This window comes from Hyunsoonleella aestuarii (genome assembly GCF_006148925.1).
GTDB classification, from domain to species: Bacteria; Bacteroidota; Bacteroidia; order Flavobacteriales; family Flavobacteriaceae; genus Algibacter_D; species Algibacter_D aestuarii.
In genome coordinates this window covers 1-115,343 of sequence record NZ_VAWB01000001.1, presented here as the reverse complement: position 1 = coordinate 115,343, position 115,343 = coordinate 1, and the positions used below count along the sequence as shown (strand labels likewise).

Sequence of the window (115,343 nt, the reverse complement as noted above, 5' to 3'; positions counted from 1 at the left end):
TAGTAATGCGAATAGCATAGTTTTAATACCCTTAAACAATATTTTTTTATCTGTTCTATTTTCTTGTTTCATTATTGTAATTTTTTATAACGTTTCTAACACTGTTATGCTTATTAAGTAATTTTAACGCTTCAGTTTCTGAAACATTTAATTCATTCATTATCATTTTTACTCCTCTATCAACAAGTTTATTGTTACTAAGTTGCATGTCTACCATTTTATTTCCTCTTACATGACCAATCTGAATCATACTAGAGGTGGTTACCATATTAAGTACTAATTTTTGAGCAGTTCCAGCTTTCATCCTCGAGCTTCCAGTTACAAATTCTGGTCCAACAACAACTTCAACAGGAAATTTAGAGGTTTGAGATAACGGGCTATTTTTATTGCAAGTTATGCAACCGGTAGTAATATTATTTTCGTTGCATGTCTCTAAAGCAGATACAACATAGGGTGTTGTGCCAGATGCTGCTATGCCAACAACGACATCTTCATTAGAAATGTTATATGCTTCAAGGTCTTTCCAACCTTGGGTCACAGAGTCTTCGGCAAATTCTACTGCTTTTCGAATGGCAGTATCACCTCCAGCAATAAGCCCAATAACAAGGTCATGAGATACCCCAAACGTTGGAGGGCATTCCGAAGCATCTAATATTCCAAGCCTACCACTGGTTCCAGCACCTATATAAAATAATCGGCCTCCTTGCTTTAGTTTAATTACAATTTGCTTAACTAGTATTTCAATTTGAGGTAATGCTTTTTCAACCGCTCGTGGAACTGTTTTGTCTTCGTTATTAATGCTTGTGAGCAATTCTGAAACAGACATTTTTTCCAGATGATTGTAATTGGAATCTTGTTCGGTAGTTTTTATGAAACTCATGCGATAAAATTACAAAAATTTAAGCCAGAACTTTGTTGCGTCGTTGATATTATTCAATGAAATAGTTAAATGCATCTGCTTGTGAAACTCTAAAAAATCCTAAAGGGAAATTTTCGGGGTTGGTTGTATTTACACAGTTTCCTCGTATAGTAGCTGGTTGAACTTCAAAAGGGTCGCCACCATCTTCATCATTTTGTTGAAGCAGGATAAACATAAATTCATAAAAACGTTCGGAAACACCATAAATCCTAATGTCTATTTCATCACCAGATTCGAGATCTTCTTCACTGTAAAAACCAAATATCTCATTGCCATTTGTAAATTCATCGTCATAAACTTCTAAGTCAATAGCTCCAGTTTTAACGTTTATAAATTCAAACAAATAATAGTTCTCTTCATCTTCAGGATCTGTATAATAAGCTTTTAACTCAATTTCATCACCAGAGAATCCACCGTTATTTTTTTGTTCAACTCGGGTAATAGATGATACCGATTTTAATGTTTCATTGGCCTGGTAGGTTTCGCCATTATAAGTAACTGATAAATTGTAAGTTTGGTTAATTACAGGATTGAAACTGTTATTCCAATATATACCAGTGTTGCCATCCTCGATAAAATTGTAAATATTGTTACTTCCGTCAGTAATTATAACTGTTGCACCATTAGCTGGTGGAATATCGTTATTAAAAAACGGTGCTGTAAGTGAAAGTTTTATATTTTGCGAGATTCCATTAAAATTTCGAAACCAGTTTATTGAAGCTTCAATTACAAGTTTGGGAGAACTTGAGGGCACATCAACTTCAATAACATCTTCACAACTAGATGTAATAAAGCTTAATAAAATATAAAATATGATGTTTTTATAATTTGCTTTCATCTTATTAAAATTTAAAATTATAAGATACAGAAGGTACTATTCCAAAAATTGAAAGCCTTGTAGCTTCGTTCTGCCCAGTAGTTTCATTTTGTCCAAAACTAATAGATGCCGCATTTCGTCTGTTATAGATGTTATAGATACCAAAAACCCAATTGCTTTGCCATCCTTGTTTTTTATCTGGCTTAGGTGTGTAAGTGGCCGATAAATCAAAGCGATGATAAGCAGGAAGCCGTTCTTCATTTCTTAAACTAAAGTTAGGAATAATGATACCGTTATACTCGTATTGTGCATTTGGATAAGTAGTAGGTCTTCCTGTTTGATATAAAAAATTCGCATTTATAATCCATTTCTTCTTCCACTTATAATTACAAGTCATGGAAATATCGTGTGTTCTATCATAAGGTGTTTTGTACCATTCGCCATTATTAATCCCAGTTTCTGATAATGTACGACCAGGAGTGCGCTGCTCTGAACGCGCAAGTGTATAAGCTAACCAACCTTTAAGGCGTCCTTCATTTTTTTTCAGTAATAGCTCTAAACCATAAGCACGCGATTCGCCGTTTAGAATAATTTGTTCAATAGCATTATTAGCAATTAAATCTGCACCATCAATGTAATCTATTCGGTTTTTAACAGTTTTATAAAACGATTCTGCCTCTAAGGAGTAAAGATTATTTTTAAATGTTTTGAAGTATCCTATTGCAAATTGGTCTAATAGCTGAGGTTTTATATATTTTCCACTTGGTGCCCAAACATCCAGTGGTGTAGGAGAGTTTGTATTTGACAACAAATGCAAATATTGACTCATTCTATTGTAACTTGCCTTTACCGAAGTTCTATAGTTTAACAAATAAGCAATAGACGCTCTGGGTTCTAGATTAAAGAATGATGTTATCACATCATTTCTACTGAATGTTTCTGTATCTATTGGGCTTGCTTTTTCATAGACTTGAAAGTCTTCATTGAAAAGAACAGCCTCGTCATTTTCATAAACATTCAGTTCGTCTTGTCCTAAACGAAGGAAGGAGCTCAATCTCAATCCATAAGACAGAGCTAATTTATCTGAAAGTTGATGTTCAACATCTAAATAACCAGCATTTTCAAAGGCATATTTATCTGTAAGTTTGAATGGGTTAATACCTGAAGTTGGTGTTGTTGGATTAATTTCACCAGGATTAAATTTATAATAGATGCTGTTTACTCCAAATTGCAATTTAAAATTGTTATTGGCATAATACTTAAAATCATATTTGAAATTGAAATTTCTAATTCCCGAAATCCAATCGAACTCTACGAAATTTAGTTTTAAGTCATAATCATAATCAGAATAAATTAAAGATAAGTTAGAAAATAATTTATCTGAAAATAGATGATTCCATCTAAAATTTAGAACACTATTACCGTAGGAATTTTCAAATGTATCTGCAATGCTAAAAAGATCTCGACCAAAATATCCTGAAAGATAAATATTATTATTCTGATTTATTTTATAGCTTAATTTGGTATTCAAATCATAAAACCGTGCAATATTATCTAAATCAAAAAGCGGGAGAAATAAGTGAGCATAGCTAGACCTTCCACCAAATAGAAATGAACCTTTTTCTTTTTTTATTGGACCTTCTACTAATAATCTACTTGAAACAATTCCAATTCCACCATTAGCGTGAAACTCATTACTATTTCCTTCCTTTTGATAAATATCTAAAACAGATGATACACGGCCTCCAAACCGTGCTGGAATACCACCTTTATAAAGTTTCAAGTCTTTAATAGCATCTGGATTGAAAACTGAGAAAAATCCGAACAAATGCGATGAGTTATATATTATGGCCTCGTCAAGCAATATTAAATTCTGATCTACTGCACCACCTCGTACATTAAAACCTGATGCACCCTCACCTGCATTTGTAACTCCAGGGAGCAACGTGATTGCTTTTATAATATCGGCTTCACCTAAAACTACTGGAATATCTTTTATTGTTCCAGTAGTGAGTTTATTCACACTCATTTCAGGTTTTTTAATACTAAGTTTTTCAATGTTTTCTGTAATAACAATTTCATCTAAACTTTCGGTAGATTCCAAAAGCTTATAATCTTTCGTAATGTTTTCAGAAATTGTAATTGTTTCAGAAATTGTAGAATAACCTATATAACTCAAAATTATATTATATGTGCCTTCTGGAACGGATAATGAATAAAAACCATAAGAGTTTGTAATAGTACCTATTTGAAGTTCTGGGAAGTAGATGTTTACTCCAATGAGTGTTTCATTACTTTTGGCTTCTAGTAAGGTACCACTTAGAGTAAACTTTTCTTGAGCAGAGGTGAAATTGAAACTAAGACTCAGCCCAAAAATAAACCATAAAATAAGGTTTTTCATCTAATAGCAGTTTTTCTTTTTTTTATAAAAATATAAAAAAAGCCCCTAAAAAGGGGGCTTTTAAAATATAGTTTATATTAATCTTTAGTTTAAGATCGCGTTGAAGGTTTTACTTGGTCGCATCACTTCATTTATAAGTCCTTCGTCCGGTTCGTAATAACCTCCTATGTTTATTTCCTTACCTTGAATGTCATTTAATTCTTTTATAATTAAGGCTTCATTATCTATTAATTGCTTGGCGATAGGAGTAAATTCTTCTTTTAAATCTAGGTCTTTATTTTGATTTGCTAGTTCCTTCGCCCAATACATGGCTAAATAAAAATGACTTCCTCGATTGTCGAGTTCTCCGGCTTTTCTAGAAGGCCCTTTTTTGTTTTCTAAAAGCTTATCTGTTGCATCATCTAATGCCTCACCTAAAACTTTTGCTTTTGGGTTGTTATTAACTTGACTAAAGTGCTCTAAAGAAACAGCTAAAGCTAAAAATTCACCAAGAGAATCCCATCGTAAGTGGTTTTCCTCAAGTAATTGTTGCACATGTTTAGGTGCAGAACCTCCAGCACCTGTTTCAAACAAGCCACCGCCATTCATTAATGGTACGATAGATAACATTTTAGCACTAGTTCCTACTTCAAGAATTGGAAATAAATCGGTTAAATAATCGCGTAGCACATTACCAGAAACAGAAATTGTGTCTTGACCAGCTTTTAATCTTTCACAAGTAAAAATAGTGGCGTCAATTGGCGATAAGATTCTTAAGTCTAACCCAGAAGTATCATGATCTTGTAAATATGTATTTACCTTTTTAATAATTTCTGTATCATGGGCTCTATTTTTGTCTAACCAAAATACTGCAGGAGTTTGAGATGCTCTAGCTCTGGTAACAGCTAATTTTACCCAGTCTTGAATAGGTGCATCTTTCGTTTGACACATTCTCCATATGTCACCAGTTTCAACAGTGTGCTCCATTAACACATTTCCTGAGGCATCAATAACCTTAACAATTCCATTTGATGGAATTTCAAATGTTTTATCGTGAGACCCATATTCTTCAGCTTTTTGAGCCATTAAACCAACATTAGGTACAGTTCCCATTGTTGTAGGGTCAAAGGCACCATTCTTTTTACAAAAGTCTATGGTTGCAGCATAAATACCAGCGTAACTGCTATCTGGGATAACTGCTTTGGTATCTTGTAATTTACCTTCAGCATTCCACATTTGTCCAGATGTTCTTATCATGGCTGGCATAGATGCATCAATTATAACATCACTTGGTACATGTAAATTGGTAATTCCTTTATCAGAATTAACCATAGCCACTGAAGGTCCATTTTTATAAGTCGTTTCAATATCAGCCTCAATCTCTTTGCGTTTATCTTCTGGTATCTCTTGAATGCGTTCTAAAAGATTACCCAAACCAGAATTTACATTAACTCCAATTTCTTTAATCACTTGTCCATGCTTTTCGAACACATCTTTAAAAAAGGCTTTTACTGCATGCCCAAATATAATAGGGTCGCTCACCTTCATCATAGTACCTTTCATGTGTAAAGAAAATAAAACATCCTTTTCTCTCGCATCATTAACTTGGTCTTCTAAAAAGCTAACAAGTGCTTTTTTGCTCATTACTGTGGAGTCAATTATTTCTCCTTTTAACAAAGAGAAACTGTCCTTTAGAGTTGTGGTTGTGCCATTAGAATCGGTATGTTCTATGGTTACACTTGTAGCTTCCGGAATTGTAACCGATTGTTCGTTATGTGCAAAATCCCCCCCAGTCATAGTTGCGACATGGGTTTTAGAATCACTTCTCCAAGCACCCATAGAATGCGGGTTTTTCTTGGCGTAATTCTTTACTGCTTTTGGAGCACGTCTATCACTGTTACCTTCTCGTAGTACTGGATTTACAGCACTTCCTTTTATTTTATCGTAACGAGCTTTTATATCTTTTTCAGAATCATTTTCTGGATTGTTAGGGTAATCTGGTATATTAAATCCTTTTGATTGTAGCTCTTTTATAGCACCTTTCAATTGCGGGATAGAGGCACTAATATTAGGTAATTTTACAATATTAGCTTCTGGTTTTTTTGCTAATTCACCAAGCAACGCTAAATCGTCCGAAACACGTTGGTCATCATTTAAAAAATCTGGAAAAACAGCTAAAATACGAGCAGCTAAGGAAATATCTTTAGTTTCAATATTGATACCTGAAGATTTCACAAAGGCTTTTACAATAGGTAAAAAAGATCGTGTAGCTAAAGCTGGTGCTTCGTCAGTTTTTGTGTAAATAATTTTGGACATTCGTGTCGTTTTTTTGATTTATTACAGTTCAAGAAACCGTAGTTAAAATAAGGTTTCGTTTTTAGCGATGCGAATATACAAAAATTGAGTTTTATAAATGTATTAAACATCAATGAAAATGCTGCACTACGACCGTTTTAGTGTAATTATAAAAATCAGCTTAGTTAATAAGAATTATTTAAAATATATTTTGAGAAGTTTATAAAAAAACAAAAGCCATATCACTGTAGAACTTAATCTGCTTTGATATGGCTTTTTTTGAAATAACTTCCCGTGATCTAATTAGTATTGCTACTAAGCTGGTTTAAATTTTCATCAAACCTTTCGATTCAAGTTTGGTTATCTCAAAGAAGTACTTCGTTGTAATTTTCAATATGCATTGACCTATTACCAAAATACTTCTGTTAACTGCTTTTCTTGATACTTATCACCTTACATTCATTTTCATGTTTGTTCGGTTTTAAGCATTGTTCTCATTATAACTCTCACTTTCGTTTGAATTACTTTTTGAACTTTCATCTGCACTAGCTGCCACCTACTTGCGCATGTGGGGCTTTTTACAAAATCATGGTTTCTTGTTTACACATGCATACACATGGCACATAGACTCCTCAAAAAACAATTTATGTAAAGAACGTTACTTTAGTAGAACTAACTTGTTTTGTCTTTTCAAACGAAACCAACCGAAGTTGTTATTAATTCTTTTGCTAAGATATATTAAGAAACGAATTTTGCAAATTTTTTAATTAGTTAAATATTAACCATTTATGAACTAGAGTTATTAACAAAAGTTAATAAAAAAAGCCTTTGAAATTAATCAAAGGCTTTAATCTATTGTTATCACTGAGTTTAGTGTCTACTTTCTTTTATTCTAGCTTTCTTACCAGTTAAGCCTCTAAAGTAGTAAATTCTTGCTCTACGAACTTTACCACGCTTGTTAACTTCAATTTTTTGTAAAGCAGGTAAGTTAATTGGGAAAATACGTTCTACACCAATTGAACCAGACATTTTTCTGATGGTAAAAGTTTCTGAAGATCCAGAACCTCTTTTTTGAATTACAACACCTCTAAAAAACTGCGTACGTGTTTTGCTACCTTCTTTAATTTCGTAATAAACTGTAATTGTATCACCAGCTCCAAACTCTGGTAAATCTTTTCTTGTTACAAATTCGTCTTGAACAAATTTTACTAAAGATTCCATATCTTTAAATTTAATATTGATTGATTCGAAACAACATTCACGATTCTCGCCAGAGGTTAACCCGAAATTGGGTGCAAAAATAATTATAAATTAATAACCGACAATGTTTTATTTAAGTTTTTTGTGTTTTGTTTCTATTAATTGTATTCCACTAGTATTATGAATAGTAGCATGGTTGATTGGCTTGAGATTCCCGTTGTTGATATGACAAAATGCTGACTTTTTAATAATTATTTCTTGAAACTTATGTCGAACTCAAGTTAAAAAGGTTTTAAAGCCTTTTACTTCTTCCTCGACTTAGCAGTTTGTACTCCTCATAACACTCACTTATAGCATCCAGTATTTGAAGATCGTTGGCGGTTTGAATAAATCCTTTAGAATAATTACACTGACTTACAATTTCATCCAAATCCACACGGTCTACTTGAAGCAAAACGGTAAGCATTTCTCTATCAAATCGTGAGGATAACAAATTTCTAATTTCATCATCCTGTTTCATCTTTTTTAGTTTCCGTAACTCGTTAGGCTTTTTGCCAAACATGCGATAAAGAAAGTCGGCCGGATTAAAAATAGACCCAATTACCTTAGTTAATCCAGATGTTTTACCAGCCTCATAGCCAGTACTAGGTAATCCTGAAATACTATAACGGTAATTGTCATTAATAATAGGGACTTGTTTTATATCTACTTCTAAATATCCTGTAAGTTTTAGTTGATTTACTACCACTTCTTCTAATGCCAATGCTAATTCGGTTAACTCTATAGTAGCATTGCCAAACTTTAACCAATCATTAGTGACACGAACTTTAATAGATTTAAAACCTAAGTATGAAAAGTGTAACGTGTCGTTAGCCTTTGCACGTATTTCGAATTCACCTTTACTATTTGTTGTTGTTCCAATTACTTGATTAAGGTTAACAATGTTAACACTTTCAAGAGGTGTATCATCAGCAGAATTTATTACTGTAGCTAAAACACTTTGTTCATCTTGCGCCATGCAAAATGTAGTGTAGGTAAAAGTTAAAATAAAAATAATCAGGACTCTTTTCATGCAATCAATTTCAAGGCTAAAATACTAAACAAAACGCCATTTATTGGTTCTATGTTTTATTTTGACTTAAAATTAACAAAAAAACATAGAACACTAGCGTCTAGAGCGTCTTGGCCTTGAACTTGCAAAATCTCCTGGGTTTCCTGATCGCCTTGGTTTCGATTTGTTTTCCGAACGTCTACTGTTCTCTCTGTTTCCAGAACTTGTTCTTTTATCAGATCTTCTTCCGCTGCTGCGTCCATCGCGTTTCCCACCACGATTTCTATCACGTCTGCCTCCGCCGCGACCACGGTTTTCGGAAACTTCAACATTTACAAAACGCCCGTTGTGTTTAAAATCGGTAAAGAAATCGAGCACTTTTTGCTGGTTTTCTTTTTCAGTATTAAAGAATGAAAAGCTGTCTTTAACTTCAACTTTAAATACATCATCTTGTCCTAACGTAAGCACTTCCTTCAAAAAGTCTTTTAAACTCATCCAGTCGTAACCATCCTTCTTACCTACATTTATAAAATATCGGGTAGAATTACCACTAAATGCACCACTAGGTTCTCTATCGCTAGAATTTTCCGAGATATTTAAGTTTTTAGATTTTTGGTAGTAATTGTAAAAACGTGTGAACTCTACCGAGAAGAATTTCTTAATCAATTCATCTTTACTGGTATCTTCAAACAAGGTGTTAATACTTGTTAAATACTTATCAATTTCATGATTTACCTCGGTATTATGAATTTTATTCGCTAAGGACATTAATTGCACTTCGCAAATTTCCATACCATCCGGAATATCCTTTTTATCGAATTGCTTTTTAATAATACGCTCAATACTCTTTATTTTTCGAACCTCACTTTTAGATACAATAACCATAGAAACGCCTGTTTTTCCAGCACGACCTGTTCGTCCAGAACGGTGCGTGTAGGTTTCAATTTCATCTGGTAATTGGTAATTAATAACGTGTGTAATATCATCTACATCAATACCACGAGCAGCAACATCTGTCGCAACCAGCATTTGTATTTGCTTATTTCTAAAGGATTTCATGACTAAATCACGCTGATTCTGGCTCAAATCACCATGTAAAGCACCAGCATTATAGCCATCTTCAATAAGGTTTTCGGCAACCTTTTGTGTGTCACGTTTCGTTCTACAAAATACTACCGAAAATATATCTGGATTCGCATCTGCCAAACGTTTAAGTGCTTGGTAACGGTCTCTTGCATTAACCAAATAATATTCGTGAGATACCTGATTGGTACTTTCATTTTTATTACCAACAGTTATCTCTTGCGGATTATGCATGAAGTTTTTAGCAATTGATGCCACTTCACTAGGCATAGTTGCAGAAAATAGCCAAGTACTTTTATCGGCAGGTGTATACGATAGAATATCTGTGATATCTTCCTTAAAGCCCATGTTTAGCATTTCATCAGCCTCGTCCAAAACGGCATATTCAATTTTTGAAATATCGACTAGGCGTCTGCTAATCATATCTTTCATACGTCCAGGTGTTGCTACAATAATTTGAGCACCACGCTTAACCTCTCTGGCTTGTTCTGTAATACTCGAACCACCATAAATGGCAACCACGTTCAATCCTTTACAGTATTTGCCATAAAGTTTCATTTCGTTAGTAATTTGCAAACAAAGTTCTCTAGTTGGCGATAAAATTAAACCTTGAGTAGTTCTGCTGTTTAAATCAATTTTTTGAAGCATAGGAAAACCAAAGGCTGCTGTTTTACCGGTTCCTGTTTGCGCAAGCGCTACTAAGTCGCCTTCGTTATCTAATAAAAGCGGAATGGCTTTATCTTGTACTTCACTTGGTTTTGTAAACCCTAAATCTGTAATAGCCTGTAATAGGTCGTCGTTAAGACCTAAATCTTGGAATGTGTTCATTTTTGTTATGTATGCGATTATGTTATGCAGTGTTACATAAAGAAGTGCATCGACATACTTAACCTAAACTTCTAGTAACACATCCTCACCCTGAGGAATATAAACTCTTCTTATTGAGTTTCAAGGTGCAAAGATACATTATTATTTTAGATTAACGATTTAAGACAAACCAACTAATATTCTTTTGTTATCGCTTGGGATTTGTTATTTCTGGTGATGCGAAGAAGAATCTTTGTACTTCGACTACGCTCAGCAGAACTATCGAGAAGTGGGCGTTATCCTATCGGGTGTGGGTTTTACTACTCAATCTTTTTAAAACTTCATGGAGAAGATGGAACGACTTAGTCAGTCTGTTTAACTCTAGTTTATATCAAAGTATAATTCTAATAAGTTTTAAAAAGGATTTCAAACATTTAGCCTGCGGTGAGCGCAGTTAAACCGCTCAATCCCTAACGCAGGAGTGTTCGCTTGCTAATGATTTGAAGTATGATTTGTTGCTTATTATGAAGGTTCGTTTAATGGGTTGACGCATATGTGCCGTTATTTAATGGCTTATATCAGACGTTAAACGAAGTTAGAAGAATTTTTCACTAAGTTCAATAAACCTTTTTTATTGACCTTCAATGTCACTTATATGATGCTCCAAAGCCTTTACTGATATTTGTATTTCCATAATTAATAATGCCAACGACATAATAAGTAAAACCAAGGCAATACCAAATACCCAAACTGCTATAACATGTTGCTCTATGTAAATTAAAAACATGGTAAGTACACATAGCAATAAACTGCTAATCCCAAAGATTTGCATGGATCGCGTAAGGTATAAACGCTTTTTTATGTTTTCAATCTGTTTAATTAAAACCTGATCTTTCTTTTGTAAATATTTGTCATGCAAGTTTCTAACTACTGTAGCATAAGCTAAAAACCGATTGGTATAGGCAAGCATGATTAATGAAATAGCGGAAAATAAAAGAGCAGGGGTAGTTAGTGTAAGTTGTTCCATATAAAATCAATTTCTTCAAATTTAGATAACTTTTGGTTAGCACAGTAATTAATTTTTGGTAAAAAATCTTACATTAGTGCGATGCAAGAAGATTTTTTACACTACCTCTGGAAGCATAAAAAGATAAACCTTACCGAATTAGAAACAACCGATGGGGAGCCTATTATAATTAAGTTGGTTGGTGAGCATAACCATAATTCGGGTCCAGATTTCTTTAATGCACAATTGCATATTGGAGAACAACTTTGGGCAGGAAATGTGGAGATTCATGTTAAATCATCCTATTGGTTTGTGCATAGTCATGAGCAAGACCAAGCATACGACAATGTTATTCTTCATGTGGTTTGGGAACATGACTCCGATGTTTTTAGGAAAGATAATTCCGCAATTCCAACCTTAGAATTAAAAAACAAGGTATCTGTTGAAGCATTAAGTAACTACCAAAAATTATTTTTAAATTCGAGAAACTGGATAAATTGCCAAAATGATTTTCCAACCATTCATAATTTTATTTTAGAGAATTGGTTAGAACGGTTATTTATAGAACGATTAAATAGAAAAACAGAAGAACTTAATAGTCTTTTGCTGGCTTCAAATAATAATTGGGAAGCAGTGTTGTTTAAAATGATGACAAAAAATTTTGGGTTAAAGATTAACGCCGAGTCCTTTTTTAGTGTAGCTCATTCTTTCGATTTTTCAATAATAAGAAAGCTACAATCAAATCAGTTAGCTCTGGAAGCTTTACTCCTTGGTCAATCTGGGTTGTTAGGTGGTGAGGTTCAGGGGACATATTTTTCTGAGTTAAAAAAAGAATTTGACTTTATTTCAAATAAGTTTCAGCTAAATAATGAGAGTGTTTTACCTATTAAGTTTTTCAGATTACGTCCTTCTAACTTTCCAACAATTCGTCTTTCTCAACTAGCTATGTTATATGGTAGAGAGCATAATTTGTTTTCAAAAATAATGGAGACGAATTCCAAAAACGAATTTTATGAACTTTTTTATGTTTCTACATCAACCTTTTGGGAGTCTCATTATACGTTTAATACGGCTTCTAAAAAGTCGAAAAAAGTTTTGTCCAAAGCATTTATCGATTTGCTGTTAATCAATACTATAATTCCTATCAAATTTGCTTACGCTAAATTTCAAGGGAAACATAATGATGAACAAATTATTAAGCTAGTTAATGAGATTTTTGCTGAGAAAAACAGTATTATAAATAAATTTAATAGCTTAAAGAAAGTAGCAACTTCAGCGTTGCATTCACAAGGTTTATTGCAGCTAAAGAATGCGTATTGCAATAAAAATAAGTGCTTACAATGTGCTGTTGGAAATTCGCTTTTAAATAGGAAATGATTAACTTGCAGCATGAACATTTTTTATAAACCATTACTCTATTTTCAGAAGCATGGATACTATGTTTGCCAAAGAATAGCAGACAGATTGGGTATTCGAGCCAAAGTGGTTAGAACAACATTTATGTATTTAACCTTTGTTACTGTTGGTTTTGGTTTTGCGTTATATTTGTTCCTTGCATTTTGGATGCGAATTAAAGATTTAATTTATACCAAGCGTTCTTCCGTTTTCGATTTATAACTATATATGAGCAATACATTAATTCGATTTTTTAGAACTAAAATTTACACAGCCATTTTTCTTTTGGTTGTTATTTTATTTATAGGGGTAATTGGTTACATGACAATTTCCGGTTATTCATGGATTGATGCTCTTTATATGACAGTAATTACCATGACTACTGTTGGTTTTGGTGAAGTATTGCCGTTGGATTATCAGTCTAAAGTTTTTACCATATTTTTAATTTTGGCTAGTGTGGTAATTGTGGGGTATGCCTTGTCTGTAATTACAGAGTATATTTTAAGTAAAAATGATATTGAAGAATTAAAACATAAAAAGATGCAAAAAAAGATCGACAGTTTTAAAAATCATGTGGTTATTTGTGGGTACGGAAGAAATGGCAAACAAGCTGCTAGAAAGTTAGATGCATATGACCGTCCTTTTGTGGTTATTGAAAAAAATAAAGAAGTAGAAAGTAGATTGCAGCTTGATGGAGTTGCCTATGTAATAGGAAACGCTAATGAAGATGAAGTTCTTCTTCAAGCCGGAGTAGATAGAGCATCATGCTTTATTTCTGCACTACCCAATGATGCCGATAATTTATTTGTGGTACTATCAACACGCCAGATTAACAAAAACATTAATATTATAAGTAGAGCTTCACAAGAATCGTCATACGATAAATTAAAATTTGCAGGAGCCAATAATGTTATTTTACCCGATAAAATAGGTGGTGATCACATGGCATCTTTGGTTGTTATACCCGGACTTATGGAGTTTATAGATAATCTTTCCATTGTTGGAAAATCGAATATAAATATAGAAGAGGTTGCTGTGGAAAAGTTATTTAAGAATAATGGGAAGCGTACAATTCGAGATCTTGATCTGAGAAAAAAAACAGGATGTACAGTAATTGGTTATAAAGATGAAAATGGTGAATACACCGTTAATCCAGAGCCAGATTTAAACCTTGCACCTAGTTCTAGAATTATTGTATTAGGCAAGCCAGAACAAATTGAAGACCTAAATTCCGAGTACGATATAGAATAGAGAATTCTTCTTATTTAACGCTTTTGTTTTAAATAATCAATTATTTTTAGCATCTTGCTGGCATTAATAGCAATTTTTCAATAAACACTAATCAATTTAAAATCTTATGAAGAGATATCTTCTTTCAATTTTCACTTTAATATTCCCATTAATTACGTTAGCTCAAGAAACAGTAGAAAAAGGTTTAGACCAAAGGATAGACGAAGGTTTTCAACCCGTATCAGATTTTTTTAGTAATGTAATATTTTTTAATGTTTGGAAAGATCCAGATATTCCATTCGTGTTAATTCTTTTAGTTGGTAGTGCAGCTTTTTTTACATTATATTTTGGGTTTCCAAATATTAGATATTTTGGTAAAGCAATAAATACGGTTAGAGGTAAATATGACGAGATTGAAGGGGGGCACCAAGCTTCCGAAACATCAATGACAATTGATGGTGATATTCGTGATACCATTAGAGATGAAAGTAAAGAAGGAGAAGTTTCTCATTTCCAAGCTTTGGCAACAGCAGTGTCAGGAACAGTTGGTAATGGAAACATTGCTGGTGTTGCATTGGCTATCGCACTTGGTGGCCCGGGAGCAACTTTTTGGATGATTATTTGTGGTTTGCTTGGTATGTCAACAAAATTTGTTGAGTGTACTTTAGGGGTTCAGTATAGAGATGTTGATGAAGAAGGTACAGTTTATGGTGGACCAATGTACTATATTTCAAAGGGACTTAAAGATCGTGGTTTCACAAATTTGGGTAAAATTGCTGCGGTTTTCTTTGCTATTTTTTGTATTGGAGGGTCTTTCGGCGGAGGTAATGCGGCACAGTCTAATCAGGCTACCGTGGTTCTTAAGGAGTTAATGGGATTGGAAAGCACAAGTGCTGGAGCTATTATTGGTTTGTTAATGGCTATTTTGGTAGGCATAATAATTATCGGTGGAATTAAGCGAATTGCAGCTGTAACAGAAAAAGTAGTGCCTTTTATGGCGGTCCTTTATATAGTAGCTTGTTTATACATTATTTTTAGCAATTCTGGTTTAATAGATGATGCTATTAGTTTAATTATTACTGAAGCTTTTAATCCAAGAGCTATTGGAGTAGGTGGAGTCATTGGAGTGTTGTTAGTTGGTTTTAAAAGAGCGGCTTTCTCAAACGAAGCAGGAGCAGGTTCAGCTTCTATTGCGCATTCAGCTGTGAAAACAAAGTATTCTGCTTCTGAAGGTTTAGTAGCTTTATTAGAGCCTTTTATAGATACGGTTGTTATTTGTACAATGACTGCTTTAGTAATCATTATTTTTAATTTTGGTGGTGCGTTTGAATATGGTGGTGATGGTTTGGGTGCTGTTATGATTGATGGTGTTTCATATGAAGGTGCAGGAATTACATCCAAAGCATTTGCGCAATACATACCTTATTCTAATGTGTTTTTAACTATCGCGGTTGTTCTTTTTGCAGTGTCTACTATGATTTCTTGGTCTTACTATGGGTTGCAATCTTGGAAGTTTTTGTTTGGAAGAGGAAAGACTGCAGACATGACATACAAATTATTGTTTTTACTTTTTGTCGTTATTGGCGCTGCCGCAAGTATGAAGTCTATTTGGGATTTCTCAGACGCTATGATTTTTGCAATGGTATTCCCTAATATGATAGGATTATATTTCTTATTTCCAGTTGTTAAAAAACAACTTAAAAGGTATCTTGAAGCAATAAAAGAAGCTAAGGCATAAAATATTTAAATTTATGAAATCCCATTTCACGTTTTATAAAGAGCAGCGGAATGGGATTTTTTTATTGGTCGTTCTCATAATTATATTTCAGAGTATTTACTTTTTTATTGATTTTTCTTCTGAAAATGTTCATGTCGATACTAAACAATTAGTGCAATACAAAAAAGAGATGGATTCTCTAAGAATTGTGGCTTTGGAAGAAAGAAAACCGAAAATATATCCGTTTAATCCAAACTATATTAATGATTTTAAAGGTTCCAATCTAGGTATGTCGAATGAAGAAATTGATAGATTGCTGGAATTTAGAAAGCAAAATAAATGGATTAATTCTACTGCTCAATTTCAGCACGTTACTCAAGTTTCAGATTCGCTTTTAAAAGCTATTTCACCTTATTTTAAATTTCCTGAATGGGTAACAAATCCTAAGCCTTCTGTTTCAGAAACTAGTTATGCCAATTCACCAAAAACTTACGAGCAGAAGCAAGATTTAAACACTGCCACGGTAAAACAGCTTCAAAAGTTACATGGAATTGGAGCATATTATTCCAATAAAATAGTCAATTTTAGAAATAAATTTGAAGGCGGATTTATTGCCGATATACAGCTTCAAGATATATACGGTTTAACACCAGAGGTTATTGAAAAAATTACTGAGCAATTCACTGTAAAAACACCAAGGAAAATAAATAAACTTAATTTAAACACGGTAACTAGTGATGAGTTGGTAACAATTCAACATATAGATTACGATTTGGCGCATAATATTATTGAACAGCGACAACTGCGTGAAGGATATAAATCCTTAGATGAATTAACAAAAGTTAAAGCCTTTCCAATAAATAAATTAGAGATAATTAAATTATATTTGCATCTTGAAAAAGAAAAATAGATGAATAGCATTTACTTCACCGAAGAGCATAATCTTTTTAGAAAAAGTCTTCAACATTTTTTAAAAAAGGAAGTTGTTCCACACATTGATACTTGGGAAAAAACTGGTGAAATAGACCGGTTTATTTGGAAAGAGTTTGGTGAGATGGGTTTTTTTGGAATGAATTATCCTGAAGCCTATGGTGGAATGGATTTAGATTTATTTTACACTATAATTCTACTTGAGGAACTTCAAAAGATTAATTCTGGTGGATTCGCTGCGGCTATATGGGCACATGTATATTTAGCAATGACTCATCTTAATGCAGAGGGTAATGACGATATAAAAGAGCGCTACTTAGCGCCAAGTATATCTGGAGAAAAAGTTGGTTGTCTTTGTGTTACAGAGCCTTTTGGAGGTAGTGATGTAGCAGGAATGCGAACAACTGCTGCAAAGGATGGAGAAAATTATATTATTAATGGTTCTAAAACGTTTATAACGAATGGAGTAAATAGTGATTATTTGGTAGTTGCGGCAAAAACAAGTCCCGAATTAGGTAACAAAGGCTTAAGTATGTTTGTAATCGATAGAGGAACCAAAGGAGTATCAGCTACAAAATTAGATAAACTTGGTTGGAAAGCATCAGATACTGGTGAGATAGCTTTTGATAATGTAAAGGTACCTGCAACTAATTTATTAGGGGAGGAAGATAAAGGCTTTTCTTATATCGTTCAGCACTTTTCGTTGGAGCGGCTAATTATGGGGGTTAATGCACATGCACGAGCAGAGTTTGCTTTGGAATACGCTCTGCAGTACATGTCGGATCGTGAGGCTTTCGGTAAAAGAATAAATCAATTTCAAGCTTTAAGACATACTATTTCAGACTTGTATGCTGATGTTGAAATTTGTAAGAATTACAATTATGCAGTAACTGCAAGACTTGATAAAGGTGAGTATGTTGTAAAAGAGGCAACAATATCTAAACTTAAATCTACTAAAGTGGCAGATGAAGTTATTTATCAATGCCTTCAATTTTTAGGAGGTTATGGTTATATGGAAGATTACCCAATGGCACGATTATTTAGAGATAGTCGACTTGGACCTATTGGCGGTGGTACTTCTGAAATTTTAAGAGAAATTATCGCAAAAATGGTAATTGATAAAAAAGAATATAAACCGGCAACGTAGGTTTTTAATTATCATTTTGCTAAAAATTCAAAAAAGCATTATCGCTAAAATTGTGATTTTCCTTAGACCATCGCAATTAAGACAAAAAAAATATAGTTTTAAATTCTGAAATATAAATTAGTTTTTATATTTGCACCCGAAAATTCTAAAGGAGAGGAGGTTAAGATACTATGTTAATAATTCCAATTAAAGCAGGAGAAAATATAGATAGGGCTTTAAAACGTTTTAAAAGAAAGTTTGATAAAACAGGAGCAAAGCGTCAATTACAAGCACGTAAGCAGTTTAATAAACCTTCTGTAGAGCGTAGAGCACAAATTCAAAAAGCACAATACGTTCAGAAACTCAGAGATGCAGAAAGCATATAACAAACTGTTATGTTTGAATATAATAGATTCCCACTTAGGTGGGAATTTTTTTTGCATTCAAATCAAATAAAAGATTGTATTTTTAAACAAAAAGAATATAAACGTTTAATAAATCCATCTTATTCAAGTTTGTCGCTCCAGCCATTTACAGATTATCTATTATTAGAAAAGAATTATTCTACATTAACTATTAACGCTTATGAGAATGATTTAAAAGGGTTTTCGTCTTTTTTGGAAGATGAATATGAGACAAAAGATATTAATCAAGTTAATTATTCACAGATTAGAAGCTGGATAGTTTTTTTAGTAGAAAAAGAATTATCGAATAGAAGTATTAATAGAAAAATATCTTCTCTTAATACTTACTATAAATTTCTTTTAAAAACTGGAGATATTGCATTGAATCCGTTAGCAAAGCATAAAGCTTTAAAAACAAGTAAGAAAGTTCAAGTCCCTTTTTCAGAACAAGAAATTAAAACGGTGTTAGATGATCTGGAATTTGATAATAGTTTTGAAGGGGCCAGAGACAGATCGATAATAGAATTATTTTATTCTACTGGAATTCGCCGTATTGAATTGGTCGATTTAAAATTAACGAGTGTCAACTTTCAAAATAAAACGTTAAAAGTACTGGGTAAAAGAAATAAGGAACGAATAGTGCCGTTACTAGAGTCTACAGTAAAATCGATGCAGACCTATTTAAAGTTTAGAGCGGAGTTGAGTAATGTCGAAGATTCGAGTTTTTTATTCCTGACTAAAAAAGGAATTAAAATTTACGAAACTCTTGTTTACAGAATAATAAATGATTATTTTAGTAAAGCATCTTCAAAAGTTAAAAAGAGTCCACATATTTTAAGGCACTCTTTTGCTACACATTTGCTAAACCAAGGTGCCGATTTAAATGCTGTAAAGGAACTACTAGGACATTCAAGTTTAGCTGCTACACAAGTTTACACCCATAATAGTATTGCTGAACTTAAAAAGGTGCATGTAAATGCACATCCAAGAAGTAAAAAATAGTATTGAGAATTATTGTCTAACCAAAAAGTAAAAGTATGAAAGTAAACACGCAGTCAGTTAATTTTAATGCTGACCAAAAACTCTTAGATTTTATTCAAAAACGTATGGATAAATTAGATATGTTCTACGATAAGGTCATAAAATCTGATGTTTATTTAAAAGTTGAAAATACGAGTGATAAAGAGAATAAGGTTTTTGAGGCACGAGTAAGTGTTCCAGGAGATAGTTTGGTTGTAAAAAAACAATGTAAAAGCTTTGAAGAAGGCGCAGATATGGCAGTTTCTTCGCTTGAAAGGCAGCTTAAAAAGAGAAAAGAAAAATTAAGATCATATTTATAGTAAAATTTTTCAAAAAATGTTTTGAATAAAAAAATAAATATATACATTTGCAGTCCGTTAGAAATAGCGGGCTTTTTTTATGCAAAAAAAGTGAATAAAAGCCGATGTAGCTCAGCTGGCTAGAGCAGCTGATTTGTAATCAGCAGGTCGTGGGTTCGAGTCCCTCCATCGGCTCAAGTTCTTTTAAAAAACTGGAATATATTTTTATTGGGGAGATACTCAAGCGGCCAACGAGGACAGACTGTAAATCTGTTGTTTTTAACTTCGCAGGTTCGAATCCTGCTCTCCCCACAAGATAAGATTAAAATTGCGGGAGTAGCTCAGTTGGTAGAGCGTCAGCCTTCCAAGCTGAATGTCGCCGGTTCGAACCCGGTCTCCCGCTCTAAAATTCCTGCGAAGGCAGGAATCTCTTCTTTCAATAATATGCGAACTTTGTTTGTAGAAAGAATAGGAATTAAACACTTTACGCCGGTGTAGCTCAGGGGTAGAGCGTTTCCTTGGTAAGGAAGAGGTCACGGGTTCAAATCCCGTCATTGGCTCTATTTTGAGACAAAAATTAGAATACACTAATATTATTATATAACTAAGATTAAATTATTAAAAAAACATGGCAAAGGCAACTTTCGATCGTTCAAAACCACACTTAAATATAGGTACAATTGGACACGTAGATCACGGTAAAACAACTTTAACTGCTGCTATTACTAAAGTATTAGCTGATGCAGGTTTATCAGAAGCAAAAGATTTCGATCAAATCGATAACGCTCCTGAAGAGAAAGAGAGAGGTATTACAATTAATACATCTCACGTAGAGTATCAAACTCAGAATCGTCATTACGCTCACGTTGACTGTCCAGGTCACGCCGATTACGTAAAGAATATGGTTACTGGTGCTGCTCAAATGGATGGTGCAATTTTAGTTGTTGCTGCAACTGATGGTCCTATGCCACAAACTCGTGAGCATATCTTATTAGGGCGTCAAGTAGGTATTCCTCGTATCGTTGTTTTCTTAAACAAAGTTGATATGGTTGATGATGAAGAGCTTTTAGAACTTGTTGATATGGAGGTTAGAGATTTATTAAACTTCTATGAATACGATGGTGATAACGGACCTGTAATTTCTGGTTCTGCTTTAGGTGCTCTTAACGGTGAGCAAAAATGGGTAGATACTGTAATGGAATTAATGGAAGCATGCGATACATGGATTGAAGAACCAGTTCGTGATATGGATAAGCCATTCTTAATGCCAATAGAAGATGTATTTTCTATTACGGGTCGTGGTACTGTTGCTACTGGTCGTATTGAGACAGGTGTTGCAAACACCGGAGATCCTGTAGAGATTATTGGTATGGGAGCTGAGAAATTAACTTCTACTATTACAGGTATTGAAATGTTCCGTCAAATATTAGATAGAGGTGAAGCTGGAGATAATGCTGGTATCTTATTAAGAGGTATTGAGAAAACTCAAATCTCAAGAGGTATGGTTATCACTAAGCCAGGTTCTGTAACACCGCATGCTAAGTTTAAAGCTGAGGTTTATATCCTTAAGAAAGAAGAAGGTGGACGTCACACGCCTTTCCACAACAACTACCGTCCACAGTTCTACGTTCGTACAACTGACGTAACAGGAAACATTGCGCTTCCTTCAGGAGTTGAAATGGTTATGCCTGGAGATAACTTAACTATTACTGTTGAGTTGATTCAACCAATTGCAATGAACGTAGGTTTACGTTTCGCTATCCGTGAAGGAGGTAGAACAGTTGGTGCTGGTCAGGTAACTGAGATTTTAGACTAAACAATAGTTTAATATAAATATAGACTCAAGGTATTACGCTTTTTAGCGTAATGCCTTTTGACTTATATTTACGGGTTTAGCTCAGTTGGTAGAGCACTGGTCTCCAAAACCAGGTGTCGGGAGTTCGAGTCTCTCAACCCGTGCTAAAAATGTGAGACTAGAAGTTTCTCAAAGTGTGTACACTGAGCATTAAGATTAAGTGTAGATAATAAAATATAATTAAATGGCAGGATTTGTAAATTACGTAAAAGAATCTTTTGGAGAGTTAAAAAACAATGTGACTTGGACCCCGTGGGCAGAAGCGCAACGTTTAACGGTTTTGGTTGCCGTGTTTTCAATTATTTTTTCTCTTGCTATTTGGGGAGTGGATACAGTTTTTAGCAAAATTATAGCACTTTACTTCGATTGGATTAACGGTTAAAAAGAAATTTATGTCAGAAGTAAGTGAAAAAAAGTGGTATGTAGTTAGGGCTGTAAGTGGTCAAGAAAATAAGATTAAAACTTACATCGAAAATGAAATAGCTCGTTTAGGTTTGCAGGATTATGTTGATCAAGTTCTAGTTCCAACCGAGCGTGTTATACAGATTAGAAATGGAAAGAAAATACACAAAGAAAAGGTATTTTTTCCAGGCTATATAATGGTTCAAGCGAATTTAACTGGTGAAGTTCCTCATATAATTAGATCTGTCACCAATGTAATTGGATTTTTAGGAGAAACAAAAGGAGGAGATCCTGTGCCGTTAAGACAGTCTGAAGTAAACAGAATGTTAGGTAAGGTAGATGAATTGTCTGTAGAAGAAAGCGCTAATGTAGCTATTCCTTTTACAAAAGGAGAAACAGTAAAAGTAATAGATGGACCATTTAATGGATTTGATGGAACTATCGAAAAAATAAATGAAGAAAAGCGTAAACTTGAAGTTATGGTCAAGATTTTCGGAAGAAAAACACCGCTAGAATTAAGTTATATGCAAGTTGAAAAAGTATAATAATTGTTACACTATATAAATGGTACGTTGCTTTAGCTTCCAACTAATTAAGAAACGTATCGAACTAAATTATTAAAAATGGCAAAAGAATTAGGTAAAGTAGTTAAGTTACAAGTTCGGGGAGGTGCTGCGAATCCATCGCCACCGGTTGGACCCGCTTTAGGTGCTGCTGGAGTTAACATTATGGAGTTCTGTAAGCAATTTAATGCTAGAACTCAAGATAAACAAGGTAAAGTGTTGCCTGTTGTTATCTCTGTTTACAAAGACAAGTCATTTGACTTTGTAATCAAGACTCCTCCAGCTGCAGTACAATTATTAGAAGCGGCCAAAGTAAAGAAGGGTTCTGGAGAACCAAACCGAAAAAAAGTAGCTAAAGTATCTTGGGATCAGATTAAAACTATTGCAGAAGACAAAATGGTAGATTTAAATGCATTTACTACTGAGTCTGCTATGAAAATGGTTGCTGGTACGGCAAGATCGATGGGAATCACTGTAATAGGGAAATTCCCTTCTTAATCTATTAAAGACATTATAAAATGGCAAGATTAACAAAAAAGCAAAAAGAAGCTTTAGCGAAAATAGAAAAAGGAAAACTTTATTCTGTTGATGAAGCATCAGCATTGATTAAAGATATTACCAATACTAAATTTGACTCTTCGGTTGATTTAGCGGTGCGTTTAGGAGTAGATCCACGTAAAGCTAATCAAATGGTAAGAGGTGTGGTTTCATTACCACACGGTACTGGTAAAGACATGAAAGTATTAGCATTAGTAACACCAGACAAAGAAGCAGAAGCTAAAGAAGCTGGTGCAGATTACGTTGGTTTAGACGAGTACCTTGAAAAAATTAAAGGTGGTTGGACAGATGTTGACGTTATTGTTACTATGCCAAGTGTTATGGGTAAATTAGGTCCATTAGGACGTGTATTAGGCCCTCGTGGTTTAATGCCAAACCCAAAAACTGGTACAGTAACTATGGATGTTGCTAAAGCAGTTAGTGAAGTGAAAGCTGGTAAAATCGATTTTAAAGTTGACAAAACTGGTATTGTTCACGCTGCTATAGGAAAAGCATCCTTTAGTGCTGATAAAATTGCAGGTAATGCAAATGAATTATTACAAACATTAATTAAATTAAAACCGACAACCGCTAAAGGTGTTTATGTAAAAAGCATATTTATGTCTTCTACAATGAGCCCAAGTTTAGCCATTGATCCTAAGATTGGTTAATTAAGTTAAAACTTTTATTATGACAAGAGAAGAAAAATCACAAGTAATTGAGGACTTAACTGCAGAATTAGCCAATAACGCAAATATCTATTTAACAGATATTTCAGGATTAAATGCAGGTACAACCTCAGATTTACGTCGTGCATGTCACAAAGCAAACGTAAGATTAGCAGTTGTTAAAAATACATTATTAGAGAAAGCTATGGAAGCTTCAGACAGAGAGTTTGGAAGCCTTCCAGAAGTTTTAAAAGGTAATACTTCGGTAATGTATTCAGAAACTGGTAATGTTCCAGCCAAAGTTATTAAAGCCTTCAGAAAGAAATCAGAAAAACCTTTACTAAAAGGTGCTTTCATTGAAGAGACTGTTTACATTGGCGACGAGCAATTAGACATGTTAGTAGATATCAAATCTAAAGAAGAATTGATAGGAGATATTGTTGGATTATTACAGTCTCCTGCTAAAAATGTTATTTCTGCACTTAAATCAAGTGGAGGGACATTAGCTGGTATTATTAAAACACTATCTGAAAAAGAAGGATAGAATTAAAAAGTACGCACTTTATTACAATTATATTAAAATTAAAAAATTATTAAAAACGATAGAAAATGGCAGATTTAAAAGATTTCGCAGAACAATTAGTTAACTTAACAGTAAAAGAAGTAAACGAGTTAGCTACTATATTAAAAGATGAGTATGGTATCGAGCCTGCTGCTGCAGCTGTAGCTGTTGCTGCTGGAGGTGCTGCTGCTGGTGGAGAAGAAGCAGAAGCTCAAACTGAATTTGATGTTATTTTAAAAGCAGCTGGTGGTTCTAAATTAGCAGTTGTAAAATTAGTTAAAGAATTAACTGGTTTAGGATTAAAAGAAGCTAAAGGTTTAGTTGACGAAGCACCAAGTGCTATCAAAGAAGCAGTATCTAAAGACGAAGCAGAAGCTTTAAAAGCATCTTTAGAAGAAGCTGGAGCTGAGGTTGAGCTTAAGTAAGCTTAATTACCGCAACAATACAAAGGTTTAGGTTTATCACGCTATAAAGGCGTGATAACACCTAGACCATTTTGCGTATATAATCATATACTCAAATAAATCGAATGAATAACCTTTTTAAGTAGGTTTAATTAAGGTTGTTTTACTAGTGTTTAAGGCACTTTCAAATATTTTTTAATCAAAATTCCGTCCATTGATGTTATCAACACAAGCCGAAAGATTAAATTTCTCTTCTATTGTAAATAGAACCGAATATCCAGATTTCTTAGATATTCAGATTAAATCCTTCCAGGATTTTTTCCAATTAGAAACAAAATCTGAAGAAAGAGGAGATGAAGGTCTTTATAATACCTTCATGGAAAATTTCCCTATTACAGATTCTCGTAATCAATTTGTTTTAGAATTTTTAGATTACTTCGTAGATCCCCCAAGATATGCTATAGATGAATGTATAGAACGAGGACTTACATACAGTGTTCCATTAAAAGCAAGGTTAAAGTTATATTGTACAGATCCTGAACATGAAGATTTTGAAACCATTGTTCAAGATGTGTATTTAGGAACTATTCCTTACATGACACCAAGTGGCACTTTTGTTATCAACGGTGCAGAGCGCGTAGTTGTGTCTCAGTTACACCGTTCACCGGGTGTTTTCTTCGGTCAATCATTCCACGCCAATGGTACTAAATTATATTCTGCCAGAGTAATTCCTTTCAAAGGTTCTTGGATTGAATTTGCCACGGATATTAATCAGGTAATGTATGCATACATTGATAGAAAGAAAAAGTTACCTGTTACTACTTTATTTAGAGCAATAGGTTTTGAGCGTGATAAAGATATCTTAGAGATTTTTGATTTAGCTGAAGAGGTTAAAGTTTCAAAATCGGGATTAAAGAAATATTTAGGAAGAAAATTAGCTGCTCGTGTTTTAAATACATGGCATGAGGATTTTGTTGATGAGGATACTGGAGAGGTTGTTTCTATCGAGCGTAACGAAATCGTGCTTGATCGTGATACCATTCTTGATAAAGAAAACATAGAAGAAATTCTTGAAGCTGGTGTTAAAACAATTCTTTTACATAAAGAAAGTGCAGAACAAGGTGATTATGCAATTATTCACAACACTCTTCAAAAAGATCCAACGAACTCTGAAAAAGAGGCTGTTGAGCATATCTATAGACAACTACGTAATGCAGAACCGCCAGATGAGGAAACTGCACGTGGTATTATAGATAAATTATTCTTCTCAGACCAACGTTACTCTCTTGGAGAAGTAGGTCGATATAGAATGAACAAAAAATTAGGTCTTGATATTGGTATGGATAAGCAGGTGCTTACCAAAGAAGATATCATTACTATTATAAAATATTTAATCGAGCTTATTAACTCTAAAGCAGAGATTGATGATATTGATCACTTATCTAATCGTCGTGTACGTACAGTAGGTGAACAGTTATCATCTCAATTTGGTGTTGGATTAGCACGTATGGCACGTACTATTCGTGAGCGTATGAACGTTCGAGACAACGAGGTGTTTACGCCAATAGATTTAATTAATGCGAAAACATTATCGTCGGTAATTAATTCATTCTTTGGAACAAACCAGTTATCTCAGTTTATGGATCAAACAAATCCATTAGCAGAGATTACTCATAAACGTCGTTTATCAGCGTTAGGACCAGGTGGTCTTTCTCGCGAAAGAGCAGGTTTTGAGGTTCGTGATGTTCACTATACTCATTATGGTCGTTTATGTCCAATTGAAACACCAGAGGGACCAAATATTGGTTTAATATCTTCACTTTCAGTATTTGCCAAAGTGAATTCTATGGGATTCATTGAAACACCTTACAGAAAAGTTGAAGATGGAGTTGTAGATATTAAAAATGCACCAACTTATTTAAGTGCAGAAGAGGAGGAAGAAAAATTAATTGCTCAAGCTACAGTAGAAGTTGATGGTGATGGTAAAATTCTTCATGATAAGGTAATTGCTCGTATGGAAGGTGACTTCCCTGTAATTGATCCTAAAGGATTACATTATACAGACGTTGCACCAAACCAAATTTCATCAATATCTGCATCATTAATTCCATTCTTGGAGCATGATGATGCAAACAGAGCCTTGATGGGATCTAACATGATGCGTCAAGCAGTTCCATTATTATTACCTCAAGCACCAATAGTCGGTACAGGTTTAGAGCGTCAAGTAGCGTCAGATTCAAGAGTCTTAATTAATGCGGAAGGCGATGGAGAAGTGCTTTATGTTGATGCTAATGAAATTAAAATCAAATATGCCCGTACTGAAGATGAGGCTAAAGTAAGTTTTGATAGTGATATTAAAACGTATGAATTAGTTAAATTTAGAAAAACAAACCAGGGAACATCTATCAACCTTAAACCAATTGTTGTTAAAGGAGATAAAGTAACCAAAGGTCAGGTTTTATGTGAGGGTTATGCAACTCAAAAAGGAGAATTAGCTCTTGGTAGAAATATGAAAGTGGCATTTATGCCATGGAAAGGGTATAACTTTGAGGATGCTATTGTAATTTCTGAAAAAGTTGTTCGTGAAGATATTTTCACATCAATTCACATCGACGAGTATTCTCTCGAAGTGAGAGATACTAAATTAGGTAATGAAGAATTAACTAATGATATTCCTAACGTTTCTGAAGAAGCTACAAAAGATTTAGATGAAAACGGAATGATCCGCGTCGGTGCTGAAGTTAAGCCTGGAGATATTTTAATTGGAAAAATTACACCAAAAGGTGAAAGTGATCCAACACCAGAAGAAAAACTTTTACGCGCTATCTTTGGTGATAAAGCAGGTGATGTAAAAGATGCATCTTTAAAAGCTTCTCCTTCATTGAATGGTGTAGTAATTGAGAAAAAATTATTTGCTAGAGCAGTAAAAGATAAGCGTAAGAGAGCACAAGATAAAGATGATATTTTACAATTAGAGGGTATATATGATGCTAAGTTTGATGCGTTAAAAGATACTTTAATTGAAAAATTATTTGCTATTGTAAACGGTAAAACGGCTCAAGGTATTTTTAATGATTTAGGTGAAGAAGTATTACCAAAAGGTAAAAAGTTCACTCTTAAAATGTTGAACGCTGTTGATGATTATGCGCATTTAGTGTCTGGTAAATGGACAACAGATGACCACACAAATAAATTAGTTGCAGACTTAATTCACAACTATAAAATTAAGGAGAACGATTTACAAGGGTCATTGCGTCGTGAGAAGTTTACTATTTCTGTTGGTGACGAGTTACCAGCTGGAATTATCAAGTTAGCTAAGGTTTATATTGCTAAGAAGCGTAAACTTAAAGTAGGTGATAAAATGGCGGGTCGTCACGGTAACAAAGGTATTGTTGCTCGTATTGTTCGTCAAGAAGATATGCCGTTCTTAGAAGATGGAACTCCTGTTGATATCGTATTGAATCCACTTGGTGTACCATCTCGTATGAATATTGGTCAGATTTATGAAACTGTTCTTGGCTGGGCAGGTCAAAAATTAGGACGTACTTATGCGACGCCGATTTTTGACGGTGCTAATATCGATCAGATTAACACCTTAACTGATGAAGCAGGTATTCCAAGATACGGGCATACTTATTTATACGATGGAGGAACTGGTCAGCGCTTCGATCAGCCAGCAACAGTTGGTGTAATCTACATGTTGAAATTAGGACACATGGTAGATGATAAAATGCACGCACGTTCAATAGGGCCTTACTCATTAATTACGCAACAACCTTTAGGTGGTAAAGCACAGTTTGGTGGACAGCGTTTTGGTGAGATGGAAGTTTGGGCACTTGAGGCTTATGGAGCATCAAGTACCTTACGTGAGATCTTAACTGTAAAATCTGATGATGTTATTGGAAGAGCTAAAACTTACGAAAGTATAGTTAAAGGCGAACCAATGCCAGATCCAGGTTTACCAGAATCTTTCAACGTATTAATGCACGAATTGAAAGGTTTAGGGCTAGACATCAGATTAGAGGAGTAGTTAATTAATTAAATTCATTTCAACCATATATTATGGCAAGAAAACAAGATAAAAATGCAGTTAAGAGATTTAATAAAATCTCCATTGGTTTAGCATCACCAGAGTCTATTTTAGCAGAGTCTAGAGGTGAAGTTTTAAAACCAGAAACTATTAATTATCGAACACACAAACCAGAACGTGATGGTTTGTTCTGTGAGCGTATTTTTGGTCCTGTAAAGGATTACGAGTGTGCTTGTGGTAAGTATAAAAGAATTCGTTACAAGGGTATTGTTTGTGACCGTTGTGGTGTTGAAGTAACTGAAAAGAAAGTACGTCGTGATAGGGTAGGGCACATCAACTTGGTGGTACCTGTAGCACATATCTGGTATTTCCGTTCGTTACCAAACAAAATTGGTTATTTATTAGGATTACCATCTAAGAAATTAGATATGATTATTTACTACGAACGTTATGTAGTAATTCAACCTGGTAATGCTAAAAATGAAGAAGGTGAGCCATTACAAAAGATGGATTTCTTAACAGAAGAAGAATACCTAAACATTTTAGAATCACTTCCGCAGGAGAATCAATATTTAGACGATTCAGATCCTGAAAAGTTTTTAGCTAAGATGGGAGCTGAGTGTTTAATTGAGCTTTTAGCAAGAATTGATTTAGAATCTTTATCATACGAGTTACGCCATAAAGCAAACACTGAAACGTCTAAACAACGTAAAACCGAGGCTTTAAAACGTTTACAAGTTGTTGAAGCATTGCGTGAATCTAATAATAACAGAGAGAATCGTCCGGAGTGGATGATTATGAAAGTTATTCCAATCATTCCGCCAGAATTACGTCCATTGGTACCACTAGATGGTGGTCGTTTTGCAACGTCTGATTTAAATGATTTATATCGTCGTGTAATTATTCGTAACAACCGTCTTAAAAGATTGGTTGAAATCAAGGCTCCAGAAGTAATTTTACGTAATGAAAAACGTATGTTACAAGAGTCTGTGGATTCTTTATTCGATAACACACGTAAGTCATCAGCTGTAAAAACAGATTCTAACAGACCATTAAAATCATTATCTGATTCACTTAAAGGTAAGCAAGGGCGTTTTCGTCAAAACTTACTTGGTAAGCGTGTTGATTATTCTGCGCGTTCTGTGATTGTTGTTGGTCCAGAATTAAAATTATTCGAATGTGGACTGCCTAAAAATATGGCAGCTGAGTTATACAAGCCTTTCGTCATTAGAAAATTAATTGAAAGGGGTATTGTTAAAACAGTAAAATCTGCAAAGAAAATTATAGATAAAAGAGAGCCAGTGGTTTGGGATATCTTGGAAAATGTTCTTAAAGGACATCCAGTATTACTAAACCGTGCGCCTACATTACATAGATTGGGTATACAAGCTTTTCAACCAAAATTAATTGAAGGTAAAGCTATCCAATTACACCCATTAGTGTGTACCGCATTTAATGCCGATTTCGATGGTGACCAAATGGCAGTGCATTTACCGCTTGGACCAGAAGCTATTTTGGAATGTCAATTATTAATGTTGGCATCTCATAATATCTTAAATCCAGCAAATGGATCACCAGTAACGGTTCCTTCTCAAGATATGGTTCTTGGTCTTTATTATATGACTAAGTTGCGTAAGTCTACTCTAGAAGTGCCAATTCTAGGTGAAGGTTTAACATTCTATTCTCCAGAAGAAGTTGAAATTGCTTTCAATGAGAATAGAGTTGATTTGAATGCAGGTATAAAAGTAAGAACTATTGATATAAATGATGATGGTAAATTAGATAGAATGATTGTAGAAACCACAGTTGGTCGTGTACTGTTTAATCAACATGTACCTCAAGCTGCAGGATTTATCAATCAAGTATTAACCAAGAAATCTTTAAGAGATATTATTGGTGATATTCTTAAAGTAACATCTGTTCCAGAAACGGCAGATTTCCTAGATGCAATTAGAACATTAGGATTCAAGTTTGCATTTCAAGGAGGGTTATCGTTTAGTTTAGGTGATATTATCATACCACCAGAAAAACAGGGTATGATTGATAAAGCGAATGGTTTAGTTGATGGTATTACCGGAAACTATAACATGGGACTTATTACTAATAATGAGCGTTATAACCAAGTTATTGATATCTGGACATCTACTAATGCAGAGTTGACAGAATTGTCAATGAAGCGAATTCGTGAAGACCAACAAGGATTTAACTCGGTGTTTATGATGCTTGATTCTGGAGCTCGTGGATCTAAAGAACAGATTCGTCAACTTACAGGTATGCGTGGATTAATGGCGAAACCTAAAAAATCTAACGCAGGTGGTGGAGAGATTATTGAGAATCCAATTCTTTCTAACTTTAAAGAAGGTCTTTCAATTTTAGAATACTTTATCTCTACTCACGGTGCTCGTAAAGGTTTAGCAGATACCGCTCTTAAAACTGCAGATGCGGGTTACTTAACACGTCGTTTAGTTGATGTGTCTCAAGATGTAATAATCAACTCTGTTGATTGTGGTACATTAAGAGGTGTTGAAGTTGAGCCGTTAAAGAAAAACGATGAAGTTGTTGAAAAGTTAGAAGAAAGAATCGTGGGACGTACATCTTTAAATGATGTTTATAACCCATTAACAGATGAGCTTCTTGTTGCTGCCGGACAATTAATTGAAGATGATATTGCGAAATCTATAGAAGATTCTCCAATTGAAAGTGTCGAAGTGCGTTCTGCATTAACTTGTGAAGCTTTGCAAGGTATTTGTGCTAAATGTTACGGTCGTAATTTAGCGACAGGTAAAATGGTTCAACGTGGTGAAGCTGTTGGTGTTGTAGCCGCACAATCTATTGGAGAACCTGGAACACAGTTAACACTTCGTACATTCCACGTAGGTGGTATTGCAGGTAACATTTCAGAAGAAAATAAATTAGCTGTTAAGTTTGATGGTATTGCAGAGATTGAAGATCTAAAAACCGTTAAAGGACAAGATAGCGAAGGCAATGATGTTGATATTGTTATCTCACGAACTTCTGAGCTTAAATTAACAGATAAGAAAACAGGTATAGTTTTAAGTACAAATAATATTCCTTATGGTTCTAGTATTTTTGTTAAGAATGGTCAAGAACTTAAGAAAGGAGATGTTGTTTGTCAATGGGATCCATATAATGGTGTAATTATTTCAGAATTTGCTGGTAAAGTTAGATATGAAAATATTGAGCAAGGAGTTACTTATCAGGTTGAAATAGATGAGCAAACTGGATTCCAAGAAAAGGTTATTTCAGAATCAAGAAATAAGAAACTAATTCCAACACTTCATATCGAAGATGGAAAAGGGGAAACAATGCGTTCGTACAACCTACCTGTAGGAGCTCATTTAATGATTGACGATGGCGATAAGATTAGTGTTGGAAAAATACTAGTTAAGATTCCTCGTAAATCTGCAAAAGCAGGTGATATTACTGGTGGTCTTCCTCGTGTAACAGAATTATTTGAAGCGCGTAATCCTTCTAATCCAGCTGTTGTTAGTGAGATTGATGGTGTGGTTTCATTTGGTAAAATAAAAAGAGGTAATCGTGAGATTATTGTTGAATCTAAGTTAGGTGAAGTTAAGAAGTATTTAGTAAAATTATCTAATCAAATTCTTGTTCAAGAAAATGATTACGTAAAAGCTGGTATGCCTTTATCTGATGGTTCAATTACTCCAAATGATATCTTAAATATTAAAGGACCTTCAGCTGTTCAGCAGTACTTGGTTAATGAAGTACAGGAAGTATATCGTTTACAAGGTGTGAAAATTAACGATAAGCACTTCGAGGTTGTTGTAAGACAAATGATGCGTAAGGTTAGAATCATTGATTCTGGTGATACCATTTTCTTAGAAGATCAATTAGCGCATAAAGCTGATTTCATAAAAGAGAATGATGAAATTTTCGGCATGAAAGTGATCGAAGTAGCTGGAGATTCAGAAAACCTTAAGGCAGGTCAAATTATTACACCACGTGAATTAAGAGATGAAAATTCTATTTTAAGAAGAGAAGATAAGCAACTTGTTGTTGCAAGAGACGCTAAACCAGCTACGGCAACTCCAATACTGCAAGGTATAACAAGAGCATCTCTACAAACAAAATCGTTTATCTCGGCAGCTTCCTTCCAAGAAACAACAAAAGTTCTTAATGAAGCGGCGGTTGCAGGTAAGGTAGATACGCTTGAAGGCTTAAAAGAGAATGTAATAGTTGGACATAGAATACCAGCTGGAACTGGTATGCGAAGCTATAACAACATTATTGTTGGCTCTAAAGAAGAGTTTGATGAAATGATGCAAGTTAAGCAAGAGTTGAATTATAATTAATAATTATTCCTGTTATCGCAGGTATTTATAAAACAAAAGCCTTCTTGTTATATTAACTAGAAGGCTTTTAATATTTAAAAATAAAAGTTATGGCGAACGAAAAGGATAAGCAAAAGCAAGGGCAAATTAATATTGAGTTGGATGAAAAAGTTGCTGAAGGAACATATTCTAACTTGGCAATTATCAATCATTCCGTATCAGAGTTTGTGGTAGATTTCGTGAACATCATGCCTGGTGTTCCAAAAAACAAAGTAAAATCTCGAATCATACTTACACCTCAGCACGCAAAACGTTTGCTAAAAGCACTGGGAGATAATATAACTCGTTTTGAAAATGCTCATGGTGAAATTAAAGATTATGAGCAACCACCAATTCCATTGAATTTTGGTCCAACTGGACAAGCCTAATTGTAATAATGCATAAAAATAAAAATTCCTTTGGAAATTAATTTCTAAAGGAATTTTTTAATCAACACTTATTATTGAACTTAACTAGCTTTTTTCTTATTGTTTAGGTGAAATTTTAATGCTCCAGAGGGACATCGTTTTACTTGGTTAATAATGCTTTCTGTTTTCGTTGCATTATCTAAATTAATCCAAGGAATTACAGTATTACTAAATACATCAGATAATTCTTTTGCACAAACTTCAGACAAAGTACATTGACATGGGTCGTATGTCACAGTAATATCATTATTACTAAATTCTTTGGCATTTATTTCCATGATTAGATCATTTTGGGGTTATGAATCTTGTATAAATCTAAAGACTAAAAAATCAGCTAGTTAAAAAAGTAGTTTAACAGGCTAATAATTTCGATAAATAGATTAACTACAGTTATTCTTAATTAAACTCAGATGTAAAATGGAATTTAATGCTAGGGTACTTTTGCTGTGTCATTTGTAACGAAAATGCAGAATCGGCTAAAAATACCAGTTGGTTTTGCTTGTCTTTGGCTAGAAAGCGTTGTTTAACCCTAACAAACTCTTTATATTCATCTGTTAATACTTCTTCTGGGTCTACCCAGCAAGCTTTAAAAACATTCAAATTCTCGTATGTACATTTTGCTCCGTATTCATGCTCTAATCTATACTGAATGACTTCATATTGCAGTGCTCCAACCGTTCCTATAATTTTTCGGCCATTCAATTCTAAAGTAAAAAGTTGTGCCACACCTTCATCCATTAATTGATCTATACCTTTATAAAGTTGCTTGGATTTTAAAGGATCTGCATTATTAATATATCTAAAGTGTTCTGGAGAGAAACTTGGAATTCCTCTATAATTTATTTGCTCACCCTCTGTTAAAGTGTCTCCAATTTTAAAATTGCCAGTATCGTGAAGTCCTACAATGTCTCCAGGGTAAGATATGTCTACAATTTGTTTTTTCTCTGCGAAAAAGGCATTTGGACTAGAGAATTTCATCTTTTTATTGTTACGAACATGCAGATAAGGTTTGTTTCTTTCAAAGGTTCCTGATACTATTTTAATGAAAGCCAATCGGTCTCTATGATTTGGATCCATATTAGCATGGATTTTAAAAACAAATCCAGTAAATTTGTTCTCATCAGGTTTAATGAGGCGCTCTTCACTTTCTTTTGGTCTTGGTTTTGGGGCAATTTCAACGAAACAGTCTAATAATTCCCTAACACCAAAATTATTTAAAGCTGAGCCAAAAAATACGGGTTGAAGGTTACCATTAAGGTAGTCATCTTTGTTAAATTCGGGATAAACACCTTCAACTAATTCCAAGTTGTCTCTTAATTCGTTAGCAGATTGCTCTCCAATTAGAGTGTCCAAGTCATCTGAACTTAAATCGGAAACGTGTATAGTTTCTTCGATATTTTTTCTACTATCTCCGCTAAATAAATTAATGTTCTTTTCCCAAATATTATAAATACCCTTAAAGTCATACCCCATACCAATAGGAAAACTTAAGGGTGTTACACTAAGTCCTAATTTCTGTTCTACTTCATCAAGCAAATCGAATGCATCTTTACCTTCTCTATCCAGCTTGTTTATAAAAACAATCATTGGAATTTTTCGCATTCTGCAAACTTCAACAAGTTTTTCTGTTTGTTCCTCAACCCCTTTTGCAACATCAATAACAACAATTACGCTATCTACTGCTGTTAGTGTTCTGAAAGTATCTTCTGCAAAATCTTTATGCCCAGGTGTATCTAAAATATTAACTTTTATTCCATTATATTCAAAAGCTAATACAGAGGTTGCAACCGAAATACCACGTTGGCGCTCAATTTCCATAAAATCACTGGTTGCACCCTTTTTTATTTTATTACTTTTTACAGCTCCAGCCTCTTGAATGGCACCACCAAAAAGTAGTAATTTCTCGGTTAGCGTTGTTTTACCTGCATCAGGATGAGAAATAATTCCAAAGGTCCGTCTACGCTGTATTTCTTTTAAAAAACTCATAAGTAATTGTGAAAATCGGTTGCAAAGATAATATTATTAACCTCAATAAAATAAATGTCTTTGAAGGTTTTTAATTTTATTGACTTATTATGTATTTCTAAATTAACTTGGTATTTTTGTTAATCTATGGAAGAAGAAAAAGTAATCTTAGTTAATGAGCTAGATGAAAAAATTGGCTTAATGCCAAAGTTAGAAGCTCATGAAAAAGCTTTGTTGCATCGCGCATTTTCGGTGTTTATATTTAATGATAATAACGAATTAATGTTGCAACAAAGGGCGTTACACAAATACCATTCTCCAGGACTATGGACGAATACATGTTGTAGCCACCAGAGAGACGGTGAAAGCAATATTGATGCAGGGAAAAGGCGTTTGGAAGAAGAAATGGGATTTGTCACGGATTTAACAGAAACCATTTCATTTATCTACAAGGCTCCTTTTGATAATGGTTTAACAGAACATGAGTTGGATCATGTAATGGTGGGAAATTATAATGATGTTCCGGTTATTAATGAAGATGAGGTTGCGGACTGGAAGTGGGTGCCTTTGGCAGATGTTAAAGCCGATATAGAGCAGCATCCAAAAAATTATACAGAATGGTTTAAAATCATTTTCGAAAAATTCTACCAACATATAAATATTAAAATGCATGAATAAAGTTACAGTTAGTAGAAAAGCCCATTTCAATGCAGCGCATAGGCTGTACCGAAAAGATTGGAATGATGAAAAGAATTATGAAGTCTTTGGTAAATGTAATAATCCAAATTTCCATGGTCATAATTATGAACTCATTGTAAGTGTTACTGGTAAAATTGATCAAGAGACTGGGTATGTTATCGATATGAAAATATTGAAAGACATAATTAAAGTAGAAGTTGAAGATGCTTTCGATCATAAAAATTTGAATTTACAGGTTGAAGATTTTAAAGACTTAAACCCAACTGCCGAAAATATTTCTGTTGTTATTTATAATAAAATTAAGCCTAGGCTGGCTAAAAATTTAAAGTTAGAAATAACACTTTATGAAACACCCAGAAATTTTGTAACCTATTCGGGTAATTAATCATGAATCAAAAATTATATCCTTTAAAGTTCGATCCAATCCTGAAGTCTAAAATTTGGGGAGGAGAAAAACTAAAAACTATTTTGAATAAAAAATCTAGTTTAGATAATATTGGTGAAAGCTGGGAGATTAGTGATGTTGAAGGTGATAGATCTGTTGTTTCAAATGGTAATTTGAAAGGGCAATCTTTAAAGAGTTTAATTGAAACTTTTAAAGCAGACTTAATAGGAGAAAATAACTATCGTATTTTTGGAAACAAGTTTCCTTTGCTTATAAAATTTATAGATGCAAGAGAAGACTTGTCTATTCAACTGCATCCTAATGATGAATTAGCTGCAAAAAGACATGATTCTTTTGGTAAAACAGAAATGTGGTATACATTTCAAGCAGATCAAGATTCCAATTTAATAGTAGGTTTTAACCAACATATAACTCCAAAGAAGTATTTGGAACACCTTAGTAATAAAACACTAACAGATATTTTAAATTTTGATCAAGTAAAAAAAGGAGATACTTATTTTATTGAAGTTGGACGTATTCATGCCATAGGAGCAGGAGTTATAGTCGCGGAAATACAACAAACTAGTGATATTACCTATCGTGTTTACGATTGGGATAGGGTGGATAGTGGAGGTAATGAAAGAGAGTTGCATAACGATTTAGCTCTTGATGCCATTGATTTTGAAATGCCAGATAATTTTAGAGTAGATTACGCTAAAACAATTAATCAATCAAACCAGATGGTTAGTTGTCCATATTTTACAACAAACTATATTGATATAAACACCAAATTATCTAAAGAAAACACTTTCGATTCTTTTATTATTTATATCTGTGTTGAAGGTGAAGTAGAGATTTCAACAGATAACTTTTCTGAAATATTAAAACAAGGAGAAACCTTACTACTCCCAGCAAGTATTAAGCATTACGAATTGAATTCCAATAAAGGAAAACTGTTAGAAGTTTATGTTTAAAATAGACGTTTTGTTAACCATAATCAAAACGATAATTGAATAATTTAATTACTTTTGTTTAAACTTTAAAAAAATAAAAAATGGCAAATGTTAGAGACCTAAAGAAAGATATTAATTATGTTTTAGGCGATATTATTGAAGCGGTTTATGTTTGGGAATACTCAAACACAGACAAGGATACAAAAAAGAGTGAAGCCATTATTGATGAGGCTATTGCCACTTTCGATGAGTTAATAACTAAAGCAAACGATAAGAGTGTGGAAAATAAGAAATCGCATTTTAAAGCTATTAGGAATGATCTAGAATCTAAAGGTAGGGCACTGATAGAAAAAATCAATAAATTGGGATAAAATCAAAAATAAAGGGCTTTCATTTGAAAGACCTTTATTTATTATTTTTTATTCGTCTTCTGTTTGTATTCTGTCTAAATGCATTTGAAGTTCTTTACCATATTTTGATGCTTTAACTTTTGGAGTTAGCATTTTGTTTATGGTATCTAAAAACTTAAATCTAGCATCATAAATTTTAGATAAAGCTAAATAAGGCGCCACTTCACTATCATTATTATTTAATGCAAAATTTACGGTTTGTAAATAACGGCTTTTGATAATGCTATTTTGTTTAGCCTCGAAATTGGCAACTGCATTAGAGTCACCGTTTTTTTGAGCTTCAAAACTTTCTTTGATTAAGTCCAGATTTCTATCATTTAGACGGGACATTAAAAGCTGATACTCTTCTATAGTTTTTTGTTGTTCCGATCCATTTATTTTGGCATCAAAAGCAAAATTTTTAAGTGTTGTGTTTATTTCAGTTATCCCTTTATCAGCAAAAAATGAAATTCTGTCTTCTTCATCACTGTTTTTATCTAAATATAAAAAGAACATCTCTGGAGAGTCTATATTACTTGTTAATTCAAGGTTCGAGTTTCCATTAACAATAACTGAGTCTATCGTAATGATTGACGAATCCTGAGCCTTTTTTAAATATACAATCCCTTTTTTTAATCCTTTAATATTAGCTTTTACTAATAAATCTGGTTGTTTCTTTGCACATGAAATAGCAAAAAAGATTGCAAAAAGTAATAATAATTTCTTCATTTTTAATTTTAGGTTTTAAGACCGCAAATATGCTAATTTATATTGAAATATTATCCAGCCGCAGCAACTTTCATTAATTCTGTGCAAATCATAGCGCCATAGGTGCCTACAACATATCCAAATACAGCTAATAAAACACCAACAGTGGCTAATGAAGGGTGAAAAGCAGCAGCAACAACAGGAGCTGAAGCAGCACCACCGATATTGGCTTTACTCCCTACAGCTAAGAAGAAATATGGAGCTTTTATTAGTTTTGCCACTAAAATTAACAGACCAACATGGATTGTCATCCAAACTAAGCCAACTACAATCAATCCGGGATTATCTGCAATTTTAGTAAGATCCATTTTCATACCTATGGTAGCCACTAATACCCAAATAAACACACTTCCTATTTTACTCGCTCCAGCACCTTCGTACTTTCTGAATCTAGTAAAGGATAAAACGATACCGATTGCAGTTGCAATAGTTACCATCCAAAAGAATTGTGAACCGAATGAAGAGAGTGCCGAACTTTTATCACTTACAGCTTCAAAATTCGTTTTTAAAAATTCTGAAATGGTATTTGCTCCATAATGAGCCATTCCCACTACTGTAAAAGCTATACCAAGAATTATCATGTGATCTGATAAACCTGGGTTTCTTTCAATTTTAGAGGCATAAGTTGACACCTTTATTTTTAAAGCTTCTATGGCTGATGTGTCTGCTTTCAGCCACTTATCTATTTGTTCATTCTTTCCAATACCAAGAATTAAAATTGCCATCCATATTTCAGCAACAATAATATCCACTAAAACCATGCTCGCATAGTTTTCAGTATTATATCCGTATATTTCAAGCATAGCAGCTTGATTTGCACCACCACCAATCCAACTTCCAGCTACAGTAGATAATCCTCTCCATACTGCATCAGGACCAATCCCACCTACTGTTTCAGGTGAAACAATCGATATTAATAAAACGGCAATTGGACCTCCGATGATAACGCCTACTGTACCTGTTAAAAACATTATTAACGCTTTAGGGCCAAGATTGAAAACTGCTTTTAAATCGATACTTAATGTTAATAAAACTAATGAAGCTGGCAACAGATACCTACTCGCTACATAATATACTTGAGAAGTATGAGTCGTAATTTTTCCTGATTCTGAAACCGATGTCCATTCTGGAGATATCAACCCCAAGGTTGTTAATACGCCTGGAAGCATATATGCCATAAGAAGTGCAGGGATATATTTGTAGAATTTTTTCCAATATGGATTGTTACTGGTTGAGGTAAAGAAAACAAAGCCTAGAGAAAGCATCAATAATCCAAAAACAATAGTGTCGTTTGTAAAAAAAGGTTGATTATCCATGAATAAAATGTTCGTTTAAAAATCTAATATAGATAAAATAAAAAAACAAATTATTTCACTTTGGCACATGATTTGTTATAATATTAATAATTACAATCATAACAAGAAAGTTTATTGAGTGGTTACTTTAAACTTTTGAATTGTAATCCATATTTTTGGTTGGTTAGTTAAAAAAAGCATCACGTTATTCGTGATGCTTTTTCTATTTTTGATGTTGCTTAATTTTTATTTTGGGCACCAACATTTATTACTCTTGAATAAATTAGAGAAAAAGTCATCAACATCATCACCATCTGTTCTAAATAAAAATATATTTAAACTTAAACTCATTTGCGAAGGCTCAAATGCTTTGATGTCTGCTTGATTTACGCCATATTCAGAGAAATTAAAATCATTCCTTGTAGTGGGAATTTCTTTGGCTGGAAGATTATAACGTAAATCAACCCCAAACCGTTTAAATTCTACTTGAATTCCAAAACTAAAATGCGCTAAATTTTCCTCATAAGGAATAATTGATGCTCCATTTTCATTGTTAGCACCATCTAAAGTTACATCTTGGTTAAAGCTAAAAGTAGGGCCAACATAAATGGCCACCGGATCGAAAACCTTATAGCCGACTAAAATTGGAATATCGACTTTTGAAGTTTTCCATTCTGATGTTTGATTAGGAAAATCGTAATTATTATTTATAGAACCAAAAATTAATTCAGGTCTTACAAAAAAATTACCAAATGAGATATCTAAAAATGCTCCGAAATGAAAATTCAATTCATTATTGGGAGAAAAGATTTCGTTAGGAGCTCCTTGCTGAAAAGAGCCACCAAATGATAAAACATCACCAATATTATACTTGTTAAGTCCTCCTTTGATACCAATTGCAAATTCTTGGGCGTTAATAATAGAACAAAACAAAAAAACGAGTAAAGTTATCTGGAGTTTTTTCATACTTGGGGTCTTGTTTAAAATTCTAAAACTAAATGAGTTGTCCTTACCACTCATAATTTAATCGCTAACATTAAGCTTTTTTTCGTTAAACCAGCATAATTACTTCGTTTACTTATAATTTTTTAATGTTCAGTGTAAAACTAGTTTGTGTTTATAAATTTCACAATATTCTCGATAAGCTCTTCTGATATTTTACGATTAAGTTCATTATAAGATTTTGAATTATCAAGGTCGTTTCCAGTTATTGGAACCAGTACGTGATTCATATTTTTTATAATAGCGATTTGAGAGTTAGGTCTTGCTTCTTTCAATTTTATTGCTTCAGACACTGTTGTTTGTAAGTCTTTATCACCGTTTATAATAAGGATAGGTATTTCTAATTCTTTTATAATCTTAGTAGGTTCATAGCTCATCCAATTCTTCATAAATTCTTGTATATCTTCTCTAAAAACCGATTTAAGGGCAGGGGGATAATCTTTTACTTTTTTGCCTTTTTTAATTGCTTGAAGTATGCGTTTCGTATCGCCATTAAATTGCGGAGCCGTTTTGTTAATCTGTTCTATAATAACATTGTCGATACTTTCTCCAGCACCAGCCAAGGAAATAAATCCATTTGCTCGATTTTTCGCTGCAATCATACCAACTAGACTTCCTTGGCTATGACCTATAACATATATTTTTTTAAATATGTTTTTATTTCTAAAGTAAGTAATCGTAGAAATCGCATCTTCAACAAAATCATCAAATAAAATATTTTCATCAATGATACCAAGTTTTATTTGTTTGACTACCCGTTTGTCATATCTAAAACTCGCAATCCCTTTAGATGATAGTGCTTCTGCTAATTTTTTTAACGAATTATTTTTTAAGAAGTTCTGATTTCCATTTCGGTCAGTAGGACCAGAACCTCCAATAATAATCGCAAGAGAATTATGATCATTTTTATTGGGTAACAGCAATGTACCTTCAACATATTTAGTAATAGTTAATTCTTTCTCAATAAAGGATTCAGTTTGAGAAATCATTGAGGTTGAAAAAATAAATAAAAGAAACAAAAATTTAATCTTCATAAAACAGAAATTTATTTTAATAATTAACCAAATTTACTAATAGAAATAACTAATTAAATTATAATTTATTGCTTTTTTATATTCCTTAAAAATTGGTATTTCATCGATTATAAGGCGTAATACATCGATTAATGTTAAAAAAAAGTGTATTTCATCGATTTTATATGTTTTTAATCGTTGTGTGTCATTTATATTTTTACTTTTGATGTGTACTAAATAACATACTTTTTAGTTCAATGGATTAATTAATTAATATTTGCATTATGTTGTTGATATAGAGACCCTAAATCTAACTTCGTAAGTAAAAAGCAAATTAAGAAAGAACCGAGTTTGAGGGAACTCGGTTTTTTTGTGGAATAATTCGAAATGTTAAATTAATCCGTTCTCCAATCTGCTTTTTTGTTTTAGGAAGTTGATGCAGCCAGTTTTCTTGTGTACTTCCTTGCATAAGTAGCAAACTACCATGAGTTAATACTAATTTTGTTCTATGCGTTTTATCTCGTTTATGTTTAAAATGAAAAACCCTGGGTTCACCAAAACTTACCGAAGCTATAATTGGGTTTATACCGAGCTCTTTTTCATTATCTGCATGCCAACCATTACTATCGCTTCCATCTCGATATAAGTTAGCCAGACAACTTGTGAATTCTAATTTAAATTCTTTTTCAATTAAGTTTTTCAGTTGCAATAAATCATTCTCAAATGATTTTGGATGCATTGTAAGACCACTATAAGAATAAGGGTTGCTATTATTTCCAAAGAAAGCGGTTAAACGAGGTTGGTCATAAGTTTTGCCAAAAACAGTAATTTTATCTTGTTGCCATTCCAAATTATTCCTTAAATACTTAAAGTATTTCTCGGCCTCATTCTTATTTAAGAAATTCGGATAGTATATTACATCTCCGTCCCGAAGGTTTAAATTATGGGCTTTCGATAGGCGCATATTTTTTTATTTTCTAAATTAGCATAAATCACCTACTTAATGAAGTTTAATCTCTTTTTATTCACATTGTTTATATGCTATTTGGGTTTTGCTCAATTGCCTAAAGGTTTTGTTTATGCTAACGATATAATTCCAGATTTGGTTGTTGATTTAAGATATTATTCATCCAATAATTTCGTCGGAAAACCAATTGATGGTTACAATAATAAATGTTTAATTTTAACTAAAAACACCACGAGCGCTTTAAAGGTGATTCAAGATGAATTAAGAAAGAAAAACTTAGGATTGAAGGTTTATGATGGTTACAGACCACAAAGAGCTGTTAATCATTTTATTAGTTGGGCAAGAGATTTGAATGATACCATTAACAAATCCAGATTTTATCCAGATGTTGATAAAAAGAATTTATTTAAGGAAGAATATATAGCTTCACGTTCTGGACATACAAAAGGTAGCACAGTTGATTTAACCATCATGAATTTAGATACAATGGAGGATTTAGATATGGGCAGTAACTACGATTTTTTTGGAATGCAGTCTTGGGTTGATTATGAAGATATAACTAACGAACAAAAAGCAAACAGGCAATTATTACAAGATGTCATGCTAAAGAATGGGTTTAGGAATTATCCAAAGGAATGGTGGCATTTTACCCAAAGAAGCGAACTGTTTCCAGATACTTATTTTGATTTTCCCATAGAATAAAAAACCTGTTCTCAAATAGAAAACAGGTTTTAATGTTTTTTGATTGATGATTCTTACTCTTTATTTAAGTTTTTGGTCATATTAAAACCTATTAATAAACTAATACCGGCAGTTAAGAATATGGTTCCAGGATATACTGCATCTCCCAATCTTGTGTATTCATCCAGCAAGGTAGCAATAAATACACCACAACCTATTCCCATTAAAAGAACAGCAATATTTACTAGAATAACTTTCCACATTGGAGCTTTGTTGTTTGCTCCTTTCATAAAAATACTGGCGTCTGCTCCTTTTTCAATAAGTGCTAGTCGTTCTTTGTTGCGTGTAGAAAGATAGAGGTAAACCATTCCGAAAATGGCGGCAAATAGGCTAATAGGTATTAACATTTCCATAATTTTTGTTTTTTAATTGATTAAATTTAATGTGTTCATAGCTTATGACGATATGTTTTTCAATTTGGTTACAGAATTTATTAAAAAAATAATTTTGATAGTGTGTAACCTTAAAAAGCATATTGTCGTCTTAAAATAAAATGACCACCAACGACCAACATTATATTAATTTAGTGCTTGAAGGCGATACACATGCTTTTTCAACATTGGTAGGTCGTTACAAAAATTTAGTGTTTACTTTAGCTCTTAGAATGTTGAAAAATACAGAAGAGGCAGAAGAAGTTGCGCAAGACGCATTCATTAAAGTTTATAAATCTTTGGCCAAGTTTAAGGGTGATTCTAAATTCTCAACATGGATTTATAAAGTTACTTATAACACGTGTTTGGATAGAATAAAGAAAAATAAAAAATATTTTAATAATGTAGCTATAAATGAGTTTACAGAGCATGAAATTAAAACAATTGATAATGCTTTAAATTATTTGGAACAGGAAGAATATAAACAATCCATTAAAGATTGTATCGCGATGTTGCCTTCTGACGATGCGTTTTTGTTAACCTTGTATTATTTTGAAGAGTTATCTTTAGATGAAATTTCAAAAACTATTGGTTTAACGGCAAATAATGTGAAGGTTAAGCTATTTAGAAGTAGAAAAAAATTAGCGCATATATTAAGAGAAAGGTTGGAACCAGAAATAATAGAAAATTATGAAAGACCAGGAAGATAAATATTTGGATGATTTAACTAAGAAAGTTTTTAGAGATGCATCATTAAAAAGTCCGTCTAGTGATTTTATAGACAATGTTATGGCTCGAGTAACTGATTATTCTCAAGCAACCGTTTATAAACCTTTGATTTCAAAATTTACTTGGACTATAATTTTTTTAGGGTTTGGTGCCTTAATAAGTTATATATTGTTTTTTGAAGCACCAACCGAAACATCTAATTGGCTATCAAGCTCGGATAAAATATTGTTTGTAAAGAGCAGTATTTCGGATGTGTTATCAGGTTTTAAAATGTCTAAAACTTTAATGTATGCCATGATGCTTTTAGCACTAATGTCATTTGTACAAGTTTCATTTTTGAAGCATTATTTTAACCGAAGATTGGAATAATGGTTCTTTATTTTCGTGTAAGCCTTGATATTTCGGTTTTGTGATTTGGAAATTCTGAAATGAGTTGAGATCTTTCGGCAAGTTCAAAATCTTTGAAGTCAAATCCAGGAGATACAGTACAACCTATTAGACTATAGCTATCATTTTTTATTACTTCTGCGGCAAACCAATGTTTCGCAGGAACAACGAATTGTGGCACTTCACCTGTTTCAAGGTTATTACCAATTGTTATAACTGAATAAATACCGTCATCAGAAATGATGTGAAGTTTAATAGAAGATCCTTTATAAAAATGCCAAAACTCATCTTGATTAATACGATGAAAAGCTGAAAAAGAATCAGAAGTCAATAAAAAATATATTGCCGTCGAAAAATTTCTATCACCTTGAAAATTATCATTTAAATTATCCTCTGTAATTATGTCGCTGCTTCTATAGGTTTCTTTGAAGTAACCACCTTCTGGATGAGGCCGTAAATCAAGATTATTAATAAGTTTTAATATTTCCTCTTTCATTAGTACCAGCGTTTCTTTTTCTTTTTTGAAGCTTGACTCTTTCTACCTTTCTTATGTTTACTTTTAGGGTTTTTTGATTTATGAATAATAGTTTTAGCTTTAGGATCCATAGAATAGGGGTGGTCCTCAATAACATTAATCTTTAATTTAATTAACTCTTGTATGGATTTAACATAATTCTTTTCATCTGCAGAACAAAAAGAATAAGCTTCTCCCGAATTACCTGCCCTTGCAGTTCGACCAATTCTATGGACATAAGTTTCTGGAATATTTGGAAGATCAAAATTAACAACAGCATCTAATTCGTTAATGTCAATTCCTCTGGCAGCTACATCTGTTGCTATTAGAATATTAACATCGTTATTTTTAAATCTATTTAAGGCCTCTTGCCTTGCTGTCTGACTTTTATCTCCATGGATACTGTCAACTTTATATCCGTTTTTTAATAAGGTTTTTTCAAGCTTATCTACTCCAAATTTGGTGCGTCTAAAAATTATTATACTTCCTCCTATGGTATTCCTTAAAAGGTGTAAACACAATTCAATTTTATTGCGCTTCGGAACATAATAAAGTAGCTGGTTTACCTCTTTAGAAGTTGATGAATTTTGTGCTACTTCAATTCGTTCGGGATTGTTTAAGATGGTGTTGGCGAGATATTCAACCTTATGGGGTATGGTAGCCGAAAACAAAAGAATTTGTTTTTCTCGAGTACATAACCGCTCAATCTTTCTAACATCATCGATAAATCCCATATCAAGCATCAGGTCCGCTTCATCCAAAACTAGTGTTTCTACATAATCAAGATTTACAATGTCTTGTTTATGTAAATCCAATAAGCGTCCAGGAGTAGCAGTTAATATGTCAATTCCTTTTTTTAAAATATTTTTTTGAGGTTCCAATGAGGTGCCTCCATATATTACTGCGGTTCTTAAGTTCGTATAAGTGCTGTAGGTTTTAAAATTTTCCTGAATTTGTATGGCTAGCTCTCGTGTTGGACTAATAATTAAGGCTTTTATGGTTTTTCCTTTTTTTGGGGCATCTTGTTGATCTAATAAAGAATTTAAAATAGGTAATGCGAATGCAGCGGTTTTCCCTGTACCCGTTTGAGCAGAAACAATCACGTCTTTTTTCGCTAAAATATGAGGGATGGTTTTTATTTGAACTTCCGTTGGGGTGTCATATCCAGCTTCGGCAACAGCTCGTCGAATAGTTTTGCGTAGTTGTAGATCTTTAAAAGACATTATTTGGTTTATAACAAAGATACGTTAAAGGCTTATAACATTATTTTAAAAAAGAAATCAGTTTATTTCTTTTTCGCTTTGGTAAAGCGTTATTGTTCATGATTAATTTAATGTGCTCCTGATTTTTTTCTTTACTGTACAATAGGTTAAATAGTTGCCAAGTGCTGATGCTATCTTTTACTCTTTCAACTAACTTCAACGAATCTCCATTTTTAACATAACCTTCTTCCAGTATACGTATATAAGTCCCAGGGTAACCGTGCTCAATGAACTGCTTTACAACTTGTTGCGAGCCAAACTTTATTCCAAGTTTAAAACATGGTTCACGAGGTTGAGTCACTTGAACTAAAGAGGTTCCTATTTCAAAAATATCACCAACGCAAATATCTTTTTCGTTTAAACCTGAAATAGTTAGATTTTCTCCGAACATACCATATTCCCAATCTAAATTGGGGTATAAGTTTTTCCAATAAGAGTATTGATCTGAAGAAAATAGATAACAGGCTTTAAACTCACCTCCATGGACGTTCCTATCAGAAATCTCGTCATTTTGAACACATTGATTCCCAAAAAGTATCCGATGATTTACGGGTTTTTTATAGATTCCGGTTGTTACTTCTTTTCCGTTCCAAGAAATGGTGGTTGGCTTTCCTATGTTGGTTGAAATTATTTTCAAATCTCAGTTTGTTTTTGCTGTAAAGGTGTTTTAAATATCAGACTGGTTAGTAACGAAGGTAGAAGAAAATTTTTCTATATCAAATTTCATCAAAACAAAAAACCACTCTGTTTTTAACAAAGTGGTTTTAGATTTATATAGGATGCTGATTGAATCAGCGTGTCAACTTATTTTATCATATCGTAGCTACGTTTGATAAAGTTTGTAAGTTCTTCACCTTTCAATAAACCTTGCGATAATCGTGCCAAATCTAAGCTTTGGTTAATTAAACGCTCTTGTTTCTTTTTGGTTTTGGTATTTAATATTTCACCAACCAATTCAGAATTTGTGTTTACTACTAAATTGTACATTTCTGGCATGTTGCCCATACCAAACATACCGCCTCCTCCGGTTTGTTGCATCTCTTTCATACGACGCATAAATTCTGGTTGAGTGATAATAAATGGACTTGCATTACTATCCATAGCTTCTAACTGCACCATGAATTTTTCTGAAGGAATGACTTCTTTTAGTAATTCGTCAAGACTTTTCTTTTGGTCTTCATCTAATTTTGAAATAATTGTGTCATCTTTCTTAATTAAGTTGTCAATATGATCACCATCAACACGAGCGAAAGAAATGTTTTCTTTGGTGCTTTCTAGTTTCTGAATTAAATGAGAAACAATTGGAGAATCTAACAACAACACCTCATAATCTTTAGCTTTAGCAGCTTCAATGTAACTGTGTTGCGCATCTTTATCTGAAGCATAAAGAATAACTAATTTATCATCTTTATCGGTTTGTTTTGCTTTAATTTTATTGTATAACTCTTCGTATGTATAGTATTTACCATCTACGGTTGGGTATAATGCAAAAGCATCGGCTTTTTCAAAGAATTTTTCCTCTGAAAGCATACCGTATTCGATAACGATTTTAATATCGTTCCATTTGGCTTCAAAATCTTCACGGCTATTATTGAATAACGATTTTAATTTATCTGCTACTTTTCTGGTTATATAGGATGAAATCTTTTTTACAGCACCATCTGCTTGTAAATAAGATCGAGACACATTTAATGGAATGTCTGGAGAATCTATCACACCACGCAGCATAGTTAAAAATTCTGGAACAATGCCTTCTACATTATCAGTAACAAAAACTTGATTTTGATACAGTTGAATTTTATCCTTTTGAATATTTAAATCGTTCGTCATTTTTGGGAAATATAAAATGCCAGTAAGGTTGAACGGGTAATCTACATTTAAGTGAATATTGAACAACGGTTCTTCAAACTGCATAGGATACAATTCCCTATAGAAATTACTATAATCTTCATCATTTAAATCTGCAGGCTGTTTAGTCCAAGCAGGATTTGGGTTATTGATGATGTCGTCAACAGTTATTTTTCTGTGAGGTTCAGTTGTTTCTTTACCGTCTTTATCTTTTGTAGTTTTTGGTTCGTGTTCTGGATCGTTTATTTCTTTAGTTCCAAACTTAATTGGAATAGGCATAAACTTGTTATATTTATTAAGTAACTCACGAATACGCGATTCTTCAAGGAATTCGGTTGAATCTTCTGCAATGTGAAGAATAATTTCTGTACCTCTTTCAGTTTTTTCTGTAGGTTCTAAAGTGAATTCAGGGGAACCATCGCATGTCCAATGAGCTGCAGGTTCATTAGTATAAGACTTCGTGATAATTTCTACTTTTTCTGCAACCATAAATGCCGAGTAGAAACCTAGACCAAAATGACCAATAATACCAGAGTCTTTTGCAGAATCTTTATACTTATCTAAAAATTCTTCAGCTCCAGAAAAGGCTACTTGGTTAATATATTTTTCAACTTCATCAGCTGTCATTCCAAGACCTTGATCTGTTATATGAAGTTTTTTGTTGTCCTTGTCAATTTTAACCTCAATTTTAGGATTGCCATATTCAACTTTAGCATCGCCAACGTTTGATAGGTGTTTTAACTTCAACGTTGCATCTGTAGCATTACTGATTAACTCACGTAAAAATATTTCGTGGTCGCTATACAAGAATTTTTTAATGAGTGGGAAGATGTTTTCTACCGACACATTAATGTTTCCTTTTGTCATGATATCTGTGTTTATTTAATTTATTATTCTGATTCATGAATAGTCAACAAAAATGCCAAGACTTAAAATGTGACAAACTGACATTTTATTAAAAGTTTAATTCGTAATTTTATATTTCTTATAAAATTCAATTATGTACAATTCGCGAATAATAGGTTTAGGGAAATATTTACCAGATAACGTTGTAACTAACCATGACTTATCAAAAATAATGGATACCAGTGATGAATGGATCCAAGAGCGTACTGGAATTAGAGAACGAAGATGGATTCCAGAAGGTTCAGATGACACATCTGCTGTTATGGGTGCAAAAGCTGCTAAAATTGCTATTGAACGCGCAGGTTTGACCAAAGATGATGTGGATTTTATAATTTTTGCAACTTTAAGTCCAGATTATTATTTCCCTGGATGTGGTGTTCAAATTCAAGATTTACTTGATATGCCTACAATTGGTGCATTAGACATAAGAAATCAATGTACGGGTTTTGTTTATGCAGTTGCAGTAGCCGATCAATTTATTAAAACAGGAATGTATAAAAACATACTTGTAATAGGTGCCGAATATCATTCTGGAGGATTAGAGAAATCTACACGCGGGAGAGGTGTTACTGTTATTTTTGGTGATGGAGCAGGTGCTGCCGTTTTGTCTAGATGTGAAGATAATACCAAGGGCATCTTATCCTCTCATTTACATTCCGAAGGGAAATATGCGGAAGAGCTTGTTGTTGAGGGACCAAGCATTAAACATTGGGTTCCCGAAATATTAGAAGCGAACGATCCTAACGATACTTCTTATTATCCTTATATGAACGGAACATTTGTGTTTAAGCATGCTGTTGTGCGTTTTAGTGAAGCAATAGTTGAAGGATTAAAAGCTAATGGTTTAAATAAAGAAGACATTGATATGTTAATTCCTCATCAAGCAAATCTTAGGATTTCGCAATTTATACAAAGGAAATTTGGGTTGAGAGATGATCAGGTATTTAATAACATTCAAAAATATGGTAATACTACAGCAGCATCTGTTGTAATTGCATTAACTGAAGCATGGGAAGAAGGGAAAATAAAAGAAAATGACACGGTTATATTAGCGGCTTTTGGAAGTGGGTTTACTTGGGGAAGTGTTATTATGAAATGGTAATAAAAATATAAAAACCCGAAACACAGTTTCGGGTTTTTAAGCTATTAATCAACTCCAACTAACACTATTTTGTGAAGTATATTATTATAGACGAAAAAAAATAGATTTTATTTCATTCTTAACAAAATTTAACATTAATAAATCAAAAAACTCGAAATCAATAATTTCGAGTTTTAATTTTTAGTACTCTTTATCATACGAATGTTATTATGTGAAGGTGACTAACTCTTAAATAATTATATCTTCGTTTTTGGTTCGAGTATAATCTTTTAACGTACAATAATATTTTATATTGCGTTAATTATAAAATTTTAACAATTTTAACATTTGAATTTTCGTTTTTTAACAATAGAGTTAAAACAAATCCCTTAAAGATATTCTTTAAGGGATTTTATTTAATAACCTATTAATAATACTAACCATCAACTAAAATAGGCTATTAAAACTTTGTTATAAGAAACCGCCGCCACCAGACTTTTCATTGTTATCACGACGCTTTCTTGATTTAGCTCGGTATTTTCCTCCACCAAATTTATATGATAACCCGACAAAAAATGTTCTAAATTCTGGCACAAACTCCGCGGTTTGACTATAAGGGCGATCACTAGAAATGCCAATTTCTTGTGTATTTAAAACATCATTAAAGTTAAGGCTGAACGTAGCTTTATTGTTTTCTAAGAACGAATAACGCATACCTAGATTTACAAAGTACATAGGATCCATTTCAAAGTTTAAACCAGTATTTTTTCCACGATACATACCAAAAGCAGAGAAGGATAATTTTTTACTTGCTCTAAAATTATTAAAGACTCTAAAATTCCATATTACATTATTTACTTCAACAGATTCAACAATAATGTCGTTTTCTGTCGGATTTAATAAAGTTGGATCTATACGTTCTGCAATTCCCTTTTGAGTTTGTGAATACAGGTCGAAACTCGCATTGAAACTCCACCATTTTGTAGGACGATAGTTACTAGATAACTCAAATCCGTAAGCCGTTGTGTTGTCAAAGTTATCGAAGGTTAAAATAAATCTGTTCGATAATAAATCTGATCGGTCTATCTTAACGGCTCTATTAATTTCATCTTCAATAATTCTATAGAATACCCCACCAGTAATGTTTCCTTTTTTTAATCGTTTCGTGTAATTGGCCTCAATTGAGTTAGTGAATTGTGGTTCAAGTTCTTGATTTCCAAAATTAGAAACTAACGGTGTATTCCACTCTGGTATGGGGTTAACTTGACCGACACTTGGTCTGTCTACACGTCGGCTGTAGCTTAATTGATATGAGTTTTTCTCTGTTGGATTAAATGTGAAAAATAATGAAGGGTATATTTGAAAATAATCATTTTCAAAAGGAAATAAGATTTCATTATTCGTGCTTAAATCTATTTCAATAGCATTAGCATCTACATTAACACTTTCTGCTCTTAAACCTATTTGATAAGACCATTTTTCAAATTTTTTGTTGTAATTGATGTAAGCAGAGTATATATTGCGCTTATAATCATAATCCGTAAGTGTGGGAATATAAATGCCATTTTGATTTCTAACTCTTGCGTCAGATTCATATTCAATTAAATTATCAAAAAGCATAGCTTGGAGACCTAATTCCAATTTAGCCTTATCTGAGATTGGATCCACGTAATCTAAATTTATTGTGGTACGCTCTCTATCCGTTACCGTAAGTTCTATGAAGTTAGGCCTAGTGTTATTGCCAATTTGAATATTGTCTGTGTCAATTTCATTGTCAAAATCATTATAGTCAACTTCTAATTCTAAGTTTCTACCTTCTTTATTAAAGTCTAATTTATAATTAAAGTTATATTGACTTGATCCATTTTCATTCATTGAGTTGGTGAATTGCCTCTGATTGTTTTGCATATTGCTTCTAAATATATAATCAGATCTAAAGTCATTTGAACTATCAAAAGTATTTTGATTGGTAAAAATTGAGATGGTGTTTTTGTCGTTTAAATAATAATCCACTCCAATTTTATACAGATGTGATTTGTTATTATCTAGAATATTTAAGGTTTGAAAGGAGTTGTTCTCAATTTGTGTGATAAGTCCAGTATTAATACCTTTTCTAATGTTATTACCATAGCTTCCGTAAAGATTGATTTTACCATTTCTATAATTCATATTAATAGAACTGTTAAACTTGGCTTCTTTTTGATAACGTAGCCCTACATTTAAGCCACCATTAAACCCAATATTTGTATTCTTGTGAAGAATAATATTTATTAATCCGCTCATCCCTTCAGGATTATATTTTGCGGAGGGATTAGTTATAAGTTCAATCTGTTTAATTGAGGAGGACGGTAATTGGCGCAGCAATTGAGCTGTTGGAATATTAGAAAGTTTGCCATCTACCATTACACGAACGTTTTGGTTTCCTCTTAAGCTTATATCCCCAGTTTGTGCATCTACATTTATAGAAGGAACAGCTGTCATTATTTCGGTGGCTGTTCCCATATTCGCTAAGTCCTTACCAACATTAATAACTTTTCTGTCTACTTTTTGCTGAATAGTTGAGGTTTCGGCTATAACGGTAACTTCCTCCAAGCTTTCAAGCTCTTCTTCTAAATATATATTACCTACATCTACTTTATAGTTTCCTTTACCAATTTTAATTTTCTTAACATAGTTTTTGTAACCAATATACTGTACGTTTAAAACGATATCACCTTCTTCTATTTTGTCAATTATAAAAGAGCCATTATCTAAGGTAATACCTCCAGTTAAGATTTCATCATTAGTATTTTTAATGATTACATTTACATAAGGTAAGGGCTGTTTGAGCTTTGCGTCTAATACTGTTCCAGATATGGAACCAGCTTTGTCAGTTTCAGAATTTGGGTATGTGCTTATTGCGTATGTGTTTATAACGAGCAATAAGAAACACATAAACATAACATGTTTCATTTTGATTGATTGTTTTTTGATTGATTAAATGATGATTTACTTGGTAGACGATTCAATTTATTTATAGTTACAGCCTTTAACACGCATTAACATATTTTTAACAGATGAGAAAAAAAACACTAGTATTTGGGGCTTCACTTAAACCAAATAGATATTCCAATTATGCGATTCAACGTTTAGTTGCTAATAACACAGAAGTTGTTGCTTTTGGTCTTAAAAAAGGCAGTGTAGCAGGTGTAGATATTGATGATAACTTACTCGAATATGATAATATTGATACGGTTACGCTTTATTTAAATAAAAAGCGGCAAACAGCTTATTATGAGTATATCATTTCTTTAAAACCTGGACGCGTTATTTTTAACCCAGGAACAGAGAATCCAGAGTTTTATACCATTTTGAAAGAAAATAATATATTATTCGAAGCTTCATGCACTTTAGTTTTGCTTGCTACGAATCAATATTAACCCCAAAAATGTAAGTAAACCATTTATTATTAATATTTCAAATCCAATTTGATAGCCATTTAATAAATCAACAGAATAAGCATTAATAATAAATGAAAGGATAGGAGCAATAAGAGCTATTATCCATACATATTTATCTTTTAGTTGTGTTTTTGTTAATATGCCAAAGGCAAATAAGCCAAGAAGGGGGCCATAGGTATATCCAGCAGCTTTGAACAACTCCCAAATTACCGATACATCTTTAAAGATAGCTTCAAACATTACAATAACAAAAATTAATAAAACACTTACGCCTATGTGTACCTGCTTTCTAACTTTTTTTTGTGACTCTTTCGGTTTTTTATCAAGCTCAATAATATCAATACAAAATGAAGTTGTTAATGACGTTAAAGCGGAATCGGCACTAGAGTAAGCAGCAGCAATTAAACCTAATAGAAAAAATGAAGATGTGAGTACGCCAATTTCTGGTAACATCGCTATGGTTGGAAACAAGTCATCTTTGGTTGCTGTAACACCATTTTGTGCGGCATATTGAGTAAGTAAAAGTCCTAAAGCTAAGAAAAGGATGTTAACAAAAATTAATATGATACTGAAAGAAACCATGTTTTTCTGAGCTTCTTTTAAGTTTTTACAAGTCAAATTCTTTTGCATCATATCTTGGTCAAGACCAGTCATTGTAATTGTAATGAACATTCCTGCTAAAAAACTTTTAATAAAGTATTGCGCATCATTAACGTCATCAAAAAAGAATACTTTACTCATACTGCTATCTTTAATATTGCTATATATTTCAGATATACTATTTAAATCTAGAGCGGAAGCTAGAAAGAATATAGTTACAACTACCGAAATAAGCATGAAAAGTGTTTGTAAAGTATCTGTAAATATGATGGTTTTAATGCCACCTTTAAATGTATAAAGCCAAATTAAAGCAATCGTTATTATTACTGTTATTGTAAATGGTATTTCGAATTGATCAAAAATAAGTAGCTGAAGCACCTTGGCAACTAAAAAAAGCCGAAACGCAGCACCAACGGTTCTAGAAATTAAAAACGAAATTGAACCAGTCTTATAGCTCGTATTTCCAAATCTATCTTTTAAATAAGTATAAATAGATGTTAGATTTAATTTGTAATAAATGGGTAGCAAAACATAAGCAATAACTAAATACCCAAAAAAGTAACCGAATACGACCTGAAGATAACCAAACTGTTTGGCTTCAACAGCACCAGGAACCGAAATAAAGGTAACACCAGATAAAGATGCACCAATCATTCCAAATGCAACTAAATACCATGGCGCAGTTTTATTTGCCTTGAAAAAAGCTTCATTAGAATCGTCTTTTCCTGTGAAATAAGAAATAAGAATTAGTACGCCAAAATAGGCTACTATTAAAAGTATAATTTGGGTTGCTGCCATAAACTCAATTGAAGTTTTGAAAGTACAAATATTAACTTTCAATTTCCAAATGTACTAAGGGTAATTTGAATGAATTATGTAAAATTAGTTAAATTCATATCGAAATGGTAATTTCGCAAACATGGAATTTTCGTCAAAATTACTTGAAAATGCGGTTAATGAAGTATCTCAGCTACCAGGGATAGGAAAGAGAACTGCTCTTCGTTTGGTGTTGCATTTATTACGTCAACCTAATGAACAAACTGATGCGCTTTCTCAAGCCCTTCAGATGATGCGTAATAATATTAAATTCTGTAAATCTTGTAATAACATTAGTGACTTAGAGGTATGTGAGATTTGTTCGAACCCAAATAGAGATATTGGTTTAATTTGTGTAGTTGAAGATGTTCGTGATGTAATGGCAATAGAAAACACGAGCTCTTTTAGGGGGCTATATCATGTTTTAGGTGGTAAAATTTCTCCAATGGATGGTATTGGTCCACATGATTTAAATATTAAATTGTTAGTTGATAAAGTGAAAGAGGGAAAAGTGAAAGAGTTGATTTTTGCACTAAGTTCTACAATGGAGGGAGATACAACTAATTTTTATATTTATAAACAAATACAAGATTACGACGTTGATATTTCTACAATTGCCAGAGGAGTATCAGTGGGTGATGAATTGGAATATGCGGATGAAATAACACTTGGAAGAAGTATCGTGAATAGAGTTCCATTTGAGGCCTCTTTAAAACTTTAGTTTTTTATAAATTGTATAGCTACCCTTAATGTTATGAAAAATTGTATAGCAATTTTGTTACCACATTATAATAACTGTAATGGCCTACGATTATCATTAAAATCATTAATTAACGAAAGAGAAACTTTTACACTTTTTGTTTATGACGATGGGAGTAATGATTTTAATTGCGTTGAACAAATCATTAATGAGTTTGATAAATATTATCATATTGTTTTAAAGAGGAATGATGTAAACTTGGGAATTACTAAAACATTAAATAAAGGGCTTGAATTTATCTTAAAATGTGATGAATATAAATATGTGGCAAGATTGGATGCGGGTGATATTTTTCTAAACGATAGACTGAAAAAACAAAAGCTTTTTCTTGAAAATCATCAAGACGTATATTTAGTTGGTAGTTGGGTTAGGTTTGTAAACATGAATAGGGAGGTTTTATTCATTTTTAAACCGCCTACTCAACATCAAAAAATAAAAAGAGCAATACACATGTACAATCCATTTATGCATTCTTCCGTGATGTTTAAAATTGAAATAATTCATACAGTTGGTTTATATCCGGAAAATTATCCAGCATTAGAGGATCATGCATATTTTTTTAAAATTATAAAAAAGTTTAAAACGGCAATATTAAATGAAGTATTACTGGAATATGAAATTAATCCAAATGCTATAACCAATGTGATGCGTAACCAACAAACGAAAAGTAGATTGAGTTTGTTATTGAAGGAATATAAGTTTGGTTGGTTTACCTCAATTGGCTTATTAAGGGCTTTGTTAACTTTATTTTTACCCCCAAATTTTTTGACCTTTATGAAAAGACGATTTTTCTACAGATAGCCCTTTTAAATAAATTACATAGAGTATTTAAGTAAAAGTTTAAAGGTTTATTTTAAGTTTAATAAATAATTATGAAACTAAAATTGATTGATATTTGAGATTTTGAATTTATTCTATTAGAATTTTGTGATTTATAATGAAGACGAGAGTATTACATATTTCTGAAACATTTGCAGGTGGAGTTTATCTGTACATTAAGGATATTTGTAAATATACGGAAGAAAACGAAAATGTTCAAAATTTCGTGATTTATAGTGGAAAAAGGAAGGGGACAGATTTTGAAAAATTCCCTAAGGATTTCTCCCAAAATACCAAGTTAATCCAGATTGATATGGAGCGAGAGATTTCGCCCATAAAAGATTTAAGAAGCGTGGTAAGAATTTCAAAATTGATAAAGGAAATTGCTCCCAACGTTATTCATTTACATTCTTCAAAAGGAGGTGTTCTTGGTAGGATTGCTTCCAGAAACTATTCTGGCGCAAAATTATTTTATACACCGAATGGCTATTCTTTTGTGAGAAAAGATATATCTATTTTTAAACGATTAATGTTTAAGCTTATAGAATCGACAGTAAATAAAATATTTGGAGGAATTACAATTGCTTGCGGAGATACAGAGTATGAATATGCAAAAAATATTGGAAAGGCTATACTTATTAGAAATGGAGTAAATCTTGCGGAGATTTCCAAATATTGTGAGGAGAGTAAATCAAGTAAAATAATTATTGGTACTGTTGGTAGATTAAGCCATCAAAAAAACCCTATTTTATTTAACCGAATTGCAAATAAGTTTAAAGAGGTTGATTTTGTTTGGGTTGGTGATGGTAAACTTAAAAATGTTTTTGATTCAGAAAATATATCGGTTACTGGGTGGCTTACAAGAAATGAGGTGCACCAAGAGGTCAATAAGTTTGATGTTTACTTACAAACATCTTTATGGGAGGGTCTTCCATTTTCTATTATTGAAGCGATGGCACTAAAAAAACCTATAGTTGCTAATAATGTTATAGGTAACAAAGATGCTGTTTTTAATGAAAAAAATGGCTACTTATGCGAGAGTCTTCATGATTTTGAAAATGCCATTAGAAAATTAATAACCGACACTTCTATTAAAAAAGAAATGGGAAATCAATCTTTTAAAATTGCGCAAGAATTATTTGATAGAAATAGAAGCCTTAAAGAACTATTTGAAGTCTATTCAAAATAATGACATTCTTTTTTAAGAAAAAGGTTGTAATTTTGAGTTTCAAAGCAATTTTATTACAGTTAATAATTGTATTGTATTTTCAGTTAATTAGTTATTTTTTTATTAATTTTGCAATCGAAATTTAATTAATAGTTATTTTTTTAAGAATATGGCAAATTTTGAGCTTAGGTTACCAAAAATGGGTGAGAGTGTTGCAGAGGCAACAATAACCTCTTGGTTAAAGCAAGTTGGAGATGCAATTGAATTAGATGAACCAATTTTGGAGATAGCTACCGATAAAGTGGATAGCGAAGTGCCTAGTGAAGTAGATGGTGTTTTGAAAGAAATCTTCTTTAATGTTGATGATGTGGTACAAGTGGGCCAAGTCTTGGCTCTTATAGAAATAGAAAGTGAGGATAATAATGCTGTTGAATATTCTAAAGATGAAGATGTTATTCAAGAATCTGTAGTAGAAGAAATTACTGATAAAATTGCCGAAGCTAAAGCTACTGTTTCGTCAATATCTTCAAGTAATGAACGCTTCTATTCTCCATTGGTAAAAAATATTGCTAAAGCAGAAGCTGTTTCTCAAGAGGAACTAGATGCAATAACAGGTACAGGAAAAGATAATAGAGTAACTAAAAATGATATTTTAGATTACATTAAAAACAGGAGTGCGGCTCCAAAACAAGAAATAACTACAACTCAAGTTTCTGCTGCTCCATCTAAACCAATTGAAGTACCTAAGGTTGATAAACCAAAGCCAGTTGTTAATGGCGAAGATGAGATTATTGAAATGACAAGAATGGGTAAACTTGTTGCTCATCATATGGTGCAATCTTTGCAAACTTCGGCACACGTTCAAAGTTTTATAGAGGCAGATGTCACCAAAATTTGGAATTGGAGAAAAAAAGTAAAAGATGAGTTCATGAAGCGAGAAGGGGAGAATTTAACTTTTACCCCAATATTTATGGAAGCTGTTGCCAAGGCACTGCGTGATTATCCAATGATGAATATTTCTGTGCAGGATAACACGATTATTAAAAAGAAAAATATCAACTTAGGCATGGCTGCTGCATTACCAGATGGTAATTTAATTGTGCCAGTTATTAAGAATGCCGATCAGTTAAACTTAGTTGGTATGACCAAGCAAGTGAACGATTTGGCTAACCGAGCGCGATTTAATCAATTAAAACCAGATGATATTCAAGGTGGAACTTATACCGTTACTAATGTTGGTACTTTTGGCAGTATAATGGGAACTCCAATAATTAATCAGCCACAAGTAGGAATTTTAGCTTTAGGAGCTATAAGAAAAGTTCCTGCCGTAATAGAAACAGAAGAAGGTGATTTTATAGGTATTCGCTATAAAATGTTTATGTCTCACTCATACGATCACCGAGTAGTCAATGGGGCTTTAGGCGGTATGTTTGTTAAAGCTGTTAAAGATTATTTAGAAGCTTGGGATAGTGATAGGGAGATCTAAACTTATTATTTCTATGAAGAGGAAATATTAAATAAAAAGCACACCCAAAATGATGTGCTTTTTTATTTTTTAATTGTAATCTTTTATTCTAATTCTTCAACGTAAAACCCTTTAGATTTTACCATATCAATAATTTCTTTTTCACTCAAGTATTTACTGGCTTCAATTCTTAATACTCGGTCAATATCTTCTAGATCTACTGAGCATTGAATGATTTTTGGGTTTGAGTTTAGTAAAAACTCTATAACGTTCATATCTGATTCAGATTCAATATTAGTTTTAAAAACATAAATATTATTTGGAGTTTTATGTTTCAAATAAAAAGGGCTAATCATTAGGTTCTTCTTTATTAGTTCGACGAATTACGTAATCTTCATAGGCTTTGTTTCCTTCCTCTTTCCAAAAGTTGTCATAATGTTTCCATTTAGAAAATTCTCCCTTGGATTCATTTTTGCAATTTGATTTTTTAGAGGATGATTTGTCTTTCCCGCCAAAACCTCCACAACCACCTAAAAGAATTTTGAATAAAATAAAAATACCAACAGCTTCCCAAAAAGTTAGTGTTGTTAGACCAAAAATCATTGGCATTAACCAATTCCAAAGCCACATGATTACAAAACCGAAAAGCATTGCTAATCCAGTTATAAATATGGTTCCAAAGATTATCATTCCGGCAATTTCTCCTGGAGATTTGCCTCTCATTTTGTGTTTAAAGTAATTTGACATGTTTTTTGTTTTAACTAATTATTTCTTTTTTAGATTTTAAATTTTTATACAATAGTGATATTGCTCTGTGTCTTCGTGACATTAATGTGCCCGTAGGAATTCCAGTTTCTTGTTCAATTTCTTTATAGGTGTAACCTTCAAAGTCAATTGCTATTATTATATTTTTGTAGTTTGGTTTAAGCCTAATAATTGCTTCTTTTAATTCTTCTTTCATTTGTTCAGGATATAAATCAGAGGGTGTTTCATAAATTAAAGCGGCAAATTCATTTAATTTATCTTCGTTTTGTGAGTAATATTCCGTTTTCTTGCTATTCGACCTTAAAACGTCAATGATTTTGTTACGCATTGCTCGGTAAACAAATCCAGCAACATTATTAATTGGTGAATACCTATCAGCGCTAGTGAATAATTTTAAAGCCACATCTTGAATAATGTCTTCAGCATCTCTATTAACACTTGCTTTAAGATTAGAACTTACATAGGATTTTAACGAAGAATATTCTTCGTTAAAAAACACACCTAATTTCTTACTGTTTTCTGATTGGCTCATATTGCTTTTTGTACAGCTATCAACTATAAAGACGTAATTTTTAAAATCTATTGCATTTTTTCTATAATATCTTGACGATTTAAGTTTAGATCTGTTTCAGGAATTAAAAGTTAATTTAACTCATAACTCAATAATTCATTATTCTAATTACATTTGTTAAAAATTAAATGTAAATGCAACTAAACCTAACGAAACCAATCTGTTTTTTCGATTTAGAAACAACTGGAATCAACATCTCAAAAGATCGCATCGTTGAAATAGCTATACTTAAAGTACATCCTAATGGTAAAGAAGAAAGGCATCGTTGGATTGTTAACCCAGAAATGCCTATTCCGGAAGAAGTATCTAAAATTCATGGTATTTGGGATAAAGATGTTGAAGGAAAGCCAACGTTTAAAGAATTGGCAAAAGAGATTCAAGTCATTATAAAAGATTCAGATTTAGGTGGGTTTAATTCTAATCGATTCGATATTCCGCTATTAGCGGAGGAGATGTTACGAGCAGAGGTAGATTTCGATATGAAGAATCGATTATCAATAGATGTGCAAACCATTTACCACAAAATGGAACAAAGAAACTTGGGTGCAGCTTATAAATTTTATTGCAACAAAGATTTAACCAATGCTCATACAGCTGAAGCTGATACTTTAGCAACCTATGAAGTACTTAAAGCACAAGTTGAAAAATATGAGGAGTTAGAAAACAACTCCAAGTTCTTATCGGAGTTTAGTTCGCGTAAAAAGTTTGCAGATTTTGCAGGATTTATAGCCTTTAATAAAGAGGGTGAAGAATGTTTTTCATTTGGGAAACACAAGGGTAAATTAGTAACAGAGGTTTTAGAAAAAGAACCAGGTTATTTTGGGTGGTTATTAAATGCAGATTTTCCGTTGTACACCAAAAAAGTTTTAACGGCTATTAAGCTTAGAAGTTTTAATAATAAGTTGGCATAAAATGAAACTCATTTGTATTGGTCGCAATTACACCGAACATATTAAGGAGCTAGAGAACGAAAAGCCCTCAGATCCTGTTGTATTTCTAAAACCCGACACGGCAATTCTTCTTAAAAAACAGCCTTTTTTCATTCCAGATTTTTCTGAAGATGTACATCACGAAGTAGAAGTTTTAGTAAAAATAAATAGAGTGGGTAAGTTTATTAATAGGAAATTTGCTCATAAATATTACGATGAAATAGGTCTCGGAATCGATTTTACAGCACGCGATTTACAAGCTAAACTTAAGTCAAAGGGCTTGCCATGGGAAAAAGCTAAAGCTTTTGATGGAGCCGCAGTAATTGGTAATTGGATACCAGTTAATGAGTTAACTAATGTTAATGATATTGAATTTTCTTTAAAAAAGAACGAAGAAATTGTTCAAAATGGAAATACAAGTCACATGTTATGGAAAATTGATGAATTAATAGAATATGTGTCTAAATATTTTACTTTAAAGATTGGAGATATTATATTTACAGGGACTCCTGCAGGAGTTGGCAAAGTAATTGCTAATGATAAGTTAAAAGGATTTATAGAAAACAAAGAAATGTTTTCAATAACAGTAAAGTAATGGAACAACACTATAAATTATTTAGAGTAAAGGAATTAGCAGATAATGATGCTGATTTTATCCAAACCTTGGCAGAAACTTTTTTAGAAGAAGTGTTTGTTGATGCAGAACGTTTAAAAGTAGCCGTTGCTGAAAAAAATTACCAAGAGGCTTATCAGGCGGCGCATAAAATGAAACCAACTGTAGATTTATTCGAGTTAGGGATATTAGATGACCTTATTGAAGTTCAAGATTGGGGTAAGTTTACTAAAACAGATGTTGACATTTCGGATAAGTTAAATATCGTTATTACCGCTGTGGACAATGCTTTAGCCGAAATAAAATCTGACTTTAATCTGTAATCATGCAATGTGAAATTATCACTATTGGTGATGAGTTGTTAATAGGTCAGGTAGTTGATACGAACTCTGCCTATATTGCTAAGCAACTTAATAAAATAGGCGTATCCGTATATCAAATTACTTCGGTACAAGATGATAAAAGCCATATACTTCAGGCTTTTAAAGATGCCGAAAGTCGGGTAGACATCATAATTATTACAGGAGGTCTTGGGCCTACCAAAGATGATATTACTAAAAGAACAATAGCAGAATATTTCAATGATGTGCTTGTTAGAGATGAAGCGGTTCTAGAGAATATAAAAATACTTTGGGATAAGTATATCCGTCAAAAGTTACTTCAAGTTAATATAGATCAAGCTTTAGTGCCTTCCAAGGCTAAAGTTTTAATGAATAAACTAGGAACGGCCCCTGGTATGTGGTTAGATAAAGGAAATAAAACTTTTATATCACTACCTGGTGTGCCTTACGAGATGAGGACGCTTCTTTCTAACAAAGTTATTCCAAAATTAAAAGAGAAATATCATTTTCCATTTATATTACATCGCACACTAATTGTATATGGGTTAGGAGAGAGTACGCTAGCTGCAAGAATTGAATCTTGGGAAGATGCATTGCCTAAACATATTAAATTAGCTTATTTACCTAATTTAGGTAAAATGAGATTGAGGCTTTCTGCAAAAGGTTTTGATGAGAATCAAATAAGAAATGAGGTGCAAGAGCAAATAGATAAAGTACTACCACTTATTGAAAAAGAATTTTTTGGTTACGAAGACGAAGACGGAAACGAAGAAGCTGTTGTGGCGAATCAATTAACTAAAATTGGAAAAACTCTAGCGATTGCAGAAAGTTGTACTGGTGGAAAATTAGCACAATTATTTACATCGAAACCAGGGGCATCACAATATTTAAAAGGAGGCGTAGTTGCATATGCAACACAATCTAAAATAGATGTGTTGAATGTGCCTGAGCAACTTATTAATGAGCACTCAGTTGTTAGTGCTGAAGTTGCAAGTGCTATGGCGAAAAATGTTTTAAAATTGTACAAGTCAGATTTTGCGATAGCAACCACAGGAAATGCAGGTCCAACAAAAGGAGATTCTAATGCCGAAGTTGGCACGGTCTTTATAGCAATTGCTACTGCAGACAAGGTTTTTTGTGAAGAATTTAATTTCGGAAATCACCGTGAAAAAGTAATCAATAAAGGGGTCAATAAAGCACTCGAAATGTTACAAAAAGAAATTTTTAAAAATTGATAAAAATTAGGTTGTCATAATATAAAGAATTTGTATATTTGCACCTCGATTTTAAGCAACAAAAGAATTTAAAGTAATATAGAATGTCTAGAGTTTGTGAACTTACAGGAAAGAAGGCAATGGTTGGGAACAATGTGTCTCATGCATTAAATAGAACTAAGCGCAAATTTAATGCGAATTTAGTAAAGAAACGTTTTTACATTCCAGAGGAAGATAAGTGGGTAACACTAAAAGTTTCTACATCTGCTTTAAAAACTATTAACAAAATAGGTATCTCTGCAGCAATTAAAGAAGCGAAATCTAAAGGATTTTTAAAATAAGAGCTGTTTAATTAAGTATAAGACATGGCAAAGAAAGGTAACAGAATACAAGTAATCTTAGAGTGCACGGAGCACAAAGAGTCTGGTCAACCAGGAACTTCTAGATATATTACAACAAAGAACAAAAAGAATACGCCAGATAGAATGGAAATTAAAAAATTTAATCCTATTCTCAAGCGTATGACAGTACATAAAGAAATTAAGTAAACAGCAGTAAGTCATGGCAAAGAAAGCAGTAGCATCATTACAAACAGGATCCAAGAGATTAACAAAGGCTATAAAAATGGTGAAATCTCCAAAAACAGGAGCTTACATGTTTGTTGAATCAATAATGAGTCCAGATCAAGTTAACGACTTTTTAAACAAAAAATAAAAGGTTTCGTTATTAAAATATTATAAGCTGCTTTCACTAAGAAAGCAGCTTTTTTATTTTTATATTTGAACGATGTACTGCCATAATAGCAGTAAAAATTTGTGGTAAAGAAATTGTAATACATATTTGGGCGTTACTTTATAGGGAGCCTTTTCACAATACATGGTAGGTTGCTAAATTCCCTGACGCAGAATTAAAATCCATTTGGGCTTAAAACCCAAAACAAACAAATAAAAATTTTTAATGAGTTTTTTTAAAAAAATATTTTCCTCAGAAAAAAAGGAAACACTAGATAAAGGTTTAGAAAAATCTAAATCAAGCTTTTTTGGAAAGTTAAGTAAGGCCGTTGCAGGAAAGTCTAAAGTAGATGATGAAGTTTTAGATAATCTTGAAGAAGTTTTAGTCTCTAGTGATGTAGGGGTAAATACCACTTTAAAGATTATTGAACGCATTGAAGAGCGTGTTTCAAAAGATAAATACTTGGGTACAGACGAATTGAATCAAATATTACGAGAAGAAATCGCTGGTTTATTGAGCGAAACTAATACAGGTGAGGAAACAGAGTTTACTGTACCTCTAGACAAAAAACCTTATGTAATAATGGTTGTTGGTGTTAACGGAGTTGGTAAAACAACTACTATTGGAAAACTTGCTTATCAATTTAAAAAACAAGGGTTAAATGTTGTATTAGGAGCGGCAGATACATTTAGAGCAGCAGCTATAGATCAGCTTCAAGTTTGGGCTGATAGAGTAGGTGTTCCACTTGTAAAGCAGTCTATGGGAAGTGACCCAGCTTCCGTAGCTTTCGATACGTTACAAAGTGCGGTAACTCAAAATGCCGATGTTGTCATTATCGATACTGCAGGGCGTTTGCATAATAAGGTGAATTTAATGAATGAGCTTACTAAAGTGAAGCGAGTGATGCAAAAAGTGGTAGATAATACACCAAATGATGTTTTATTAGTTTTAGATGGTTCTACAGGACAGAATGCATTTGAACAGGCAAAGCAATTTACCGCAGCAACTGAAGTTACTTCGTTGACAGTAACTAAGCTAGATGGTACGGCAAAAGGCGGTGTTGTGATTGGTATCTCAGATCAATTTCAAATACCAGTTAAATATATTGGTGTAGGCGAGGGGATTGAAGATTTACAGGTATTTAACAAATATGAGTTTGTAGATTCGTTTTTTAAGTAATACGTTTAGTGCTTTATTTTACAGTGGTATTGTTTAAATCTTCATACCTGATTTAAAAGGTATATACTCCTTAATTTAGATGGCTTCTTATTTTATGTCTTCTATTTAGTATTTTTATAAAAAATACTAGCCATGCGATTAATCTTACTCCTTCTATTACTGTTATTATTCACTTGTAAAAATTCTGAATCAAATAAAATTCCGAATGAGAATTCAACTGATATTAGTGCTATTTCTACTAAGGATTTTAGAGAGTTTCAAGTACTAGACTCTAGATATATTAAGAAAAAAGAGTTATGGCAGGCTTTTGAAAATGATCTTAAAAATTTTTCAGATGAAATTTATGATAGTTTAAAACCACTAATCCTTGACAAAGACATTCTACAACTTCAAGAAAATGTTGCCAAAGGTAAATTGTCTTATGAATTAATAACGAAATTTTATTTGTACCGTATAAGAAAGTTTGATCGAGAGAATACATTGTCTTTAAATGCTGTGATTGCATTAAATCCTAATGTAATAGAAGAAGCTATTCAAGCTGATAATACAGATTTTGAAGCTATGCCACATCCTATCTTCGGAATGCCTATTTTACTTAAAGATAATATCAATGCTAAAGGCATGCCTACAACTGCTGGAGCGGTAGCTTTGCAAAATAACAATGCAGAAGATTCATTTATAGTCAAGCGGTTAGAAGAAAATGGAGCAATTGTTTTAGGTAAAACCAATTTGAGTGAGTGGGCTTATTTCTTTTGTGGCGATTGTCCTAGTGGTTATAGTGCCATAGGAGGACAAACGTTAAACCCTTATGGTAGGCGTATTTTTGATACTGGCGGTTCAAGCTCAGGAAGTGGTGTGGCTGTTGCAGCCAATTTTGCAGTTGCAGCAGTTGGAAGTGAGACTTCGGGGTCTATATTATCTCCTTCAAGCCAGAATTCAGTAGTAGGACTTAAACCTACAATAGGTTTGCTAAGTAGAAGTGGTATTGTTCCAATCTCATCGACATTGGATACGGCTGGACCAATGACAAAGAATGTTAGTGATAATGCAATTTTATTGGATGCTATGTTCGGTTATGATGTTAACGATACCAAATCAATGGAAACTGGCAATGCATCTGGGTATTATTCAGAATTGATTAATGATAATTTACAAGACACAAGACTTGGTGTATTTAAAGCCTTGTTAAAAGATTCTCTGTATGCTCAAGCTATTTCCGATTTAAAGTCCAATGGAGCAGTAATCGTTGAAATTGAAGAAGAAGAGATAGAATTACCTAATTTCTTAAGACTCCTAAACCTAGATATGAAGGTTGATTTACAAATGTATTTGTCAAAATATGCAGGGAAAGAAGTTACTGTAAAAACTGTTCAAGATGTTATTCATTTTAACCAAAAAGACTCTGTAAACATAATGCCTTATGGTCAAAAGTTATTTAAAGGTATTGTTGCAGATAACGCAACAGATGATGAGTTTTTAGAAATTAAGAACACCTTAAAGAATAATGGGAAAAGATTTTTTGATAATCCAATGACTGCACATGAGCTTGATGGTTTCCTGTCTATTAACAACTATCATGCTGGGTTTGCCGCTGTTGCCGAATATCCTGCTATCACGGTGCCTATGGGTTATACGTCACTTGGAGAGCCCGAAGGTTTAACATTTATTAGTAAGCCTCTATCGGAAAGGGAATTATTGGGGTGGGCTTATGTTTACGAGCATGCTTCTAAAAGACGAGAAATGCCTAAAAACTACAATTAGTCTATTAAGTTATTAATCATTGCCCATAAGTCATTATCAAAATCAGAGCGCGCAAAACTAACACCATCTGCAGAATTTCCCATGCGCACAATAACTAGTTTCTTACTGGGTACTACATAAATTTTCTGGTCGTTCTTCCCCAAGGCTGCAAATGTGTCTGAAGGAGCATTGGGAATTAATTCACCATTAAATTCTAACTGACTTCCTGGTAAATGAAAACTCGATTTACCATTTAGCCACCATAAGAAACCATAAGATTCATTTATGTTTTGAGAGGTTTTGGTGGCCTCATCTATAAAAGTTTCGGGGACAATTTGTGAAGTGTCCCAATTACCTTTGGCATATATCATTAAACCAAAACGTGCCATACTTCTGGTATTGCTCCAGTATACATTAAAATCGTTGTTTTGAACCCATGAACCATTCATGCCGATTTTATCTTTCAAATTACGATCAAAATAGTTTTTCCAAGTGTCATTGCTTGCTGTAGCAACAACGTCCTGCATTTTTTTATAAACGTTATGATAAGCCCATCGCGTTCCTGCATCTGCTTTGTATTGGAGATTTTCTTTCGAAACATTGTCCCCAATACTATCATCAAGACCAGAATTCATGGATAGTAAATGTTTACAGGTAATAAGATTCTCTTTGTCAAGCGGTGCACTCGTCCATCCTGTACCCAAATAATCGGAAACCTTATTGCTCGAATTGATAATGCCTTCATTTTCGGCTATTCCGGCAAGAGTTGTTGTTAAAGTTTTACCTGCGCTTGCCCAGTACCAAAGTTTATTGGCGGCATGACCATTCATATAAGCTTCAATGGCAATTTTGCCATCATGAAGTATTAAAAAGCTTTTCGTGTTTTTCTCTTCTAGAAAATCTAAAAGCGGTTGTAACTCGTTAACATTCCAACCCAACTCTTCAATGGTTTTTGTTTCCCAATTTTCAGAATTTAGTGGAGGGAAATAGATACTGTTGTCATCATTGGGCAAATTGTTAGCAACTGAGTCGTCCGACGAGCAACTAAAAACAAGGCAAATACAGAAAACAATGTAGAAAAAGTTAATTTTCATAACAGTAGGTTTTTCATTTTGGACGTTCAAATATATAAAAGGTTTAATTAAGATTGTATCTTTGCGCCCTGATTTACAAAAGATATGCGCACAAAAACGCTTAAAAAAAATAGGATAAATGTTGTAACCCTGGGTTGCAGTAAAAATGTTTATGATAGCGAGGTTCTTATGGGGCAATTAAAGGCTTCTGGTAAGGATGTAGTGCATGAGGAAGAAGGTAATATCGTCGTAATTAACACCTGTGGTTTTATTAATAATGCTAAGGAAGAGAGTGTGAATACCATCCTGGAATTTATGCAAAAAAAGGAAGCGGGCGATGTAGATAAGGTATTTGTGACAGGATGTTTAAGTGAGCGATACAAGCCAGATTTACAAAAGGAAATTCCTAATGTAGATCAATATTTTGGTACGACTGAGTTACCGGGATTGCTAAAGGCTCTTGGAGCAGACTATAAACATGAATTAATAGGCGAACGTTTAACAACCACTCCAAAAAACTATGCCTACTTAAAAATAGCTGAAGGTTGCGACCGGCCGTGTTCGTTCTGTGCAATTCCTATAATGCGAGGTAAACATAGAAGTACCCCAATTGAAGAGCTTGTTACTGAAGCTGAAAAGTTAGCTTCAAATGGTGTTAAAGAATTAGTTCTTATTGCACAAGATTTAACCTATTACGGTCTGGATTTATATAAAAAACGAAACCTAGCAGAGCTTCTTGAAGCATTGGTAAAGGTTGATGGGATTGAATGGATTCGTTTGCATTACGCTTTTCCAACAGGGTTTCCGATGGACGTGTTAGATGTAATGAATCGAGAGCCTAAAATTTGTAATTATTTAGATATTCCGTTGCAGCATATTTCAGATTCCATTCTAAAAAGTATGCGTCGTGGCACAACCAAAGAAAAAACGACTAAGTTACTCAAAGAATTTAGAGAGAAAGTCCCAAATATCACCATTAGAACAACCTTAATTGTTGGCTATCCTGGAGAAACCGAAGAAGATTTCCAAGAGTTAAAACAATGGGTTGAGGAGATGCGATTTGAACGTTTAGGATGCTTTACTTATTCTCACGAAGAGAATACGCATGCCTACAATTTAAAAGATGATGTACCCGAAGACGTTAAGATAGATAGAGCAAACCAAATTATGGAAATTCAATCTCAAATTTCTTGGGAATTGAATCAACAAAAAATAGGACACACATATAAGGTTGTAATAGACAGAAAAGAAGGAAATTATTTTGTTGGACGTACAGAATTCGATTCTCCAGATGTTGATAACGAAGTGTTAATCGATGCCACAAAAACATACCTGAAAACAGGTGAATTTGCAACTGTAAAAATTACTGAAGCAGAAGACTTCGACTTGTATGCAGAGGTTGTTTAGTGTGTAATATGTAAAAGTATTCCTCCTTTATAAATCGACTAGATTATTCCAAAAACACCTATAAGTAGGTATTCTTCTTTATTTAGAAAACATTAGAAGACTCTTTTTAAGAGAAGAAAGCAGTATGATTGTAAATGTCCTGCTGTTAATTAATAATTATTAAGTCCGCTTTAACTGTTTTTGAATTTTTTTAATAGCATTCTCAATAGACTTTTCTGGTTCAATAATGTTGTATTCGCCCCAAAATTTTGGATCCGAAAAACCAGATGCTTTTTCACTTAAAATAGTTGTGGGTCTAATTAATTGACTGCGCACTTTAGCGATTTTGGTGTCTTTAATTTCCCAGTCGGTTATAGCCATTTCGCTATTAAGCGAATAAACACTATTAAATAACTTTCCTTTCCAATTGACTTTAAAAGTAAGTGAAATATTGCTATAAGCATAATGCCATTTACCATTGCTAGTACGGTAATTAACGCGGTACATCGCTTCAGTAGGATACACATCTACTTTTCTGGGTTTCTTTCTAATATACATTTGGCTAGAAAGTTCCTTGTTTTCAACATTTAAACTATAAACAGCACTCGTTAGCGCTAAAGTGTTTGAGTCTATATATAACTTGCCAAAATACAATGGCGTTTTAATATTTTGCTTTTGTTTAAAATTCACTACATAAACTAGGTTCTCATCTATCTGTGTTGATTCGCCAAAGCTGAAATTGTAAAATGCAAGGTCTTCTTTAGTAAATATAAACTCGGGATATTTAATGATATCAGTATATAAATTACTAAACGGTCCTCCCTGAAGTTTCAAAGCTATAGTATCTAGCTTAGAATAATCCGTGTTTTTACGAGCTTTTATGAGCTCAATATTGTCGTTTCTTTGATTATTATACGGCTGCTTGTGTATTTTGAAAACGGCTTCAGACAATGAGGCATTTTTACGTCTTTTTTTAATAGTTTCTCTATAAAAAGCAGTCATTAATGTGTTGTCATTATTGTATACTGTACTTTTTCTTGATAAGGTTTCTATAACGAGAGAACGAGCATCATCCTTGTAACGCAAAATGCTAACTTCGTCAAGTGGTGTTACAGCAGGCGTTAATTTTATCTTAGAGTTATTTTTGAAATTAGAAACTTTAAGATTAAGTTTTTCATATCCTAAATGGGTAATGGACAAAAGGCTATTGAGTAGGGTATTTGGAATTTTTAAGAGAAATTCACCATCGGTATTTGTAACTGTGCTAATATTAGTTTCATCTAGAACAATGTCTGCAAATACTAAAGGGGTATTAGTGTTTGCATCAATAATAATACCTTGGACTTCTTTAAATGCATTGTCCTGCTGTGCACTTGTTTTGTTTAAAACACAAATGAAAAATAAACTTGCTAATAAAACTGGGTAGGTGAGATTCGTTTTCATGACAATATTTTATAAAAATGAGCTTTCCTAAAATACAAAAAAAGGATGAGATTTTTTAATTTTTAACGCTATTTAACGGTCAAGTCTTAACTAAATTTTTAGAAATTCAAATTTGAATAGCTGTATATTTACATGTTTTTTATAAAAATATGCAGAGAAAACACGTACCGTTTCATAAAACAGGTTATTTTTCGTCATTAATATGTGACTATCTCGATGAAAAAGATGAGTTAAAACCTTTTTATAATCGATTTCCTCATTTAAAAAACTTTGATGCTCAGATCAAAGAAAAAGAGACTTCTTTTAGTCTGGATTCTCGTAAAGTATTGACTGCTACTTTAAAGGTTCAATATCAGAAAATTGAAAGTTCAAGTTTAACAAAAGAAAATATTGAATTAATAAGTAGTGAAAAAACTTTTACTATAACAACCGGTCATCAACTTAATTTATTCACCGGACCGCTTTACTTTTTATATAAAATAGTTTCTGCAATAAATCTTTCGAAAGAATTAAAACTGGAGTATCCTGAGTACAATTTTGTGCCGGTTTATTGGATGGCTACTGAAGATCATGATTTTGAAGAAATAAATTTTTTCAATTTCAAAGGAAAAAAAGTACAATGGAATAGAAAATCTGGTGGAGCCGTGGGGGAACTAACCAACGAGGGATTAAATGATGTTTTTGAAGTTTTTGCAAATGAGTTGGGGGAAAGCCAAAGCGCTAAAGAGTTAAAGCAGTTGTTTAAAAATGCATATTTGAATCATGATAATTTAGCTGATGCGACACGTTATCTTGCCAATGAAATTTTCAAAGAATTTGGTCTTGTAATTATAGATGCAAATGATGTTAGTTTGAAGAAACTGTTTGTGCCCTTTATTGAAAAGGAGTTATTTAATCAAGCGTCTTTTAAAGCGGTTTCTAACACTAATAGTTCGTTACCAAATGATTACGGTATTCAAGTGAATCCCAGGGAAATAAACTTGTTTTATTTAACTAAAAATTTAAGAGAACGTATTGTTTTTGAAGATGATGTTTACAAAGTTTTAAACACCAATATCGTTTGGAGCAAGAGTGAGATAATAAAACACCTCGATGAGGTGCCAGAGCGTTTCTCACCTAATGTGATAATGCGTCCCTTGTACCAAGAGGTTATTTTACCTAATCTATGTTACATAGGTGGTGGTGGTGAATTAGCATATTGGTTTCAATTGAAGGAGTTATTTACTCAAGTAGAAATACCATTCCCAATGTTATTGCTGAGAAATTCGGTATTGATTAAAACAAAAAGTCAGGCAAAGAAACTAGAAAGATTAAATGTTTCTAATGAGGATTTATTTCTAAATAAACATGCATTCATAAATAAGAAAGTAAGAGAGATTTCTAATATTGACATTAATTTTTCCAAACAAAAGGATTATTTACGGCAGCAGTTTAAAAGCCTTTATAAGCTCGCAGAGGAAACAGATAAGACTTTTTTAGGCGCAGTGAAGGCACAAGAGGTTAAGCAATTAAAGGGACTTGATAAGTTAGAAAAACGCTTGTTAAAGGCACAAAAAAAGTCGCTTTCTGATCAAATATCTAGAATGACAGAACTTCAAAATCAATTGTTCCCTAACCAAAGTTTACAAGAACGAAATGCCAATTTTTCAGAATTCTATCTGGAGTATGGTGAGCAACTTATTCCTAAGCTTATTGAAAATTTAAAACCTTTAAAAGGAGAATTTTTAATATTAAACCTTTAACAGAACATGCACAAAATTGATATCGAATTGATTGAAATGACTATGGATATCATGAAATATGCTATAGATAGAATTTCTTCAACACAAAGTAAAATTGGAAAACCTAAAACAGAGGAAAAACTTAAAGAATTAGTTGGTGAAACCATTACTAAAAAAGGAATAGGTGGCGAGTATGCGTTTAATTTGTGGAAAAAATACTTGATGAAAGCCAACGTATCAATAGACCATCCAAGGCATTTGGCTTTTGTACCAGCATCACCAACGAGAGCGGCCATAATGTTTGATTTGGTTACTTCAGCTTCAAGTGTTCATGGTGCATATTGGATGGAAGGTGCAGGTGGTATTTTCTGTGAAAATGAAGCTATGAAATGGATTGTGTCACTAACAGGTTTGCCAAAAGGAGCCTTTGGTGTTTTTACAAGTGGTGGTACAGCGGCCAACCTCTCTGCAATGGTTACTGCTCGAGAGAATTGGAGAGAGAATGATGCTTTTAAAGGAGAAAAAGGATTGATAATAACCTCTATTGGAGCACATTCTTCAATAAAAGCCATGGCTAAAGTAATAGATGTCGATTTGTTATTGGTTGATTCGGAAGATAGATTAATTGGTGAAGAATTACAGAAAACATTAGATTCTCTAACAGAGCATCAGCGTAAACGACTTTTTTCTGTAGTTGCCACAGGTGGAACAACAAATGCAGGTATTATTGATGACTTAGAAGGCATTGCGGATATCTGTGAGAAAGAAAACCTTTGGTTTCATGTCGATGCTGCTTATGGTGGTGGTGCTCTATCTGCCGATTCTGTAAGACATTTATTCAACGGTATTGAAAAAGCCGATAGTGTTACCATCGACCCGCATAAATGGATGTTTTCTCCCTATGACTGCGGTGCTGTAATTTATAAACAACCTGAATTAGCTAAAAAGGCACATTCGCAGGAAGGCTCTTATTTAGATATTTTTAAAGATGAAGGTGCGCATGGTTTTAATCCAACCGATTATCAAATACAATTAACACGTCGTGTTAGAGGATTACCTTTGTGGTTTTCATTAGCGACACATGGAACCGATAGATATAAAGAGGCAGTTGAAAGAGGAATTGAATTAGCTCAAATTGCGGGTAAAATGATTGAAAAAAATCCTAATTTAGAATTGGTAAGAGAACCGAGTTTGTCTTGTGTACTTTATAGAAGGATAGGTTGGAAACCGGAAGACTATACAAATTGGACTTATGAAAACCATAAAAAAGGATTTGCCTTAGTAACTCCTACAAAATGGAAAAATAAAGATGAATATGAAACTGTTTCAAGATTCTGTTTTATTAATCCAGATACATCGGAAGAAGACATAAAGGCTATTTTAGATTCTATGATGGAAAAAAGAGTAAAAAAGTAGTTTTGGTAATGTGCCATTATAAAATCAATTATTACTTTTGCGCATGCAACATGACAAGGTATTAATTTTAGACTTCGGATCGCAATACACTCAACTTATTGCTCGTAGAGTCAGAGAGCTCAACATTTACTCCGAAATACATCCATTTAATAAAATTCCATCAAATTTAGACGAGTATAAAGCCGTTATACTTTCGGGAAGCCCCTTTTCTGTAAGAGGCGAGGAAGCTTTACATCCTGATTTAAGTGGGATTCGTGGTATAAAACCAATGTTGGCTGTGTGCTATGGTGCACAGTATTTGGCACATTTTTCTGGAGGTGAGGTTGCACCATCTAGTACGAGGGAATATGGTAGAGCTAACCTTTCTTTCATTAAAGGTAATGAACCATTTTTAGCTCATATTCACACAGGTAGTCAAGTTTGGATGAGTCATAGCGATACAATTAAACGCTTACCAGATAACGGAGTTTTAATTGCAAGCACGCATGATGTTGATAATGCAGCTTATAGAATAGATGGCGAAGAGACTTATGCTATTCAGTTTCATCCAGAAGTTTACCATTCTAAAGACGGAAAAAGATTGTTAGAAAATTTCTTAGTCGATATTGCAGGTTTAAAACAGGACTGGACACCAGATTCTTTTGTTGAAGAAACCGTAGAGGCTATAAAGGAAAAAGTAGGTGATGGAAAAGTGGTACTTGGGCTTTCAGGTGGTGTAGATTCCACCGTTGCAGCAGTATTGTTAAATAAAGCAATTGGAAAGAACCTGTACTGCATATTTGTAAACAACGGCTTGCTTCGTAAAAATGAGTTCCAAAACGTATTGAATCAGTACGAAGGTATGGGGCTTAATGTAAAAGGGGTTGATGCTTCAGATCGTTTTCTGGACGCATTAAAAGGTATTGAAGACCCAGAGAAAAAACGTAAAGCCATTGGTAATGCATTTATAGAAGTTTTTGATGATGAGGCGCATAAGCTAGAAGATGTTGACTGGTTAGCACAAGGGACTATATATCCCGATGTTATAGAGAGTGTTTCAGCAACTGGAGGGCCTTCGGCAACTATTAAAAGTCATCATAATGTTGGTGGTTTACCCGATTTTATGAAATTGAAAATAGTAGAGCCTTTGCGGGCTATATTTAAAGATGAGGTTAGACGTGTTGGGGCAACCTTAGGTATCGATCCAGAGTTGTTAGGGCGTCATCCATTCCCAGGACCGGGATTAGGTATTCGTATTTTAGGTGATATAACAGCCGAAAAAGTTAGAATATTACAAGAAGTAGATGCTATTTTTATAAATGGGCTGAAGACATGGGGGCTTTATGACAAAGTATGGCAAGCTGGCGCAATGCTCTTACCTGTTAATAGTGTAGGGGTAATGGGAGATGAACGAACTTATGAAAAATGTGTAGCACTTAGAGCTGTAGAAAGTACTGATGGTATGACAGCTGATTGGGTGAATTTACCTTATGAATTTCTTCAAAAAACATCTAATGATATAATAAATAAGGTTAAAGGCGTTAATAGAGTAGTTTATGATATTAGCTCAAAGCCACCAGCTACTATTGAGTGGGAATAGACATGTGTCTATTTAAAAATAAATAGTGTCTAATAATTAGAATGCTATTTTGGCATGTTATATGTAATAGTATTTTGGGTAACAGCAATTTTTTAATTTAAGTTTGGAAGATGCCGTCCTAAAAATGAAAAACAAACGTATATAATTTTAATTAGCTACGATTATTTATATTTATCATTAGTACAAAACAACACATGAATAAATTCATATTTGCCCTAACTCTAGTTCTAGCATTTAGTTTTACAACGGTTAAAGCTCAAAATTTCAGTACACATCAAGTCAAAAAAGGGGAGACCATAGAAGCTATAGCTAAACGCTATTATGTAACACCTTTCGACATATTTAGTTTAAACCCCGATGCTAAAAAAGGGTTAAAACCAAATACTGTTTTAATTATTCCAATTTCGAAGGCAGTTAAACCAAAGGTTACAACAACGAGAGAATTACAGGGGTTTAAAGAACATAAAACCAAACGTAAAGAGACGCTCTATAGTCTTACTAAAAAGTATCAAGTTACCGAAGAAGAAATAAAGAAATATAATACGTTTTTATATGCCAATACGTTGCGGAAAGGCGATAAGCTCCAAATACCAATATTTAAAAATATTACTGTCGTAGAAGAAGTAAAGCCAACGAATACTTATAAAGTAATGCCGAAGGAAGGGAAGTGGCGTGTGGCATACAAATTTGGTATCACGGTTAAGGAACTTGAAGCATTAAACCCAGAGATGGGAGATGTGTTAAAAGAAGGGCAAGAAATAAACGTTCCCAACATTAAAGAAGAATCGGTAAAAAATATTGATGACAAATATAGTTATTATAAAGTATTGCCAAAGGAAGGTTTTTACAGATTGAAGCTTAAGTTAGGTTTAGAACAGTCTGAATTAGAAGCTTTAAATCCAGAACTTAAAGATAGTGGTTTAAAAGATGGTATGATTCTTAAGATACCGTTTTCTAATAAATCTACACTAATAACTGTTGAAAGTGACAAAGTAAGTTTAATTGATAGTATTGCCGATTTTAATACAAAGCATATAGCGGTTATGTTGCCTTTTAGATTGAATCGTGTGAATAACGATTCGGTTTCAGGACAGATAAATAGTATCAAACATGACCCTTATTTAGATGCGTCACTTGATTTTCATTCTGGTGTTTTAATGGCTGTTGATTCTTTAAAGAAATTAGGAGTTTCATTAAAGGTAGATGTTTATGATACCAAATATCAAGTAAGTGAAGTATCCAAAATTATTAGAAGTAATAATTTCGAAAATGTTGATGCCGTTATTGGCCCATTAACACCAAATAACTTTAGTAAGGCTTCATCAGATCTTAGAAAGTACAATGTACCTATTATATCACCAATAGGGACAGATTTAGAGTTATATGACAATGTATTTCAGTCGCGACCTCAAGATGATTTGTTGAAGAAAAAAATTATTAATCATGTCAAATCAGATACATTACCAAATCATATCATCATTATTGCCGATTCTAAAAATATGGCTGTAGCGAATGAGTTAAAACAAGAATTCAACCATTCTAAAATAGTTTTTTCAAGAAAAAATAAGGAAGGTAAAGATGAAAACTATGTGCTTGTTGATGATATTAAGGATGCTCTAAAATCTGGAAATAATTTGGTGTTTTTAGAAACGAAAAATGAGGGTTTTGCTTCCAATGTGACAAGTATTTTGGCCTCATTAATACAGGAGGAAGATATTGAGCTAAAGGCGGAAGAGATTTCAATAGTATTAGCAACTACTAATTTTAATAAAGCTTTTGAAAGTGATCAAATTTCAAATGAACACCTTTCAAAATTAAAATTTCAATTTGCAAGTGGTTCTCGCACTTACAATGAAGATGAAAAAAGCATTTTTGTAAAAAACTATAAGAAAAAATACGCGGTAACGCCGAATAAACGTGCTGTAAAGGGTTTCGATTTAACAATGGATGTTGTTTTAAGGTTAGTATCATCTAAGGATTTATACCTCTCTGCAAACCAAGCGCCTTTAACCGAGTATTTGGAAAATAAATTTGCTTACAAAAAGAAACTTTTTGGTGGTTATTACAACGATGCTGTTTATTTGTTACAACACCAAGACTTAACAATTGTTGAGATTAAGCAATAAGAGAATTTACTAAACGTTTTAAATCAAAAACAATAATTTTGAGTAAACTTTTTATTTTCTTTTTTTTTCTCCTTTGTATTCAAGAAGAACCTGTAATTACTTGGAGTAAAGATACTAAGTTAGCTTGGGAAGATTTTAAAGCTAAACCGAAAACCGATTCAAGCGCTGTGGCTATAACGGCATCTGGAATAACATTTGGGTTTTCAATTAAAAGTACCGATAAGAATGAAGTCTTAAGTTTTAATACCGATGTGAATGCCTATTTTTATCCAGAACAGTCATGGTATAAACCTGAGCGTGCCACAAAAGATGTTCTAGGTCACGAACAACTCCACTTTAGTATTACAGAATTACATGCTCGTAAATTTAGAGCTCGAATAGAACAATTGAAAGTCTCAAATAGAATTAGAGTAGAGCTTAAAAAGCTTCAAAGCACAATAAATAGAGAGTTAGCTGAAATGCAAAACCGTTATGATTTTGAAACAGACTTTTCACGAAATAAAGAAAACCAAGAAAAGTGGCATAGGTTTGTGAATGCCGAATTAAACAAATATGATAATTACAAATCTATTGAGGCCAATTAGTGACACCAGATAAAGATTTTTTAATAAAATTGGCACATACAAAAATGCCATATGGTAAGTATAAAGACCGCTTTTTAATTGACTTACCAGAATATTATATTGTTTGGTATAATAGCAAGGGCTTTCCAAAAGGGAAACTAGGTGATATGCTCAAACAAGTTTATGAGTTAAAATTAAATGGATTGGAAGATTTAGTAAGAGGTATTAGGAAAAAATACCCTAAATAGATTAGTCATTTTAATTTATCATTTCTTGTTAATAACAAGCTTTCAAATAACTAAAAACAATACTTAAATAACTGTTTTAATTTTGTAAATTTGCCTGCGTTTATAAGCGCAACATGGCAAGTACTACAAAATATATTTTCGTAACAGGTGGGGTTACGTCGTCTCTAGGAAAAGGGATAATTGCTGCATCACTAGCAAAGTTATTGCAATCACAAGGTTATAGAGTTACTATTCAAAAGTTAGATCCATATATTAATGTGGATCCAGGAACTTTAAATCCATACGAGCATGGAGAGTGTTATGTAACAGAAGATGGTGCAGAAACCGATTTAGATTTAGGACATTACGAGCGCTTTTTAAATGTGCCTACAAGTCAGGCAAATAATGTTACTACGGGTCGTATTTACCAAAGTGTTATTCAAAAAGAACGTCGTGGTGAGTTTTTAGGAAAGACAGTTCAGGTTGTGCCGCATATTACTGATGAAATTAAACATCGTGTACAAATTTTAGGGAAGTCTGGAGATTACGATATTGTTATTACAGAAATAGGTGGAACTGTTGGTGATATTGAATCATTACCATATATAGAAGCCGTACGTCAATTGCGTTGGGATTTAGGAGAAAACAATGGTATTGTTATTCATTTAACTTTAGTACCTTATTTATCGGCAGCTGGAGAATTAAAAACGAAACCAACACAGCACAGTGTGAAAACGCTAATGGAAAGTGGAGTGCAGGCAGATGTTTTAGTTTGTAGAACCGAGCATCATTTATCAAGTGATTTACGTCGTAAATTGGCATTATTCTGTAATGTTAAAGAAAATGCGGTTATTCAATCTATTGATGCCTCAACAATATATGATGTCCCAAATTTAATGCTTGAAGAAGGACTGGATAAGGTTGTATTAGAAAAGTTAGCATTAAAAAGTAAGACGCCAGATATTACCAAATGGAATCAGTTTTTAAAACGTCATAAAAACCCTAAAACCGAAGTTACTATTGGGTTAATTGGAAAATATGTAGAATTACAAGATTCCTATAAATCCATTCTTGAAGCATTTATTCATGCTGGAGCAGAAAATGAAGTGAAGGTTATAGTAGAATCTATTCATTCAGAATATTTAAATAGTGATAATATTAAATTAAAATTAGGACATCTAGATGGTGTTTTAGTGGCTCCAGGTTTTGGAGAACGAGGTATTGAAGGAAAGATAGATGCTGTAAGATATGTTCGAGAAAACAATATTCCCTTCTTAGGAATTTGTTTAGGCATGCAAATGGCTGTTATAGAGTTTGCACGTAATGTCTTGGGTATTATTGATGCAGATTCTACAGAGATGAATCCCAAAACAGAGCATGCAGTTATTGATTTAATGGAAGAACAGAAAAATATCACCGATAAAGGAGGTACTATGCGTTTGGGAGCTTGGGCATGCAATTTAAAACTTGGTAGCAAAGTACGAGATATTTATAAAGACGAAAACATAAATGAGCGCCATAGACACCGTTATGAATTTAATGGTGAATACAAGGATCAAATTGAAAAGGCAGGTATGTTAGCTACTGGGTTAAATCCAGATACTGGTTTAGTTGAAATTGTTGAAATACCAAGTCATCCATGGTTTGTTGGAGTTCAGTATCACCCAGAATACAGAAGTACGGTGGCAGAACCACATCCACTATTTGTGGCATTTGTTAAAGCAGCTTTAAATAACAAGAATAAGAATAAAGGTGTCAGTATGGCACAAAATTAAATTTGGATAGCTTATTGATAAGCTATTGTCATTCCTAAGAAATTCGGAATCTTTTAATTTTCAGTTAAGATATATGGAAGAAAAAAAATTAGACATTAATTCGATAATAGGTTTCATACTTATTTTCGGTATTTTAATGTATATGCTTTGGCAAAATCAACCAACGCCAGAAGAGTTAGAAGCTCAAGAAAAAGCTAAACAAGAGCAAGTTGAAGCAGAGAAAAAAGTTGAAGAGCAAAAAGAAACCATAGTTACTACGGCTGATGATTTTGCAATTGATGCGGGAACCGATTCCCTGGGGCTTTCTAAATTACAATCTAAACATGGAGATTTTGCTTATGCTTTTAGTGTTTTAAAAGATACCGATAAAGAAACAATTGTAGAAACCGATTTACTTGCCTTGAAGTTTAGTAATAAGGGAGGTTACCTTTCTGAAGTGAGACTAAAAAAGTTTGTGGATTATGACTCTGTTCCAATTTATTTAATTAAAGATAATAACGCATCTTTCAATATTAATTTTGGAACTACCGATAGCCGAATTCGCAATACTAAGGACTTACCATTCCAGCCAAATGTTACAAAGAATGGAGACAATACTATAGTTTCTATGAAACTAAAAGTATCTGAGTCTAAGTTTCTTGAATACCGTTACGAGTTAAAAAAAGACGATTACATGATTGACTTTGCAGTTCGATCGCAAGGTTTAAGTAATGTGATTAATAGTTCTAATGCCATTAATCTAGATTGGGATTTAAAAGGTTATCGCCACGCAAAAAGTATTTCATACGAAAATAGATATACCGATATTCATTACGAATATGAGGGAGGAAAGGATGACTATACAGGTATAAGTGATTCTGAGGAAGATATTGAAGATGTTACTTGGATTGGATATAAGCAACATTTTTTTACATCTGTTTTATTAACAGACAAGGCATTTAAAACAGCACGTATAAGCTCTACCAATTTAGTTGAAGATGAAACTATCGATACTGTTTACACCAAAAATTTTGCTGCTAAAATTCCGCTAGAATTGCAGGGAGGTGAGTTAAATGAATCAATGGATTGGTACTATGGACCAAGTGATTTTAAAGTTTTAAACAGCTATAACAGGAATTTAGATGAAATTGTTCCTTTTGGTTGGGGTATTTTTGGGTGGATAAACCGCTATGTGTTTATGCCATTATTTAGTTTTTTAGGTGGTTTTATGCCTTATGGAATTGCTATTGTAGTTATGACAATTTTAGTGAAGATTTTATTGTCTTTTGTGCAATACAAACAGTTCTTGTCTCAGGCAAAGATGAAAATTCTAAAGCCAGAATTAGACGCTATTCGTGAGAAGTACAAGGATAACAAAATGAAGGCACAACAAGAAACTATGGCATTGCAAACCAAGGCAGGAGCTAGTCCTTTAGCGGGTTGTTTGCCTGCCTTAATCCAGCTGCCAGTTTTTTATGCTTTATTTCAGTTTTTTCCATCGGCATTCGATTTAAGACAGAAATCCTTTTTATGGGTAGACGATTTATCATCATATGATACCATAGCAAATTTACCGTTCAACATACCATTTTATGGAAATCACGTGAGTTTGTTTCCAATATTAGCTTCTATAGCTATATTCTTTTACATGCGATTAACTACTGGGCAACAAATGAACACACAGCCTCAACAAGAAGGTATGCCAGATATGGCTAAAATGATGAAATACATGATGTATTTCTCGCCAATAATGATGCTGTTTTTCTTTAATAATTACGCATCTGGATTGAGTTTATATTACTTCATTTCAAACGTGATTAGTATTGGGATAATTTTAGTAATTAAGAATTATATTCTTGATGAAGATAAGATTCATGCTCAAATACAAGAAAATAAAAAGAAGCCTAAAAAAGAAAATCGTTTTCAAGCAAAGATGAAGAAAATGATGGAAGAGGCAGAAAAACAAAAACAAGCACAACAAAAACGCAAGTAATTAAATGCGCTTATTACTGTCCGTAAATGGATAAGTATATTTAAAAATTAAAGCTGCCAAAATTTATTTTGGCAGCTTTTTTGTTATACAATTTGAAACTAATATAAACGTTTCAAATAGTATTAACGAGAGTTCGACATAAAAGCAATTCAATTTTGAGCATAAAAGCTAATAATATTAATATTTGTCACCTTGAGCGCAGTCGAAAGGTCTTGAAAATCGATAAATTAATAGGTTTCGACTACGCTCAACCTGACATCAAAAGATAATTTATTGATTTTTAGTTGATTATTTTTATCGTTATATCGAACCCTTGTTAGTATTGGTTTTATAAGATTTAGAAAAGTCAAGGTTATTTTAAAATATATTAAAATGAAATTTATTCACTTAGTTGTATACGCGTTTTTAGGAACTTTTATTCATGCACAAGATATTAATCAGTTTGATACAAATGGTAAACGACATGGTATATGGAAGAAGAATTTTGAAGGAACAAATCTACCTCGGTACGAAGGCGAATTTGATCATGGAAAAGAAATAGGTCTTTTTAAATTTTATAAGATTGAAGGAAGTAAAAGTGTTTTAGCTGCGACAAAGCAGTTTAACAATAACAATTCTGTGACCGTTAAATTTTTTGACTCTGATGGAAGATTAATAAGTGAAGGTTCTATGCGGGGTAAATTGTATTTAGGAACCTGGAATTATTATCAAGGTAAAGACAAAAAGCTATTGATTCAAGAGCACTATGATGATAATGGGAATTTGCATGGAGAGCGATTGGTTTATTATAAAAGCGGAAAGATTGCAGAAAAGCAGAACTACTCTCATGGAAAGTTAGATGGCCTTTCTATCTGGTATACCGAGAATGAATCTATTCTAAAAGAGTTCAATTATTCAAATGACGAACTACACGGGATCTCTAAATATTACAATCCAAAGGGGGAATTAATAACTGAGGGAAATTATAAAAATGGAAAGAAAGATGGGGTTTGGAAATTTTATGAAAATGGTAAACTAGCAGATAAAAAAGACTTAACTTATGTGCCAAAGTATATAAAAAAAGAAGACAAGTATATTAAGAATCCACAAAAAAAGCCCCTCAACTAAGTTGAGGAGCCTCTTTTTCATAGACAATTTTAATATTGTCTACAATCAACAAACCAAACTAAATTATTAACTAGTTGGAAGTAATACTTTATCAATTACATGTATAACACCATTAGTTGCATGAACATCAAGTAAGCTAGGCACTAAATTTGCCGGTGGAGTATTTCCTCCTCCATCTAGTATAGTTAAACCGGATATAGTAACATCTGTTCCATTTAACATTGGTACAAGACCATCAGCCACATCACTAGAGAATACATATACACTTGGTTCTACTACGTGGTGTGTTAAAATAGGAATTAAATCAGCAGGAGCTGCGGCATCAATAAATGCTTGATTTACTCCAGCGGCAAGGAAAGCGGCATCTGTAGGTGCAAATACTGTAAACGGTCCATCTCCCTGTAAAGTGCCAATTAATCCTGCTTTTGTTAATGCAGCTGCAAGTAATGTAAACTCTGGTGTACTAGCTCCTGCAAATTCACTAACAATATCAACTATATCTTGAGTTGGTGGAACTAAAGTTCTGTTAATTACATGAACAACACCGTTTGATCCAGGGATGTTTGTTGCAGTCACAGTCGTTGAACCGTTTATTGAAACATCACCTCCATTATTTGTTACGTAAATATTTCCTCCTAATGTAGGAACTTCTGTTGCAGCAATACCTGAAGTAGGTAACATATCTTTCATTATGGTACCATCTATTACATGATATGCAAGAATGGCATCGGCGCCATTAACATCCGTAATTCCAGCAGCTGTAAAGGCGTCGTTTGTTGGAGCAAACAACGTTAAACCATTATCATTTGGTCCATTGCTTAATAAAAGATCTAATATACCTGGGTCAGCTGCTTGTACCGCTGCTATTAACGTGGTAAATTCTCTATTAAAATAAGCTGGAGCTACAATTGTTCCTACAATTGGTAAAATCGAAGGAGGTACCATTACGTTATTAATAACATGTACTATACCATTTGATCCTAATACATCTGGTAAAATAACTTGAGCTCCCTGGGCAGAAACACCATTGCTATCGGACACTAAAGCAGCAGATTCTCCATTGGCCATGGTAATTGAACCAGTTGTTACAGCACTAGCTTCAACAGCAGCATCGACAAAAACATGATATTGTAACACGTTTTTCAACACAGCTTCTGGAAGATCATCAATATCACCTTGCCCAACTACATCTAATAATGCATCAAAGGCATCATTAGTTGGAGCAAAAACAGTAAAAGTACCATCATTACTTAATAATTCTACCAAATCTGGAAATTTTTCTAAAGCTCTAACTAAATCTGATAATTCTGGTGTTGATTGCGCCAGCTCTACAATATTATTTGTTGGTTCTGGAATCATAATTGTGTTATCGTCATCATCACTACATGAAACGATGAATATTAATCCTGCCAAAAGGAAAAATAATTTGGTAATCTTTGTGAAATTTTTCATACTAATATTTTTTTAGTTTTATTTTGTTTAACAAAAGTAGTAAAAAATTAAACAATAATCCAAATTTTGTTCAATAAAAATCAAAAAATATTAAACAAAAATAGTTTTCGTCGATATTCTACCTAAATAAATTCACTTTTAAAACGAGCATTTATATGTATCTTTGCAGACTAATTATTTGTAATGAAACGAGTTATTATTGGACTTTCTGGAGGTGTCGATTCTAGCGTTGCTGCTTATTTATTAAAGAAGCAAGGTTTTGAGGTTATTGGGCTATTTATGAAAAACTGGCATGATGATTCGGTGACTATATCGAATGAATGTCCATGGTTAGATGATAGTAATGATGCCATGCTCGTTGCGGAAAAATTAGGAATTCCTTTCCAAACGGTAGATTTAAGCGAACAATATAAAGAACGCATTGTTGATTACATGTTTAATGAATATGAGAAAGGAAGAACACCTAATCCAGATATTTTGTGTAATCGCGAGATAAAGTTTGATGTGTTTATGAAAATTGCAATGGAGTTGGGAGCAGACTATGTTGCTACTGGACACTATTGTAGAAAAGGTACCATTATAAAGGACGGAAAAGAAGTCTATCAATTATTATCGGGATTGGATAATAACAAAGATCAGTCTTACTTTTTATGTCAGTTATCTCAAGAACAGTTATCAAAATCACTATTTCCTATAGGAGAGTTAACTAAGCCAGAAGTGCGTAAAATAGCAACAGAACTTGATTTAGTCACCGCTGAAAAAAAAGACTCTCAAGGGCTTTGTTTTATTGGGAAAGTAAAATTACCAGATTTCCTTCAGCAGCAACTAAAGCCTAAAGAAGGTGTTATTGTTGAGGTTTCAAAAGATGAATCCATTTTTAACGAGCAAATTCTTAAATTCGATTCTGAAGAGGAAAAGCTAAGATATTTGTCTAGAAAAATTGATTATAATGTCGACCATGGAAGGGTAGTTGGAAAACACCAAGGGGCGCATTATTTTACAAAAGGTCAACGTAAGGGATTAGCAGTAGGAGGTACAGCAGAACCTTTATTTGTAATAGATACAGATGTTTATCATAATGTTATTTATACAGGTCAAGGAAAAGATCACCCTGGGTTATTAAAAAAGGCTTTGTTTGTCACTAATGATGAATTACATTGGATTCGTGAGGATTTGGCCTTATCCACGGATGAAAGAATGGAAGTAAAAGCTAGAATACGCTATAGACAACCATTAGAAAATGCTACGATTTATAAAGTTGAATCTGGTTTATATGTGAAGTTCGACAATTTTCAGTCAGCTATTACAGAAGGACAATTTGTTGCATGGTATATTGACGATGAACTTGTGGGTTCTGGCGTTATTTCTTAATTTGGTTTTATGACCAATAGAATCACTAAACTTTTCAATATTAAATATCCTATTATTCAAGCTGGTATGGTTTGGAATAGTGGTTGGCGATTGGCTTCGGCTGCTAGTAACTCTGGTATTTTGGGTTTAATTGGAGCCGGTTCAATGTATCCCGAAGTACTGCGTGAGCATATCCAAAAATGTAAAAAAGCAACTAATAGACCTTTTGGAGTTAACGTTCCTATGTTGTATCCAAATATTAATGATATTATGGATATAATAGTAGAAGAAGAGGTGAAAATTGTTTTTACCTCTGCCGGTAATCCAAAGACTTGGACAACATGGTTAAAAGAAAAAGGTATAACGGTTGTTCATGTAGTAAGTAGTTTAAAGTTTGCTTTAAAAGCGCAAGAAGCTGGGGTTGATGCTATAGTAGCTGAAGGTTTTGAAGCTGGAGGCCATAACGGAAGGGATGAAACTACTACATTAACACTTGTTCCAATCGTTAAAGAACAAATTAGTATTCCTTTAATTGCGGCGGGAGGTATTGCCACAGGAAGAGCCATGCTGGCTACCATGGTTTTAGGTGCAGATGGTGTTCAAATTGGTAGTAGGTTTGTGGCAAGTAAAGAAAGCTCTGCACATGAAGCATTTAAAAATGCAGTTGTAAATGCTAAGGAAGGTGATACGCAACTAACTTTAAAAGAGCTTGCTCCAGTAAGGCTATTGAAGAATGATTTTTTCAGGCAAGTTCAAGAGCTTTACAAAAAGTCCCCGACTATTGAAGATTTAAAAAATCTGCTGGGAAGAGCACGTGCTAAAAAAGGTATGTTTGAGGGTGATTTATATGAAGGAGAACTAGAGATTGGACAAATTTCTGGACTCATTCATGATATTAAGTCAGTTTCAAAAATTGTGGAAGATATAGTAACCGAATATGAACTAGCCAAGAAAAACCTGAGTAAGCTATAATTTTCCGGTAGTAGTTTTATCAAGTTTTATCTTATATAATCTGCTTAAACCGTTATCATATTTATTAAATTCATTAAGCAAAGTTTCTATAGTTAAGGGATTTTTAAATACGGTTTTTGAGTTGTCCTGTTTACTCGTATAATACAATGTATTCGTTTTAAAGTCAACAAAAGGACAATAATCCATTTTGGTTGAATTTATTTTGTTGCCTAAGTTTTTTGCTTCTGTCCACCCATCTTTAGTATTAAAGCTAATGTATAAATCGCCACTACCCAGACCATCTTTTCGATTATAACAACCATAGATTAAGAACGATTCGTCAGGTGAAATAAAGGCGTTATATTCATATCCATCAGAATTTATGATATTAGGTAATGCTTTGGGTTCGGTTAAAATTCCATTTATATACTTACTCAAATAAATATCATCCTTCCGTTTTAATTTGGGATTATCTCTAGTAAAATAAAAATTTCCATTTTTGGCAATAGATGGATAAAATTCACCATGTTCAGTGTTTATTGGATTACCCATGTTCTTAGCCTCCGACCAATTACTACTAATTGTTTGTCTTTCCACATACCAAATATCAAAATCTTTAGCTTTATTAATTGAGCCGTCAAGAGGACGTGTTGAGACAAAATATAGCTTTAGCCCATCATGAGAAAAGAAAGGTTCTAAATCGAAAAACTTTCCAGAGAATGAAGCAACTTTTGGGTTCTTAAAACCATCGTGGTCTTTTTTAACATGTATAATGGTTGAAATCGTACCCATGATGTTTTGAGCGGTAAACATAATTTCATCACCATTAGGAGAAATGGTAATATCTCTAACGTTTGGAAACTTTTTAACTATTTCAGGAATAAAAGGGGATACTTCGTTTTGAGATTCAATAGAATAACTATTAACGAGCATCAAAAAAATTAATATATAGCGCATTATAGATTGAATTTAAGAACAATATAATAAAGCTTTAGATGTTTTTATGTGAATAGAATGTTAATCTATGGAACTAAAAAAGGGGAAAATTAATTTTCCCCTTTTTAATATTGAAACTTATGAGCTGTAGTATATTTTTAATCCCTATAAAATAAAAGCCAAATGTTTCTATATATTTTAGTACCTATTTAATTCAAATCCTAAAAGGACCTCAGGAATTTCAAAAGTAATAAAAATAAGAGCTTGATTTTATGAGGTTTATAAAGATTTATTAACAATTGTTAATTTGTTAATCTCATTATTAATTAAAATTATTAGGAAGTATTAATTAGTCTAAACCTAAAGACTACTTTTGTGGCATGCAGTTATCGATTTATACTAAGGAATTTAAATACAATTGGAAGTTAGCCGCGCCTGTAATGCTAGGTATGTTGGGGCATACTTTTGTGAGTTTCGTCGATAATATTATGGTTGGACAGTTAGGAACTGCAGAATTGGCTGCTGTCTCTCTGGGTAATAGTTTTATGTTCATTGCTATGTCTTTAGGAATAGGATTCTCTACAGCTATTACACCATTAATTGCAGAAGCAGATTCTGAACAAAATTTCATAAAAGGAAAATCTTCTTTTAAACATGGGTTATTTCTCTGTACGTTATTAGGTGTTTTACTGTTCTTGTTGGTCTTTTTTGCAAAACCGTTAATGTATTTTATGAAACAACCAGAAGAGGTTGTTTTACTTGCTATTCCATATTTAGACTTAGTAGCTTTTTCATTAATTCCTCTAATTATTTTTCAAGGCTTTAAGCAATTTAGTGATGGTTTGTCAATGACTAAACATCCTATGTATGCTACTATATTAGCAAACATCGTAAACATTGTTTTAAACTATGTTTTAATTTTTGGAAAATTTGGTTTTCCTCAACTGGGAATCGTAGGTGCTGCATATGGGACTTTAATATCGCGCTTTATCATGGTGGGCTACCTCTGGTATTTGCTTAAGAATAAAGAGAAGTCGAAAGGATTTGTGACTAATATTAAGTTCTTTGTTTTAGATAAGTTAATGCTAAAAAAGATAATTAATCTTGGAGCACCTAGTGCTATGCAAATGTTTTTTGAAGTGGCCATTTTTACGGCTGCCATTTGGTTAAGTGGTCTTTTGGGTAAAAATCCACAGGCTGCAAATCAAATAGCTTTAAACTTATCTTCCATGACATTTATGGTTGCAATGGGTCTTAGTGTAGCTTCAATGATTAGAGTAGGTAACCAGAAAGGTTTACAAAAGATTTTTGAGTTGAGAAGAATTGCTTTTTCCTTATTTCTAATGGGCATTTTGTTTGCCTGTGTGTTTGCCTTAACCTTCTTATTATTACACAATGTTTTGCCAAAAATATATGTAGATTTTGACGATGTAGAAAATTTTATAGATAACAAAGAAGTTGTTCAAATTGCTTCAAATTTATTATTAGCAGCCGCTATTTTTCAGATAAGTGATAGTATTCAGGTCATAGTATTAGGTGCTTTAAGAGGTTTACAAGATGTTAAAATACCAACTATTATTACATTTATTTCATACTGGCTTATAGGTTTTCCTGTAAGCTGGTTTTTAGGAAAGGAAGATGCCTATGGTAGCTTCGGTATTTGGTTAGGGCTTTTGGCAGGTTTATCTACAGCTGCTATTTTATTGTATATTCGTTTCAATTATTTAACTAATAAATTAATTAAAACAAAAGCACTCGTTACAAGTAGCTAGATTTCTTATAAATTTGTTACTTATCTGAGTATAAAAATAACAACAAAACTAAATGACACTTCCAAAATTTATATTAGGTGATAATACAGAGTACCCTGACGCTATTTTTGTTATACATACCGAATTTCCGCGATTTATAATCAATCTCGAAAATGATGAAGTTGAATGGTTTGAAGATTTTGATATAGAAGATCAGAAAGAATTAGAAAACGAAACTCAAAATGCTATAAAATTGGCAACTGAGTTTTATGATGCCGAAATTTCTAAATACGAAGATTAATTATTTTTTAAGGTAATATGCTCGATCAAATTTTACATTTAGATACAGAATTGTTTCTTTACTTAAATAATCTAGGGTCTTCAACATGGGATAAATTATGGCTAATAATTACAAACAAATTAACTTTTATACCTTTTTATGGGGTATTACTGTATTTGCTTTATAAAAAATATGGCATGAAATCATTATTAATCTTTGTAGTTGTTATTGCATTGATGATTACGTTCACAGACCAGATAACTAATGCTTTTAAGCTTGGATTTAAACGCCCAAGACCATGCGGGGCAGAAGGTGTGATGGATCAAATGCGCTTTATAGCTGTTCGATGTGGTCGTTATGGTTTTTTCTCTGGACATTCATCAAACTCCATGGCAGTTGCAGTTTTTGCAGGATTGTTGTTGCGTCCATATTTTAGAAATCTAATTTTTTTCTTATTATTTTGGAGTTCTACGGTTGCTTATAGCAGAATTTATGTAGGCGTACATTACCCTTTGGATATTGTATGCGGCCTAGCTTTCGGAGCTATTTCTGGATTTATATTTTTTAAAATATCTCGATATCTTTTAAGCAAGTATACTTCTCAATATTACTAAACCCCAAAAAATGTTAACCCCATTCTTTAAATGAAAATATTAATAACAGGAGCCGCTGGCTTTATTGGATCTCATACGGCAGAGCGATTTAAAAGCTTAGGATATACCGTTATTGGAATAGATAACTTTTCTTCTCATTATGATATTGGGTTAAAACGATTAAATGAAAGAACGCTAAATTTGAAAGGCATTTCAATAATTAATAAGGATTTAAATGATTCTAATTTAGCTGATGCTTTGCCAGATGATATAAATTATATTTTTCATTTCGCGGCACAACCTGGCATTTCTTCAACCAATAGATTCAAAGATTATTTCGTTAATAATATTTTGGCTACCAAAAACTTGTTGGATTATGCTTTAGGTCTTAAAGATCTCAAGTTATTTATTAATATAGGGACGTCTTCGGTCTATGGTTTAGAAGCTACCTTTTCCGAGGATCAAGCTCCGAAACCAGCATCTTACTATGGTGTAACTAAACTAACTGCAGAGCAATTGGTCTTACAAAAAAGTAGAGAAGATCTTTTAAATTCATGTTCACTGCGTTTGTATTCGGTAATTGGACCCAGAGAGCGTCCTGAAAAAATGTTTACAAAGCTCATTTCAGCTGGAGTAAATAATGAAGCATTTCCACTATTTGAAGGTAGTGATAAACATTTAAGAAGTTTCACCTATGTTGACGATATTGTTGACGGTATTGTTAGTGTTGTTGGTAATGAGCATGTTTTAGATGGTGAAATTGTAAACATTGGTACAGAAAAAGAATATACTACCAAACAAGGTATTGAGGCTGTTGAAAAGGTTTTAGGAAAAAAGATTACTTTAAATATTATTCCCAAACGTCCAGGGGATCAATTGCGCACGTGCGCTAATATTAATAAAGCGCGAAGATTATTAAATTACAACCCTACAACAAGTTTGTTAGAAGCCGTTCAAAGTCAATTAAACTGGTATAAAGAAAACTTTTTATAGATTGAGTAAATAATCTGCCGCAGCAAAAGGTGTGGTTTCATTTCTTTCAATAAGTTCCAGTTGTTGTTTTAAAGCTTTTTTTATTTCAGTTTTGTTAAAAAAATTAGATTTCAACTGTGCTTCAATAGTTTGTATCAACCAATATTTATTTTGCTCTTGTCTTTTAATATCAAAAAATCCATTGGTTTTAGTCATTTCTATATATTCCTGAATAACATTCCAGATAGTATCAATTCCTTCATTATTTAGGGCGCTGCATAAGGTTACTGTTGGTTGCCAATGCGATGATTTTTCAGGATATAGATGTAGCGCTCTATTAAATTCTACTTTGGCTAATTTTGCCGGTTTTAAGTTATCGCCATCTGCTTTATTAATTGCTATGGCATCGGCCATTTCAATAATCCCACGTTTAATGCCTTGTAGTTCATCTCCAGCTCCAGCCAGTTTTAAAAGTAAAAAGAAATCTACCATACTATGAACCGTTGTTTCACTCTGTCCAACACCAACGGTTTCGATAATAATAATATCAAAACCTGCGGCTTCACACAAAATAATGGTCTCTCTTGTTTTTCGAGCTACACCTCCCAAAGCTTCTCCCGAGGCAGATGGCCTAATAAAAGCATTTTTATCTTTTACTAAAGCCTCCATTCTAGTTTTATCACCTAAAATACTACCTTTAGTAATGGAGCTACTGGGATCAATAGCTAAAACGGCAACACGTTTGCCTATTGCTGTTAAATGAGAGCCAAAGGCTTCAATAAAAGTACTCTTCCCGACTCCTGGCACTCCAGTTATACCAATTCTAATAGATTTGTTGGCATGAGGAAGGCAACTCTTAATAATAGTTTTAGCATCTTTAGCATGTTTGGGGTTTTTACTTTCAACCAAAGTAATTGCCCTGCTTAATGCTGTAATATCTTTATTTAATATGGAAGCAACCAGAGCATCATTCTGTATTTTTTTTTGACGTTTTTCCTGTATTGAGTTAACCAAAGGGGTATTGGTTATTTCAGGTTCTGAAACTCCTTTATTCTCATTTAAAGCCGATGTGTTTTGCTTTGCCACGAATTTGCTAATGTTTGTCTAAGTTACAATTTTATTTCACTAGCTTAATATATTACTTTAGGGGTACTTCAATTTTTACATCGTCCCAAGCCATTGTTAGAACGAGATTATCGGTGGAATTATCGAAAGCAATTGTAAATTGCTCCACAATACCATTAATTTTATGCACAGGAACAGTAATATTTATGGCATCAAAAGCAGGTTCGCGCATAGGTTCTAATGTTTCATTGTTAACACCCCATTCATATTGTTTTTTGTTAAAAATAACATGCCATACTGTATCATTAGGAATTGTCCAAAGCGTGTATTTACCTGCTTGAAGTGAATCATTACCAATTTTTAAAGCTTTGTTTGTTTCGAATGTCGTGGCTTCATTTGCTCCCGTGCGCCAAACCTTGTCGTAAGGCACCAGAGCACCAAAAATCTGACGGTTTCGTTTTGAAGGTCGATTGTAGAAAACCTCTAGTTTTAAATCATCAACTTTAAAGCTCACAGTCTTTTTAGGACTCTTAGGTTTTTGAAGACCATCATTAAAATAGGAGTAAGTAAAAACACCAATTGCAACAAAAAATAATAAGACTATAATACGTTTTAAGAAGGTGTTCATACAATCAAAATTTTATAAGTATAAATATAATTTAAATACAATCAATTAATAAAATGCAAACGTATATTTATTTAGTTTTGTTATAGATAGAAAAAAAAGACTCCTTTTTGCAACACTCTGTTTTTTTTGTCGTCTTTAAAACGAACTAACTTAAACCAAAAGTAATTATTCGCATGTTTCAAGTTGACATTATAGAAAAATGTAAACAAAACAATCGTAAGGCACAAATGCAGTTATACAACCAGTACTGCGATGGAATGTATATTGTTGCTAAACGTTTTTTGAAAGATGCTGCCGATGCTGAAGATGTTGTTCAAGAATCTTTTATTAAAGCTTTCACAAAACTTGATCAATATAAAGCAAAAGTAACTTTTGGGGCATGGTTAAAACGTATTGTTGTTAATAAAAGTATCGACTATTTAAAATCTAAAAAGCAACGTTTAGTTGAGTTAGATGAGGTGCACCTTAAAGTAATTGATACTGCAGATGACGACAAATGGTTAGTAGAAGACGCTATTACATTAAAAGAAGTTAAAGTGGCGATACATAATTTACCAGAAAAGTATCAATACGTAGTGATGCTTTATTTAATTGAAGGATACGATCATCAAGAGATTTCGGAAATTTTGGGGATTTCAGAGGTGGCATCGAGAACTCAATTATCTAGAGGTAAAGCGAAACTTAAAGAACAATTAATACCAAAGACAAATGGCACAGGATATTAGAGATATGTTTAAAAAAGAAATCTCGAGTGATGAGAAAATGCCTAAAAACCATGAGGAAAGATTCCTTATTAAACTAGATGCTGCATTGCCATCAAAACCCAAGCCTAAATTTTATTGGCTCAATATAGCGGCAAGCGTCATTATACTCTTGGGAATCAGTTTTGGTGCATATACCTATTTTCAACCAGAAATAGTTGATACACCTAAGATAGCAACCACAGAGGTTGTTAAAACAAAAACGTTAGGTGATGTATCTCCTGGACTTAAAAAAGTAGAAGATTATTATTTGGCAACTATCAATTTAGAGCTTTCTAAAATGAAGCCAACTTCAGAGACTAAGGATTTGTATGATGGCTATTTGTTGCAGTTAAGTGAATTGAACAAAGAATACGAAAACTTGTCTTTGGAATTAACAGAATCTGGTCCAAGCGAATTAACGGTGAACGCCTTAATTGATAATTTAAAGTTTCGCTTAAACCTATTGTATCGTTTGCGTGAGCAATTAAAAGAACTAGATACTGAAGATACTATATCTGATGTATCACAATCAATCTAAAAATCAAAAAATGAACAAGACAATTATAAAATCGAAACTACTGACCTTATGTTTTCTAATAACAGGAAGCTTAATTGGTCAAGAAAAATTAACCAAATTATCAGAATCTATTAAGGTAAACAAAGATGTGATTATAGATTTGAATACAAGCCACTGTAATATTGAATTTGACACTTGGAACAAAAATACCATTGAGATTGAGGCTTATATAGAAGGAGAAGGATTAAGCAAGGAAGAATTACAAGAAGCGTTAAAAAACTGGGATGTTGATGTTGATGCCGACTCGGATAATGTCACTATTAAAACTAAAGGCAGAGGATATACTACTTGGGCTTATCATGGAGATTTTGATGGTGATGCAGTGAAAGCGGTTTTAGAAGAATTAAAATTTGAATTGGCCGATATGCCTGAAATGAATTTCGACTTTAATTTTGATTCCAATTTCGAAATGTCAGAAATGCCAGAAATGCCAGAAATGCCTGAGATGCCAGAAATGCCTGAGTTACCAGAGTTGCCAGAAGGGTTAAATAAAATCCATTTCGATTATAAAGCGTATGAGAAAGATGGTGACAAGTATTTAAAAGAATACACAAAGCAATTCGAGTCCAAATTCGGAAAAGAATTTGCTGAAAAAATGGAAGCTTGGGGTGAAAAATTTGGAGAACAATGGGGTGAGAAATATGGTAAAGAGATGGAAGAATGGGGCGAAAAGTTTGGTGAAAAGTACGGTGCAAAAATGGAGGCTTGGGGCGAACGTTTTGCCGAACAGATGGAACGTCACGCCGAAAGAACAGAAGTACAAGCGCAGCGTCAAGCAAAAATTCAAGAAGAGCGGGCTAAAGTTAGAGAGAAGCTAGCTCATGAAAGGGAAAAAATGCATGCCGAAAGACAAAAATTGACCGAAAAACGAAGAGACAAAATTGAAAAGTTAGTAAACCATAAAAATAACTCTAAAGTCAAAAAGACGATTAAAATAAAAATGCCTAAAGATGCTAAACTTAAGGTAAATGTTAGACATGGTGAACTAAAGTTTGCAGCGAACATCGATAATTTAAAAGCAGATTTATCGCACACAAAATTTACAGCTCATAGCATTAATGGAAGTTTAACTTCCATTAATGCTTCATATTCACCAATTAAAGTTGTGCAATGGAATATTGGAGAGCTAAATCTCAATCACGTTAGAGATGCCCAGTTAAATAACGTAAAGCAAATGGTGTTAACAGCAAACTCATCAAACGTTGAAATTGAAAATCTATTAGGAAATGCAATTATTGATGGCAGTATAGGAGATTTGAAAATTTATAAAATAGATGATGCTTTCACAAACCTAAATGTTATTCTTCAAAATACTGATGCTGTTATTACATTGCCTAAGGTGAAATACAACTTGCAGTATAAAGGTGATCGAACGCGTTTTTCACATCCACAAAAATTAACAAAAGAAAACACATCTTCTTTTTCTTCAGGGAGTTTAGATTCCGGTAAGACGATAGTAGTAAATGCAAAGTACAGCAATGTAGTTATGCAATAGATTTCTTAGTTTTGAGGAAATACTTAGTATGGACTCAAACGACTTTGCAAAATTTCTTTCCAGAATTTCTTCAACACCTCTTCGTGTTTTAGACACTTCCATTCCAAATTCAAAATATATATATTTAGACTTATCTTACGATAATTCAAATCTTGAAAAAATTGATGCTTCTTCTTCTGAGTCACTATCTAGATTTGTTAATTCTCATATAAAATTACATCATGCACTAGTCGCTTTTGGTGGTTACAATGAAATTCGATCTATATACCAACGTAGTAATCACTTTAACATAAATCAAGAAACCGAACGTAATGTACATTTAGGGATAGACTTGTGGTGCGGAACAAATACGCCAATTTATGCACCAATTGATGCACGGGTACATAGTTTTAAAAACAATAAAAATCATGGTGATTACGGACCAACGATTATTTTGAAACACGTTATAAAGGATGTTCTATTTTATACGCTTTATGGACATTTGAGTATGGATTCTATTTTGAATTTGAAAGTTGGACAGTTTTTTAAAAAAGGAGATTGTATTGCAAGGTTAGGGGATAGTGATGTTAATGGTGATTACCCACCACATTTACATTTTCAAATTATAAAAGATATTGAAAGTTATACTGGCGACTACCCAGGTGTTTGTAGTAAAAATGATTTAGATTTTTATTTAAAAAATTGCCCAGACCCAAACTTGATTTTGAAGTTGGCTTAATACGTTTTGGATTCTTTTTAATTCTAATTTTAGAAAAGTTCTTTGAGATCATCTTTCTCAATATCATTTTCTTTTTTATCAAGCTGTTCAATTTTGAATTTTGGAGTATTGTCTTTCCTGTAAAAGGTTATTGGTACCGGTAAAATAGATGCTAAAGCAATCATAAGTATTAAAGCTATTAGCCTTAAAAGTTTTTTAATCTTCATATAAATAATAATTGGGACATCAATAGTTAGATGTGCAATTGGTAAACTAAACATGGATATTGCCAATATGGCAATAGTTAAAGGACAGGGTATTACTTTATGAAGTTGTCTGGTAAGTTGCTACTATGTTGCTGAGCAATAAGATTTTGCTCAAGAATTGAATTAAAATTTACTAGCTGTAAATCGGAAACGTGTAAACTGTTTAATTTTATAAGTATATTGAAATTACATGAAGCGATTAAGCATTTGAAATCAAAAATCAGATACTTTTCTAAAAAGACCTTATTCAAGTTATTAAACAAAGCAGCTTTATAACTAATAATTTGTTTGAATGAGCTTGGTTTGTCTAATGCTAGCTCTATTTGTAAAGGTTCACATTTTGGTTGTTTTGTATTAAAACCATAACTAGAAAACAAAATTGCTAACAGCAAAATTATGAATGATGATTGATGTATGTTTTTATCTAAGAGCACGATACAAAGATAAAAAACTAAAAATCAATTCTAAAACTTAGGTTGGGAGTAATACCAAGTGATTGGTTTTCAATGGTATTTATATTGTTGTCGTCATCTAGCGTATGGTAAATATTGATGACATTCTTTTTATCTAAGACATTCCAAACTGAAGCACCAAGATGAGCTTGAAGGCCATCACTAATATTAAACGCATAAGTTGCAGAGCAATCGGCTCTCATATAATCGCCCAAATTACTACTATTTGGTGATTCGTAATTAATTTCTCTGGCGGCGGCCGAATCATTTACATCAATATAATCTGTAAAAGGTCTTCCAGAATGCCAATTAAACCCAATGGCGAGCTTTAATTTGTTTTGCGTATATACGCCTCCAAAACTTATAGCATGAGTAATGTTTGCATTATTAGGAAATGAAATACCACTGTTTAAATTATTAAATGTGTAATCATTTTTACTAAAAGAATAACTTAGCCAAGTGCTAAATAAGTTTTGAAATTGTTTATTTATTAAAACATCAACACCTTTAATCTCATAACTTCCGATATCGTTTACAAATTGAAATTGATTTTGAAAACCCTGACTTCTACTCGTAATACCATCTACTTTTTTAATGTATCCTTCTGCGCTTAACAGAAATTTATTTTTATTGTAATGTAGCCCAACCGAAGCTTGTTTGCTTTTTAAAACAGGGACATTGGAGTCGTTGGATAAAACCCATCTTCGCTTTTCTATACCTAAGAAATCGTTTTGCAAATCGATGATTTGTGATGTGGTTTGACTTTTAAATTCACCAAGTACTTCAAATCTAAAATTATTTAAAAAACGTTGACTAAAACTAAGTCTTGGTTCGACTAGTATTTTATTGAACTTATCAAAGTAGTTTATCCGGGTTCCTAGTTTTAATCTTGTATTACCATTATTAGATAAAAAATCACTTTCTACATATCCGGAATTGCTTCTCACTACTTCTTTTATATAGCTTCTAAATTCAGGATTATTAACATCTTCTAAATTGCTAATACCAACTTCGGTGAATTGATACCCAGTATTTATTTTAAGATTTTGATTCAAACTATAATTGATATCTAAGCGCAAAGAACCATCATAGACTTCATTTTCTTGAATTAAGCGCTGGTCATTAATAATGTCGAAATTTGTAGCGTCTAAATCATAATTAGATAAATACAATAATACTGTAGTTTGTAGTTTATCACTCCAATCCCTAATATATGTAAGTCCAGTTGCTAGGTTTTCTTGTAGAAGACTGCTGTTAAGAGCTTCACTTCGGTCGTTAATCGTTGAACGTTCTTCATAATCAAGACTGTTATTAACGCTTAAAAAGTTGAGTTGCAGTCTGTCTTTTGATGTAATATCATAAAGGAATTTCACTGTGAAATCATAAAAAGAGAACTTCTCATTATTAGTAATGGTTGTTTCACTTTTTTGATTAAAATCGGAATCTTCAAAAACTCGTTTAAAATATTGATCGTAAGTTGGTGTAAGTATCAAATCGGTTAACGACCGTCTTGCAGAAAGCTGAATTTCGGTATTTTTTGAAGTTGGTATTTTAGCATAAACATCTCCGTTTATCAAGTTGAATCCGCCACCAGCTTTGAATTCATTGCCGATGGTATTAGACAGACGCATATCTATAACGCTTGATAACCCTTCTCCATATTTTGCACTGGTTCCATTTTTAGAAACGTTAACCGATGTGGTTGTATAAGGGTTGAAGGCTGAAATAAGTCCGAAGAAGTGCCCAGATTGATACATTTTTATGCCATCCCACAAAATTAAGTTTTGATCATGTGTACCACCACGAACATTAATGTTAGACACCGTTTCATCTATACTTAATATTCCAGGTAGTGCTTGAATGGTTTGTAAAACATCAGGTTCTATCAAACCTGGAAGTATTCCAAAGGTTTCAGGCTTTATTCTTGTGGTACCATCGTTTAGCTGATTAAGACCAGTAGTTAAATAATTTACAACAACGACTTCTTCTAAACGTTGCGTGTCAAAATCATTATTTGTAGAATCGGAATTCTTCTCTGTAATAACAATAAAACGATTATCGAGTAATTGGAAGTTTAAATTTGTCTCAGCACTTATAAAATTTAAGATATCCGTAAGTGTTAAATCCCTTTCAGGAAGCTTTAGTTTAATAGTTTTAACTACTTCATCAGCATAGGAAAATCGGACTTCGTATAAATCCTCTAAAACAGTTAAAATTGAAGCAAGGTCTTGCTTTTCTTTTTGAACGTCTTGAGCATTTAGGTAGGTAAAGTTCAAAAAAAATAAGAAATAAAAAAGATAATGGAGTCCTTTACTACTCACGCTTTAAGATTATAGTATTATTTTCTTTGGTATAAGTTAATTGTAAAGGTAATGTAATGTTTTTTAATGCCATTTCTAGGTTGTCGTGAGCAAAACTACCTGTAAATAATTGGGTGCTATCCACATTTATTAGTGAAAAGTCTACGTGATATTGTCTTTCAAATTCTGCAATTACCGTTTTAAACGGCATACTTTTAAACTGGCTTTCGTTATTTAACCACGAAGGTGTTGAGCGGTTTTCTTTTTCTTTAGCAATAATTTTCCCATCTATAATTAAAAAACTGTCGCCAGGTTTTAATTTCGTTTCATGAGAATTATGGGTAACCCCAACTAAACCTTCGTAGCAAATAACCTCAAAATAATAGTCCCGTTGTTTTACATTAAATTGAGTACCATAAACCGTTACGGTTCCTGATTTTGTATTAACTTTAAACGATGACCCTTTGGCAACTTTAAAAAATGCTTCACCATTAAGCTCTACTTCGCGTTCTTGTTTCCAATCTTTTTTATTAAAAGCTAAAGTAGATTTTGCATTAAGTGATACACTTGAGGCATCGGGTAATTCTATAGTCGTTTTTTGAGCAAATTCTGTCGAAATGGTTGTGTCTAATGTAGTTGTATAATAGTATAAACTAAAGCAAACAGCAAGTATCGCTGCAATACGCATAAATGGTTTTAACCAGTTATTTCCGTTTTTATTAGGTTGAATAGCAGGATTTTTAATTGCAGATAAAACACTTTCAAGTTCTTGTTTAGTGTTGTATTCATCAACCTTAAAAGCTTGTAAAGAGTCATTTAACTTAACTAAATCATCATAATCTTCAAGGTTTTTAAAGGCTTGAAGCTCTTGATCATTTAGATTGTTATCTAACCATTTCGATATTAAAGTTTCTCTATTCATCATTTCGTATTCAACTATATAACAAGTTACTTTTATTTTTTCCTACCCTAGTAATTAATTTTTATTTCAAAAACTTAAATTTTAGTATTCTGTATAAAAATGTAGTTACTAAACAACAAACAACAAACAACAAACAACAAACAACAAACAACAAATAACCAACAACCAACAACCAACAACAAGCTACAGCTCTTTAATTTCTAATCTCAATTTTTTTAGGGCTCCATAAATTCGTTTTTCAACAGCTTTAGTGGAGATATCTAAAATCTCAGCTATTTCTTTAAAACGTTTACCTTCTACTCTGTTCATTAAAAACGCTTCACGTTGGGGTTTGGTTAAATTAGCAAGTGCGTTTTGTAATTTTTCCATATACTCATTTTCCTGCATTAAAAATTCAGGACTCTCATTAGTATGCATTTTGGGTTTTGTTTGTTGGTGTTTTAAAACCACTTTTTGGTGAGCTACTTCATTTAACATTAAATTATTTGCAGTAGTAAACACAAAACTCTTGGCCTTATCTGGAGAAATTTTAGCACAATTCTGCCAAAGTTTAATAAAAGCTTCTTGTACTTTATCTTTAGGATTTAAGAGATCACCAAACTTATAATATAGGAAGTTATTTAGGTCTTTGGAATATTTATTAAAAATAGACGAAAACAAATGTTCCTCACAAATATTATCATGCAGTTGTTTACTCATAGTTAGTGGTAGTTGGAGCCACTAAAATAAGGTTTTTTGAAACTCAGAATTTTAATTTTTTTGATTTTTTTTTAAGAAGAGGGGTAGGAATTTTTGAAGTTATCATGTTTTATCAATAAAAGCTATGTTTAACCCAAATTCAATTATTATGAAATCTTTAATGAAAACCCTACTTATTTTACCTTTTTTCGCCCTTTTAATGTTTACGTCGTGTCAAGACGAGGTAACAGAAATTACAGAACCAAATGAAGCAGAAGCACTTGTTGCAGACTCCAACTTAACAGCAATCGTAAGTGCTACTGCTAAATTTGACGGTTCTAAAGACAATATTATAGATAAAGCAAACTGCTTATCTGTAAACTTACCAGTAACTGTTGTGGTTAATGGTCTTGAGATTATTATAGATTCTGAAGAAGACTATAAAACAATCGAGGCTATATATAATGAGTTTGAAGATGATGAAGATCGTTTGGATATTTTATTTCCTATAGTAATTACAAACGAAGATCATGATGAAATCTCAATTAACAGTGCAGCAGAATTGGAAGAATTTGTTTCCAAGTGTAGAGGAGAAAACGAAGAAGATGACGATATAGAATGTATCGATTTTAAATTCCCAATTTCGTTTACTGTTTATAATCCTAACTTCCAGGTTATTGATGTTATTACTGTTGAAAACGATAGAGAATTACACGGTTTCATAAAACGTGTTATAGATGCAGAAGTTTTAGCTAGTCTTAACTTTCCAGTAACTATGATTTTAGCTGATGGTACAGAATTAACTGCTGCAGACAATATTCAATTAGAAAGAATAATTGAAGAGGCAAAAGACGCTTGCGACGAAGATGATGATAACGATTATGGAGACGACGATTTCACAAAAGAGCGTTTAGATAATTTATTGAAATCTTGTCCTTGGGTTGTATATGAGTTCGAAAGAAATCAAGATAATCTTAGAGAAGTTTATGTAGAGTATGTAATGACTTTCCAAGAAGATAACGTAGTGAAAGTTCGTAAAAGAAATGGAGATATACTTACTGGAACTTGGACAACAAGAGTTACTGATAGAGGAGCTTTAATTAAATTGGAATTTGAAACTCTAGTTGACTTCACATTAGAGTGGTTTGTATACGACCTTGAACCCGGTAAAATTAAATTATACCAGGAAGGTGGTAATAAAATTATCTTGAAGAAAAACTGTGATATTGTTGATATTACAAAAGAGAGAATTGAAAATTATTTAAAAGAGTGTTTTTGGAGAGTTACACGTTTAACTGTTAATGAAAATGATAATGAAAAAGACTATATAGGTACACCATTAAAATTCTTTGAAAATAACGTAGTTAAGATTCGCGTAAATGGTGAGTTTATAGCAGGTACTTATGATATATTAGCCTATAATACTGCTGGTTTTGTATTGCAAATTAACTTAGAAGGCAGACCTAATTTACAGTTAGAATGGTTTGTTACATTCTTAGAACCTGGTTTAATTAAATTAGAGTCTTTAGGAAATAGAGATAATAAAATGGTATTGAAAAGACATTGCCCTGATGGTGATGAGGATCTAAACTATGTTGGGAACGTACTTATAAGTGGAGAATGGGAAGTAGCACTTTATAAAGAGGATAATGTTGATAAAACTGACGAGTTTTTCATGTATGCCATTAGTTTTCTCGAGAATGGATGGATAAAGGTAACCGATCCAAATAATGGAATTATTGATGGTTCATGGTTAGTTTTGAGAGATGATGGATACTTGAAATTAGCACTTAATTTTGGACTTGAAGTTCCATTTGATGAGTTTAATGATAGATGGAAAATCGTTGAAATTACAGAAACACGAATAGAACTTCTAGATATTAGCGGAGGAGATGGTTCTCAAGATATATTAGTGCTTGAGAAAAAAACATAGTATTTAAATAATAATTATATAACAATGAAAAAGAATATTAAATTCAGCTTATTATTAGTTTCATTTCTAATGTTACTATCGCTTAGTTGCTCGTCAGATGACAGTACGAATCAATCGGATAATTCTTTGGAAATTCAAAATATTAAAAATACAGTTACATCAGGTTCATGGTCATTAACGTATTTTTTTGATACAGACAAAGAGGAGACGAGTAATTTTAGCGGGTATAGTTTTACATTTAATAGTGATGGAAAACTAATTGCCATAAATAGCTCTGTAACTATAGAGGGTGATTGGTCTGTTACGGATAGTAATAGTAACGATGATAGTAGTGATGACATTGATTTTAATATAACTTTTTCGGCTCCATCTAATTTCCAAGAATTAAGCGACGATTGGGATATTATCTTGTATTCTTCAAATAAAATTGAGCTTATTGATATTAGCGGGGGTAATGGAGGTACAGATTATCTAACCTTTGAGAAATTATAATAAAATAGTCTATATATTGAAAAGGAAATAAGATTTTTGGTTGGTTAGTTAATGTTTCCTTTTAAAAGGCTGTCAATTTATATTTGACAGCCTTTTTATTTATGTTTTTTTAGTCAGTGAGACTTCTATAATAGCTTCCAAATCATTAAATTTGCACTTCTTAAAATTTCAATGAAAAATTATGTTTAATAATTTAAGTGATAAATTAGATAAGGCCTTACACGTACTTAAAGGACATGGCAGTATTACAGAGGTAAATGTAGCCGAAACCTTAAAAGAAGTCCGTCGTGCTTTACTAGATGCCGATGTTAATTTTAAAATAGCAAAAGAATTTACCAATAGGGTTAAGGAAAAAGCTTTAGGTCAAAATGTTTTAACAACATTACAACCTGGGCAATTAATGGTTAAGATTGTTAAAGACGAATTAACACAACTTATGGGAGGTGATGCCGAAGGCATTAATCTTTCAGGTTCTCCAAGTGTTATTTTAATGTCTGGGTTACAAGGGTCTGGGAAAACGACTTTTTCTGGTAAACTTGCAAATTATTTAAAGAACAAGAAAACAAAGAAACCATTATTAGTAGCTTGTGACGTGTACCGTCCTGCTGCAATAGATCAATTACATGTTGTTGGTGAACAAATAGGCGTTGAGGTTTTTAGTGATCGAGGAAATAACAATCCAGTAGCTATTTCTCAGGCAGCCGTTGCACATGCAAAAGCTAATGGATTTAATGTTGTAATTATAGATACCGCGGGTCGTTTAGCTGTAGATGAGGCTATGATGACCGAAATATCGAATATTCATAAAGCAATAGAGCCACAAGAAACACTGTTTGTTGTAGATTCTATGACAGGTCAAGATGCGGTAAATACAGCTAAAGCTTTTAACGATGTCTTGAATTTTGATGGCGTTATACTTACTAAATTAGATGGTGATACTAGAGGTGGGGCTGCTATATCCATTAAATCGGTGGTTAATAAACCTATTAAGTTTATTGGTACTGGTGAGAAAATGGAAGCCATCGATGTTTTCTATCCCGCTCGTATGGCAGACCGTATTCTTGGAATGGGAGATGTTGTTTCCCTGGTTGAACGTGCTCAAGAACAATTTGATGAAGAAGAAGCACGTAAACTTCAGAAGAAGATTGCTAAGAATCAATTTGGGTTCGATGATTTCTTAAAGCAAATCCAGCAGATAAAGAAAATGGGGAACATGAAGGATCTTGTTGGGATGATTCCTGGTGCTGGAAAAATGATGAAAGATGTAGATATTGATGATGATGCTTTTAAAGGAATTGAGGCAATTATTCATTCTATGACGCCTAAAGAAAGGTCTAATCCTTCAGTTTTAAATGCTAGTAGAAAAAAGCGTGTTGCTAAAGGGTCTGGAACTTCGGTTCAAGAGGTTAATCAGCTTTTAAAGCAATTTAACCAAATGAGTAAAATGATGAAGATGATGCAAGGTGGAGGAGGCAGAAAGATGATGCAGATGATGAAAGGGATGCGTTAATCTTGTTAAAAAATTAAAAGTGTCATGCTGAGTATAGTCGAAGCATTTCTAAACCAATAAGTATCAAATGACAATTTTAGACGGAAAAAAAACGAGTGGCGATATAAAAAATGAAATTGCAGAACATGTTCAAGCAATACTTTCCAAAGGTGAGAAAGTTCCTCATTTAGCAGCTATTTTAGTAGGTTCAGATGGAGCGAGTATGACTTATGTGAATGCTAAAGTAAAAGCATGTGAACGTATTGGTTTTAAGTCTACATTAATTGAATTACCAGAATATACTTCAGAAGAAGAATTACTTGAGAATATCCATGAATTGAATACTAATGATGATATTGATGGGTTTATTGTACAATTGCCTTTACCAGATCAAATAGATGAGCAAAAGGTATTAATGGCCATAGATCCAGATAAAGATGTAGATGGGTTTCATCCAACAAATGTAGGAAGAATGGCTTTAGATTTACCTACCTTTTTACCTGCTACACCATATGGAATCATGGAGTTATTAGAAAGATATCAAATTGAAACTTCTGGAAAGAACGTGGTGGTTATGGGTAGAAGCCATATTGTAGGCCGTCCAATTAGTATTTTAATGAGTCAAAAAAGAAAAGCTGGAGATGCAACGGTCACAGTTGTTCATAGTCGTTCTAAAAATTTAGAAGAAATTACACGAGGTGCTGATATTATTGTGGCTGCTATTGGAATTTCTGAGTTTTTAACAGGTGATATGGTTAAAGAAGATGTCGTTATTATTGATGTTGGGATTACACGTGTTCCAGACCAGACTAAGAAAAATGGTTATAGACTTGCTGGAGATGTGCACTTTGAAAGTGTAAGTAAAAAAGCAAGTTATATTACACCAGTACCAGGAGGAGTTGGGCCAATGACGATTGCGATGTTGCTTAAAAATACTTTATTGGCTAGAGAAAGGCATACCGCATAGTCTTAAAAATAGATTTACTTAAATTGCATCATGAATTTTTTTATTTGTAATGCAATTTTTTTATTGGCTAAAGTTAGCATAGGAAGTCTTCAGCATATATTGCCAATTATAGTTGCTTTCATAATTGCAATACTATTCATAACCTATTTTAGAAATAAGCCAAACAAAATTCTACAACACAAGGCTATTCATATTTTCGCGTGTTTTGTAAGCGCTTTAGTTATTATAAACGATACTTACAAAATCAGTTCTAACGATTACGATTTATCAGTAGATTTACCTTTTCATTTATGTAGCTTACTTGCTCTTTGTGCACCAATATTTACCTATTATCGGAAGTACTGGATCTATGAAATTATATTATTTTGGATTGTTGGTGGTACGCTACAAGCCGTCATTACGCCAGATGTTGTAAACGATGTTTTTTCGCTGGACTATTACAGATATTGGTTTGTTCATTTGGGCTTATTGATTATTGTCTTTTATGCCACATTTGTATTTAATATGCGCCCAACGTTTAAAAGTGTGATAAAATCATTTTTGGCATTACAGGTTTATTTAATTATAATGATTGGGGTTAACTTTATGTTTAAATCAAACTATTTTTATTTAAATGCAAAACCTGAAACGACTTCATTATTAGATTTTTTTGGAGATTGGCCTTGGTATATCTTAGTTGGCCAAATAATCATCATACCATATTTTTTATTAATCTATTTGCCTTTTTATTTAGAAAAAAGAATCAAGTCTTAACACTTACTTGGCAAACAATTGTGAAGCATCTCTAAATGCTTTAAACTCCAATGCATTACCTGAAGGATCGTAAAAAAACATTGTGGCCTGTTCTCCAATTAATCCTTCAAAACGGATGTAGGGTGCGATTACAAAATCAATTTGTTTGGTTATCAATTGTACCGATAATGAATGAAAATCTTCCCAACTTAAAACCACACCGAAATGTGGAACGGGAACATCTTTTCCATCAACAGGATTGGTGTGTAATGATTCTTCAGAGATTTTTGGCTGATAATGAATGACAAGTTGATGTCCAAAAAAGTTAAAATCAACCCAGTGGTCGCTACTTCTGCCTTCTTCACATCCAAGCGTGTCTCTGTAAAAACTTCGACATGCTTTTAGGTTGTTAACAGGAATAGCCAAATGAAATGGTTGAATGTTCTTTTCCATTTTTTAAATTGATTTAAATTTTCTTGTAAATGGTTTATGGGTTTTAGTTGAGGTTTCTATTAAATTATGAAGTTCATTTAATTCAGAACTTGTTAGTTCTCGATGAGCACCAACTGGAACGTCTAAATTGATATTCATTATACGAATGCGTTTAAGTGTTTGCACTTCATAATTTAAATAGTCGCACATGCGTCTAATTTGCCTGTTAAGTCCCTGAGTGAGGATAATTTTGAATTGAAACTTCCCTGTTTTTTTAACAATACATGGCTTGGTTGTTTTTCCAAGATCTTTAAGAGGAATACCGTCGGACATTCTTTTAATAAATGTTTGTGAGATAGGTTTATCTACTGTTACTAGGTATTCCTTTTCATGATTGTTACTAGCCCTTAGAATTTTATTTACAATATCACCATCATCCGTTAAAAGAATTAGACCTTCACTTGGTTTATCTAATCTTCCAATTGGGAAAATGCGCTTAGGATAATTTATAAAATCGATAATATTATCTTTTTCAACTCTTGTGTCTGTAGTGCATACAATGCCAATTGGCTTGTTAAAAGCAAGGTAAATAAAAGACTCCTTATTGTTTTTTATAATGTCTCCATCGACAGCAACTACATCATCTGGAACTATTTTCGTTCCCATTTCTGGAACTTCTCCATTAATGGTAACTCTGCCTGCTTCAATAAGCCTGTCAGCTTCGCGACGTGAACAATATCCAATTTCACTTAAAAATTTGTTGATGCGTTTCAGTTCTGTCATATGTCAAAAATACAATAAATTAAGTGCTTAAAAAGTCTGTAATATGCTCGTAGACATCTTCACATTTAAGTTTATGACCAAGTCCTTTCGTTTTAATGAGTTCAGATTTTTTTAAATGCTTTTTAAATTCTAAAGCATCAGAGTAAGGTATTATATTGTCAAATCTATCGTGAATTATTAAAACTTGAGCTTCTATGTTTTTTGAAAAGTTTTCGATGCAATAATAACTTGGTAAATGACCATAAGTTTTAAGACAATATTGATTCATAGCTTGAGCAATTTTTTCGTTGTAACCCATCATTACAATATACCTTTCAAATAAACCTTTAAAATTTGATGGTGCACCCAATAGAACTAATTTTTTTACAGACGGTAACTGATATTTAAATTGAGTAATCCCGCTGGCAACACCACCAACAGAGTGCCCAATTATAATGTTCGCTTTAAATTTTTCAGCCGCTTTGTTAATGCAATCTGCATATTCTAAAGTGTTGAAAGTGCTATTTCCAGATTGCCCGTGTGCGGGACCATCAATAGTTACGATATTATAATCTTTGGTTTTTAATATTTCTACTAAATCTTTCCATCGAAAAGAATTACTTTCCCATCCATGAACTAATAAAATAGTTTCCTTTTTTCCAGGCCATCTGTAGGACATTAAGGTATAATCTAAAAACGGTATTTCCTCCTGAAATCCAGTGTTAAGATAATCTACTGCTTCATCATCAAGCTTTCCTTTTCTGGGTGTTGAAAATATTTTCATTGCTAATGTTGCAGCATGCTTAGCTGAAATAAGACTAATAAGGTTTACAACTAAACCTATACTTTTTGGAATTAACTTGCTCATTAACCTTCTCTATGTACTGAGTTAATAGAAAAAGCAGGTGTGCAAATAGCAATATATTCGCAGACTTCGGTGAATGGATTTGAATATTGAACCCTAGTATTTCTCTCTATCTTTATAGATTGACCTGCTTCTAAGACCACAATATCATTTTCAATTATGAACTGTTTTTTTCCTCTTATAATAAAAGTATATTCGTCAAATTCAGGAGTTTGAAAAGGTTCACTCCATCCCGCAGGAGCTTTCATATGCGCGATACTTATTTCGGAATTCTTATCGCTAGCTAATCCAAAATGCTCTTTTATTACCTTACCATCTGCAGTTGGCACTACAAAAGGATTATCTTGAATTTTATATTTTTTCATTTTAATCTTTAAACGGTTTGCGCTTAATCATACCTCCTTTTATGTCTTTAACAATACCCATTATTAAAAAGACTTTACGATCTATTTTATCAATTTCAGTTCTAAGTCTTGGCAATTCTAAACGGGTCACAACTGTATAAATAATGTCCCTTTCAGCACTTTCCCCCTCTTTGCCATATCCTCCTTTTCCTTTGTAAATGGTACATGCACGCCCTAATTTTTTAATTAGCATACTTTTAATCTCTTCATGCTTGTCAGAAATAATTGTAAGCCCAACATATTCTTCAACACCTTCCACAACAAAATCAACTGTTCTTGCTGCTGCGAGATATGTTAAAATAGCATAAAGCGCCGTTTCTACAGAAAGAACATAAGCACCGAAGGAAAAAATAACAATATTTATAATCAGTAGTACATCCCCAACTGTAACTGATAATTTTCTGCTTAAATAAATAGCTAATACTTCTGTACCGTCTATAACGCTTCTCCCTCTCATGGACATTCCTATGCCAAGTCCTAAAAAGAAACCACCAAAAATAGCAATAAGCAATTTGTCTTCGGTAATCTTAGGGTAGTCAACATAGTGGACTACAAAAGCCAAAAACGTAATAGCCATAATACTTCTTATGGCAAATTTTAAACTTATAGTTCGAGATGCTAAAATGATAAAAGGAATGTTCACCAAAACTAGAAGAATACCCAATTTTAAGGATGTAATATTTTCTAATAAAAGTGAAATTCCTGTAGCGCCGCCATCAATGAAATTATTTGGTAATAAAAATCCCTTCAGTCCAAAACCAGCTGAAAACACACCAATGACAATAAAGAAGTATTCGCTAACAGTATGCCTTAATTCAACATATAATCGTTGTGCTAGAGGAATAACTTGTTTTCTGCTAACTGGTTTGTTAGTTTGGTTTTTTTGTAGTCTTTTACGAGCTACATCAATAAGTATTTTAGATAAGAAAGGATTCAATATATGTTTTGATTAGTGCCAGTTTATAAAAAAGTATTTAATTTTTGCATCATCCGGGATATGTGTCTCTTCAATTGTTAAATTCATATCAAAACGTAGGTTTGCGGGTAGTTCTTTCTTATCAATAGTAAATGAAGCATTTATATCGTTCACAAATACAACAACAGAGTTAATAAGATTATTAATTCTAGAAATTTTATACGCTGAGGTAATATCTTTAAAGGAGCTTAAAACGGAAATGTTTTTATCCGTTTTATATCTAGAATCAACAATTTGAACACTCTGAATAACCGAGGTAGAGTCTAATGATTGTCTAGGTGATAGAGTCAATAACTTAATGCCACTTTTTTCATAAATCTGGATGCTATTAATATCGCCAGCAAATTCATCACCTGCGATAAATCTAGCAATTGAGTCATTTGGAAAAATATCTTTTAAGTCTTTAACTTGAGTTGAATCGGTTAATAAACCCACATGATATTTACTGATAATAAAAGGGTCTTTTTCGTTTTGACAGCTTACAAATAAGATGATAGATACTACTAGAGCTAGGAATGTTCTGTTCATTAATAGAAAATAATTTAAAATTTATTTTAAGTTTTCTCGTGTTATTTTTTCATCACCTTAGTTAGTATACCAAAAACACTCCTAATAAAAGTGGCACTAGTTAAAACTTTAACTATGGGATTCATGCGTGTACTGCTTCTTCTTCGGGTAGATGTTGTTTTATGTTTAGACTCAGCTTTTTTAAGAGCTTCTCGTTCTTTTTTTGCTTGTTCTTTGGCTTCTTCTGCTTCGGCTTTTTCAATTTTTTCATTAAGCATCTCGTAGGCACTTTCTCTATCAACTGTTCTGTTGTATTTCTTAACTAGTTTTGATTTTGAAAGTAGTTCGCCTAATTCTAAATCGGTTAAAACATCCATTCTGCTCATTGGTGCACGCATCATAGTTGCTGCAAGGGGAGTGGGTCTTCCTTTTTCATCTAAAGCAGAAACTAATGCTTCACCAATACCAAGTGAGGTAAGAACATCTGTTGTATTATAATAGTCTGAATCTGGGTAGTTTTGAGCAGTAAGTTTTATAGCTTTTCGGTCTTTAGCTGTAAAAGCTCTAAGTGCATGTTGCACTTTCAAACCTAACTGGCCAAGAACAGCCTCAGGAACATCGGTTGGGTTTTGTGTTACAAAATATAAACCAACTCCCTTACTTCTAATTAATTTTACAATACTTTCAATCTGGTTAATTAATGGTTTGGAAGCTTCATTAAAAATTAAATGAGCTTCATCTATAAACATAATAAGTTCAGGTCTGTCGCTATCGCCTTGCTCTGGGAATGTAGAATATATCTCAGCCAAAAGGCTTAACATAAATGTTGAAAAAAGTTTTGGTCTATCTTGAATATCGGTAAGTCTTATAATATTTATGTATCCTCTGCCATCTTCATCAATTCTTAATAAATCTTGAGTGTCGAATGAAGTTTCACCAAAGAATAAATCGGCACCTTGTTGTTCTAATTCAATAATTTTTCTCAGAATAGCACCGGTTGAAGCTGTAGATATGCGACCATAGGCTTCAGTAAATTCCTGTTTACCTTCATTAGTGGCATAATGAAGGATTTTCTTGAAATCTTTTAGATCAAGTATTGGTAGTTTGTTGTCATCGCAATATTGAAATAAAACGGCAATAACACCAGATTGTGCTTCTGTTAAATCTAAAATCCGAGATAATAAAACAGGCCCGAATTCACTGACGGTAGCTCGTAATCGCACACCATCTTGTTCTGATAAAGTTAAAATCTCAACTGGAAAATTTTTTGGTTCAAAAGGCAACCCTATTTTTTCATGGCGCTCGTCAATTTTAGGATGACCAGGACTTGGTTTAGCAATTCCACTTAAATCACCTTTAATATCCATTAATAAAACTGGGATACCCTTATCACTTAAATTTTCGGCAAATACTTGTAATGACTTTGTTTTTCCGGTACCTGTTGCGCCAGCTATTAAACCATGACGATTCATAGTTTTAAGCGGGATTTTTATGTGTGCACCAGTAACCGTTTCACCATCCAACATAGCTGCACCAATTGGGATAAAATCACCCTTTGTTTTGTTGCCTTCGGTTATATGATTAAAAAATTCTTCAGTTTTACTCATGGGAACTAAATTTTGATAAAAATAACCATTCTAGGTGAATTCAAATGAACAAGATATGCAAAACTTTGAACAATTAACTAGCAAAGAGTTATCTTTGCCCACTATGAATAAAGAGTTACAATTATTGGTCGATAAGGGTGAAATGTTGCCATTAATGGAAGAGTTTTATACTATCCAAGGTGAAGGTTATCATAAGGGCACTGCCGCATATTTTGTGCGTATTGGAGGCTGCGATGTTGGGTGCCATTGGTGTGATGTAAAAGAAAGTTGGAATGCTAATATACATCCACCAACTGAGACTTCTAAAATTGTAGCTAATGCTAAAAAGTATAGTGATACCATAGTAGTAACAGGAGGTGAACCCTTAACTTGGGATATGACGGCATTAACTTCACAATTAAAAGCTGAAGGGATGCAAGTGCATATTGAAACCTCTGGGGCCTATAAATTGACTGGTTATTGGGATTGGATATGTCTTTCACCAAAAAAAATGAAATTACCAACACAAGAAGTTTATGAAAGAGCAGATGAACTAAAAGTGATTGTTTATAATAAGGATGATTTTCGCTTTGCTGAAGAGCAAGCAGCTCAGGTAAATAAAAATTGTATTCTATATTTACAACCAGAATGGAGTAAACGTCATAAGGTTGTACCAGATATAGTAGAATATGTCATGGCAAACCCGAAATGGAAGGTGTCTCTACAAACACATAAATATTTAAATATACCATAAAAAAAGCCTTGAATTTTCAAGGCTTTTTGATTCTATAATTATTTACTGAATGTTACAGAAACTCGTGTTGTTCCCCATCCAAAGTTTAAATTGCCATCAGAAAAAGCTATCGAAAACGCCTCAAGGGAGTCGCCAGTGCTTACTGGAGCAGTAACTCGAATAACATCATTTGCTTCGTTATAGGAATAAGCTCCCCATAAATTAATATCTTTATTTAATATAATAGTCCATTCTTTTTCACCAGGAATAGTAAACAAAGAATACTCTCCAGCCGAAACAGATTTTCCACCAATTTTTACATCATTATACAACGTAATTGAAGGTGCTTCATTAGCTCCAGTTCTCCAGACTTTTCCGTTAGGAGCTAAAGAACTTAATGCTCGGCCTTTTAGTTGTGGTCTACTATATACTATTTTTGCAATCGCAGGAGCACTTCTTGATGTTTTGTAAATTGCTGCATCCATTGGGCTTTTATCTAAACCACTAAACTTTTGTGCATCGATGTTAGTACTCAAAAGCATTATAAATGCGAAAACGAAAGTTGAAATAAATGTTGATTTTTTCATAATATTTTAAATTTTAGATGCTCCTAAGTTAAAGGTAAATTGTCTTAAAGTTTTGGTAAAAAATGCTAAACAATGTTAAAGTAGTGATTTATTTAGCTTAACGGTGATATGATTTTATTTTATTTTTTGTTTCAAAGGGTCTTAATACCGACCCATAATTTTATTACTTCAAGCATTATGTTTAAAATCATGTAGCCTTTATTCAGGGCGGTTAATGATTAAAAACTACAGTGTTGTGCATGGTTCGTTGAGGAAAATCGCTTTTGCATTTGCAATGTCATTTTGGTCAGGATACATTAAGTTGGAGTAGGATGGGAGCAAAATGTTTAGGAATTGATTTGAGTGACCAAGGTATTAAGCTTGCGAAGCATTTAAATGACGATTTAGGTTTAGATGCCGATTTTTTGTGTTGTAATGTGTTAGATACCTCAAAATATGTAAAAGACTCCTTCGATATTGTTTATACCAGCTACGG

Annotated in this window: 111 protein-coding genes, 5 tRNA genes and 1 pseudogene (1 of these 117 running past the window's edge); 73 read left to right on the top strand and 44 right to left on the bottom strand. The window is 32.9% G+C overall.

Annotation, left to right across the window (positions count from 1 at the left end):
- The 9 genes from FEF17_RS00585 to FEF17_RS00545 all read right to left on the bottom strand — a co-directional run.
- Positions 1-72: the start of a DUF6095 family protein gene (locus tag FEF17_RS00585; RefSeq protein WP_139000427.1), read on the bottom strand. Its footprint begins 171 nt before the window's first position; the window shows 72 of its 243 coding nt (coding positions 1-72); the start codon lies at positions 70-72; its stop codon lies beyond the left edge, outside the window.
- Positions 56-880, bottom strand: a complete 825-nt coding sequence (murQ, locus tag FEF17_RS00580; RefSeq protein ID WP_139000426.1) for an N-acetylmuramic acid 6-phosphate etherase — start codon at positions 878-880, stop codon at positions 56-58. Before murQ ends, FEF17_RS00585 begins: the two co-directional genes overlap by 17 nt.
- Before the next feature lie 49 nt (positions 881-929).
- Entirely contained in the window at positions 930-1,757 is an 828-nt protein-coding gene (locus FEF17_RS00575) for a DUF4249 domain-containing protein (protein WP_139000425.1), read from the bottom strand.
- A gap of 4 nt (positions 1,758-1,761) precedes the next feature.
- Positions 1,762-4,137, bottom strand: coding sequence for a TonB-dependent receptor (locus FEF17_RS00570; RefSeq protein WP_139000424.1), 2,376 nt, complete (start codon positions 4,135-4,137; stop codon positions 1,762-1,764).
- A gap of 84 nt (positions 4,138-4,221) precedes the next feature.
- Positions 4,222-6,432, bottom strand: a complete 2,211-nt coding sequence (locus FEF17_RS00565; protein WP_139000423.1) for an NADP-dependent isocitrate dehydrogenase — start codon at positions 6,430-6,432, stop codon at positions 4,222-4,224.
- A gap of 849 nt (positions 6,433-7,281) precedes the next feature.
- Positions 7,282-7,632 carry a 50S ribosomal protein L19 gene (rplS, locus tag FEF17_RS00560; RefSeq protein ID WP_139000422.1) on the bottom strand — a complete coding sequence of 117 codons (351 nt, stop codon included), beginning with the start codon at positions 7,630-7,632 and terminating at the stop codon, positions 7,282-7,284.
- Between the two features lie 271 nt (positions 7,633-7,903).
- Positions 7,904-8,683 carry a carboxypeptidase-like regulatory domain-containing protein gene (locus tag FEF17_RS00555; protein WP_139000421.1) on the bottom strand — a complete coding sequence of 260 codons (780 nt, stop codon included), beginning with the start codon at positions 8,681-8,683 and terminating at the stop codon, positions 7,904-7,906.
- 93 nt (positions 8,684-8,776) lie between these two features.
- On the bottom strand, positions 8,777-10,573 hold the full coding sequence (locus tag FEF17_RS00550; protein ID WP_139000420.1) for a DEAD/DEAH box helicase: 1,797 nt from the start codon (positions 10,571-10,573) through the stop codon (positions 8,777-8,779).
- Positions 10,574-11,183: 610 nt separating this feature from the next.
- A complete protein-coding gene (locus FEF17_RS00545) occupies positions 11,184-11,579 on the bottom strand; it encodes a DUF2721 domain-containing protein (protein ID WP_139000419.1) in 396 nt (131 codons plus the stop codon).
- Between the two features lie 81 nt (positions 11,580-11,660).
- Between FEF17_RS00545 and FEF17_RS00540 the strand changes: the two genes are divergently transcribed.
- From FEF17_RS00540 to FEF17_RS00425, 24 genes are all read left to right on the top strand, one after another.
- Positions 11,661-12,935, top strand: a complete 1,275-nt coding sequence (locus FEF17_RS00540) for a DUF2851 family protein (RefSeq protein WP_139000418.1) — start codon at positions 11,661-11,663, stop codon at positions 12,933-12,935.
- A 12-nt stretch (positions 12,936-12,947) separates the two neighbouring features.
- Positions 12,948-13,175, top strand: coding sequence for a PspC domain-containing protein (locus FEF17_RS00535; protein ID WP_139000417.1), 228 nt, complete (start codon positions 12,948-12,950; stop codon positions 13,173-13,175).
- A gap of 6 nt (positions 13,176-13,181) precedes the next feature.
- Positions 13,182-14,204, top strand: coding sequence for a potassium channel family protein (locus FEF17_RS00530; protein ID WP_139000416.1), 1,023 nt, complete (start codon positions 13,182-13,184; stop codon positions 14,202-14,204).
- A gap of 106 nt (positions 14,205-14,310) precedes the next feature.
- A complete protein-coding gene (locus FEF17_RS00525; protein ID WP_139000415.1) occupies positions 14,311-15,921 on the top strand; it encodes an alanine/glycine:cation symporter family protein in 1,611 nt (536 codons plus the stop codon).
- A 13-nt stretch (positions 15,922-15,934) separates the two neighbouring features.
- The gene (locus tag FEF17_RS00520) at positions 15,935-16,810 is read left to right on the top strand and encodes a ComEA family DNA-binding protein (RefSeq protein WP_139000414.1); all 876 of its coding nucleotides are present in this window, start codon (positions 15,935-15,937) and stop codon (positions 16,808-16,810) included.
- Complete coding sequence (locus FEF17_RS00515) at positions 16,811-17,977, top strand: acyl-CoA dehydrogenase family protein (protein WP_139000413.1); 1,167 nt, start codon at positions 16,811-16,813, stop codon at positions 17,975-17,977.
- 170 nt (positions 17,978-18,147) lie between these two features.
- A complete protein-coding gene (rpsU, locus tag FEF17_RS00510; RefSeq protein WP_139000412.1) occupies positions 18,148-18,342 on the top strand; it encodes a 30S ribosomal protein S21 in 195 nt (64 codons plus the stop codon).
- A gap of 129 nt (positions 18,343-18,471) precedes the next feature.
- On the top strand, positions 18,472-19,362 hold the full coding sequence (locus tag FEF17_RS00505; protein WP_139002101.1) for a tyrosine-type recombinase/integrase: 891 nt from the start codon (positions 18,472-18,474) through the stop codon (positions 19,360-19,362).
- Positions 19,363-19,397: 35 nt separating this feature from the next.
- A complete protein-coding gene (gene hpf, locus FEF17_RS00500) occupies positions 19,398-19,700 on the top strand; it encodes a ribosome hibernation-promoting factor, HPF/YfiA family (protein WP_139000411.1) in 303 nt (100 codons plus the stop codon).
- 100 nt (positions 19,701-19,800) lie between these two features.
- Positions 19,801-19,874, top strand: a tRNA-Thr gene (locus FEF17_RS00495).
- A 35-nt stretch (positions 19,875-19,909) separates the two neighbouring features.
- Positions 19,910-19,991 (top strand) — tRNA-Tyr (locus FEF17_RS00490).
- An 18-nt stretch (positions 19,992-20,009) separates the two neighbouring features.
- A tRNA-Gly gene (locus FEF17_RS00485) sits at positions 20,010-20,082 on the top strand.
- Positions 20,083-20,167: 85 nt separating this feature from the next.
- A tRNA-Thr gene (locus FEF17_RS00480) sits at positions 20,168-20,239 on the top strand.
- A 68-nt stretch (positions 20,240-20,307) separates the two neighbouring features.
- Positions 20,308-21,495 (top strand): elongation factor Tu, encoded by a 1,188-nt coding sequence (gene tuf, locus FEF17_RS00475; protein ID WP_139000410.1) that lies wholly within the window; start codon positions 20,308-20,310, stop codon positions 21,493-21,495.
- A gap of 70 nt (positions 21,496-21,565) precedes the next feature.
- Positions 21,566-21,638, top strand: a tRNA-Trp gene (locus tag FEF17_RS00470).
- Positions 21,639-21,718: 80 nt separating this feature from the next.
- A complete protein-coding gene (gene secE, locus FEF17_RS00465) occupies positions 21,719-21,916 on the top strand; it encodes a preprotein translocase subunit SecE (RefSeq protein WP_139000409.1) in 198 nt (65 codons plus the stop codon).
- Between the two features lie 10 nt (positions 21,917-21,926).
- Positions 21,927-22,481, top strand: coding sequence for a transcription termination/antitermination protein NusG (gene nusG / locus FEF17_RS00460; protein WP_072402023.1), 555 nt, complete (start codon positions 21,927-21,929; stop codon positions 22,479-22,481).
- Positions 22,482-22,559: 78 nt separating this feature from the next.
- Positions 22,560-22,997: a 50S ribosomal protein L11 gene (rplK, locus tag FEF17_RS00455; RefSeq protein ID WP_139000408.1), complete on the top strand. Its 438-nt coding sequence runs from the start codon at positions 22,560-22,562 to the stop codon at positions 22,995-22,997.
- A 20-nt stretch (positions 22,998-23,017) separates the two neighbouring features.
- A complete protein-coding gene (gene rplA / locus FEF17_RS00450) occupies positions 23,018-23,707 on the top strand; it encodes a 50S ribosomal protein L1 (protein ID WP_139000407.1) in 690 nt (229 codons plus the stop codon).
- Positions 23,708-23,726: 19 nt separating this feature from the next.
- Positions 23,727-24,248, top strand: a complete 522-nt coding sequence (rplJ, locus tag FEF17_RS00445; RefSeq protein ID WP_139000406.1) for a 50S ribosomal protein L10 — start codon at positions 23,727-23,729, stop codon at positions 24,246-24,248.
- A 65-nt stretch (positions 24,249-24,313) separates the two neighbouring features.
- Positions 24,314-24,691, top strand: a complete 378-nt coding sequence (gene rplL / locus FEF17_RS00440; RefSeq protein ID WP_139000405.1) for a 50S ribosomal protein L7/L12 — start codon at positions 24,314-24,316, stop codon at positions 24,689-24,691.
- Positions 24,692-24,887: 196 nt separating this feature from the next.
- Entirely contained in the window at positions 24,888-28,700 is a 3,813-nt protein-coding gene (rpoB, locus tag FEF17_RS00435; RefSeq protein ID WP_139002100.1) for a DNA-directed RNA polymerase subunit beta, read from the top strand.
- Between the two features lie 32 nt (positions 28,701-28,732).
- Positions 28,733-33,034, top strand: coding sequence for a DNA-directed RNA polymerase subunit beta' (gene rpoC / locus FEF17_RS00430; RefSeq protein WP_139000404.1), 4,302 nt, complete (start codon positions 28,733-28,735; stop codon positions 33,032-33,034).
- Positions 33,035-33,123: 89 nt separating this feature from the next.
- Positions 33,124-33,441, top strand: coding sequence for a DUF3467 domain-containing protein (locus tag FEF17_RS00425; RefSeq protein WP_139000403.1), 318 nt, complete (start codon positions 33,124-33,126; stop codon positions 33,439-33,441).
- A gap of 80 nt (positions 33,442-33,521) precedes the next feature.
- On the opposite strand, the gene FEF17_RS00420 is transcribed toward FEF17_RS00425, so the two are convergent.
- Positions 33,522-33,758 (bottom strand): (4Fe-4S)-binding protein, encoded by a 237-nt coding sequence (locus FEF17_RS00420; protein ID WP_139000402.1) that lies wholly within the window; start codon positions 33,756-33,758, stop codon positions 33,522-33,524.
- 118 nt (positions 33,759-33,876) lie between these two features.
- A complete protein-coding gene (locus FEF17_RS00415; protein WP_139000401.1) occupies positions 33,877-35,466 on the bottom strand; it encodes a peptide chain release factor 3 in 1,590 nt (529 codons plus the stop codon).
- 126 nt (positions 35,467-35,592) lie between these two features.
- Between FEF17_RS00415 and idi the strand changes: the two genes are divergently transcribed.
- From idi to FEF17_RS00395, 4 genes are all read left to right on the top strand, one after another.
- Positions 35,593-36,123, top strand: coding sequence for an isopentenyl-diphosphate Delta-isomerase (gene idi / locus FEF17_RS00410; RefSeq protein WP_139000400.1), 531 nt, complete (start codon positions 35,593-35,595; stop codon positions 36,121-36,123).
- The gene (locus FEF17_RS00405; RefSeq protein ID WP_139000399.1) at positions 36,116-36,529 is read left to right on the top strand and encodes a 6-pyruvoyl trahydropterin synthase family protein; all 414 of its coding nucleotides are present in this window, start codon (positions 36,116-36,118) and stop codon (positions 36,527-36,529) included. The genes idi and FEF17_RS00405 overlap by 8 nt, the downstream gene beginning before the upstream one ends.
- A gap of 2 nt (positions 36,530-36,531) precedes the next feature.
- On the top strand, positions 36,532-37,503 hold the full coding sequence (locus tag FEF17_RS00400) for a type I phosphomannose isomerase catalytic subunit (protein WP_139000398.1): 972 nt from the start codon (positions 36,532-36,534) through the stop codon (positions 37,501-37,503).
- 80 nt (positions 37,504-37,583) lie between these two features.
- Positions 37,584-37,853, top strand: a complete 270-nt coding sequence (locus FEF17_RS00395; protein ID WP_139000397.1) for a hypothetical protein — start codon at positions 37,584-37,586, stop codon at positions 37,851-37,853.
- Positions 37,854-37,901: 48 nt separating this feature from the next.
- On the opposite strand, the gene FEF17_RS00390 is transcribed toward FEF17_RS00395, so the two are convergent.
- The 5 genes from FEF17_RS00390 to FEF17_RS00370 all read right to left on the bottom strand — a co-directional run bounded on the left by FEF17_RS00390 (position 37,902) and on the right by FEF17_RS00370 (position 42,913).
- Positions 37,902-38,600 (bottom strand): DUF4369 domain-containing protein, encoded by a 699-nt coding sequence (locus FEF17_RS00390; protein ID WP_139000396.1) that lies wholly within the window; start codon positions 38,598-38,600, stop codon positions 37,902-37,904.
- 50 nt (positions 38,601-38,650) lie between these two features.
- Entirely contained in the window at positions 38,651-39,955 is a 1,305-nt protein-coding gene (locus FEF17_RS00385) for a DUF819 family protein (RefSeq protein ID WP_139000395.1), read from the bottom strand.
- Positions 39,956-40,180: 225 nt separating this feature from the next.
- Positions 40,181-40,900, bottom strand: a complete 720-nt coding sequence (locus FEF17_RS00380; RefSeq protein ID WP_170180949.1) for a porin family protein — start codon at positions 40,898-40,900, stop codon at positions 40,181-40,183.
- A 140-nt stretch (positions 40,901-41,040) separates the two neighbouring features.
- On the bottom strand, positions 41,041-41,970 hold the full coding sequence (locus FEF17_RS00375) for an alpha/beta hydrolase (RefSeq protein ID WP_139000393.1): 930 nt from the start codon (positions 41,968-41,970) through the stop codon (positions 41,041-41,043).
- 313 nt (positions 41,971-42,283) lie between these two features.
- Positions 42,284-42,913 carry an alpha-ketoglutarate-dependent dioxygenase AlkB family protein gene (locus tag FEF17_RS00370; protein WP_139000392.1) on the bottom strand — a complete coding sequence of 210 codons (630 nt, stop codon included), beginning with the start codon at positions 42,911-42,913 and terminating at the stop codon, positions 42,284-42,286.
- A gap of 39 nt (positions 42,914-42,952) precedes the next feature.
- Between FEF17_RS00370 and FEF17_RS00365 the strand changes: the two genes are divergently transcribed.
- Positions 42,953-43,618 carry a M15 family metallopeptidase gene (locus FEF17_RS00365; protein WP_139000391.1) on the top strand — a complete coding sequence of 222 codons (666 nt, stop codon included), beginning with the start codon at positions 42,953-42,955 and terminating at the stop codon, positions 43,616-43,618.
- Between the two features lie 53 nt (positions 43,619-43,671).
- Here the strand turns inward: FEF17_RS00365 and FEF17_RS00360 are convergent, their stop codons facing one another.
- Entirely contained in the window at positions 43,672-44,010 is a 339-nt protein-coding gene (locus FEF17_RS00360; protein ID WP_139000390.1) for a DUF6249 domain-containing protein, read from the bottom strand.
- A gap of 140 nt (positions 44,011-44,150) precedes the next feature.
- Here FEF17_RS00360 and FEF17_RS00355 point away from each other — a divergent pair, with 140 nt between their 5' ends.
- Together FEF17_RS00355 and FEF17_RS00350 are read left to right on the top strand one after the other, a co-directional pair.
- Positions 44,151-44,738, top strand: coding sequence for an RNA polymerase sigma factor (locus tag FEF17_RS00355; protein ID WP_139000389.1), 588 nt, complete (start codon positions 44,151-44,153; stop codon positions 44,736-44,738).
- Entirely contained in the window at positions 44,719-45,126 is a 408-nt protein-coding gene (locus FEF17_RS00350) for a hypothetical protein (protein ID WP_139000388.1), read from the top strand. The genes FEF17_RS00355 and FEF17_RS00350 overlap by 20 nt, the downstream gene beginning before the upstream one ends.
- Positions 45,127-45,133: 7 nt before the next feature.
- Here FEF17_RS00350 and FEF17_RS00345 read toward each other — a convergent pair whose 3' ends face one another.
- The 4 genes from FEF17_RS00345 to htpG all read right to left on the bottom strand — a co-directional run bounded on the left by FEF17_RS00345 (position 45,134) and on the right by htpG (position 49,635).
- The gene (locus FEF17_RS00345; protein ID WP_139000387.1) at positions 45,134-45,640 is read right to left on the bottom strand and encodes a cupin domain-containing protein; all 507 of its coding nucleotides are present in this window, start codon (positions 45,638-45,640) and stop codon (positions 45,134-45,136) included.
- On the bottom strand, positions 45,640-46,881 hold the full coding sequence (locus FEF17_RS00340) for a DEAD/DEAH box helicase (RefSeq protein ID WP_139000386.1): 1,242 nt from the start codon (positions 46,879-46,881) through the stop codon (positions 45,640-45,642). Before FEF17_RS00340 ends, FEF17_RS00345 begins: the two co-directional genes overlap by 1 nt.
- Before the next feature lie 40 nt (positions 46,882-46,921).
- Complete coding sequence (locus FEF17_RS00335) at positions 46,922-47,557, bottom strand: MOSC domain-containing protein (protein WP_139000385.1); 636 nt, start codon at positions 47,555-47,557, stop codon at positions 46,922-46,924.
- A 167-nt stretch (positions 47,558-47,724) separates the two neighbouring features.
- On the bottom strand, positions 47,725-49,635 hold the full coding sequence (htpG, locus tag FEF17_RS00330) for a molecular chaperone HtpG (protein ID WP_139000384.1): 1,911 nt from the start codon (positions 49,633-49,635) through the stop codon (positions 47,725-47,727).
- A gap of 133 nt (positions 49,636-49,768) precedes the next feature.
- Between htpG and FEF17_RS00325 the strand changes: the two genes are divergently transcribed.
- Positions 49,769-50,776 (top strand): 3-oxoacyl-ACP synthase III family protein, encoded by a 1,008-nt coding sequence (locus tag FEF17_RS00325; RefSeq protein ID WP_139000383.1) that lies wholly within the window; start codon positions 49,769-49,771, stop codon positions 50,774-50,776.
- A gap of 450 nt (positions 50,777-51,226) precedes the next feature.
- Here FEF17_RS00325 and FEF17_RS00320 read toward each other — a convergent pair whose 3' ends face one another.
- Complete coding sequence (locus FEF17_RS00320; protein WP_139000382.1) at positions 51,227-53,707, bottom strand: TonB-dependent receptor; 2,481 nt, start codon at positions 53,705-53,707, stop codon at positions 51,227-51,229.
- Positions 53,708-53,811: 104 nt separating this feature from the next.
- Between FEF17_RS00320 and FEF17_RS00315 the strand changes: the two genes are divergently transcribed.
- Positions 53,812-54,174, top strand: coding sequence for a CoA-binding protein (locus FEF17_RS00315; RefSeq protein WP_139000381.1), 363 nt, complete (start codon positions 53,812-53,814; stop codon positions 54,172-54,174).
- Here FEF17_RS00315 and FEF17_RS00310 read toward each other — a convergent pair.
- Positions 54,145-55,593 carry a sodium:solute symporter gene (locus tag FEF17_RS00310; RefSeq protein WP_139000380.1) on the bottom strand — a complete coding sequence of 483 codons (1,449 nt, stop codon included), beginning with the start codon at positions 55,591-55,593 and terminating at the stop codon, positions 54,145-54,147. The two genes, FEF17_RS00315 and FEF17_RS00310, sit on opposite strands and share 30 nt — an antisense overlap.
- A gap of 121 nt (positions 55,594-55,714) precedes the next feature.
- Between FEF17_RS00310 and recR the strand changes: the two genes are divergently transcribed.
- The 4 genes from recR to FEF17_RS00290 all read left to right on the top strand — a co-directional run bounded on the left by recR (position 55,715) and on the right by FEF17_RS00290 (position 59,844).
- Complete coding sequence (gene recR, locus FEF17_RS00305) at positions 55,715-56,332, top strand: recombination mediator RecR (RefSeq protein ID WP_139000379.1); 618 nt, start codon at positions 55,715-55,717, stop codon at positions 56,330-56,332.
- Positions 56,333-56,365: 33 nt separating this feature from the next.
- Entirely contained in the window at positions 56,366-57,172 is an 807-nt protein-coding gene (locus FEF17_RS00300; RefSeq protein ID WP_139000378.1) for a glycosyltransferase, read from the top strand.
- A gap of 136 nt (positions 57,173-57,308) precedes the next feature.
- Entirely contained in the window at positions 57,309-58,379 is a 1,071-nt protein-coding gene (locus FEF17_RS00295; protein ID WP_246046764.1) for a glycosyltransferase, read from the top strand.
- A gap of 148 nt (positions 58,380-58,527) precedes the next feature.
- Positions 58,528-59,844: a dihydrolipoamide acetyltransferase family protein gene (locus tag FEF17_RS00290; RefSeq protein WP_139000376.1), complete on the top strand. Its 1,317-nt coding sequence runs from the start codon at positions 58,528-58,530 to the stop codon at positions 59,842-59,844.
- 83 nt (positions 59,845-59,927) lie between these two features.
- Here FEF17_RS00290 and FEF17_RS00285 read toward each other — a convergent pair whose 3' ends face one another.
- From FEF17_RS00285 to FEF17_RS00275, 3 genes are read right to left on the bottom strand one after another with little or no spacing between them, the layout of a single operon-like run.
- Positions 59,928-60,179 (bottom strand): hypothetical protein, encoded by a 252-nt coding sequence (locus tag FEF17_RS00285; protein WP_139000375.1) that lies wholly within the window; start codon positions 60,177-60,179, stop codon positions 59,928-59,930.
- Complete coding sequence (locus FEF17_RS00280) at positions 60,172-60,570, bottom strand: DUF4126 domain-containing protein (RefSeq protein WP_139000374.1); 399 nt, start codon at positions 60,568-60,570, stop codon at positions 60,172-60,174. Before FEF17_RS00280 ends, FEF17_RS00285 begins: the two co-directional genes overlap by 8 nt.
- Before the next feature lie 10 nt (positions 60,571-60,580).
- On the bottom strand, positions 60,581-61,120 hold the full coding sequence (locus FEF17_RS00275) for an RNA polymerase sigma factor (RefSeq protein ID WP_139000373.1): 540 nt from the start codon (positions 61,118-61,120) through the stop codon (positions 60,581-60,583).
- Between the two features lie 173 nt (positions 61,121-61,293).
- Between FEF17_RS00275 and FEF17_RS00270 the strand changes: the two genes are divergently transcribed.
- From FEF17_RS00270 to FEF17_RS00230, 9 genes are all read left to right on the top strand, one after another.
- Complete coding sequence (locus FEF17_RS00270; RefSeq protein WP_139000372.1) at positions 61,294-62,070, top strand: 3'-5' exonuclease; 777 nt, start codon at positions 61,294-61,296, stop codon at positions 62,068-62,070.
- A 1-nt stretch (position 62,071) separates the two neighbouring features.
- Positions 62,072-62,683 (top strand): fumarylacetoacetate hydrolase family protein, encoded by a 612-nt coding sequence (locus FEF17_RS00265; RefSeq protein WP_139000371.1) that lies wholly within the window; start codon positions 62,072-62,074, stop codon positions 62,681-62,683.
- A complete protein-coding gene (locus FEF17_RS00260; RefSeq protein ID WP_139000370.1) occupies positions 62,683-63,024 on the top strand; it encodes an Hpt domain-containing protein in 342 nt (113 codons plus the stop codon). Before FEF17_RS00265 ends, FEF17_RS00260 begins: the two co-directional genes overlap by 1 nt.
- 2 nt (positions 63,025-63,026) lie before the next feature.
- Positions 63,027-64,277 carry a competence/damage-inducible protein A gene (locus FEF17_RS00255; RefSeq protein ID WP_139000369.1) on the top strand — a complete coding sequence of 417 codons (1,251 nt, stop codon included), beginning with the start codon at positions 63,027-63,029 and terminating at the stop codon, positions 64,275-64,277.
- 83 nt (positions 64,278-64,360) lie between these two features.
- Positions 64,361-64,597 carry a 50S ribosomal protein L28 gene (gene rpmB / locus FEF17_RS00250; RefSeq protein ID WP_072402996.1) on the top strand — a complete coding sequence of 79 codons (237 nt, stop codon included), beginning with the start codon at positions 64,361-64,363 and terminating at the stop codon, positions 64,595-64,597.
- Positions 64,598-64,621: 24 nt separating this feature from the next.
- The gene (gene rpmG, locus FEF17_RS00245) at positions 64,622-64,804 is read left to right on the top strand and encodes a 50S ribosomal protein L33 (RefSeq protein WP_007648529.1); all 183 of its coding nucleotides are present in this window, start codon (positions 64,622-64,624) and stop codon (positions 64,802-64,804) included.
- 13 nt (positions 64,805-64,817) lie between these two features.
- Entirely contained in the window at positions 64,818-64,970 is a 153-nt protein-coding gene (locus FEF17_RS00240) for a DUF4295 domain-containing protein (protein ID WP_139000368.1), read from the top strand.
- 243 nt (positions 64,971-65,213) lie between these two features.
- Positions 65,214-66,167, top strand: a complete 954-nt coding sequence (ftsY, locus tag FEF17_RS00235) for a signal recognition particle-docking protein FtsY (protein WP_139000367.1) — start codon at positions 65,214-65,216, stop codon at positions 66,165-66,167.
- Positions 66,168-66,299: 132 nt separating this feature from the next.
- Positions 66,300-67,928: an amidase family protein gene (locus FEF17_RS00230; protein ID WP_139000366.1), complete on the top strand. Its 1,629-nt coding sequence runs from the start codon at positions 66,300-66,302 to the stop codon at positions 67,926-67,928.
- Here the strand turns inward: FEF17_RS00230 and FEF17_RS00225 are convergent.
- Positions 67,925-69,001 carry a serine hydrolase domain-containing protein gene (locus tag FEF17_RS00225; protein ID WP_139000365.1) on the bottom strand — a complete coding sequence of 359 codons (1,077 nt, stop codon included), beginning with the start codon at positions 68,999-69,001 and terminating at the stop codon, positions 67,925-67,927. The two genes, FEF17_RS00230 and FEF17_RS00225, sit on opposite strands and share 4 nt — an antisense overlap.
- An 84-nt stretch (positions 69,002-69,085) precedes the next feature.
- On the opposite strand from FEF17_RS00225, the gene rimO reads away from it, so the two are divergent.
- Entirely contained in the window at positions 69,086-70,387 is a 1,302-nt protein-coding gene (gene rimO / locus FEF17_RS00220) for a 30S ribosomal protein S12 methylthiotransferase RimO (RefSeq protein WP_139000364.1), read from the top strand.
- A 159-nt stretch (positions 70,388-70,546) separates the two neighbouring features.
- On the opposite strand, the gene FEF17_RS00215 is transcribed toward rimO, so the two are convergent.
- Positions 70,547-71,809, bottom strand: a complete 1,263-nt coding sequence (locus tag FEF17_RS00215) for a carboxypeptidase-like regulatory domain-containing protein (RefSeq protein WP_139000363.1) — start codon at positions 71,807-71,809, stop codon at positions 70,547-70,549.
- Positions 71,810-71,958: 149 nt separating this feature from the next.
- On the opposite strand from FEF17_RS00215, the gene bshC reads away from it, so the two are divergent.
- The 9 genes from bshC to FEF17_RS00170 all read left to right on the top strand — a co-directional run bounded on the left by bshC (position 71,959) and on the right by FEF17_RS00170 (position 84,295).
- Positions 71,959-73,551 (top strand): bacillithiol biosynthesis cysteine-adding enzyme BshC, encoded by a 1,593-nt coding sequence (gene bshC, locus FEF17_RS00210; RefSeq protein ID WP_139000362.1) that lies wholly within the window; start codon positions 71,959-71,961, stop codon positions 73,549-73,551.
- 6 nt (positions 73,552-73,557) lie between these two features.
- Complete coding sequence (locus FEF17_RS00205; protein ID WP_139000361.1) at positions 73,558-74,946, top strand: pyridoxal phosphate-dependent decarboxylase family protein; 1,389 nt, start codon at positions 73,558-73,560, stop codon at positions 74,944-74,946.
- Between the two features lie 43 nt (positions 74,947-74,989).
- A complete protein-coding gene (gene guaA / locus FEF17_RS00200; protein WP_139000360.1) occupies positions 74,990-76,525 on the top strand; it encodes a glutamine-hydrolyzing GMP synthase in 1,536 nt (511 codons plus the stop codon).
- Positions 76,526-76,719: 194 nt separating this feature from the next.
- Positions 76,720-78,651, top strand: a complete 1,932-nt coding sequence (locus tag FEF17_RS00195; RefSeq protein ID WP_139000359.1) for a PBP1 and LysM peptidoglycan-binding domain-containing protein — start codon at positions 76,720-76,722, stop codon at positions 78,649-78,651.
- Positions 78,652-78,689: 38 nt separating this feature from the next.
- Positions 78,690-79,235, top strand: a complete 546-nt coding sequence (locus tag FEF17_RS00190; RefSeq protein WP_246046763.1) for a DUF922 domain-containing protein — start codon at positions 78,690-78,692, stop codon at positions 79,233-79,235.
- Positions 79,235-79,462, top strand: coding sequence for a DUF3820 family protein (locus FEF17_RS00185; protein WP_139000357.1), 228 nt, complete (start codon positions 79,235-79,237; stop codon positions 79,460-79,462). The genes FEF17_RS00190 and FEF17_RS00185 overlap by 1 nt, the downstream gene beginning before the upstream one ends.
- Before the next feature lie 113 nt (positions 79,463-79,575).
- The gene (pyrG, locus tag FEF17_RS00180; protein WP_139000356.1) at positions 79,576-81,216 is read left to right on the top strand and encodes a CTP synthase; all 1,641 of its coding nucleotides are present in this window, start codon (positions 79,576-79,578) and stop codon (positions 81,214-81,216) included.
- A gap of 73 nt (positions 81,217-81,289) precedes the next feature.
- A complete protein-coding gene (gene yidC / locus FEF17_RS00175) occupies positions 81,290-83,188 on the top strand; it encodes a membrane protein insertase YidC (protein ID WP_139000355.1) in 1,899 nt (632 codons plus the stop codon).
- Between the two features lie 372 nt (positions 83,189-83,560).
- Entirely contained in the window at positions 83,561-84,295 is a 735-nt protein-coding gene (locus tag FEF17_RS00170) for a toxin-antitoxin system YwqK family antitoxin (RefSeq protein ID WP_139000354.1), read from the top strand.
- Between the two features lie 66 nt (positions 84,296-84,361).
- Here the strand turns inward: FEF17_RS00170 and FEF17_RS00165 are convergent, their stop codons facing one another.
- Positions 84,362-85,747, bottom strand: a complete 1,386-nt coding sequence (locus tag FEF17_RS00165) for a fasciclin domain-containing protein (protein WP_139000353.1) — start codon at positions 85,745-85,747, stop codon at positions 84,362-84,364.
- Between the two features lie 183 nt (positions 85,748-85,930).
- Here FEF17_RS00165 and mnmA point away from each other — a divergent pair, with 183 nt between their 5' ends.
- A complete protein-coding gene (mnmA, locus tag FEF17_RS00160) occupies positions 85,931-87,118 on the top strand; it encodes a tRNA 2-thiouridine(34) synthase MnmA (protein ID WP_139000352.1) in 1,188 nt (395 codons plus the stop codon).
- Between the two features lie 9 nt (positions 87,119-87,127).
- Positions 87,128-88,069 (top strand): NAD(P)H-dependent flavin oxidoreductase, encoded by a 942-nt coding sequence (locus FEF17_RS00155; RefSeq protein ID WP_139000351.1) that lies wholly within the window; start codon positions 87,128-87,130, stop codon positions 88,067-88,069.
- Here FEF17_RS00155 and FEF17_RS00150 read toward each other — a convergent pair.
- The gene (locus FEF17_RS00150; protein WP_139000350.1) at positions 88,064-89,005 is read right to left on the bottom strand and encodes a TolB-like translocation protein; all 942 of its coding nucleotides are present in this window, start codon (positions 89,003-89,005) and stop codon (positions 88,064-88,066) included. The genes FEF17_RS00155 and FEF17_RS00150 overlap by 6 nt on opposite strands.
- Positions 89,006-89,364: 359 nt before the next feature.
- Here FEF17_RS00150 and FEF17_RS00145 point away from each other — a divergent pair, with 359 nt between their 5' ends.
- The 4 genes from FEF17_RS00145 to FEF17_RS00130 all read left to right on the top strand — a co-directional run bounded on the left by FEF17_RS00145 (position 89,365) and on the right by FEF17_RS00130 (position 92,601).
- The gene (locus FEF17_RS00145; RefSeq protein ID WP_139000349.1) at positions 89,365-90,756 is read left to right on the top strand and encodes an MATE family efflux transporter; all 1,392 of its coding nucleotides are present in this window, start codon (positions 89,365-89,367) and stop codon (positions 90,754-90,756) included.
- Positions 90,757-90,808: 52 nt separating this feature from the next.
- Positions 90,809-91,036 (top strand): DUF8828 family protein, encoded by a 228-nt coding sequence (locus tag FEF17_RS00140; protein WP_139000348.1) that lies wholly within the window; start codon positions 90,809-90,811, stop codon positions 91,034-91,036.
- 176 nt (positions 91,037-91,212) lie between these two features.
- Positions 91,213-91,629 carry a phosphatase PAP2 family protein gene (locus FEF17_RS00135; protein WP_344736714.1) on the top strand — a complete coding sequence of 139 codons (417 nt, stop codon included), beginning with the start codon at positions 91,213-91,215 and terminating at the stop codon, positions 91,627-91,629.
- Positions 91,630-91,659: 30 nt separating this feature from the next.
- Positions 91,660-92,601: an NAD-dependent epimerase/dehydratase family protein gene (locus FEF17_RS00130; RefSeq protein ID WP_139000346.1), complete on the top strand. Its 942-nt coding sequence runs from the start codon at positions 91,660-91,662 to the stop codon at positions 92,599-92,601.
- Here the strand turns inward: FEF17_RS00130 and meaB are convergent.
- Both meaB and FEF17_RS00120 read right to left on the bottom strand, forming a co-directional pair.
- A complete protein-coding gene (meaB, locus tag FEF17_RS00125) occupies positions 92,596-93,666 on the bottom strand; it encodes a methylmalonyl Co-A mutase-associated GTPase MeaB (protein WP_139000345.1) in 1,071 nt (356 codons plus the stop codon). The two genes, FEF17_RS00130 and meaB, sit on opposite strands and share 6 nt — an antisense overlap.
- Positions 93,667-93,718: 52 nt before the next feature.
- Complete coding sequence (locus FEF17_RS00120; protein ID WP_139000344.1) at positions 93,719-94,273, bottom strand: DUF2911 domain-containing protein; 555 nt, start codon at positions 94,271-94,273, stop codon at positions 93,719-93,721.
- Positions 94,274-94,446: 173 nt separating this feature from the next.
- Here FEF17_RS00120 and FEF17_RS00115 point away from each other — a divergent pair, with 173 nt between their 5' ends.
- Genes FEF17_RS00115 through FEF17_RS00100 form a run of 4 tightly spaced genes read left to right on the top strand, consistent with a single transcriptional unit; the run spans position 94,447 to position 97,806 of the window.
- Positions 94,447-94,998 (top strand): RNA polymerase sigma factor, encoded by a 552-nt coding sequence (locus FEF17_RS00115; RefSeq protein ID WP_139000343.1) that lies wholly within the window; start codon positions 94,447-94,449, stop codon positions 94,996-94,998.
- The gene (locus tag FEF17_RS00110; RefSeq protein ID WP_139000342.1) at positions 94,982-95,554 is read left to right on the top strand and encodes a hypothetical protein; all 573 of its coding nucleotides are present in this window, start codon (positions 94,982-94,984) and stop codon (positions 95,552-95,554) included. The genes FEF17_RS00115 and FEF17_RS00110 overlap by 17 nt, the downstream gene beginning before the upstream one ends.
- 10 nt (positions 95,555-95,564) lie before the next feature.
- Positions 95,565-97,088 (top strand): DUF4097 family beta strand repeat-containing protein, encoded by a 1,524-nt coding sequence (locus FEF17_RS00105; RefSeq protein WP_139000341.1) that lies wholly within the window; start codon positions 95,565-95,567, stop codon positions 97,086-97,088.
- 28 nt (positions 97,089-97,116) lie between these two features.
- Positions 97,117-97,806, top strand: a complete 690-nt coding sequence (locus tag FEF17_RS00100; RefSeq protein ID WP_139000340.1) for a peptidoglycan DD-metalloendopeptidase family protein — start codon at positions 97,117-97,119, stop codon at positions 97,804-97,806.
- Positions 97,807-97,835: 29 nt separating this feature from the next.
- Here the strand turns inward: FEF17_RS00100 and FEF17_RS00095 are convergent, their stop codons facing one another.
- The 4 genes from FEF17_RS00095 to FEF17_RS00080 form a co-directional block, all read right to left on the bottom strand.
- Positions 97,836-98,078, bottom strand: coding sequence for a hypothetical protein (locus FEF17_RS00095; RefSeq protein ID WP_170180948.1), 243 nt, complete (start codon positions 98,076-98,078; stop codon positions 97,836-97,838).
- A 424-nt stretch (positions 98,079-98,502) separates the two neighbouring features.
- Positions 98,503-100,779, bottom strand: a complete 2,277-nt coding sequence (locus tag FEF17_RS00090) for a TonB-dependent receptor plug domain-containing protein (protein WP_139000338.1) — start codon at positions 100,777-100,779, stop codon at positions 98,503-98,505.
- A 37-nt stretch (positions 100,780-100,816) separates the two neighbouring features.
- Positions 100,817-101,728, bottom strand: coding sequence for a FecR family protein (locus FEF17_RS00085; protein ID WP_246046762.1), 912 nt, complete (start codon positions 101,726-101,728; stop codon positions 100,817-100,819).
- Positions 101,729-101,908: 180 nt separating this feature from the next.
- Positions 101,909-102,424: an RNA polymerase sigma factor gene (locus tag FEF17_RS00080; protein ID WP_139000337.1), complete on the bottom strand. Its 516-nt coding sequence runs from the start codon at positions 102,422-102,424 to the stop codon at positions 101,909-101,911.
- 148 nt (positions 102,425-102,572) lie between these two features.
- Here FEF17_RS00080 and FEF17_RS00075 point away from each other — a divergent pair, with 148 nt between their 5' ends.
- From FEF17_RS00075 to FEF17_RS00055, 5 genes are all read left to right on the top strand, one after another.
- Positions 102,573-104,336, top strand: coding sequence for a hypothetical protein (locus tag FEF17_RS00075; protein WP_139000336.1), 1,764 nt, complete (start codon positions 102,573-102,575; stop codon positions 104,334-104,336).
- Positions 104,337-104,360: 24 nt separating this feature from the next.
- The gene (locus tag FEF17_RS00070) at positions 104,361-104,828 is read left to right on the top strand and encodes a hypothetical protein (protein ID WP_139000335.1); all 468 of its coding nucleotides are present in this window, start codon (positions 104,361-104,363) and stop codon (positions 104,826-104,828) included.
- A gap of 181 nt (positions 104,829-105,009) precedes the next feature.
- Positions 105,010-106,338, top strand: a complete 1,329-nt coding sequence (gene ffh, locus FEF17_RS00065) for a signal recognition particle protein (protein ID WP_139000334.1) — start codon at positions 105,010-105,012, stop codon at positions 106,336-106,338.
- A 67-nt stretch (positions 106,339-106,405) separates the two neighbouring features.
- On the top strand, positions 106,406-107,284 hold the full coding sequence (gene folD, locus FEF17_RS00060) for a bifunctional methylenetetrahydrofolate dehydrogenase/methenyltetrahydrofolate cyclohydrolase FolD (protein WP_139000333.1): 879 nt from the start codon (positions 106,406-106,408) through the stop codon (positions 107,282-107,284).
- A gap of 30 nt (positions 107,285-107,314) precedes the next feature.
- Entirely contained in the window at positions 107,315-108,037 is a 723-nt protein-coding gene (locus FEF17_RS00055; RefSeq protein ID WP_139000332.1) for a YwaF family protein, read from the top strand.
- 3 nt (positions 108,038-108,040) lie between these two features.
- On the opposite strand, the gene FEF17_RS00050 is transcribed toward FEF17_RS00055, so the two are convergent.
- Genes FEF17_RS00050 through FEF17_RS00020 form a run of 7 tightly spaced genes read right to left on the bottom strand, consistent with a single transcriptional unit; the run spans position 108,041 to position 113,569 of the window.
- Complete coding sequence (locus FEF17_RS00050) at positions 108,041-108,469, bottom strand: VOC family protein (protein WP_139000331.1); 429 nt, start codon at positions 108,467-108,469, stop codon at positions 108,041-108,043.
- Positions 108,470-108,472: 3 nt separating this feature from the next.
- Complete coding sequence (rluF, locus tag FEF17_RS00045) at positions 108,473-109,231, bottom strand: 23S rRNA pseudouridine(2604) synthase RluF (protein WP_139000330.1); 759 nt, start codon at positions 109,229-109,231, stop codon at positions 108,473-108,475.
- Positions 109,232-109,250: 19 nt separating this feature from the next.
- Positions 109,251-110,078 carry an alpha/beta fold hydrolase gene (locus tag FEF17_RS00040; protein ID WP_139000329.1) on the bottom strand — a complete coding sequence of 276 codons (828 nt, stop codon included), beginning with the start codon at positions 110,076-110,078 and terminating at the stop codon, positions 109,251-109,253.
- Positions 110,078-110,440: a cupin domain-containing protein gene (locus FEF17_RS00035; protein WP_139000328.1), complete on the bottom strand. Its 363-nt coding sequence runs from the start codon at positions 110,438-110,440 to the stop codon at positions 110,078-110,080. The genes FEF17_RS00040 and FEF17_RS00035 overlap by 1 nt, the downstream gene beginning before the upstream one ends.
- A 1-nt stretch (position 110,441) precedes the next feature.
- Positions 110,442-111,416: a YitT family protein gene (locus tag FEF17_RS00030; protein ID WP_139000327.1), complete on the bottom strand. Its 975-nt coding sequence runs from the start codon at positions 111,414-111,416 to the stop codon at positions 110,442-110,444.
- 12 nt (positions 111,417-111,428) lie between these two features.
- Positions 111,429-111,983 (bottom strand): hypothetical protein, encoded by a 555-nt coding sequence (locus tag FEF17_RS00025; protein WP_139000326.1) that lies wholly within the window; start codon positions 111,981-111,983, stop codon positions 111,429-111,431.
- Between the two features lie 41 nt (positions 111,984-112,024).
- Positions 112,025-113,569 (bottom strand): helicase HerA-like domain-containing protein, encoded by a 1,545-nt coding sequence (locus tag FEF17_RS00020; protein WP_139000325.1) that lies wholly within the window; start codon positions 113,567-113,569, stop codon positions 112,025-112,027.
- 103 nt (positions 113,570-113,672) lie between these two features.
- On the opposite strand from FEF17_RS00020, the gene FEF17_RS00015 reads away from it, so the two are divergent.
- Positions 113,673-114,302, top strand: a complete 630-nt coding sequence (locus FEF17_RS00015; RefSeq protein ID WP_139002098.1) for a 7-carboxy-7-deazaguanine synthase QueE — start codon at positions 113,673-113,675, stop codon at positions 114,300-114,302.
- 38 nt (positions 114,303-114,340) lie between these two features.
- Here FEF17_RS00015 and FEF17_RS00010 read toward each other — a convergent pair whose 3' ends face one another.
- Positions 114,341-114,868 (bottom strand): DUF2911 domain-containing protein, encoded by a 528-nt coding sequence (locus FEF17_RS00010; protein WP_139000324.1) that lies wholly within the window; start codon positions 114,866-114,868, stop codon positions 114,341-114,343.
- 251 nt (positions 114,869-115,119) lie between these two features.
- Here FEF17_RS00010 and FEF17_RS00005 point away from each other — a divergent pair.
- A pseudogene (locus FEF17_RS00005) lies at positions 115,120-115,343 on the top strand (class I SAM-dependent methyltransferase); the annotation flags it as partial.

Coding starts and splice junctions, on each gene's coding strand:
- FEF17_RS00010 (WP_139000324.1), bottom strand. CDS start 114,868: ATGAAAAAATCAACATTTATTTCAACTTTCGTTTTCGCATTTATAATG.
- FEF17_RS00565 (WP_139000423.1), bottom strand. CDS start 6,432: ATGTCCAAAATTATTTACACAAAAACTGACGAAGCACCAGCTTTAGCT.
- FEF17_RS00515 (WP_139000413.1), top strand. CDS start 16,811: ATGAATAGCATTTACTTCACCGAAGAGCATAATCTTTTTAGAAAAAGT.
- FEF17_RS00325 (WP_139000383.1), top strand. CDS start 49,769: ATGTACAATTCGCGAATAATAGGTTTAGGGAAATATTTACCAGATAAC.
- folD (WP_139000333.1), top strand. CDS start 106,406: ATGACAATTTTAGACGGAAAAAAAACGAGTGGCGATATAAAAAATGAA.
- FEF17_RS00135 (WP_344736714.1), top strand. CDS start 91,213: ATGAAATCATTATTAATCTTTGTAGTTGTTATTGCATTGATGATTACG.
- FEF17_RS00530 (WP_139000416.1), top strand. CDS start 13,182: ATGAGCAATACATTAATTCGATTTTTTAGAACTAAAATTTACACAGCC.
- FEF17_RS00415 (WP_139000401.1), bottom strand. CDS start 35,466: ATGAGTTTTTTAAAAGAAATACAGCGTAGACGGACCTTTGGAATTATT.
- rpsU (WP_139000412.1), top strand. CDS start 18,148: ATGTTAATAATTCCAATTAAAGCAGGAGAAAATATAGATAGGGCTTTA.
- FEF17_RS00420 (WP_139000402.1), bottom strand. CDS start 33,758: ATGGAAATAAATGCCAAAGAATTTAGTAATAATGATATTACTGTGACA.
- murQ (WP_139000426.1), bottom strand. CDS start 880: ATGAGTTTCATAAAAACTACCGAACAAGATTCCAATTACAATCATCTG.
- FEF17_RS00120 (WP_139000344.1), bottom strand. CDS start 94,273: ATGAACACCTTCTTAAAACGTATTATAGTCTTATTATTTTTTGTTGCA.
- FEF17_RS00290 (WP_139000376.1), top strand. CDS start 58,528: ATGGCAAATTTTGAGCTTAGGTTACCAAAAATGGGTGAGAGTGTTGCA.
- rpmG (WP_007648529.1), top strand. CDS start 64,622: ATGGCAAAGAAAGGTAACAGAATACAAGTAATCTTAGAGTGCACGGAG.
- rplJ (WP_139000406.1), top strand. CDS start 23,727: ATGACAAGAGAAGAAAAATCACAAGTAATTGAGGACTTAACTGCAGAA.
- FEF17_RS00105 (WP_139000341.1), top strand. CDS start 95,565: ATGAACAAGACAATTATAAAATCGAAACTACTGACCTTATGTTTTCTA.
- rpoC (WP_139000404.1), top strand. CDS start 28,733: ATGGCAAGAAAACAAGATAAAAATGCAGTTAAGAGATTTAATAAAATC.
- FEF17_RS00385 (WP_139000395.1), bottom strand. CDS start 39,955: ATGGATAATCAACCTTTTTTTACAAACGACACTATTGTTTTTGGATTA.
- FEF17_RS00100 (WP_139000340.1), top strand. CDS start 97,117: ATGGACTCAAACGACTTTGCAAAATTTCTTTCCAGAATTTCTTCAACA.
- mnmA (WP_139000352.1), top strand. CDS start 85,931: ATGAAACGAGTTATTATTGGACTTTCTGGAGGTGTCGATTCTAGCGTT.
- FEF17_RS00370 (WP_139000392.1), bottom strand. CDS start 42,913: ATGCGCCTATCGAAAGCCCATAATTTAAACCTTCGGGACGGAGATGTA.
- FEF17_RS00145 (WP_139000349.1), top strand. CDS start 89,365: ATGCAGTTATCGATTTATACTAAGGAATTTAAATACAATTGGAAGTTA.
- ftsY (WP_139000367.1), top strand. CDS start 65,214: ATGAGTTTTTTTAAAAAAATATTTTCCTCAGAAAAAAAGGAAACACTA.
- FEF17_RS00375 (WP_139000393.1), bottom strand. CDS start 41,970: ATGAAGATTAAATTTTTGTTTCTTTTATTTATTTTTTCAACCTCAATG.
- rimO (WP_139000364.1), top strand. CDS start 69,086: ATGCGCACAAAAACGCTTAAAAAAAATAGGATAAATGTTGTAACCCTG.
- rplS (WP_139000422.1), bottom strand. CDS start 7,632: ATGGAATCTTTAGTAAAATTTGTTCAAGACGAATTTGTAACAAGAAAA.
- FEF17_RS00285 (WP_139000375.1), bottom strand. CDS start 60,179: ATGATTAGCCCTTTTTATTTGAAACATAAAACTCCAAATAATATTTAT.
- yidC (WP_139000355.1), top strand. CDS start 81,290: ATGGAAGAAAAAAAATTAGACATTAATTCGATAATAGGTTTCATACTT.
- hpf (WP_139000411.1), top strand. CDS start 19,398: ATGAAAGTAAACACGCAGTCAGTTAATTTTAATGCTGACCAAAAACTC.
- FEF17_RS00355 (WP_139000389.1), top strand. CDS start 44,151: ATGACCACCAACGACCAACATTATATTAATTTAGTGCTTGAAGGCGAT.
- FEF17_RS00280 (WP_139000374.1), bottom strand. CDS start 60,570: ATGTCAAATTACTTTAAACACAAAATGAGAGGCAAATCTCCAGGAGAA.
- secE (WP_139000409.1), top strand. CDS start 21,719: ATGGCAGGATTTGTAAATTACGTAAAAGAATCTTTTGGAGAGTTAAAA.
- FEF17_RS00295 (WP_246046764.1), top strand. CDS start 57,309: ATGAAGACGAGAGTATTACATATTTCTGAAACATTTGCAGGTGGAGTT.
- FEF17_RS00405 (WP_139000399.1), top strand. CDS start 36,116: ATGAATAAAGTTACAGTTAGTAGAAAAGCCCATTTCAATGCAGCGCAT.
- FEF17_RS00155 (WP_139000351.1), top strand. CDS start 87,128: ATGACCAATAGAATCACTAAACTTTTCAATATTAAATATCCTATTATT.
- FEF17_RS00320 (WP_139000382.1), bottom strand. CDS start 53,707: ATGAAACATGTTATGTTTATGTGTTTCTTATTGCTCGTTATAAACACA.
- FEF17_RS00240 (WP_139000368.1), top strand. CDS start 64,818: ATGGCAAAGAAAGCAGTAGCATCATTACAAACAGGATCCAAGAGATTA.
- FEF17_RS00270 (WP_139000372.1), top strand. CDS start 61,294: ATGCAACTAAACCTAACGAAACCAATCTGTTTTTTCGATTTAGAAACA.
- rluF (WP_139000330.1), bottom strand. CDS start 109,231: ATGACAGAACTGAAACGCATCAACAAATTTTTAAGTGAAATTGGATAT.
- FEF17_RS00365 (WP_139000391.1), top strand. CDS start 42,953: ATGAAGTTTAATCTCTTTTTATTCACATTGTTTATATGCTATTTGGGT.
- FEF17_RS00275 (WP_139000373.1), bottom strand. CDS start 61,120: ATGAGCCAATCAGAAAACAGTAAGAAATTAGGTGTGTTTTTTAACGAA.
- FEF17_RS00555 (WP_139000421.1), bottom strand. CDS start 8,683: ATGAAAAGAGTCCTGATTATTTTTATTTTAACTTTTACCTACACTACA.
- FEF17_RS00310 (WP_139000380.1), bottom strand. CDS start 55,593: ATGGCAGCAACCCAAATTATACTTTTAATAGTAGCCTATTTTGGCGTA.
- FEF17_RS00040 (WP_139000329.1), bottom strand. CDS start 110,078: ATGAGCAAGTTAATTCCAAAAAGTATAGGTTTAGTTGTAAACCTTATT.
- FEF17_RS00165 (WP_139000353.1), bottom strand. CDS start 85,747: ATGAAAAATTTCACAAAGATTACCAAATTATTTTTCCTTTTGGCAGGA.
- FEF17_RS00425 (WP_139000403.1), top strand. CDS start 33,124: ATGGCGAACGAAAAGGATAAGCAAAAGCAAGGGCAAATTAATATTGAG.
- FEF17_RS00300 (WP_139000378.1), top strand. CDS start 56,366: ATGAAAAATTGTATAGCAATTTTGTTACCACATTATAATAACTGTAAT.
- FEF17_RS00260 (WP_139000370.1), top strand. CDS start 62,683: ATGGAACAACACTATAAATTATTTAGAGTAAAGGAATTAGCAGATAAT.
- FEF17_RS00075 (WP_139000336.1), top strand. CDS start 102,573: ATGAAATCTTTAATGAAAACCCTACTTATTTTACCTTTTTTCGCCCTT.
- rplL (WP_139000405.1), top strand. CDS start 24,314: ATGGCAGATTTAAAAGATTTCGCAGAACAATTAGTTAACTTAACAGTA.
- FEF17_RS00070 (WP_139000335.1), top strand. CDS start 104,361: ATGAAAAAGAATATTAAATTCAGCTTATTATTAGTTTCATTTCTAATG.
- FEF17_RS00035 (WP_139000328.1), bottom strand. CDS start 110,440: ATGAAAAAATATAAAATTCAAGATAATCCTTTTGTAGTGCCAACTGCA.
- FEF17_RS00215 (WP_139000363.1), bottom strand. CDS start 71,809: ATGAAAACGAATCTCACCTACCCAGTTTTATTAGCAAGTTTATTTTTC.
- FEF17_RS00350 (WP_139000388.1), top strand. CDS start 44,719: ATGAAAGACCAGGAAGATAAATATTTGGATGATTTAACTAAGAAAGTT.
- FEF17_RS00020 (WP_139000325.1), bottom strand. CDS start 113,569: ATGAGTAAAACTGAAGAATTTTTTAATCATATAACCGAAGGCAACAAA.
- FEF17_RS00570 (WP_139000424.1), bottom strand. CDS start 4,137: ATGAAAAACCTTATTTTATGGTTTATTTTTGGGCTGAGTCTTAGTTTC.
- FEF17_RS00520 (WP_139000414.1), top strand. CDS start 15,935: ATGAAATCCCATTTCACGTTTTATAAAGAGCAGCGGAATGGGATTTTT.
- FEF17_RS00395 (WP_139000397.1), top strand. CDS start 37,584: ATGGCAAATGTTAGAGACCTAAAGAAAGATATTAATTATGTTTTAGGC.
- FEF17_RS00255 (WP_139000369.1), top strand. CDS start 63,027: ATGCAATGTGAAATTATCACTATTGGTGATGAGTTGTTAATAGGTCAG.
- FEF17_RS00170 (WP_139000354.1), top strand. CDS start 83,561: ATGAAATTTATTCACTTAGTTGTATACGCGTTTTTAGGAACTTTTATT.
- FEF17_RS00380 (WP_170180949.1), bottom strand. CDS start 40,900: ATGAAAAAACTCCAGATAACTTTACTCGTTTTTTTGTTTTGTTCTATT.
- FEF17_RS00265 (WP_139000371.1), top strand. CDS start 62,072: ATGAAACTCATTTGTATTGGTCGCAATTACACCGAACATATTAAGGAG.
- FEF17_RS00340 (WP_139000386.1), bottom strand. CDS start 46,881: ATGTCTTTTAAAGATCTACAACTACGCAAAACTATTCGACGAGCTGTT.
- FEF17_RS00205 (WP_139000361.1), top strand. CDS start 73,558: ATGCACAAAATTGATATCGAATTGATTGAAATGACTATGGATATCATG.
- FEF17_RS00390 (WP_139000396.1), bottom strand. CDS start 38,600: ATGAAGAAATTATTATTACTTTTTGCAATCTTTTTTGCTATTTCATGT.
- recR (WP_139000379.1), top strand. CDS start 55,715: ATGGAATTTTCGTCAAAATTACTTGAAAATGCGGTTAATGAAGTATCT.
- FEF17_RS00535 (WP_139000417.1), top strand. CDS start 12,948: ATGAACATTTTTTATAAACCATTACTCTATTTTCAGAAGCATGGATAC.
- rplK (WP_139000408.1), top strand. CDS start 22,560: ATGGCAAAAGAATTAGGTAAAGTAGTTAAGTTACAAGTTCGGGGAGGT.
- FEF17_RS00050 (WP_139000331.1), bottom strand. CDS start 108,469: ATGGAAAAGAACATTCAACCATTTCATTTGGCTATTCCTGTTAACAAC.
- tuf (WP_139000410.1), top strand. CDS start 20,308: ATGGCAAAGGCAACTTTCGATCGTTCAAAACCACACTTAAATATAGGT.
- rpmB (WP_072402996.1), top strand. CDS start 64,361: ATGTCTAGAGTTTGTGAACTTACAGGAAAGAAGGCAATGGTTGGGAAC.
- FEF17_RS00225 (WP_139000365.1), bottom strand. CDS start 69,001: ATGAAAATTAACTTTTTCTACATTGTTTTCTGTATTTGCCTTGTTTTT.
- FEF17_RS00540 (WP_139000418.1), top strand. CDS start 11,661: ATGCAAGAAGATTTTTTACACTACCTCTGGAAGCATAAAAAGATAAAC.
- FEF17_RS00230 (WP_139000366.1), top strand. CDS start 66,300: ATGCGATTAATCTTACTCCTTCTATTACTGTTATTATTCACTTGTAAA.
- idi (WP_139000400.1), top strand. CDS start 35,593: ATGGAAGAAGAAAAAGTAATCTTAGTTAATGAGCTAGATGAAAAAATT.
- FEF17_RS00525 (WP_139000415.1), top strand. CDS start 14,311: ATGAAGAGATATCTTCTTTCAATTTTCACTTTAATATTCCCATTAATT.
- FEF17_RS00130 (WP_139000346.1), top strand. CDS start 91,660: ATGAAAATATTAATAACAGGAGCCGCTGGCTTTATTGGATCTCATACG.
- FEF17_RS00400 (WP_139000398.1), top strand. CDS start 36,532: ATGAATCAAAAATTATATCCTTTAAAGTTCGATCCAATCCTGAAGTCT.
- FEF17_RS00015 (WP_139002098.1), top strand. CDS start 113,673: ATGAATAAAGAGTTACAATTATTGGTCGATAAGGGTGAAATGTTGCCA.
- FEF17_RS00085 (WP_246046762.1), bottom strand. CDS start 101,728: ATGATGAATAGAGAAACTTTAATATCGAAATGGTTAGATAACAATCTA.
- FEF17_RS00195 (WP_139000359.1), top strand. CDS start 76,720: ATGAATAAATTCATATTTGCCCTAACTCTAGTTCTAGCATTTAGTTTT.
- FEF17_RS00115 (WP_139000343.1), top strand. CDS start 94,447: ATGTTTCAAGTTGACATTATAGAAAAATGTAAACAAAACAATCGTAAG.
- FEF17_RS00110 (WP_139000342.1), top strand. CDS start 94,982: ATGGCACAGGATATTAGAGATATGTTTAAAAAAGAAATCTCGAGTGAT.
- FEF17_RS00140 (WP_139000348.1), top strand. CDS start 90,809: ATGACACTTCCAAAATTTATATTAGGTGATAATACAGAGTACCCTGAC.
- FEF17_RS00545 (WP_139000419.1), bottom strand. CDS start 11,579: ATGGAACAACTTACACTAACTACCCCTGCTCTTTTATTTTCCGCTATT.
- FEF17_RS00055 (WP_139000332.1), top strand. CDS start 107,315: ATGAATTTTTTTATTTGTAATGCAATTTTTTTATTGGCTAAAGTTAGC.
- FEF17_RS00315 (WP_139000381.1), top strand. CDS start 53,812: ATGAGAAAAAAAACACTAGTATTTGGGGCTTCACTTAAACCAAATAGA.
- FEF17_RS00025 (WP_139000326.1), bottom strand. CDS start 111,983: ATGAACAGAACATTCCTAGCTCTAGTAGTATCTATCATCTTATTTGTA.
- FEF17_RS00550 (WP_139000420.1), bottom strand. CDS start 10,573: ATGAACACATTCCAAGATTTAGGTCTTAACGACGACCTATTACAGGCT.
- bshC (WP_139000362.1), top strand. CDS start 71,959: ATGCAGAGAAAACACGTACCGTTTCATAAAACAGGTTATTTTTCGTCA.
- rpoB (WP_139002100.1), top strand. CDS start 24,888: ATGTTATCAACACAAGCCGAAAGATTAAATTTCTCTTCTATTGTAAAT.
- FEF17_RS00360 (WP_139000390.1), bottom strand. CDS start 44,010: ATGGAAATGTTAATACCTATTAGCCTATTTGCCGCCATTTTCGGAATG.
- FEF17_RS00150 (WP_139000350.1), bottom strand. CDS start 89,005: ATGCGCTATATATTAATTTTTTTGATGCTCGTTAATAGTTATTCTATT.
- FEF17_RS00345 (WP_139000387.1), bottom strand. CDS start 45,640: ATGAAAGAGGAAATATTAAAACTTATTAATAATCTTGATTTACGGCCT.
- htpG (WP_139000384.1), bottom strand. CDS start 49,635: ATGACAAAAGGAAACATTAATGTGTCGGTAGAAAACATCTTCCCACTC.
- pyrG (WP_139000356.1), top strand. CDS start 79,576: ATGGCAAGTACTACAAAATATATTTTCGTAACAGGTGGGGTTACGTCG.
- ffh (WP_139000334.1), top strand. CDS start 105,010: ATGTTTAATAATTTAAGTGATAAATTAGATAAGGCCTTACACGTACTT.
- rplA (WP_139000407.1), top strand. CDS start 23,018: ATGGCAAGATTAACAAAAAAGCAAAAAGAAGCTTTAGCGAAAATAGAA.
- FEF17_RS00575 (WP_139000425.1), bottom strand. CDS start 1,757: ATGAAAGCAAATTATAAAAACATCATATTTTATATTTTATTAAGCTTT.
- FEF17_RS00080 (WP_139000337.1), bottom strand. CDS start 102,424: ATGAGTAAACAACTGCATGATAATATTTGTGAGGAACATTTGTTTTCG.
- guaA (WP_139000360.1), top strand. CDS start 74,990: ATGCAACATGACAAGGTATTAATTTTAGACTTCGGATCGCAATACACT.
- nusG (WP_072402023.1), top strand. CDS start 21,927: ATGTCAGAAGTAAGTGAAAAAAAGTGGTATGTAGTTAGGGCTGTAAGT.